Below are 115,343 nucleotides of genomic sequence, written 5' to 3' on the forward strand. Positions count from 1 at the left end.
TTAACTTTAAATATTAGAGACCTCTTATTATCTTAGATTTAGTTATCAAACTCGATCTAATCTCAAAAGCATATCAAAAGTGCGACGATGTTTTGACCGACAACAAGCCAAAAACATCGATCTCGTATTGATATGGGAACGTTGAGGCATCGGTCTGATTATTGGTTCTGTTACAGAACACCACTCAGTTTGATTGGAATAGTCGGAATATCCGGGCGAATCTCCGTTCAGCATGCGTTTACGCATGAACATTGGTCCCATGGCAAAGTCTTATTCGTTTTGTAACATCTGATCAGGTTAAAGTGATCCAATGTTCGTGTTAAATTTGTACACTTCTACTTTTTGAACTACAATTAGCATTCAATTCGGATAACATGTTGTACCGACACATATATGCAAAGTAACTAGATCGTGAAATGCATATTAAGTCAAAAACAATTAATTATTGTATTAAAATTCCAGGTTATCAAAAGTCTCCCAACGATTTTGATAACCTACGAAGTAGTATGAAGACCGTTCGAGACAATTCGTCTCAGATAAGTAATCAGGGTTCGTTCCTGATTAAGGTCCATACGCCAACGCTGTATAGTGGATGTCTCGGCTTGGTATCTGATGAAGGGCGTGACAAGCTGCGATAAGCCCCGGGTAGGTGCAAGTAACCTTTGATCCGGGGATGCCCCAATGTGACATCATATATTAAGTAATGTTAATATACTCCCGTCAGGGAGAGGGAACGTGCTGAAGCGAAGCATCATAATAAGCGCAGGAAAAGAAAGCAATAGCGATTCCGTGAGTAACAGCGAGCGAAAACGGAATAGGTCAAACCGAATCCGCACGGGAAACTGTGTGGAGATGTGGAGTACGGACTCGTGTCGAGCCTCCTTGGAGAAGTTGAACCTTTCTGGAATGTTAGACCGTAGAGGGTGACAGTCCCGTAAACGTATTCCAAGTGGCTTATGGCGAGTATCCTGAGTAGCGCGGGATAGTTTTTCCGTGCAAATGTACCTGATACTAACAGGTAAACCTAAACATAACCCAAGACCGATAGCGTATTAGTACCGTGAGGGAAAGATGAAAAGCACCCAGGAATGGTTGTGAAAAGTGCCTGAAACTATACAGTTAAGACTGAAGCGGTCTGAAAGAGATAATGCTCTTCGAAGTCGCCTTGTGTGAACTTGGAGACGAGTGGAGCGGATCAGGATTGCTTCTTTATTCTAGAAACATTAGCCAGGGAGCTTATGTTAGTGGCGAGATTAAGGGGATCATCCCCGAAGTCGCAGGGAAACCAATACACCCGCAAGCCTATTATTACACTTAGTTGTGGTTTTACCGGTGCGCCGGTGGAATTCAACTTTGAAGAGATAGGTCCAGGGGTGCGGTGTGAAAGCGCCTATAGTCACTGATGTAATGCCCGAAGTCGGACGATCTAGGCCTGGTCAGGGCGAAGTGCTTCGAAAGGAGCATGGAGGTCCGATATCGTTCTGACGTGCAATTCGTTGAGTTGAACTGGGTCTAGGCGGAAAAGCCAAATCTAGTCCGAGGATGGCTGGTTCCCCTCGAAGCTGCTCAAAGGCAGGCCTCATACGAGAATGATTGTGGTGTAGAGCACTAATTCGCTTGGTACGGAGAGTAAAATCTTCGCCGGCCTCTTAAACTCCGAAGCTGCAATCTTTGTTGACTATGGGAGACGGCTTACCCGCGGTAAGCGTGGGTGGCGAGAGAGAAACAACTCAGACCTCGGTTAAGGTCCCTAAGTGTAGACTAAGTGTTAAACCGAATGGCGTCAATTTTCTAAGACAGCAAAAAGGTAGGCTCAGAAACAGCCACCCTATAATGAGTACGTAACAGTTCATTTGCTAAGAAAATTGGCCCAGAAAATGGACGGGGCTCAAGTCTACCACCGATACCGAGGGGCATACGCAGTAGTGTGTATGATCCGGTAGAGGGGCGTGGGGTTCGAGATAAAGTAGGGCTGTAAAGTCCTATGAATCGTTCTCCAGTGCAGATCCTGGCAGTAGTAACAGCTTAGATACGTGAAAATCGTATCCGCCGAAAGGTCAAGGGTTTCTTGGCAATACGTCGTTAGCCAAGAGTTAGTCGTTCCTAAGCTCATTCTTAACCGTCTTGAGCGAAAGGGAAACAGATTTATATTTCTGTACTTGGAAGGTAGGTATTCGGTGACGAACGACTGATTTGTGACGGAAGAAGATAGCTCAGGCAGGACTGTCGTTCCTGTTTAAATGTATACATCTGGGGTGTGCCTTTGCGGCGAGAACCAGATTAAAGCATGAATAGCCACCTTATTGTGGGAGGTCTGAGGCGACTCTTATTCCCACTGAAAAGCAAATCAGTAACGAACTTTCAAGACGTACCCAGAACCGACACAGGTGTACCTAAGGTGAGAAGCCTAAGGCGTGTGGAAATACAGATTGTTAGGGAAATCGGCAAAATGGAGCGGAACCTTCGGAAGAACGCTTGCTTGGAATCTTTGCTTAGGCGAGGGATTCTAAGTTGCAATAACTAGTACCACCCGACTGTTAAATACAAACATAGCTTTCTGCAAGACCGAAAGGTTGTGTACAGAAAGTGAATCCTGCCCAGTGCAAGTCAGTCAATACCCGGTTCAACGGGAATAAGCTCTTGTAAACGGCGGGAGTAACTATAACTCTCTTAAGGTAGCCAAATGCCTTGTCGTATAAGTAACGACGTGCATGAACGGATCAACGCGGTGGTAACTGTCCCAACATTCTACTCCGTGAACCTACAGGACGGCGAACGGTCCGTCACACACCGTTGGGAAGAGAAGACCCCATGGAGTTTTACTGCAGCTTGTTCTTGACATACTCTTTTACATGCAGAGTGTAGCTGGGAGCGTAGATATTGTGCTTTCGGGTGCAATGGAGCAATAATGGAACACCAGCCTTGTAAAGGGGCATGTCTAACTCGGAAGACGCTTCCGAGGACACGTGCAGGTGGGCAGTTTCGGTGGGGCGCCAGACCTTGGAAAAGATATCCAAGGTACCCTAAGGTCAACTCAAACGGGACAGAAATCCGTTGAAGAGTGGAAAGGCAAAAGTTGGCCTGATGGGACCCTCGACAGCAAGGGGTCCCGAGACGAAAGTCTGGCTTAACGATCCTTTACAATCTTTTAGTAGGTGGTAAAGGTGATAGAAAAATTACCCTGGGGGTAACAGAGTTGTCGCAGGCAAGAGTTCATATCGACCCTGCGGCTTGCTTCCTCGATGTCGGCTCTTCCTATCCTGGACATGCAGCAATGTCCAAGGGTGGGGCTGTACGCCCATTAAAAGGGAACGTGAGCTGGGTTTAGACCGTCGTGAGACAGGTCGGATTCTATCTAACGGTGTTGTTGGGAATTTGAGAGCAGCGTGCGTCCAGTACGAGAGGAACAACGCGCGGTCGCCTCTGGTGAGGGGTTGTTCGACAGAGCATGCCCCACAGCTACGCGGCAAATCATAAATGCTGAAAGCATCTAAGCATGAAGGATGCCTCGAAACTAGATTCCCATTCTTAACTATTTTAATAATTAACTGGCCGGTAAGAGAACCTCTGCGTTGCCGCGTGGAGTAGTATTGCCGGCAAAGGATTATGGGCGGGGGCTGGTGACAGCAACCGCATGATTAAGACGAGCTCACCCGTAAAAGACGGGGTAGGTGAGTCAGGCGGTGTAAACACGAAGCTTTTGCGACGTGCGTAGCCGGCCGATCTCAATAGAGCGAGTGTTTGGACTGGAAAAGGAACATATGGACCCTGGCTTTGAATCAGCCAAGGAACCGGATTTCATACAGAGCTAATACAATGGTACAACAGGACTTTGCCATGGACTGATTTTACTCTCTCCTCCTTATTTATCCCCTCCCAAGAAAAAGTGTCTCTTTCTTCGAAAAGCGCTTGGGCTGTTTTGGGACAAAACTTAAAATAGACTTTTCCTTCAGTAAACTTCTTATTCTATTCTGCTAATCTGCCAATTTTGTAAACTTGATATCATCAGGTGCGGATGCATGCTATTTAATCTTTACCTTTGCATATCTTTATATAGCTGGTGTGATTATATAGTTTGTAAGTGAGTCATCACTTATACCTAACCCATGTCTTTATCGGCGTGAGTGTGGATCACGGCATAGCCATTGATATGAAACACTCCTTTCCATCGACTTGGGAAAACATATGAAGTCCTTTTACACAGTAGGGGGACCGATGTAGTTACAACGAAGCAACGGGCAGGTAAACTCTCTGAGTTAACCTGCCAATTCTTAAACTTAAGTTTATAACGATAGCGAGATAATTTAACATTTGGAAGGATCGAGAACGAATTAATAACTCTGGTTGATCCTGCCAGATCCGACTGCTATCCGGGTAAGACTAAGCCATGCAAGTCGAATGGAACAGCTTGTTCCATGGCGAGACTGCTCAGTAACAAGTGATCAACTTACCCTTCAGTGGAGCATAACCTCGGGAAACTGAGGCTAATTCTCCATAGTTGGAACTGCCTGGAAGGGTTTTCCATCAAAAGATATTCCCAATTGCGGGATGTTCGCTGAAGGATAGGATCGCTTTCGATTATGGTAGTTGGTGAGGTAATGGCTCACCAAGCCTATGATCGATAAGGGCCGTGAGAGCGGTAGCCCTGAGATGGATACTGAGACAATGATCCAGGCCTTACGAGGCGCAGCAGGCGCGAAACCTTTACAATGCACGTCAGTGTGATAAGGTTACCGGAGTGCTAAGAGAACAACTTTTGGCTGTTATAGGTGTGTAAATAACCCTATGAGAAAGGAGAGGGCAAGGCTGGTGCCAGCCGCCGCGGTAAAACCAGCTCTTCAAGTGGTCGGGAATTTTATTGGGCTTAAAGTGTCCGTAGCCGGTTTGAACAGTTCCTGGTTAAATCTGGTAGCTTAACTATCAGTCAGCTAGGAATACTATCTTACTAGAGGGTGGGAAAGGCTTGGGGTACTCCGGGGGTAGCGGTGAAATGCGATAATCCTCGGGGGACCACCAGTGGCGAAGGCGCCAAGCTGGAACACGCCTGACGGTGAGGGACGAAAGCCAGGGGAGCGAACGGGATTAGATACCCCGGTAGTCCTGGCCGTAAACGATGCGTGCTGGGTGTTGGAAGGGCTATGAGCCGTTTCAGTGCCGTAGGGAAACTGTTAAGCGCGCCGCCTGGGAAGTACGCTCGCAAGAGTGAAACTTAAAGGAATTGGCGGGGGAGCACCACAAGGGGTGAAGCCTGCGGTTCAATTGGACTCAACGCCGGGAAACTTACCGGGGGCGACAGCAGAATGAAGGTCAGGTTGACGACCTTACCAGACAAGCTGAGCGGAGGTGCATGGCCGTCGCCAGTTCGTGCCGTGAGGTATCCTGTTAAGTCAGGCAACGAACGAGACCCACATGCTTAGTTACCACCAAGAGCCTACGGGTTTGTTGGGAACACTAAGCAGACTGCCATCATATAGGTGGAGGAAGGAGTGGGCCACGGCAGGTCAGTATGCCCCTAATCCCCCGGGCCACACGCGGGCTGCAATGGTATGGACAATGGGTTGCGACTCTGAAAAGAGAAGCCAATCTCGAAACCATATCTCAGTTGGGATTGTCGGCTGTAACCCGCCGACATGAACGTGGAATCCCTAGTAATCGTGTGTCATCATCGCACGGTGAATACGTCTCTGCTCCTTGCACACACCGCCCGTCGCTCCATCCGAGTGCAGTATAGTTGAAAGTTGGTCCTCAGGGTCGATTTAAAATTGTGCTGCGTGAGGAGGGAGAAGTCGTAACAAGGTAGCCGTAGGGGAACCTGCGGCTGGATCACCTCCACACCATTAAGTGGGGTCATAACGACCCCACTTTTCTCTTTTTATTTATTAATTTGATTATCTTAATTTCATTCAGGTTTTCATAAAAACAACTTTATTATTTCAATTATATAATTTAATCGTATATGTCAATTCCTTCATTAATGGAAAAAGTGGATATTGAGAATCTCTATCAACATGTTTTAAGACTCGAAGGTATTCGTCATCCAATTCAACATTCACAACACTTGAAAAAATCTCAAGATTATATTTATGACACCATGAAAAGTTTTGGGCTACAAACAATTCAACAAAGTTTTCATTTAAAACCCTTTTTACAAGATTTTTCTAATATTCAAGGTATGATTGTAAACGAATCTGAACCTATAATTTTGATTACATCGCACTATGACACGGTATTTAATTCTCCTGGCGCTATGGACAATGCTGGAGCTGTAGCCATTATGCTTGAATGTGCCCGAATTTTATCAGAACAATCTACTATACAGAATGTTGGATTTGTGGCTTTTACGTTAGAAGAATTTAATGCTTCTTGGGTACTGGCGCGTAATAATAAATTAATCGAACTCGGACTATATGATGAAAAGTTCCGTTGGACTACTTATGGTTATGCAAAAAAAATGCTTCATTATAAGAAACAAATCTGGCAGAACAGGCAACAAGGTTTAACTGCAAAACAATCAATAGAGCAATACTTGAATTTATTTTCCTCTAACATTTCTTCCTCAATAAGATCATTCATAGAATTTGATTTAGATTTGAATAAAAATTATGATCATATGACCATTTGGGGTAATTCTGCTTTGTATGGAAGTGAAAAATGGTTTTTAAATCGTACACCCAAAGATAACCCCATAGAAGGCGTGCTTAACATTGACGCTGTCGGGTTTCGTTCCTTTTCCAATTCTCCTCATAGTGCTATAAAGGATTTCTCAAATAATGTATCTCAATCCCCCAAAAAACCACTTGAAATAAAATCCTTACCGAAAATTCAGATAATCGCTAATCAAAGTTCAAAATGTTTAATGGATCAATATTGCAATTGTTGTACAGACTATCATTTAGATCTAGAGTTAATCAAATCCTTAACAAAAAAAAAATTAGAAGAAATTGCTAGAACTCAGCCGGATTTGATGCGATCAGATCATACAACTTTTTGGAAACGAAATATTCCCGCAATATTTATAACTGATTTTACCGAAGTACCAAATCCTTATTATCATTCTGCTGCCGATACAATAGATAAAATTGATTTTGATATTTTGAAAACACTCACTCAAGCAACCTTGGGAACAATAAAAAAGCTAAAAAAGAATTTTGATTAAAAAATCATATTCGGATCACCCCGACTTCAAAGAAACACCAAAGGTTTATTGTTTCTCCTCATTAGCAATAATTTTCTTAATCATATTTAGGAACCACGATTGGTTCACATTGTGAATTAAAAGTGACATCTTCATATTTTGAGGAAATAATGCCCATCTTATAACACGGAATCTTTGCTTCTTGCAACATTATGCTGAGATCCGAAGCAATGGAAGAATCGACTACCATTAACATTCCTCCTGATATTTCGGGTGAAAGTCCTTCAACTAGCTCATAACTCAATAATTCCGCAAGTTCTAAAGCTTCTTTTATCACAGGAAACTTCCGTACTTCCGCTCCCAAGCCCGATTCATACAAAATTTCTCGTAAATGCCCTGTAAATCCAAATCCCGTCACATCGGTCATTCCATGAATTCTGTTGGAAAACTTTCCTTCATGGATCACCTCGCATACTGGCTGATTTGAAGTGGTCATACACTTAACAGCAATATCAATGCTATCACGCAAAGAGTCAAGATTCATATCTCCGAGTAATTCTGGTTCAGAATTCAATATTCGATAGGCACCCATTATTGGTTGAACTCCCAAGGGTTTGGTTAGCAGAATGACATCTCCTTCCTTTGCTCCTTGTTTACGAATAAGATCTTTCTTCTGCATAATTGATGATGCTGATCCCCCAAATAATGGCCAAGGATTATAAATTGTATGACCTCCATCCACATCCGCTCCTAAGGGTTTGAGAAAATCCCGAATCCCGCAAATTGTTTTTTCCGCCATTATACTTGGCATATCATAGGGTATTCCCATGAAATTGCTGTAATTCGTGATGCTTAAAGCATTCAACGCGAATAAATCATTGGTTACGTTACATGCTGCAATTTGCCCCATTATATACGGATCATCATGAATTGCTGTAAAGATGTCAATATTGGAGATTAGAACTTCAGATGGATTAATTTCTTGGATTGCACAGTCTTCGGCTTTCGCTGAGGGTAATCCTGTGTTTTTTAACATTGTTGTCAATCGTGACGCCGGTAGTTTACATTTTCATCCATGCATTGAGCACTTTTCAGTGAGTTTGTAGTTTTTTATTATCTCATTATAGCTACTCATGCAATTCACCTCTAGAAAAGATAAGAAGAATAACTATTTAAACGGAGTAATTATGAAAAAAATGAATGAACGATCTAAGACAGATTATCTTCTTCTTTTTAAGTTGACGAAAACATTAACAAGAAGTTATCTAAATCGTGATTAAATATTACTAGCTTGGTTTTAATAGCTGTATTCAGTTGATATTATTGATAAATATAAACAATTATCAAATTTTGGAAGTTTTAGCTATGGTTAATAAAATGATTGGAACTAAAAATGTTAAACCGCTTGTAGAGCGCATTATTTCAGATTGGGATAATTTTGCTAAAATCAAATTTGAGAGTTGGAAGTTGTTATATCGGACTGTATCGGAATTAACTACCATTGTTAAAGATGAGGTTACGGATTGGCATGGAGAGCAGGATTTTCTGGTCCAAGGTGGTGAGATTCTTTTCCATTTACAATATGAAACAGACGTATTTTTGAAAAAATGTGAGGAACGTGCTAAATTCGAGAAAGGATGGAAAGGAACGGTCGAAGAGTGCGCTGTTGCTTTTGATGAATTTCGTAAAAAGGCAATCCCCTTATTCGTAACTTTTGCAACTCATTTAGAAACCGAAAATCCACTACGATTGGAAATTGAATCTCAAATGACTGCTCACAATTATCCCATGTTGTTATAAATTCTTCTTGGCTCAAATTTTTGCTTTTTTCTATTTTATCTCTATTTATGGGCGTTTTGAAGATTTCACTTCCATATGGATCATCATGGACATTTTGGCTTTCTTTCATTAGGTTGAATTTATATTATTTACTTGGAAATAAAGAAAAGACTGGGACTATTCAATTTCTTTTTTTATCTTAAATATATTCTAAAGAAAGAAAAGGAGATCAAAAAAACATGAAATCAAATTTAAAAAGAAAAAATGGACTTTTTTTATTCGTTGGAGTTGCTATTTATATCTTTTCTTGGGTTTTTCAAATTGAAATTTGGTATTTAATTATTCCCATAGGTTTCTTATTTATTATGGCTCTAATTGTGAGTAATAAATCTGCAAAAAAGCGAAAAGATCGTAAAAACCGATTTAAATCCTTTGCCAAAGGCTCCCAAGGAGATTACTACGATTGGTTGGTTTCTGACTAAAAAATTCCATAAAATCTCACTTTTTATTCATTTTTTTGAATTTATTTTAAATACTTACCAATACTACGCAATTGAATATTTTATTCAAATTTTTGATCGGATACCTATTTATGATAAATCAACATATACATATATATATCCGGTAGTAAAAAGGAGAATACTTAATTTGATTGAAAATGAACAGATTTATTTAATTCCTGCTAAAATATTTGAAATAATTACTTATATTTTAGTGTTATACACTTTAAATCGAAAATATAGGGGTATAAATCTTAGAAAAAGACCTCCAATTCATCAATACTTCGTTATTGGAATTTCAGCTTGGATCTTTTACATGATTTTTGACACTATCATCTTTGTCATTGCTCCACTTTCGATTTCTACACCTTTATTGTCAGAATCTCCATATCAAGGTTATTTGACAGGTTATGCTTCATTAACAATTGCGAATATTCTTAGAGATATCGCCATTTTTGGGGCAATTTGTCATGCTTGGTTTTATTGTGCGGCGGCAGTCAAAATCCAAACTGGAGTGAATTTAACCCGTAAGATTTTTGGGTCCGATGAAGAAATTCTGACAATAAATAGAAAATCTTTAACTTGGGGACATTTAGCAAAAATCTTTGGTTTTATTATTTTGATTGTGGTTGTATATTTAGATCAGATTGCAATCATTGTAAATCCCGATTCTACCATCCATGTGTCTTCAGATTGGGGGATAGGATTGATTGTCATATTGATTCTTTATACTACATCCACCATATTGATGTTCCGACAATTGGTTGCTCTGCGTAACAAGCCAATGGAAGTTGAATATAAAAAGAGAGCCAAATTTTTGGGTTGGAGTATTATTATATTTACCATTGGGTTATTTTATTGGGGTTTAACTGGTTCGCTAGTTAAATGGTTAATTTCCTGGATTCCAGATATTGCGAGTTATACAATAATATTTTTATATTTAGGGCACTTCATTTGGATGCTTTCTGGAATTTATGTATATCTTGCTTTTCGAGATGTTAATAAAACAGAATAATCATATTTATTTCACTTAGTGTGTTTTTTCTATATTTTTATTACGAATTCTCAAAAATCTGTAACAAATCAAAATATTTCAAAAATTATATATTAAGGCATTAATAGCAGTCTTACTATATTCCGTAAGTATTTCTCGAAACACCTCAAACTTACTATTTATATTCAAATATAGAAATTTTTTTTATCTTAGGTATGAAAATCTTTATCATTCTCAGAAAAAGAAAAATTTCAAATAAATTTTTACATTCAATAGAAATTGATTAATTTTGAAGGAAATAATGATGTTAGATAAAAAAGATTGGAATTTTGATCAAATAATTGATAGAATGCAAACCAATTCAATAAAATGGGATCCCATTTTTCTTAAATTTCAATTTGGAGAGAAAAATCAAGATATACTGCCGTTATGGGTCGCAGATATGGATTTTGAATCTCCTTCGGTTGTAAAAAAAGCAATGATTGAACGTGCTCAACATCAAATCTATGGTTATACCTTTACAGGACTTTCCTATTTTGAGGCACTAAAATCCTGGTATAACCGGCGACATGATTGGGAAATTGAACGGGATTGGGTGTGTACTACCCCCGGGATTGTACCCGCAATTAATTTCATTATTCAAAGATTTTCAAAACCTGGTGATAAAATCGTTATTCAAACTCCAGTTTATTATCCCTTTTCAGAAGCAATTTTAAATAACGGCCGACAACTTGTAGAAAACTCTCTTCTTTTGGAAGAAGGGCAATATAGAATGAATTTTGAAGATTTAGAATCAAAATTGAAGGATTCCCGCGTCAAAATTGTCATTTTATGTAACCCCCATAATCCTGTCGGAAGGGTCTGGACAAAAGAAGAACTTACCCGTTTTGGCAATATTTGTATTGAGAATGGTGTTTTAATACTATCGGACGAAATCCATTGTGATTTAATTATGCCAAAATTTAAACATGTTTGTTTTGCCTCTATTTCAGAAAAGTTTGCCATGAATTCAATAACATGCAATGCAGGGAGTAAAACTTTCAATCTTGCTGGATTGAAACAGTCAAATGTAATAATTCCAAATAAACGAATGCTCGCCGAATTTCGTAATCACTTGAATAATTTAGGATTAATGGGAGGTACATTATTTGGTGCGGTTTCTCTCGAAGCGGCATACAATGGTGCAGAAGCATGGCTTGATGATTTAATTTTATATTTGGCGGAAAATTTTAAATTTCTAAAACAATATCTGGAAAAAAATCTTCCGGGAGTGTCCGCTATTGAATTACAAGGAACATATTTAGTATGGGTAGATTTTAGAAATTTAAGATTAGATGCTAAAGAATTAAAACGAATAATGGAAGAAGAAGCTAAAATTGGGCTTGATGATGGTGCGATGTTTGGGGACGTTGGAGCAGGATTCCAGCGTGTTAACATTGCTTGTCCCAAATCTATTCTAAAAAAGGCTTTAGATAACATTATCCATGCATTTAAACCATACATTAGTTAAATTTTAGATTTATACTTGTTTACCAACTTTTTTTTTTATTGATTTCTTATTTCTAGTCTTTTTCTTGGGTTTTAGTTTGATGTTCTTTGCACATTTCTCATTTATAAAACATAAATCACATTTAGGCTTTGCTGTGCATATATGAGCGCAGTGTTGGACAATTAGTGCATGATATTCATTGAAAACTGGCGTTTCATTTCGAAGAGACGCATGGAATATCATTTGGAAATGATCGTAGGATTCACTCTGTTGTATTATATCCAATCTTCCAAACAAACGTTTAGTGTAGGCGTCAATCACAAAAATTGGTTTTTTGAAAGCGTATAGGATTATTGAATCCGCTGTTTCAGGACCAATTCCCTTTACAGAAAGTAATTTAGAACGTAATTCAATGATATCTAATTGACTTATGGTAGAAATGGGATTTTTCGCAAGAAAAGACATTAAATAATGGATTTTTTTGGCTTTTTGATTATAATAACCCGAAGATTTAATTAATAAAGCTAATTTCTCTTCAGAGAGCTTGTGCAAACTTTCAAAAGAAATCATTTTGTTTGATTCTAAATTGAAAAGAGCTTTTTCTGCGTTAACCCAAGAAGTATTCTGGGTTAAAATTGCCCCCAACATAATTTCCAAAACTTCTTTTGGTTGATCTGGTATATTATAGTCGTTTGGATGATAACCTGAGTAGCTCCCTCTTAGTGTAGGATTTATATTGTTTCTTGAAAGTCTGAGTAAAGGCCACCAACCTTGCGATCCATAGTGTTTCCTCAATATTTGATAGAGATTTTGAATCTCTCTTTTTATTTTCTCCATTTTCTGCATCCAATTGGTCAGGATAATTGATTTTTTTAAACCATAACTCTTGATTTTATTACGACTATATGTTGAATATTGAGTTTTAGCAATTCTACATATAATTACAACCTATAGATGAGAACTTTTAAGTAATTCCCCATGGAATATTACTTAGTTAATATTTATTCGTGGTATTTCTTACCAGGTTGTTATAAATTTGATTGAACAAAAAATTTTATCAAAAACTCAAGAATCTCCCAAAAGGACCCAAAGTTTTCTGATTTGTGGGATTGCATATTTATTCGGTCTGTGTGGGGGAATATTTGTTGGTATTTTATTAGATGACTTACATATTCTTCTCTCGACTTTTATAGCAAATGTTGTTGCTACTCTAATTGTCTACGGATTTAGTATGATATACAAGAATGCAAGTTTGTATGATCCATATTGGAGCGTACAGCCATTTATTATCGCTATAATTTGGGTGATCTTATCCCCGATTCGATCGCTTCTGATCCGTCAAGTTTTGACAATCATTGTCATCACTCTTTGGAGTTTTCGCTTAACCATTAATTGGATTAGGGGATGGCAGGGATTACAACATGAAGATTGGCGATATGTAAATTTCAGGGAGAAAAATCCAAAACTATTTTGGTTTACCAATTTAATGGGTATCCAATTAATGCCAACTATATTGGTTTACGTTGGTTGTATATCCATATATCCTGTGTTTTTTGGGACAACCCAAAATAATTTTGGTTTTTTGGATGTTTTGGGAATTATATTTTGCATCGGGGCTACGTTAATCGAATTCTTCGCTGATGAACAACTAAAAATTTTCCAGAAAACAAAGAAAAAAGGTGATATTATGAATCTCCATCTCTGGAAATATTCCAGACATCCAAACTATTTTGGAGAAATTTCATTTTGGTGGGGATTGTTTTTTATTGCTTTAGCAGTAGACCTTCAATTCTGGTGGTTAATCATTGGACCGGCATTAATCACACTTCTTTTCATCTTTATTAGTATTCCAATGATGGAAAAGAGACAGCTCTCAAACAAACCAGCATACCTTGATTATATTACTCAAACATCGATGCTTATCCCTTGGTTTCCCAAAAACAAATAATTTTTTATTAATATTTTTTTGAATATATACATGCCCTTAGTCTCTGCTTATTTATTACCTCATGGCATGCAGCTCATTCCTGGGTTGGATAAGAAAAGGTTCTCAAAATTTGAAGCTCTAACTAAGGATTTTACCACAATTAATAAACACATCAAAAAAAAATCACCGGATAGAGTTATTCTTATTTCTCCTCATGGAATTGCTTTAGAAGAATCTTTTTGCATTTTAATGAATGCCAATGCACGGGGTTATTTGCCGGAATTAAATGATTCTAATGTTGATGGGGTATTAATTAAAGAACAATTGAATATTGCTTTAGATCCAGATTTTTCTGATGATTTGTTTAAATATCTAAAAAAGAATGGAATCAAAGTTGATTCACTTGTCTTTGGATCGAAAAATTTCTATTCACCTATCGCTTGGGGGGAAATAGTCCCTTTGTATTTTCTTCAAGAATTTCTTTTAAAGGTTCCCGGCGTTATAATTACTCTTCCGCAAAGTAGATATGATTTTGCCAATTTCAAACCTAAACTTTTTGAAATGGGTGTAAAAATAGGTGAATTCTGTCAAAATTGTCCTGAACGTGTTTCTCTAATTATTAGTGGAGATTTATCTCACAAACATCAAAATGAAAGTATTTTTGGGTATCACCCTGATGGGAAAATATTTGATAATTTAATAAACAATTGGATCGCCCACCCTTCTGAAAAATCATTCTTAAAACAAGCTCAAAATCTGAATATCAGTGCTGCTTCATGTGGAATATCAACTCTTACAATTTTAGATGGTATTTTTGATACTTATTTTCGGCAGAATGGTTGTTCGTGGGAAGGTCAATTGGTAAATTACGCAGTCCCAACTTATTTTGGAATGGCTTTAGGGATATTTGAACCAAATAAACACAAAGATTAAAAGACAAATACAGTTGAATTTAAAACGAGTTTAGTGAGTTCTACTAAATTTTTACTTGTATTATATTGGGCTATTTTTATTCCAAATATAATCACATCAAACAACAAGATTCCTAGTCCCAAATTTTTAAGAATTGGATCTGATTTCGAATAAAATGTCAGGAAAGTTCCTAAAATGAAAGTTAATATGCAGTAAATGGTGCTTTTTTTAAATTTTGATCCGTAATTTTGATGATATTTCTGCAATAAATTTGCTAACTCTAAGAATTCATAAATCTGCTTTTGTTCTTTATTTTTTGGATTAGCATACAGTTTTCTTTTTTTTGTAGTAGGTAACGAATTAAAGGTTATTGCATCAATTTTTAAATGAACCATTTTCCTTTTTTCTAAGCTTCTAAGTTCCTGAATCATCCTAGAGATTAATGCTCCCGATAAGAATAAAAATCCAATGAATTTCACAAATTCAAATATTTTGAATGAATTAAGTAGCACCGAATTCAGAGAAACGATGATTATCCCAATTAAACAAGATCCCAATAACATATAGAGAATTTTTTTTTTTTGAATCGATTTTTCCAATGAGAAATAATCCTTATCTTCTTTAAGGATATAATTTTGAAATTGCGCATAAAAGAGATTTGTATTTACCCCTCTAAGTTCAAAGGTTCGTAGATTAAACATATTTTCAATATAATCGTTATTTCCTTTTTTTTCTCGATAGAGATAGGAAAACAAGATAGAAACCCCAATGCCAATTGAAAGGAATTCGATAAAGATCATAACATATATTACTGTGTTTGAGAAAAGTGCTAGCGTGTTATCAATTTGTATCCATAATACAAGAATTATAAATAATGAGAGCAAACAATAGATTAAAGTTGGTGTAAACTGATCAATTTGATTTCTTGTAATAAGAGTATTTTTTTGTTGTTCGCTCATAGTCATCCTATCTATTGTTTTGTTCGGTCAATTTGTAAATTAAACCTTTATCTCCGATTGTTTTGTTGATTTTATTAAATTCTGGAACTCCCGAAATTTAAGTTACAAAGAAGTTTTTCATCATAAAAACTTAGTTTATTCACAAGATTGTAACAAGAATTAGAGAAATTTTCATTAGGAAATTTCCAAAAAAAATGGTAATTTTTCCATTTTTGTTTAAATTTACTCGAAAAAAGTTTGTTGATAAAAATGCGATTGAGAGAACAGATCAGCATAAGCCATCAAACTAATCACAAATGATATAATCCAAAATTTTTGCAATAACCCAGGTTGAAACCAAATTGGAGTAGTATGTTGAAGATCATATAAATATGAAATCATATAAAATATTGACGATAGGATTTCAAATCCAGCAAAACAGAAATAAAGTGGATTAAATTGTACTCCCTCTTGTGACAAGTTAATCAGTAAGATAACTGTGCAAATATTCATTGTCAAATAAAATGCAAACATTCCTAATACTCCTACAAGGTGTCCTATCCTCGATATATCAATTTGAACTGACCCCATCCAAATAACACATAACACAGCCCCATAAAGAAAACTGGCCAAGAGTTTCGTGTATTTCAAATGTGAAAAATAATTAGAAAATAAATATCCTACAATAAACGATTGAAATGTGAGAAATATCGGAAATCCCGTGAATATTACTAAAGCTGTGGTATTTTTTTTATCATTTACTTGCGTTTGGGCGATAAAACTTGAAGGGTGTTTTGAAAATCGGTGATCATAGATTGTGGTTTTACTTGCTATAAACAAAAAAAACAAGCAAAAGCTTCCACTAATGATAGATATAGGTTTTATCAATTTTTGGGGAATATCAAGAAAAATATCAAACAGAACGATTAAAATTAGTCCCATTAGAGTTATTGCAATGGAAAACCTTGACCACTTATTTCTATTCCACATAGGATATGTTCATGAACGTAAGATGCTATAACAATCTTGCGAAAAGATCTATAGTGAATAGGAGACTTATATTGCTTGCAAATATCCAAATTTTTTGAAATAAGGATGCACGGTAATGGGTAAAATATGCGATTAGATATATTATCGCAGAAATGATATGAAAACCGCATGCAACTAGATAATATGAGGGAATTGTTATGTTAAATTGTTGAATATAAAACAAAAAGTTTACAATAGCGATATTTGCACCTAAATATAATCCTAACCAAAATGCTGTTGCAAATAAATGTAAAATGCGTGAAACGTCAATTGGGATTAATGTCATCATAATTACTGCAACCACAACTCCCAGAAGGACGTAGGAAATAATGATTAAATAAACATTATTTGGGTACATTGTCGATATTAAATTCGCGAGCAAGAATACAATTCCACCATAAGAAATTGAAAAACCTATGAATAAAACTGCAGATTTGACATTGGATTTACCTTTTGCATTAAGTTGACCTAAAAAACTGATGGGATTTTTAGTAATTTGATGATTATAGGATGCAAACTTGTGGGCTAGCCCTAAACTGATGTATTCTCCAATGAAAAATATTATTGCTGGCCATATATAGTTGTTTTTGGAGAGAATGAACCCTTTATTCAGAGCATACACTAATAATATTGTACAAATTGTTATACTCATCCAAAATATTTTCCATCGGGTCATCAATTTCATATTAATTTCTCTTTTCTGCCATTTAATCTCATAATCAAAGTAGAATATTAATTTTAAAGTTTTGAAGTTATTTTAATTACATTTTGCAAATGATTTATAACTTTGTTGAAATAATAAGGATCGGAAGTAATAAAATGAATACTCAATTTCCCCCTTCTCTCTTTAATTGGTGTCAAAAGATCCCTCTCAATACTAACGAGCGTCCTTCATGGGATGAATACTTTTTATTAATGGCGTTTATGGTTTCACGTCGAAGTTCATGTCTTAGAACTAAAGTTGGAGCGGTTATTGTAAAGGATAAGGATACTATTTCAACCGGTTATAATGGTGCTCCTAATCTTCAAAAAAGCTGTCTCGAACTTGGTAAATGTTATCGAAATGATAATGAAATTATAAGTGGAACTCAACTCGAAAGTTGCCGTGCTTCAGGATCTCACGCTGAATCCAATGCAATTGCTTTAGCAGCAAAAAATGGACACTCTACTGCTGATGCAACTCTCTATTTGTATGGACACAATTTTGTTTGTAATATGTGTCGGGGGATCATCTCCAATGCTCATATAAAACGGGTAGTTCATCTAAAACAAGATGGAAAAATTGAAGAAATTGATGTTCGAAACCAATGGGATACAAATATTTTAGATCAATAGCCTCTCAACAATTTGTCTAAAAGAGAAGTTCTACGGATGATTTCTATTTGTTCCAAATATCAAATTGAGCATCAAAAAATTTCATTGCTAACTTAAATTTATGTCTATACTCAGGATCAAATTTTTCAATTTGCTTGATTCGTCGATCGACAGATTCCTTTTTCAAGATTTGTTTTACTGCTGCTTTAAAATCGGAATTTAGTATATTAGATTTCATGATTTTCGAGAATTCGAAACTCTTTTGATCTTCATCGGTGATCTTATCAATTATCTCAAGGTCGTGAACAATATTTTTAAATAGAGGGTTAATTTGGGATAGAACTTCGGCGACCTCCCGAATTTTAGCAAAATATTCCTCACTGGAAATATCAAATCGAATTTTTTCAGGATTATGAGGTTGTTTTCCAATTCCTGAACGTTCTCGACTATATAGCGAGCGAAGATAATTATTACTCGCCTCAATGCGTTGTTCTGGAGGTATTGATTCGTCTGTCATGAGTTTTCGCATATAAACTTGATATTTTCCTTCGATTTTTTCAACCAATGTGGTATTCTTAGTTTTTATAAGGCGGATCTTGGGTTGGGCTTGGATAAATTCAATAATATTAAGCCATTTTTCTGCAGCGGAAGGACTTAATCCTACTTCTTTTAATTGACTTTTAGGAAATACTCCATTTTGTTTTTCAATAAATTTAAATATATCCTCAATCCGTTCTTGATTGGTCCTACGTTGTTTAACAGGAAAATCAGAATGAATGTCCTTATCTGCATTTGAACTCGAGTTTTGGACCATCAATAAATATCAATAAATCCAAGTATAAAAAGGAGATATATTATTGTATCTTTGGATCATATTAACATTTTATAGGGTATCTAATTTGTATTTTCATATGAGTAATGTTAATAAAAAGAAGAATTTGGACATATTGCAGGAAAAAAAAATCCATACAATAAAACGAATTCCCACCTTAGAGGAAATCAAACAAAAAAATAAATCAAAGTATCATAATGCTATGAATCAAATTTCAACATCTAAAAAGGAATCTGACCGAGATTTAAATAATGTTGATAAAATAGAAGATGTAAAGAAGAGATTTGCAGGAGGCGTTATGAATAAACGTCTACTCGTCAGATCTATGATGAATATTTTGGCAGAAGAAACAGATTATGAAACCCGCAATAAAGATTATTTAAAACCTAAAGAAGAACAAGTGGATTGAAAGATGATAGATGCCAATCAACAAAAAATTATTGCAAATTTTAAAATTAATCGAGATTCCTACAAATTGGGAAATATCAAGTATATTGAATTTTTCTTAACAAAAATAGACCCAGAAAATGTGGAACACCTTTTAGAAATCTTTGAGCAAAAATGGGACGAGTTATTGGATGAACATGAACTTGAAGACACTACGGATATTTCCCGATTTTATAGGTTAATTACCACATTTAAACCTGCTTTATCTTCAATAGTAAAACCTGGACAAACCTTTGATAGCATTTGTGATGTGGCGGTTGAAAGTTTCAATGGTGTTTTAAATCGGATACGAAGGCAGATAAATGATATTAAATTTCGGAATAAACCAAAAGGTGCCATATTGCCTGGGAGTAATAAATCGTTGACATTATCTTATTTTTGCACAGTTTGCAAGCAAATTTTGAATGTAGATCCGAAAAAACAAGATGAAATTCTTAATTCTGAAGACAAAGTGGAACTTCCAAAGCATTGTGATAAAGAAATGGAAATAAAAATTATCCGCAATCCCCCAAAACCTAAGGAAGAACAAATTGTCAAAGAAATAAAGATTTATCCCGCGGAATTGCTGATGGGACATCTCGATTCTTCGGAGGCACATGCAGAATATCTCAAAGTTATGAGTGTGGGAATTGATATAGGTTCTTCAACATCTCATTTGATTTTTTCACAGTTGACTTTAAAACGAGAGATGAGTTTTTTTAATCTTTCAAACCGATTTGTGACAGTCAATCGTGAGATCAAGTACGAGGGAAACATCATTTTTACCCCATTAATTGATCGGACAACCATTGATATTGAAGCTATTGTTGATTTTTGTAAGGAAGAATATAAGAAAGCAGGATTTACTCCTGAAATGGTCGATACCGGAGCTGTTGTTGTAACAGGAGAGACTGCTAAAAAACATAATGCTGCTGAAATAGTGCGGCGACTTTCATCCGAATCAGGAAAATTTGTAAGTGCGACTGCAGGTCCTAATTTTGAATCTGTTCTCGGTGCTATGGGGAGTGGAATCGTTGCCCTTTCTAAACAAAACCAAAAAACCATTCTTAATGTCGATATCGGAGGGGGCACCAGTAATCTTGCAATTTCTTCAAAAGGAACCGTACTCAGCACCGCATGTATTAATGTTGGCGGCCGTCTTCTAGGAATTGATAAAAATTTCAAAATTTGGAGGATTGATGGTCCAACAGAATTTGTCATGAAATACCTTAATATGCATTACACCCTCGGAGATATAATTCCTGAAGTGGATGTTATAAGAATTTCTCGAGAATATGCAAAAATCCTTTTAGAAGTGATGTCTGGTCGGGCACAAAGTCCCCTTGCTAAAGATCTACTGATGACTGAAGATCTCGATTTCTCAATTCCAATAGATGAAATCTCCTTTTCAGGAGGTGTTGCAGAAATGATTTATGGTAATAATGCAGAACATTTTGATGATATTGGGAGTTATCTTGCAGCTGAAATAAAAAACCTCATCACAGAAAAGGGTATAACTTTAATTGAGCCCGAAAATAAGATACGTGCTACCGTAATTGGAGCAGGTGCATTTTCTCTTTCCATTTCTGGGTCCACTTGTTATTATGATCTGAATATTCAACTACCTATGGAAAATATACCGATTATTCCAATAAACACTACCCTTGAGGATGTGCGCTTGAATTTCTCCAAAATGAGAAATGAGGTTACTTCAGCGCTCCGGAATTTTGATTTTCAGGAAGGGGAAGATGTTGTTGCATTCTATTTTAAAAATCCAATGATACGTTCTGATATTAGTTTGTTTGCAAAAGCCATTGAAAGCGCATTGCCGAATTCCATCGAAAATTCTAAAATAATTCTTATAATTTTGGGTTCTGATGGCGGAAAAATCTTGGGATTAACATTAAAGAAAGAGACTTCTATCAAGTCTAATTTGTTTTGCTTAGATGAATTAGATTTGAAGGCGGGAGATTGGATAGATATTGGGCGACCTTTAAAAGAAAGCAATGCATTTCCAATAACGATTAAGAGTTTAGTTTTCAATAAAGAAAAAAAACCAAATGGGGAATGAGTTATTATAATGTGGTGGGACTTCAAAGTCGCTTGATGGGGTTTAAAGTGAATTTAAAAGAGATCAAAAAAAAACCTCAAAGGGAAATTTTTATTAATCCTTTGAATCTCCTTTCCTTTTTATTGCTTCAATAACTTTGCCTTCACCCCAATACCAGAGCACACCTATTGGAATACAAATAATCCAACAGATTAAAAGATAAAGAAATACGTAGAATGAAATTATTTCTCCTGTAGCAACTCCATTAAACCAGTTCGTAGCCAGTTCTCCTTCAAAATAACTCGTACCCCATATTCCGGTAAAAATTGCTAAAACTATGATTTGAATGAATAGAATATGGTATGTTGAACGCCCTACCATGCGAATTCCATCAAATAATCTTCCATTTGGATTATTGGGTACGAAATGCATTACAAGTAAGATCCAAAGAGCTGAATATCCATAAACCATCAATTGATAATCTCCAAAGAGGAACTCTATGCGAAGACCTCTAAATTGATAATTTGTAATATATATTAAGCTTATCATGAAGAAACTCCAAATAAACCCATTACGGTTATCTTTTTTCCAGAATAAAGTAAGTATTATTGGTAAAGCATAAGCAACTAATATACCAAAATATAGGAGTAGTTTCAAAATTAATGGGCTTCCATTTTCAATCAATTCTGTATATAGCGTTATCAACCCTCCACCAAAAATTACTAACCCTATGTGTATCGGCAATTCTCGTTTTAAAAAGTTCTGCTTATGTTCTGCAAAATTCCACATTAGTAGTAGAGATATAATAAAGAACATCCCAATTAAAAAATAACCTACACTAAAGAAATTTGGTTGTATTGCAAGAATTGTTAAGACAAATAGGATCAATATCGCCCCAGAAAGAAGTAAAAATTTCTTGTCATTAGAAAAATGTTTGTTGGAAATTTCTTTTCTCAGAGTAAACCCTTCTGAAAACCAAAAACCTAAGGTTACTGGAAATACATAGCGAATAAAACTTAAAGCTATCCAAACCCGTTTATGCCAATAAATTATGTATTCTTCCATGGATGATATGAGATAATTTGGGCCAATCCAAGTATATAGAGCAAGTTGAATGGCTGCATCAAAAATAAACGTCAGTAAGAGTGTCCATTTTGGACTTTTCTTATAGAAATAATACAATAATGGTAGGAAAATAATTGATTGAATAACTACACTTATAAACCAATTTCCTGGGCCAGAATAGGGGAGAATTCCTAATAAATACTGAAATTCACCCCAACTGCCTGTTGTACTAAATCTTTCATTTATCATCTGACTAAAGCTACCATTGTAAAATGCAAAAACCCCAATGATGGTTGAAACAATCCAAGCAATGATAAAGGGTGCAAAATATCGAATAATCTTACCAATAAAATATTTTTTTGTGTAGAGATCTCTTAACGTTGATTGATTTTTTTTTTGAAATGAGAATCCCATGTTCATCCCCATCACAATCAAAAAGACTGGGATGGATATTCGTTCCCATAACGTGTTACCATAAGGGTGAATTAACCCCGCAGGAACGGTATGATCTACTATAACCAATAAAATCATTATCGCTTTAAGTAAATCGAGTTGAAAATATCCTTTTGGTAAATCATCTACCGGTTTTTTTTCCGAAATAAAACTATTAGAATCATCAATTTTTTCCATTAATTTGTTCTAATCATCTTTATATATAAATATTCACGTTTTTGAATATCTAAAATTGGTTTTCTATTTGTTCTCTTTCTTGTTTAATATGTTTAATTTCTTCTGCCCAAGAACTACTAAATTCACGATCCCATTTCACTAGCAATTGTAAGATTTCTTCTTGAAGATTTAAGAATTGAATGACTCTAAAGCGATTTTCCCACCATAATCTTAATATTAAAATTGAATCTTTTTCTCCTTGAGGACCTTGAGTATGCAGCCACCGAGTAAAATGAGGAGTGAAATATAATAATACATTTTCTTCAATGAGATGTTCATGATAAAAAACAGTGAGTGGCCGGGTTGGAAACAGCCGGTACTGTTCATTATAAAGAGGAGATAGTCGGGCAAGTATTGATTTAATATCACTCTCATCAATCCACATAATATTTTCTTGGGAAAGATCTTTTTCTAATTTTGCAATTAACTTCCATTTCTTTTCAAAATCGGGATTTAGGGCAATCTCAGTTAATTTATTTGGTTGTTCATAGTATGTTCGAAATGCGATATAGCCCAATTCTTCTTGAAATTCAAAGAGTTTTGATTTATTGGTTAAAATCTCGTATTCTTGAATACGATGTTCAAGTTGGTCATAGTTCCTTAAATTTAATAAAATCAATAATTCAATCTGGGCTTCTGCGAGAGTGAATTCGTTTTGTTGCTTCAGTAATTCTATAATTGCTAAGGTACGATTATAAACTCCCGAAAGAAAAGATTGTTCAATATAATATACCACAAATTGTTTCTTAGTTATTTTCTCTCCTCTAAAGGAAAATTCTAATTGTGAATCCCACCCAATGGAGCGTTGAACAATTAATTGATTTGTCATTATATCTAGTAATATGAGAACGATGGGGTGAGAAAGACTATATTCTTTGGGATTTTCAATGAGATTCACCAAATTTTCCCCCTTTAATTGTAGCATCCGGATTAATCGTTGAATACGATTATAATTTAAATTTCTTGATGTGCTCATAAGGTGTATAAAAATACTGATTTTCGTTTCGTTTTGTAACGTTTTTGGAGATATTATTTCCCAAATTGCATCTTCTTCTTCCTCTGATGGGTTTAAACTCAATATCGAAACAAACTTTTGTAAATCTTCTTCTCCTAATTTTAAATTATTGAATAAAGCTTCCCGAAGATCTTCAGATTTTCCATATAACTTTGAAAGATGAATAAAAAGTTTGATTTTTTCTTCGATAGGATGATTTCGAGTGAAAATAATTTGATTTAAGATGGTTTCCTGCAATTCATCATTATCAATATCAGCTTCCAACATTTTAAGTAATTCAAGATTAGATTTTGTTTGCAAGCTCAAATATATTTTTGCTTGGATTTCTTCCGGATTTTCGATAATTTCCTCTTTAGATTCATCTTCATGTAGTGATTTTGCGGTGGTATTCTCCTCATCTGGGTAATTATCATCGCTATCACTCGTGAAATCTTCTTCTTCTATCGGTTGGGAATAATGTTCCAATTCATAATCAATTAAATTATTTGTGTCATCTTTAGGAGATTGAGTCGGAGAAGAGATTGGTTTATCCAATTTTTGTTCGATTTTCTCAAGAACATTTGTTAAACGTTTAAAGACATGTATTTCCTCTGAAATAGGCCTTTGTTGAGCCGTAATTGTTTCAAGATATGGGTGTGGCAATTTTTTTTTATTATGACGAGGATCCTTTTTTTGCAATGTTGCTTCGAGTGAAATTTGTTGTGTATTTCTGGTTTTAACTGTTTTAATCGAATTTATTTGTTTATCCGGATCATTTAATGGGTGTATCCTTTCTCCTTGAGGTAATTGTAGTGTCGCTTTTTGTTGATCGGATTCAATTTTATCTTTCAATCGCTTAAGTTCGCCTAAAAGCCAAATTTCCCCCTCATTTGTAATCTTGTATGCAAAATATCTCCGTTCATTCTCAAGTTCCTTGACTTTTTTAATTTTGCCGTCTTTGATTAAATTATTGTAAATTTTATAGAATGTTCTACTACTTTTTCGAATAATTCCCGGAAGATTTGCATTGATTTGGGTAAGCTTATCTTGCCGAGTTATTCCGTTCTTCCACAAAATATAAAGAATTTTCTCAAGCTGCGTGGATTGCTCAAGAAAAAGTTCTTCCTCGAGGGGAAGTGGTAGCGATTTCGGTTCCATTCTTGATTATGAATAGTTCAAATTACTTTAATATTATTCGTAAGGAAGGAATATTATTGAGTTGATAATGGGCTTAAATGGAAGATTTCTAAGTGAAAATAATACCGACAATCCCAAACTTCCTCTAAATTTTGTGGAAAAATCTTTATGAAAATTACTTTTTCGTCATAAAAATATAACCGCACTACAAAATAGTTCAATTGTCCAATAGATTTATATATTACTTGAATAAATGTGACATCATCACTAAATAATTAAATTGTGATAATCATGAAAAAAATCAATAATATTTTACTCGCAGGTATGATTCTTTTATCCTTTAGTTTAATGGCTGTTGAAGCCTTTGCTACTGAGAATGATACTGTTATGTATTCCATTATGGGAAGAGGAGGAGGAACTGTTCCAGTAGAACAGCCCCCTCAAGAGATTCCATGGGGAATCACTCGTATTAATGCAATTTCAGCAGCAAGTGCAGTAGACGAATCATCTGTAATTGTTGCCATATTGGATACGGGGATGGATTTAGATCATCCTGATCTCGCTGCACTTTATGTTTGGGGCTATGATGTAGTGAATGAAGATGCAATTCCTGATGATGATCATGGTCATGGAAGTCATTGTGCAGGAACCATCGCTGGAATTGATAATGATATTGGTGTAGTTGGCGTTGCACCTGAAGTTGGGCTCTATATCTTGAAAGTCTTAAATAAGCGCGGTTCTGGAACAGATGCTCAAGTCGCTACAGGAATAATCATGGCTACCAATGGTCCTGATGCTACTCCTGGAACCTCTGATGATGCTGATATTATTTCTATGTCTTTAGGTGGAACTTATTCCGTAGAAATTGAGGATGCTGTTGCTTATGCTATTTCTTACGGTGTGGTTGTAGTCGCAGCAACAGGAAATGATGGTGCTGATGTTCCTTCCTATCCTGCAGGTTATGATGGTGTAATTAAAGTCGGAGCCACTGATATTAATGATGATATTGCTTCATTCTCAAATCGTGGTGAAACTATCTTAGCTCCTGGTGTAAATGTTTATTCAACTTACAAGAATGCTGGATATGCCACTATGAGTGGAACGTCTATGGCTACACCTCATGTCGCTGGTGTGTGTGCCTTGGCAATTGCTGCCCATCCTTCATATACATCGGCTCAGATCGTCGCCTTAGTTGAGGGATCTGCAGATAATGCTGGTGTTGTGAACGCTCTGGGTGTAATATAGGGGTTCAAACAATTTTTTTTTTTCAACTCCACTTCTTATGTTTTATTGGTCTATTAATAAAAAATGAGCGAATAGACATAATCTTTATATTTATTATGAACAAATGTTATATTATCACCTAATTTCTACAACACAGTGATTTATTATGAAAAAATTTCAAAAATTTTTAATAACCTTTTTGTTGGTATTTTCACTCAGTGCGTTCATGTTTGATGCTCAAGCAAGTTCCAATACTAGAGGGTCGCGACGTCCTCCTTGGGAACCTACAGATGCTAAACCGGTATGCAGTATTGTTTCACCAACGAATGGGGAAGCCGTAGAAGGAATCGTTTCGATTGTTGTTTCCGCTACTGATGATAATGGGGTAATTGAAGTTGTTATCACCGTTGATGGGGTTACAATTATAGGTACTACTTATGATTGGGACACAACGGGTTTAGCTGACGGAAGTTACAGTATTTTGGCTACTGCGACAGATACTATTGGACAAACCACAACAGACTCCATAACGGTAAATATTGGAAATACTTCTCCTGGAACCGGAGACGGAATTGTTAACAAATATGCAGTCATCATTGGAATTTCTGATTATGATACAATTAGTGATTTAAGTTTCTGTGATGAAGATGCCAATGATTGGTATAATTATCTCGCCCCTAAGGGTTACCAAATCACCCTATTGGGAGATAACACAAATACATATGCTCGTCCAATAGACGGAATTGCTACTGAAGCAAATATGAAGCAAGCAGTCGCTGATATTTTGGCTATTGCTGATGCTGATGATATCATTGTGTATGCTACCAGTGGACATGGAACTGAAGTCAAATCTGGAAATGGTCGTACTGCAACATACAAGCAAGCCATTTGCGCTTGGGATTGCTCCGCGGGTGTTGATGGGGAAGATGGGTTGCTTTATGATTCAGAATTTGCAACAATGTGGGTCTCTGCCGTTTCTAACGTCTTTATTTTCATTGATCATTGTTTCAGTGGAGGTATGGATGAATTATTCGATGCTCCTAATGCTGATTGCTTCTACATGACAACTACTTGTTCTGCAGAAGGTTTAGGATATGATGCTTCCGAATATAGTAATGGTATGTGGACTTATTGGTTCTTAGAAGCTGCTTTAGTTAATCAAGGTTATACTGATTTGCATGAAGCTTATGTTTATGGGTATACTAATTACTCCATCACTAAGGAAGTCGATCTTCCTTGCGAATTTGGGGTTGCTGATTTCAATTTATAAGTTCACGCTGAATCCCTCTTTAATTATTTTTTATGGGGCGAAAGCCCCTTTTTTCCCCCTTTCTTGACAAATCCATAGTATATTGATTTTCATCACATTTTTTTAGATGTGCTCTTGTGATAATCTATGAACATTTTTATCACGGGTGGTAATCGTGGAATTGGTTTAGAATTCGTCAAACAGTTTGTGAGTAAAGGGAACACAATCTTTGCTTCCTATAGAAATCCTAATGGAATATCTGAACTAGAGAGTATTAAAGCCACCTATCCTAATAATCTACACCTCATTTCATTGGAAGTATCCAATCCGGAATCAGTACAAAATTGTTATAATATTATATCATCCCAAATTTCAAAGTTAGATCTTTTAATTAATTGTGCTGGGATCATCTCTGGAGGGAGCCAACGAAATTATCCATTAGGTACAATGGCGGCTGAAGATATTCAGCGTGTTTTTTCTGTCAATGCAATTTCTCCATTGAGAATTTGTGAACAATTTCTTCCTCTTCTCGAGAAATCTGATATGCCTCGAATTATTAACATTAGTAGCAAAATGGGTAGCATTGGATTAAAGAAGGTTACAGGTAATTATAGTTATTGCGCAAGTAAGAGTGCCTTAAATATGTTCTCCAAAATGATGGCTATCGATTTACAAGATAAAAATATCACCGTTTTAACTTTTCATCCTGGCTGGGTTCGAACCGATATGGGTGGTCAAAACGCAGAGATATCCCCCTCAGAATCTATCTCTGGTATGATCACTGCTATTTTTAGCCATACATTAGAAGATTCAGGGAAGTTTCTTGATTGGAACGGGAAAGAATTACCATGGTAAATATCGCAGCTTGTGTATTTTAAGTATCTATAAATAATGATCCCATTTCCCATCTGGAACAACAAAACAAAAGACGTTTTTTCATTGTGCTTGTGTTCTTGGTGACATAACTAAAAGTTCTTTTGGTTTTGCTTCTTCTTACAATATTTTTAATAATACTATGGCAATTATAGCTAATCCAGCTATAGTCCATAATGCATAATAGCTAGTTCGTTTTATTGAAAATGGATTAATTTGCATAACTTTGCACCATTCAATGATTAAGTTGAAGGAATCTGCAATTTCAGTTGAAGGTAATGCAGGTTCAGTTTTTATATCAATTGAAACAAAGGTATTTTTTAAATTTCCTTTGATCTCCATCTGATAAATAATAAAATTATCATTCATTTGATTAGATCGTCTATAAATAATTACTCCTTCCCTCTTTTCCTCATTAAATTCTTGGGTTCTAATTGAATTAAACGGAAAACTCTGCCCAAATTCTATTGATTTCTGAAAAACTTCCGATGGTTGGAGTGGAATTTTATACCTCAGTGAATTCATTTGTCAACCTTATCTAAGGAATGTATTTTCCGTTTTTAAATCTGATGATCAAAATCAATGATCAGAATCCTTCTGGAATTATTTGTTGATCTTAAATACATATTTTGGGCTATTGTCCAATTAATATAAAAAGGATCTAAACATTTATATTACTACTGGTCAAAAAGTACTTGTGGTAAAACCATGATACGCACTCACGCTCAAAAAATAATACTTGGAATATTTCTTATTGGATTAGTCGGTTTCGTAGGTAATTTATCTTCAGTATCGGCTTTAGGTCGCGGAGCTGAAGTTGCTCCAGTTGATCCTCTAATTATTAATGACGCATATTATTGTGATAAAGATGGAGATGGATTGGAAGACGATGTAATTACTATTTTCACGCTTTATTCACCAACAGGATTGGTCGCCGATGTTGATGCTGTTATCGATTTATCCATTCTTTTACCTTCAGGACAAATCTTTTCTTTTTCCTATCGATTAAAAGAGACTTTTATTGACCTTGAATTAACCATAGAATGGTACAACTGTGCTGTAGAAGATGGTTGGTATGATTTCACTGTTTTAGTCGATATGCATGGATTTGATATTGATCGAACTCATTTCGATGGGATTGTCACAGAAACTTTGACTTTTGATCCTCGAGAAGTTGGAGGGGCTGGCTTACCCTTCGCAATTGTTTTATATTAGAATCATAAAGTTCTAATCTTTTTTTTTATTGAAAAACATGTAATATCAACATAAACATCATTTTTACTGCTGGTTCGAAATACATGGATAATGGAAATCATCTAACTGAGAAAGACATCAAAGTTTTAATGGCTTTAGAAGAAAAACCTTTGGCCACATTTGATGAACTTGCATCAATGACCGGTTTTCCCAAATCCAGCGTTTTTAATATCTATGAATCCCTAAATGAAGAGAAAAAAGAAGAGTTGCCCTTTTTTTCAGTCTTAGCCCTTCCAAATATCAAGAATTTAGGGTTGGAAATAGTAGACGTTATTGTGGAATCTCCAAAATCTTCCCAATATAAATTTTTAAAGGAATTTTGTCTTGAACACCCATATACAGCTTATGACGGGAGATCTTATGGAAGTACCAATGGGATGTTGATCCAATTTCGAATTCCCCAAGGAACTAGTTCCTTTATTGAAGAAGTATTTCATCACTTCTCTTCTTGTGGGATTATTGAATCCTTTCAGTTATTCTCTTTTCCTGATAATTATATTTATACTACAACTCAAGTTAAATATTGGAACCATTCTGCTTTATCTTGGGATTTTAGCTGGAAATCATGGTTCAATTTGGAAAACTCGTTGTGGGATCAAGGAACTTTTGAACAAGAAAAAATAGCATCCCAACCTAAATTAAACCAGGGAGTCGTGGAGCCATCAGCATTAAAATGGTTGAAACAAAGTGATATCCACATTCTAATTGAACTTATGAAAAATTCTCGACGGAAACGGGTCGAATTCATGCAGAAGCTTGAAGAAAACAAGAATTTGAAGTTTACACGTCAGACTTTTAGTCGAAGGCTCAAAAAACTCTCAGAAGAATGTGTGCAAGGGCATCGATTATTTTTTAAATCTCATGCTTTCGATCTTCACAATCCAACTTTATTGATAGGATATGCTTCTGAGCGTTTTATTGAAAATCTCTATATTCATTTGCAGAAACACCCCATACCATTTACCTCGACATTTAAGCATAATAAAAAATCCTTCTTCTGGTATATTCATATGCCCTCAACTCACCTATCAGATCTCTTATTTGAATTAAATCCTTATTTAGAAAACTTACAATTAAATGTAATTGATCATCCTCGAAGTCTGATATATTATTTCTATGCTAAAGCGTTTGATGAAAAAACAAAACAATGGAATAAATCACATGATTTCATGGTTGATGATGTTTTGACGTATATGGATGATTGGAAGAAAAAGAATAAATGATTTTACCTTGATTTTGATGAATACACTCTTTCGTTTTAATATCTACGATAATTGAGAAAATTTGTTGAAAAGACTTTTTGAAATTATTCTTAAAATTAAAAATTAAGTGTGAATTCTCATTTTTTCAGATACTGATGGATCCAGATAAGAAACTCGAGCAAAAAAGATTAATGGGAATTCGTGGCAAATTAATGCTTAATATTCTTTTTGCCAGCGTTATTCCGCTCCTTATTACAATTAGTTATATCATGCTATTTGGAAATATTGAAACTAGCACGCGTTATGATATTTTGTATTTATTTATCGGGATTACACTCGTGTCCATACCAATGGCATGGATCATCGGTCGAAGATATTCTGTTGATATCGTGAAACTTAAAGAAAACATTATTCATGAAGAAGATTCAGATTATGTCCCTCACTCCATAGAAAGAAATGATGAAATTGGTGATTTATCTAATGAATTCCTTCGTCTTACTCACAATTTGCTCGAACAATCAACATTGATTGAAAAAATTGTAGATTCCAGCGCAGCCCCTCTTATTCAACTGAATTATGATTTTGAAATTGTTTTTGTTGGCGAAAGTTTCTTAAAATTGACTGGATATTCCATGGATTATTATTTAGGGAAAAAACCGACCATTTTATACGCCAACCTTGAAGATTCTAAACGGGTCTCAGAGGTGTTTTGGAAAGAAAAGCAAATTAAAAATATAAAATATGAACTTGCAAATAATTATTCAAAGAAAATCATTGTCGAAATGTCATCTATACCTTTAATTTCTGAAGATGGGCAAAATATGGGTTATTTGAATACATATTTCGATGTTACTCAACGAGAACGTGTTATGGACTTTGTGTCTGGGATGGCTTCAAATGTTACTGCCATGGGGGGTAATATTGAAAACCAAACACAAAAAATTAATCTTCAAATGAAGGAATTGGCAGGGTCAACTGAGTCCGTCTCTGGTAGTATCAGTTCTCAAGTGAAATCCACCCGTGCCATTCAACAGTCGTTACAAAATCTCAAAACGATAAACCAGGATATTTTAATGCAAGCCAATTTACTTAAAGTTCAGTTAGGTCAAAGTGAACAAACTGCCGAAGTCAACTTCACTTTATCAAAATCAATTGTAGATCGCATTAACGGAATCTCCAATAGTGCGGAAAGTGTCAATGACATTATGCATAATTTGTCAGATAAAAGTCAAGAAATTAATAAAATAGTCGAAGTTATTAGTGGAATTGCAACTGAAACCAACTTGCTTGCACTAAATGCTGCCATTGAAGCGGCTCGTGCGGGAGATGCCGGGAAAGGATTTGCAGTGGTCGCAGATCAAGTACGAAAACTCGCTGAAGATTCGAAAAATGCTACCAATAGTATTTCAGATTTAATTGATTCCATTCAAAAAGAAATTCAAAACTCGGTAGTAGCCCAAAACACTACCGTTGAAGAAATTCAATCTAGCAAATCGGATTTCAATTCCAGCCAGGTAGAAATGGAAAAATTATTTAATATTGTGCAACTCGCTGATCAAAGTATTCGGAACGTTGTGAGTCAAATGGATTTTCAAGAAAGTGAGATTAAAGATATCAATGAAACTATTGAATTCATCAATTCTGAAGTTGAAATGGGTTCGATGGCCTTACAAGAAATAAATGACTCAAATGGAGATGTTTCAAGCACAATTGATGCTTTAACAAATCAGACTCAACAATTAACCGGGGAACTACAACATTTACTCGCAGAAATAAATCATTTATAATACTTCATGCTTATTTTGACAATAAGAAATGAAACGATCCATTTCTTTTATAATGTTTTTTTGTGTCAATGACCCAATTTAGAGTTCTCGAAAAAAACTCTTGATTATTCACCCAAGCAATTCATTTTGAATTATTTCTATCGATTTTATTGCATTAACTGCATCTTTTAGATCAAAATTCTGATTTGTCCAACAGAACTCTTCTCGAGACGATTGATCAATTAAGAAACATTTTGTGCAAAGGTTAATTTGATTGCAAAATTTGCAATTTCTTCTTTCTTCAACCTTGGATTTTATAGTTTCCACTTTTTTTCTAAGAGAAACATAGTTATCATCAAGATTTCCGATTGAATTACCTCGCCAACACAGTCTTATAGAATTATCTTTAGATATAATTGCTTTATCGAAGGTATTACAATTGGCCTCTTCTTTTGACCAAGGACATAAATTTTGAAAATGGGGTAGTAACTTCCTTTCTAGCAGATAATTGATACCATTGTCACTATTTTTAATTTCTTTGAGAAACTGAATCATTTTTTTAAAATCTTCATTTGTAACATCAACAACAACAATATTTTTGAAATCAGTTTCATGATCTTGATATTTCTCGTGAAAATTTACCATCTTCAAAATTCTAATTGGATTTTTTATACTTTTTCCATAAATTAATAGTCTACTTGAGTTAAGAACTGTAGATTTCTTTGTTTTTGTCCAAATATAATGTTCATAATGGATTGTAGGTGGAAAATTATCATAAAAGGTTGAAATGTTATTTGTATAATTTGACTTGAAAGTATCTTCATTGGAATAAAGTTGGATAAAATTGCCATTAATAGCAATGTTTTCTTGCAACCACTTCACATGCATTTTCTTTAAGATATCAGAATCAATTATTATAGATTTGAAGAATGCCCCATAAGTTAGAGATCTTGAAAATAGTGATAATGTTTTAGCAATATTGAAATCTATTTCATGTGAAATTTTGAAGAGTTCAGCTTTTTTACTAAATTGTAATTTTTCAATTTGAAATGGATGACTATTTTCAATGAATATGTGATTTTTTAACCCCTTATAAGAAATATTATATTCAAATTTCTTATGGTTATTGTAAATAGGGGTTCCTTTCATAATTCGGAATTTATTTAATTGATAAGAATTTATGTCTAAGTATTCAACAACATTGATTGTATTTTGTGCTTCCTCTAAAGTTTCACCTGGTAAACCAACCATGATACTTACGAAAACATCTTTAAAACCAATTTTTTTTGCATAACGTGTCATTTTTTGTAATTGTTCAATGAATTGTATTTCACCTTTGAAATCAGATTTAGAGTGAGATGGATTAACTTTTCCAATATTTCTTAAAATTTGTGGAGAAGAACTTTCCAATGAAAAACCTATTGAAGTAAATCCTGCATTTTTCATCAAATGAAGAAGATCTTCATTTATTTTGTCGCATCGAGTAATACAAGCAAGATTAATTTTGATGTTTTTTCTTATTATTTCCTCACAAATTTTTTCAGCTCTATTTGGAAATATCGTAAATGCATCGTCTAAAATACTTATTGGCTTTTTATGCTGAAAATGACTGAGGTAGTCTATTTCTTGAATAACCCGCTTAAGAGAATGGGTGAAAATGTTCTTCTTATATAACACTGCACAATTGCAGTATGTGCAATTTTGATTACATCCTCGAGCGGATAAAATCCCAACATTGCTAGCTTCTTGAGGGGGAATAATTTTTGATAAATAAGGTGATGGATATTTGTCAATGAAGTTATTAATTTTTTTATTTGATGATAAAACATCTTTATCTGGAGTAGATATTACCCTTCCTCCGATTTTAAAAGAAACTCCCTCAATATTACTTAGGTTTTTTTTGTTTAAAATAAAATTATACTTCTTTAATTCTGTTAAGATCTCTAAAGTTGTTTCTTCTCCTTCATTTCTAATACAAATATCAATTTCTGGGATTTTTTCAACAATTTCTGATGCTTGAATAGTCGCAGTTGGACCTCCAAAAATCGTAATTATTTCAGGAAGATCTTGTTTGAGCTTTTTACAAATTGCTACAGATTGTAAATAATTGGTGTCATAAATAGTAAATCCTACTATTTTTGGAGCCATTTTGGATATTATGTTAATACATTCAGATATGTTTAATTTTTTAGGCGATATCATCTGAGAAGCGGAGAAATTGTTTTCATTTAGATAGGCAATAATATATGAAGCCCCTAGATGATAGGAAAAAGTGTTTCCTTGAAAAATTTGTCCCGATACAAAAATAAATAGAATATCCATCTTATTCTCCTGTTTTAAAAGCTGAAAAAACTTTATAGAACTAAATGGTTCATTTTTCTCAATATCTAAATTTACCATGATTCTTCTTCTGGTACAATTGAAAATTTTCCTCTCATTTTAAATTGAAAAAAAAGAATCTTAGAAATTCTAACCAATACTAACAAAAATTATTAGTGGAGTTATTTTATTAAACGCTTCAGGATCAAATCCATGTTTTTCCAATAGGTTTTGAACGAAATTTCTCATTTTTTGTTTAATTGCTTCCTGATCTTTTTCAATTTTTGATAAACGATCAAATTCTCCAAGAATTGCTTCTGTGATCTTTTCCCCATACTTTTCAGTAAGAAGTTCTTTTATTGATTGTCTTTCATAATTATCCAAAAGTTGTCACCAGTCTTTTCTCGATTTTACAATTTATAAATATTTATTTCAAAATCCTTCGAATAATATAATTAATTATATAGGTCAAAGAAGTGGTATTTTTTAATCTGATTTCAACCTTCAAGATATTGAGTTACTGGATAATTTTTGAGATCAGTCTTGAAAGACTTGGTTCGTTATCCAATTTAAGGAAAAAATTATATTTCTCAGCCTTTTCAAATTTATTCCAGATTTCATCATTAATTTGGATTTGTTCTGCAAATTTATCAATTTTTTTTTGGGCAGAATACGAATGTCCTTTATAAACATAAAAAATATGGATTGATTGTATCTTCTTTATAACAATCATGTAGTTTCCAAATTTTGCTCGATCTAACCCTTCATCAAAAATATTTTTACTAAAGGTATTGAATGCGGAGAGAAAACTTCCGAATATTCCATCAGAAATATTCCAATCATTCGTAAAAGATTTACTCATTAAGGGTAGACCGGTTTCTTGGGAAATAAGCAAAAATATTGGGACTTCATTACGAGAATTGACGATCTTATTTTTAGATTTCCACATCATACTATTCAATTGATCTCTAATTTTTGCTAATCTCATACGTTCATCAATGGATATTTGATTTATATCCAAAGATTCCCACACATCCCATTCTTTTAATAATTCATCATGTTCCATAGAAATTTTTTGCGCTATCTGCTCAATTTTGTGTGTCTGGGCATATTTTTGCGCTTCTATTAATAAAATCCTTGCTTTTTTAAGATCTAAATCTATTAATGCCATTTTTGATTCAAGTAACAATGTTTCGGCAAATAATCTTATTGAACTCTGGGTCTTTGCTGCATTCTTCAAAGTGTCAACAATTGCTTCAAGTTCATTTTCTACTTCAATATCTTGAGTTATATTTAATTCTGTTAGAAGAAGATCACATAAGTGAAGAAGTGCCCTTTCGGTTAATTCCCAAGGAATTTTTTTTTTTTCTAAAACACTTTTAAGAATATCTTCAGCTTCGATTCGAGAACGACTTCTCAAACTTGTTTTTAAGATGAGGGCTTTATCAATTTGTTTAATGAGTTTAAATATTTCTAATTTACTATTTCTACTTTCTATATTCTGTAATTCTTTAAAATAAATCTCTGCTTGTTTTATATGCCCAACTTCGAGAGACAAAATCAATAAACTATCCACGACTCCAAATAATAGAAATTCTTGGCTTACTTTCAGTTTTTTTGAATCATTTAAGGCATTTATCAAATATTTTTCGGCTTTTAAAGGTTCACCATTTTGATGATACGCGTTCCCTATTGAATTGTTGCACCGAATAATTCCAATCAAATTTTTATTATTCTCAGCAATTTTTAGCCCTTGTTTAAAATTTTCAATTGCAGAAGACATATCCCCCTTTGCAAGATAAATTGAACCCATCAACACTTTTCCTTCTCTATCTCTGGAGTCCGGTTCATACTTGTCTACTTTTTCAAGAATAAATTTTAGGCTTGTATCTAAATCGCCTTTTAGATAGTAATAAGTTGCCTTGTTATGTAGAGATGTTCTATACTCCCTTTGTATTCTAACAGAATTCTCCCTTTCTCTTAATTCGTCCAGTATTTGAGATGCTTGATTGAAAAATGTAATCGACGTTTTTTTTTCTTCTGAATCTTCTCCAAATTTTTGTAAAAAATACCATCCTTTGAAATTTAAGATTTTAGCCCTTCTCAATTCAAGATTTTTTGTTAAATAACTCGATTTTTCATCAAAAACTCTTTCACAATATACAATTGTCTCCCAACTTTTAGTAAGTTCTCGCAGTTCAAATAATATTTTGGCTTTCATGATTAAATAATCAAGAAATATTAGTTCCTCACTATTACGGGGTATATTTTTTATATTTATCTCAATAAGTTCAAGAGATTCATGAAGTTCGCCAATCTTAAATAAAAAAACACTTTTGAAATAATTGAGTAGGATAGTTTCTAAATTATTACACACCATCTCAGATCTTATTGCATTAATATACTCTAAACCTTCTGAATAGATTCCTTTTGATAGGTAATTCTCCAGTTGACCAATTTTCATATCAAAAATTTTATCCTGAGTAATGGTTTGCTTTATCATATATTTTCGATCTTCTATTATTGAACCCAATTCATTAACAATTTTTATTAACTAAGTTATGATTTCGTGTTATTTTTAATACAATTTTAAAATATTGAACTATTATTTTAAAGATATTCCTTATTTTATGGAAATTTTGCTTGTTAACTGCCAATTTCAATATTTTTCAAGTCAGCAGGTAGTAGAAAATTTACATGTATGTATAAGAGTAATTTAGATAGGTAAAATACCTTAATAGAATTTTTTGTCGAGTATTTTTTACAATATTTTACATGGTAAAAAATCTGTAAAAAATCGTAAAAAAACATCGACAAAATATGATTCCTCTTTTGATTCTCTCTCTGTTGAGAAAATGCTTAAGTCCAAAATAAATAGGACAAATCATAATTAGATTGACATAATTTTCAATAAATCAGGTAAAAGAATAAAGAAAAAAAAACGCTTAACATAAAAATTCCAACTTCACATCATCTAAAAAAATATTCAGCAAAAAGGACATTAAATGTAAACTTCATATTATTAGGAAAACTCAGCCATTATTATATCAATTTGTGTTTTTCCTTCTAGTAAAGCTATGTTTTGGGTTGATTTCTGCAAATCTTTAGGCAGAAATTTGATCAATTTTTGTTGGATTTGATGTTGTGTCAAAGATTTAAGTTGATTTAATTCAGTTGTTAGTAACTCCACTTGATGGGCAATAATATTAATCGGAATGTGATTTCGTAAGCAAAATGAAATAAACGCTTGTATCATGGGTTGCTTATCTAAAGTACTTGCATTAGCTGCGATGAAAGTAGCAGTCATGGTTGATCACTTTTGTCTAAGTTGGATCCCATTTGTAGGAGAAGGGGTCATTGATTTTTTGGAATGTTTTGAAAAAAAAAAAAAATGGAAAAATGGTTGAAGTAGAATTTTTAAAGTGCATAACCGCAATGACCGCAGTAGCTTCCCTGGGGCATAACCGGTGATCCACACATAGGGCAAAATTTTTTGAGATCGTCGTCGAAGTTTTGTTCTTCTCTTGCTTGCATAGGAGTCATTGTGGGTGCAAAGTTTTGCTGGGTTGGGTGTTGGTTAATTCGAGGTGATTCAAGGGGTTTGGATACCACATGAATGGTGACTGGCGCTGAAGCATCCATTGATTTCTGGGTAACTTTTTCTCCTCTTTCCATATTTGAAGGTTGCTGTAAAGAATTATTTATTGTTATTTTCGGTTTTCGACTGAGCAAATGTCCAATTATAGCAATGAAAGGAGAAAAAAGACATACCATTGACCAGAAAAAGGGATTCATGTTCCGTCGATAACTATCCCGGATAATCCACATGATAACAAACATGTCTATTAACAAGGTCCATAAAATTATCGAAGGGTTGACTAAGATATCGGTGTGTTGCAAATATGGGTGCATAGTGTGGGTGATCTCTTTTTGTATGGGTACCTAAATACCACTGAAGTGGAGGTTTATCATGTATTGACTCAGTGAATCAGCTCAGATAATCGCAGTGGATTATTCAGGTCTATATAATCAGAGCTAAAATTGGTATATAAGTGGTTCTGAACCAATGGTGCCTAAAAGGAACTAAAATAAAAAAAGGGGAAATCGTTAGTAAAAGATTAGGATTGTGTAGTGACGTTCTCCTCAGTGATCGGAGCAATAATTTTTGCTTTCCCCTTCTTTGAGATGATTTTCGCTGTAATATTCCAAAGAATCCAAAAAAAAATGAATCCTCCTAACCCTCCTAATAAAATGTAAATAAAATTAAAGTAATAATCAGCCATACTTCCCGAAAAAAAAGCCACAGTACCGATCGCTACTGATATGAATAAGAACAATGATAGTATTTTTGCTGTATAAAAGCTACCCAGGAGGAATTTTGAAATTTCTTGGTTACAGGCTTCGCATAAGTCTCCCTTCTTACATTTTTTGCAGATTCTTTTTTCACAGCACAGACATTTCCTAGGTCCAGCCGTGGGAAGTATCCCTAAACCTTTCAAAAACATGAAAAAAGCGGGTCCTGGAATAAAAGATCCATTGGGTGTTGATCTCCCTGTATGTTGTTTGTAAGTGGCCAATTTACCGCAAGTGCATCTATAGCTATATATTGAGTTGTCCATCATTTATCCTTTCTTTTAGTATTGCTGATAAGAATCTTTCTATACAAAGAAAAAATCCTCACCATATAAATTGATCTTAGATGCTTGTTTAAAATTAGCACCAACTGATTCACACTTTGTTTCTCAACAGATTTATATAATTCATCTTCTTTTATACTTCCATTCGATATGAAAATGGATTTAAATTGAATCGAAAATTTGAAAAGTTGAACATTGAAGAATGCTTTCTCATACAAAATAAGCAGTGTAAGTACTACGTATGATACTTTAAATTCCATAAATCTGTTATTGTCTTCATCGAAGGTAGTTAACTATGCCAGATCTTCCCTTTGATTCTAAAATTGCTGTCGATTCCGTGACTGAATCCGATTCTAAGGATATCTTTATTCTCGAAAATTATGCCAAACGAACGGAAGTGACTCAAAGGGGAGGAGGGGGCATTGTTTCCGTGGTAATAATAGCGATCATGCTGTTGGCCTATTCATTTTTTGTGAATGAATTTCCAATCTTACGCACTATTTTAATTGTTTTTTTCTTGCTTCTTCTTGTTTACCTCATTATTGCCCGATTTACAAACATTATATCTGAGAGTATGCATTTTATTTTGAGTAAACAACTTTTTTCCCCCTTTCATTATATAATTTTGAAATACCGTTATCACGTTATTTCCCATAAAACTTTACGTCAAAAAACTTTTGCGCCATATAATGAGGTAAATCAGTCTTTCTTCATCCTCCTTTTGAAATATCTTGCGAATAATCCTTCTTATCTGCATCAATTGGGACCAAAAGTCCAGCAGTTAATAATTCGTTGTAAGGAAAAAAACTATGACTTAAGTGCCTTAAATGATGTTTTTGATTATTATACCTACACGACTGAGGAACTCCTTAACCAATATTTGAATCATCATCCAGTTTCAGCCAATCGTCGAGAACGCATCATTTATGAAGCGGATATGACCGATCGTCATTTGTTAGAGCGTGAATTACCCGTTAGTGATCCGTTACTCAAAGAAATTTATGATCATGATCACATTGGGCTCACAAACGGCTTTGGGATATTGAAATAACAAATTAAATCTTCGAGTTCAAGAACTTGAGAACAGCGGAAAAAAATTTTCAAAAAATATCTACTGTTCCCGTTTATTCTGAGTTAGTCAAAAAGATAGTGGAAAATTTTAAAAAACTTATTGATTAAGTAATAATAGGTTGGATGAGAAATTTTTCCCAAATATCATATAGAAACGGATTTATCTGATAATTCCCCTTCAGATTCTAAGGATGCTGCATTTATCGAAGACACAGAAAATAAAACCTCTCGGGGAAGTAGGTTTGGTTGTTTTGGATGGATTGTGGCCTGGTCCTTGGTTTTTATTTTAATCCCAGAAATTCCTTTGTTATTCTACGGTTCAATTGTGATTGTCGGGGGAAGCATTTTTTATTTGATATGCCGCCAAATGTATCGGCTTTACCGCAACACCCCCCAATTTATTTTGAAAAAACGGTTTTTTTCCCCCTTTCATTATTTCATTCTCGAAAAAAAATATCATATGTTTTCAAATCAAGTGGTCCGACAGAAAATGTTAGTCAAATATAATCAGGTTAATCAATCTTTTTTCAAACTTTTTATTGAGTATTTATCCCAACATCCCGAATTTTTGCAACAACTGGGTCCTACTGCTCAAAAATTGATTCTTCGATGGACAGAAGATCCTTTTGAGGTAAAGCATTTACTGGCGATCTATGATTATTATAATTTGCTAACGGATGAATTGATAAGTCGCTATCTTCAAGGAATACCTCTAAGTGCAGACCTTCGTGAACGCATTGTATTTGAAGCAGATATGACCGATCGACAGTACCTCGAACGAGAATTACCTTCCAAGGATCCATTGTTGCTTGAAATCCAAAAACACGATGAAATAGAAACACCAGAATTTTCGATATTGAGATAGAAATTCACAATTCACTACAATAAAAAAAGATTCTTTCTATGAAGATCATTGTTGTTATCCATTTTTTACTCAATACTTCTTCCAAAACGTACTGAGATTAGAATGCCACTTGAATATCTATCCCCAAACCTATAGTATACCATGAATAGAATTGTTGAATATAAATTATTTGTCCAAAAATATTTAAGAGTTCAAATTTAAGAATCATACGAGGGATGGAAGATAAACCAACCACCAAAAGAAATTATTAAGGAAAATGCTGAGAAAATGCTCTCTGAATCAAAAGATGAAATCACAATTGAAAATGAAAATGATCAAATTGTCTTTAAAAGAGATTATCGCATCTTAAAATTGATTTTTGGCTGGGTAGTATTCCTAATTATTGTAATTTATCTTATATTGCGAAATTTTCATATTGTTTTGCTAATTGTTTATGGATCTGGATCAATTATTCTGATTGCAGTGTATAAAAGGTTTCGTTCCATTCATGAAGATGCTTTCTTCATATTGAAAAAACGATTCTTTACCCCTTTTCATTATAGTATTTTGAAAAAGAAGTATCATGTATTCACTCATAAAACAGTTCAGCAAAAAGCTCTTGCTCGCTATAATCAATCAAATCAACCTTTTTTTACTGTTTTAATCGTATATTTGGCAAATCACGCCAAATATTTGCAACAACTGGGTCCAACTGCACAGCAATTGATTGCTAAATGCAAAAAGATCAAGTATAATATGCAAAATTTATCCTCGGTTTATGATTACTATCACTACAGGACGGATGAATTGATCAGTTTGTATATCCAGGGCGTCCCTCTTAGTGCAAATCTTCGGGAACGCATAGTATTTGAAGCGGATATGACCGATCGACACTACCTTGAACGCGAATTGACTTCCAAGGATCCTTTACTTATTGAAATCCAGAAACACGATAAAATAGAAACACCAGAGTTTTCGATTTTGAGGTAATAATGGTGATGATAAAATGACTCCATTTTGGTTAATCAAATTCTATTAATATGGCGGAAAACGTATTTTTCACCTTTTTTTTGCTAAATAGTAATATTTAGACTTCAAATCACTATCTAATTGCGTAAATCAAGCTAAAATTTTTATTTTTCGTGCTCCCCTCCGGGGAAATTTAGTTTAGCAAAACTAATCTGTGTTATCTATGTATTATTGCGATCATTATTAGATGGTAATGTCTTTCATATTCAGATCGTGATTGGAGAATAGTATGGACTTGGAATCATCTTCCGCGCAACATGCCGTTTACTTTGACCTCTCAGGAGATGAAATTTATATCAATTTTAAGGAACATTTGGATGAAAATCACGCCTTCAAACAGATGATTCAGGTTCAAACTCAACAAAATAACCGGATCAATATTGATCTCATGGACAATAACAATCAAATCCAACTAAACACCTGCAACCTGAAAAAAATACTCAAACACTTTTAAAATATCTTCCAAGTTATTGGAGTTATTTCATTGGCTTCTTAAATAGTAATATCTTACTAAATAGTAATATTTAGTTTTTATAGATAGTAATATTTTCAGAATAGTAATATTTATATATTTGAATAGTAATATTTTAATTTGTGGCAGAAGAAGATCCAATCATTTTACCAGACCTACCGCAAGAGAATAAAACTCGACATAGAGATCCCAAAGGGAATGAGTTACAAGTTTATGAATTTCTCCGTTCGATCGAAGGTCCAGCTTCCTTCCACGAGATTCAAACAGCATTATCTATGACTCCCGGGGCACTTCAAGCCACGATCAAACGGAGTTTGGATAGAAAAGCCGATTATCAGATTTTTGAATCATCCATGATCTCCCCCAAAACAAACCGAAAAATACGGATTTTTTCTTGGAATCCCGAGATTTTACCTGAACCTGAAGATGTTATTGATACGGGGATCTTTTCTGGAAAAATGATAGATACACCAGACAAAACCGCCAAGATATTACCTTTAAGGATGGAAAACCCAACCGTAGAGATCTTGAATAACTTAGTTGATCTTGTGCCCGATTATGCCAATATCGGGGAATTATTTTCCCTGGCCATTACACAATACTTGCGATCAATACCCAACGATCTTATCTTGCAAGCGTTAAATAAAGACCTACCGGAGGATCAAGAAAATGAGTAAAGATGATTTTAACATTAACATTGATTTTGATGCCCTGACTGCTCCTTCGAAACCCGCTAAAAAAACTAAACCTCGGAAAAAGCGCTCTTCGAACAAGGGAAAGAAACCCCCATCTCAATCCCGTCCGGTGGCAACCAAACCTCCGATTGATCCAAATATGACGGTTCAAATCAATTTGGATGGGGAAGCAATTCCTAAATCTCGTCCAAAACATCGAAAAGTGCGTTCGATTATCGATCCTGCCTATGTGAATGAAGTGAATTATAGTAGTAAACCAGGAAAAATTACGATTGAAATTTCGTATTCTCCAAAAGAAGGGCGTGATTACCGGCAAGGGGCGAACTATTCCAAATTTAGTAGTGAAGATGTGGCCATGGCACGACGCCTATTGGAACGTTTTGGTTGATCACTTAACATTTCATAACCTTTTTAATCAAATGACGATATATTCCATTTTTAAATCAAGTCAAATTTATTTTTTTCTTCTTATCCTTCATGATTTATAATAAAAATGAGTTTTGCAATTACTCATAGCATAATTTATGGCTTTAAATAATCTCATAGCAAAATAAATATGTGCTTTCCCAAAAAAAGATAGAAACTCGCATCAAACAAGTTGCAAATAGCTACCAGAAATTTTTATTCCAAACAGAATCTCCGAAATTGCTAAGGAGTTGTCAGTTTGTTTACCATCTTATTAGAAATATTGCTCTGTTTCGAGCCAAAATAATTCGAAATATTGATATTCTGATTGAAAATGTTGAAGATTCTAATGATAAATATTTTTTAATCGTATTTCGGGATTTGATTTTATTTTATCGTCCTCGTATACTATTTGTTTTTCAGCGGAAAGTGAAAGAGAAAATTAAATTTCCAGACGGAACCAAAAAATCTCTTGGAGAAACGGAGTCGATTCTTTTATATTCGTCTAAAGAGAAGAATTCCCAAGTCTTGGATGGCTATATTAAGATCAAAACACACCATGCTTTTGATAATCTATCCATTGTTAATAGAATGCATCAATACGCAAAACGAGCGGGATGTTCTTCTTATATGGAGTTGTTCCTAAAAAATTCCGATTTGAATCCAATCAAATTAAAAAATGCGTGTGAAGTAATAATAGAGCAAACCATGGAGACTTATCGGGTTCTTTTATCAAAATTACTCCAATTTTTCTACCGCAAAACTATCGATGAAGCCAATTTGACAGATATTTGGAATATATTTGCTGAACAGTTCAAAATTTCAGATAATTTCGAGTTCAAATCTGTTGAAAAATTGCTTTTTGAATTACCCATGGTCAAGTTCCTTTGTCCTAATCCAAAAATATCTTTTCAAGTAGATTACAATCATAAAAATTGTTTAACTGGAATCGTTAACGATAGGCATCAATTAAAAATTAAAATACAAATGACTAAATCTAAGGAATCTGCGAGTTTAAATGGAATTTTTCATGAATATGGTCATGCAATTCATTTATTGAATGTAAATGGTGAAAATGATCCTCTTTTTCCACTTATAGCGGATTCAACGATTACAGAAACGATTGCTTTTTTATTTGAATCCCTTGTCTTGGAAGAAAAAATCAACTCAAAAATACCAATGAAAGAAGAAAATCGAAAGGAAATCCTTAAATTTTTTTTGTTATTTCGCTGGCTTTATCGATTAAGAAAATCCGCTCTTCATTACATTACTAGATACGAAATTTTATCACATCCTGAAAATTTAAACTTCAATTCCTTGAAACAAATTCAAGTTAACGTAAAATCACTTTATAAGCAGTTTTTTTTGATAGATCATCCTTGCTATGATTTCTTAGATAATATTAATGAGAATTTCTTTTTAGATGCTAATTATTTGAGGGCTCATATCATGTGTTTTAAAATCCGCTCTTCTCTTGTAAATAATTTCGGGGATGATTGGTGGGAAAAAGAAGAAACGGGTAAGTTTTTACAAGAAAAGTGGTTTCAATATGGATTTAGTCTCCCAATGATCGATTTAATTCCCAATCTAAGCAGGGATATCTATTCTCCTTCTAAGATAATTACTGCATTCCAATCTGATTTTATTTGTTAAACCCAAATTTCCAAAAAATAATCGTGGTTTTTAAATCCTCGTCATATCCAATATTACTGTTTGATCAGTTTGGAGGTGCAAAAAACAATGTATGGTCCATGGGGTAAACCAATTCCACCACGATATTAACTTTAGCACTTATAATGCTTCTTTTTTTTTCTTAAAATTTTAATTGATTCTATTCTTCTTCTTGGAATTATTAATGTGAGAAGCTATTCAGACAGCAAATCATGGTAAATATTTATTAAAACGTAATCAAATATTTGTATAACAAGAAAAGGAAAATACAGATGCTCCCCATTCACGAAAAATTAACATGCCTCCTCTCAAATTTTTTTCAAGTCTCCAAACAAGCCTTAATTGCGGCGTATATTTTTGATCGGGATGGATTGCTGATTGCTAATCAAAGTCGGTTTGAACGGAATTCGCGAGAAGATTCGGAAATCTATGGGGCGATTGCCAGTGTCGTAGATCCAACTTTAAAACGAATCACCGCGGAATATCCGGGATCTTTTGGGACCGGAGGTTTTGAAACCGAGGATCACCACTTGATATTTACAGAAGCAGGACCAAAAGCAATTCTCCTATGCGTCTATGAATATCGGGTTATTATCAATTATGAAATGCCCTATGTATTCTTGATTGCGGAGAAAATCGCAAAAATTCTTGAAGATCCAAAGGAAGATGTCGCACTCTCCGTGCCTAATCTCCATGTTGGAGAAAGCTTACCTCAGATAACACTTCCTCAATTAAACACACCCAATAAAGGTGGCGCTGCAGCTTTTGCAGATGAACAAAAACTCGTTTTCAAGTTGTGTGTTTTAGGAGATCCCGCTGTTGGAAAAACAAGTCTAATTCATCAATTCGTCACGAAGCGCTTTGAAACAGATTACAAACCTACATTAGGGATTTCCATTACTAATCGTCGTTATAATTTGCAAGGTTTTGAGAATAAAGTTTTAGATTTTATGATATGGGATTTAGCAGGACAGAAATTTTTCCAACGGGTGCGGCAATATTATTATACAGGAGCCAATGCGGCGTTTATTATGTACGATATCTCTAGGCGCGAATCTTTTGAAGGGCGCATTAAATATTGGTATGATGATATCCGGAGAGCGATTCCCGATATTCCCATTGTTATCGTTGGCAATAAGCGAGATCTACTTGAGAAACGACAGGTAAAAGAAGAGGAAGGAGTAAATTTGGCAAAAGAATTGAAATGTTCCTTCTTGGAAACCTCCGCAAAAAGTGGAGAAAATGTGAAGGATGCGTTTTCCTTGATGGGTATTGGGCTTTTTTTTAATTTTCGCTCCATGGAAACATGAGACTCCTAAATCTTCATTGGATTTTTTAATCTGAGACAATTAAAAGGTTTTTTCTAAGAACTTTATTTCTTTTCCTTTAAAAATTCCTATTTTTTCGATGAATTGGTTTTATAACGCAAGTGGTTATTCCCAAAATCACTTTTGCATTGAATGAAGGAAAAAAAAATTTAAAAACTGAGTATCATTTTGGTAAATAATTTCATTGTTCCCAAAAAAAATGAAAATACGTGAACTTAATTATGAAGTTGATAAAACAAATAATCCTTCTTTATTTCATTGTTCTCATTAATTCGAATGTAATTTATAATGATTTTTTGACCAATGATTCTGAACATATTCAGATTTTAAAAAATAATCCATTAATTCCTGGTTCTGCTCTCAATCAAACAATTCAAAACGATTTTTTCCGTTTTTATTCAGAAGAAGTTGAAGACAACTTTACCATTGATGTCAGATATCCAGAAAAATATAAACAAGAATTAAATCAATCATATCCCGTAATATATCTCTTGGATGCGAATTTTTTTATAAATATCACTCGTTTTTTTAATGAAGAAGAAGGTTTCGGATCGGTTGTATCTCGGTTGACCAATTCTGGGCTGATTCCTGAAGTGATCTTGGTCGGAATCGGATATCCAAAAGTGAATTATCGAGAGCGAGATTTTTTGTATCCTGCTTTTGGTTGGGAGGAAAATTCGGGTGGTGGAATCAGATTTTCGAAATTTCTTGAAAATGAATTAATCCCGTATATAGATTCAAATTATCGAACAAACAATAGTTTTGGAAGAACTCTGTATGGCCACTCATATGGGGGCTATTATTCTCTGTTTTCTCTTTTAAATTTTAATCATTGGGGTTCCGCAATTTTTACAAACTATATCGCTGCTAGTCCAGCAGGATATTGGGCACATCATTATCTACTCGATTTAGAAGAAGAACATCAGAGTCAGTTTTATGGGGGTTTACCATTGAAACTTTACATGACCGTGGGGTCTAAAGAAAATAAACTTTCGTTTGATGGATATAATCCTATTCGAGAACGTTTTTTAAATCGATCCTATAGTGGTTTTCAATTCACAACTGCAATCATTCCCGATGCAGTTCATATGGCTACTGCACTTCCAAGTTTTGAAGAAGGATTAAAATGGATTTTTAGTACTCCTATTCCTGGGAAGGAAGGTTCCCAAGGTTTTCGAAGGATCGTGGTGGGTACCTCCATTGGAATAGGTCTTGCTATAATCGTTGGCATTTCCTTGGCTGTCTATATTTTAAAACAAAAACAAAAACAATAAATGATGCTATTTTAATTTGAACTGCGAAGTATTTTGTATTTTTTCTTTCTTCTATTTCTATTCCAATCTTTGATTTGCTGTGAAATTAAAAAAGATTTTGGATATTTGAATTCTTCTTGCAATATTACTATATAACCTTTTCAATAAAATAAGCTTACTAGCACTTATAAGAATTAAAGAACAAGTGACTTTAGTTAATCAGAAGAGAATTATTATGGATTATCGAGAGAAGCGAATCTATTTTGTGATGTCACCCCATATAAATTATTATCACTCCTTTCGTGGTGATTCCATTGGAACCGATGGTTTCGGATTGGATATCCAAATAATGGAAAATCTTGTCAAAATGGTCGAAGGTTGTGAAAATCAAGGATTGTGTCATGGAAAAATTCCTATTTCTTGGGATTATAGCGATTTGTTTTGGACAATTCAATTGCAAAAGAAATTTCAACCCGAAGTTTTAGATCAAGTAATTCGGCGGTGTAAAGATGGAAAGGATGAGGTGATTTTGGGAACTTGGGGAAATAGTATTCTTCCCGGGCTGGACACTGAAGAATTAATTCAACAATCAAAATGGCTTCATAACAATCAAATGGGGATTGGGCTTGATCAACTTTTCCAAGGTCGTGTTGCTCCCTATATTCGAACCCAAGAAACTATGTTTACTCAAGGAATGATTGAAGTTCTATATCAACTGGGTGTGAAGGGGATTCTCAATTACTATACTGTGATTCCCTTTGATACTGCACGCCCCTTTCTTAATCCTCCTTTAGACTGGAATCAGCGGTATAATCCACTCCATTTTCATTCCAATGTGTCGGATGCGCAGATGCTCATGATTCCAATGTATGGGTTTGGGGAGACTATGGATCATCTCTCGGTTGGCAAATGGCTAAAAAAAATTCGTAAGCACCAAAAATCGGGAGAAATACCCGGGCATGCCCTTGTGGTTCTCAACCATGATATGGATTCTTACACATGGAATGGAACTCACTTACCGAAAATTTTGCAGTGGATGCCCAATATTGGCGGCATTTCTGAAATAATTCAAGCCGTTGATAAATTATCTTATGTTCAGTTTACCACTTTATTAGACATTATCCCCCAATTAACACCTCAAGGCAATGTCACGCTCCATCAAGATGTGGCCGACGGGTGTTTTAACGGCTATTATAACTGGGCTCAAAAATTTGATAACACGCGATATTGGACTATCGGTCAACAAGCGCGTTGGTTCAAATCCGCGACGGATACCTTGATTGCGGATAAAATTTGTCCCTCGACTCCCAAAACACATTCCTTAATCCGATCTGAAGATGATAGGGAAGATAGTTATATCAAAAACAAAATTTTATTTGCTTCTACCACCAATTTTGGGATGTCAATGCCTTTTAATCATCCCCATCGCCAAAAAACGGCACTTAAATATGGAATAAATGCTTTTAAAGCTGCAGAATTGGCGTTTATGAATGTTTTTCAATCCTTATTTCACACTACGGATGGAATCCCTCTGAAAGAAGATCATCTTTTGATTTTGCCCATCACCCATCGTGGTGCGAGTCGTGAAGAACAAAAAATCTTTCCTCCGAAACTTCTCATTGATTCTTCTTTTTCTCCCGAAATCAACTCATTTTTCGACCCCTTTATCGAGGATCCACTCAAAAATCTCTGGATTGAGAAATCGGAAGAAGAAACACATGTTCAATTTGTCCTCTCTACTCAACAATTAACACAGGAAGGGTTTTTCTTTGGAAACCAGCAACAATTTTCCACTTTAGTAGAATTAAAAGAATCTGACTCAGAACTTCATGCGGAATCTTTGAAATTACAAAATGAATTTTTTAAACTGCAATTTGATCCATTAGGAAAAATTTCTTCTTTTTCATTTCAAGGGCAAGAATTTGCGGCTCCGCGTTTCCTCGATTCTTCTCTCTCCTTTGGAAAGAAAAATGCGGTGAAATCTTTTACCTCACAGCGAGACCAAATTTTAGTCTTGGAAGATGGTTCCAATGGATTTTGTGCTTCAGTTCAAATCACCTCCGAATTTCCTGTTGAGAAAAACAAGGTGGTTATTACCGAAAAAAATGTAACCGTATATCATGGTTTACCTCAATTATTTGTCTCTGTGAGCATGAAAATTCCTGAAATCAATGGTAGTGCTAACAGTGATAGTAATGTTTACAGTGTAAAAGTTCCCTATGACGATCGGTGGCAAGAGATAATTCCTTGTGAGATTCGTCCGGGTTTTCTGGGACAGGAGAACTATTTGCGCATTTGGAAACATAATTTTTTGGGTAGAACAACGAGTTTTGATCTCGATCTGCAAGAAGTAGATTCTATAAATGGTGATGTGGATTGTTTTGTCGGAAATATCTCCGATGGGTGGATGGCTGTATCTAATCGAAAACAAGGGTTATTGGTTGGGTTCAATTCCCTAAAAGCGGCAAATTTTGCATTTTCACCCATTAAATGGAAGAAAAATGGGTTTGGGGATCTCCCCCACGCGGGACAACAGATCCGAATTAATCCCTTCGGGACATATTTTGGAAAAATGTTGCATCATTGGGGAACTGGAACTGGTCATGCCCAAAAAATCATTCCCAGTTATTCTAGTACCTTTAAATCAACTGCGCCTACTTTTTCTGGAAAAAATATCCGTTTCGATTTGGTTATCAATCCGTATTTTGGAGATAAACCACAAAAAGTTATTCAAGCTATGGCAAATCATTATTCACTTCCACCCTTGATTGTGGCTTGGAATGGGACAACTCAAAAAATCTCCCATAATTTTGGCCAAATTCAAGCATATGTAAAAAACATAATCAAAGAATATGATATTACGTCTTTATTGGAGATGTCGTATCTGGAATGGGTGGAAAAGATCAATGAAAATCATATTCCAGAAAATAAACGCCGAGACGATCTCAATCTAAGTGTAAAACATCTGATAACACTATTTATTGATGGAATTCGGAGTAAATTTTAATCTTTTTTTGCTAAACTGTTACAAGTGAGAATGATATGAAAGATTCAATGAAAGCTTTAATATTTCCCAAACCTTGGGAGGTAAAATGCATCGATGTAGATATTCCAAAACCAAAAACTCATGAAGTTTTAACCGAAATGAGATCTGTAGGGATCTGTGGGAGTGATGTTGGAATTTTTGAAGGAAATCACTGGATTGTGGCCCATGGCCCAGGAGGACATGGCCATGAAACGGGTGCAATAGTCAGGGAAGTAGGTTCTGAAGTATCTGGAATACATGTGGGTGATCATGTGGCCCGGATGGGGGCGGGTTATGCGGAGTATTCAACTCATGTAAATGTAATTGGTCATGGGAAGGATGAACTTTCCGGAGCCTTACCCATCGTTCGAAATGATCTTTCCATGGATGAAATTTCTTTTGCTGATGCGGTGGGGTGTGCCATCAATTGTTTTGAACGGGCTGAATTTGATAAGATCAATGACGATAACAAAAAAGCGATCGTTTTTGGGTTAGGTCCCATTGGACTTATTTTGACCAAAATTTTATTAAACCATGGCATTGAAGTCGCTGTTTCTGAACCTTTCGCCCATAAACGCCAGATTGCTCAAGAATGGGGTGCAAAAACCTTTGATCCGCATGCATATTCACGTCCCCATCATGGAAATTATCATGTTATGGATGCTATTAAGGAAGAATTTGGGGAAGCTCATGGGGTATTTGAAATGGTGGGCAAAAAAGAAACATTATTGGATGCTATTAATCTGGTTTATTCCGGATTTCGGGTTATGGTCTTCGGAGCGCAAAAATTAATGCAAATTCCCTATGTGGATTGTCGCAAAAAAGGGGTAGAACTCGTATACCCAGAAGCCATGGTTAATTCTAAAGCGAATAAAGATTATTGGGGTGAGGCCTTGGATTTAATTGCCTCTCACACCCTTGATTTGGATAAATTAATTACCAAACGCATTTCTCTGGAAGACGCCATCGAGGCTTTCCAATTTTACGATCGCCAGAAATGGATCAAAATTATTGTGGAACCTTTCAGGAATTAAGTTTTGCTTTGGTTTTTTTTTGTTCTTCATTGTAAACTTTCTTATCAAGTTCATGCGGAGTAATTATGAACTATCTATCACCATGATCCAAAATTAATTTCCAAATGGTTGACCAAATTGGAAATCGGGGATCAAGATTTAGATTGGTAAGTCTGTGGGGGCAAATTTATAAATATTATAGAGTTATATTTCATAAATCCTATTTACTAAATATCGATATGAAAATCGTAGAGATTGAAAATGTAAAATTAGTCGAATCTGAAATAGATTTTATAAAAATTATGAATATCAAGTTATCTAATACTATTGAAAGAAGTTTGAAACTGAAAGATGAAGAAGTTAGTTATGGTGAAGTGGAAGATTTTCACATCAAATCTCTATTTCTCTATGGGGATTTTGAAGCTATTCATGAAAGTATTCAGAGTTTAGAGTTTTTAAAAAAACTAATTGTTAAAAAACACAATAATCAATCAAGAGGAATCTCAAAAATAATTTTACCCAATTCAATTGGAAACCTCTCACATTTAGAAATTCTTGTTCTCTCTGAATATATAGAATTATTTTTGCCTGAAACTTTTAAAAATTTAAAAAATTTGAAAGAAATCACCTTAGCTACAGTAAATTTGCAAAATACAGATATGCTTAATAATATTAATTCTCCGAAGTTGGAATATTTCAATTTAGTTTCAGAAAATCTAACTTCAATTGAAAAACAATTTTTTAATCAAAATATTTATTTGAAAACTCTTTACTTAGAGTGTATTTCTATTGAAAATCTTTCAGAAGCCTTAGGTGATCTAAAAGAATTAGAATCTTTGACCATAAAAAAGGGAATATTCTTGAGAAATATCCCTGATGGCTTGTGTGAATTAAATAAACTTGTAAACTTAAAAATTGAGCAAACAGGATTGATAAAAATCCCAGAAAATATAGGTTTATTACATAATTTAAAAAAATTAAGTATAAGTTGGAACAGATTAAAAGCACTCCCACCAAGCATTTGTAAACTTTTTAATTTAGTTGAGCTTAAAGTAGATCATAATAACATAACTAAGTTGCCTGATGAAATTGGGGCGATTTCTTGTTTGGAAGAATTATTCCTTAATAATAACAAATTGCAGGAAATTCCGTCATCATTTGGAAATTTGCGAAAATTGAAAATAGTTGATTTTTCAAATAATGAACTTAACAATTTTCCTGAAATAAAATGCAATTTTCAATTTACTACAAAAATCAATTTATATAGAAATAAACTTACGAAGCTTCATCCTAGCATTGGAAAAATGGTTGGATTACAGGAACTCAATTTAAACAGTAATTTTATCCAATATTTACCTGATTCTATTGGAGATTTCCTGAAATTGGAGAAGTTTACTATCAATACTAATAAATTAAGTCAATTGCCTGATTCTATGAAGAAACTTAAAAATATGATGATTTTTGAAATTTCTTCTAATAAACTTCAAGAAATACCCGATATTTTCGGACTATGGACAAAATTGAAAAATCTTGATTTAAGCAGAAATCAGATTTCCTCATTACCTGCGTCAATTTCAAAATTAGAAAAACTACAAGAATTTTTTGTAGGATTCAACAAAATTGAGAATTTTCCATATGAGATAGAAAATCTACTAAGGATTGAAACGTTGGATTTAAGTAATAATCAAATAGCTAATCTTTCAAAAAAAGTCAAAATTCCTAAATCCCTCACGTTTCTAAATATGTCAAAAAATCCTAAGGTTTTCAAGATGGATGATTTTATTACAAAAGATAAATTGGAAACATTATTCTAACTAAAAATTCATAATTTCTAAATGTAATCTGAATTATGAATTAATTTCAATTTCCCATCGTAGAAGATTTTTGATTCTGACCAACCAGAGAGTCTCACTGCAAAAAATGACATGATCCTACAATATTTTATAAAAATGATTATATTTTTGGTTATGTCCAAATAAGTTTGGTCTAACCGTTTAAAAATGAAAGAAAGTCAGCCTAAAAATTTGTTCTGTATTATAGGGATTCAAATAATGTTGTGTGAGAAAAATAAAAAAAAAGATTAAACACGGGTATCGACTTTAATTCCGCATTTTTCACAGAAACAATTTCCATTGTTATGAATGGCTTCTTCCATGGCACTCGAAAATTCCTTTCCACATTCAGAACAATATCGGTGGGCTACTGGGGCAGAAACGGGAGCTTGATTTAGTGGTATTAATGGTCGTTGAGAGTAGTCCCGGATGGGTTTTGCCACTAATTTTAATATTGCATAAGGGATCAAGAGAGATAATACAACGGAATAATAACTGATATAGATTGACAATTTAACTGCATAATAGGTTAAATATAATGCTCCTTTCACGACCCAATATGTCAATGTTAAAGCTAAGACAGTGATGGCTACGGCTAAGGCAAAAAAGATGATTTGATCCCGAAGGGACATGGCGGCAAATTGAGCATGAGATAGTTGGCTCCAATTAATATAAGATTCTACGGACATTTTTTGTGGTCTCCAATTAAGGTTATCTAATTATATTATGGAAGGAGTGATACCTAAACCCTTCAGAGGCCGAAATTTATCATGGGGGCCATTTATTGTCAAATTTTCTTCCCAAAAAAGGTATTTTACTCTTTTGAAAGTTTTCTTTGGGAATTGTAATAAATTTGTAGAATAACAGATATATTTCATGTGTTATCATTTTAAGTCTGTTTTATGCACTTTTTCGAGGTTAAATTTAGTTATTCATAAAAAAACATACCAAAAAATTCTAAGAATGATAACGCTTATAAACTCACATTTATACTATTGAAATACTTATCTACCTAAAAAACTGAGAAAAAATGAAGTATTCACAATTTTATAAACATCTATTTGGAAATACTCTCTTATGGGTATTTAGTTTAGCTGGCTTTGTCCTGTTTAGCTATATTTTTCGCTTAGAAATGGATTATTTCCAAGCAGAGGGACATAACGGATTTATTATCTTTTTTCCATTAACTGCCTTCAGTGTCTATTATTTATATATGGTAAACACATTTACGCATAATATCAAAAATAGTCTATTAATCCCTACTGAGAGTAACATTCCTCATCAAATCTTGAAATTTGGTCTTATCTGGATCGATTTATACCTCTATCTCTTATTACAAATTGATCCTATGGATAATGATTTAGTCTGGTACTTTTTGGGCTTGAATATGCTTTTCCTCTTTGTATATTTTCTTTCGATTAAAAAAACTCGAAGACCCGATCTTGATCAATATTATTTGATCCATCAAAAATCTGATCCCTATTTATCCCTGTTAATTATGGGAGGCTATATTCTATTTAATTTGATATCTTTGTGGTATAACTTCACTAAAATTGTTTTAGTCACAATTTTCGCCTTCTTTATTGCGGCTAGAATAGTCCATTTCTTCGCTATCCAAGAACAAAAACAAAAAATTCTAATGGTTATCGGAATTGTAATTTTAACAAATATGATCTTTTGGTTATCTGCAAGCATTACCGTAATAGCTATGCTTATGGTAGACTATTTATCCCTTCCCTATTTATTCCAATATATTCCCACTGTTTTCTTTGGTGTTCATCTTTTGATTTTGTCGAATCTGAAAATTTATAATATGTGTCAACATTTAATAAGGATATCTCCAGAGGCAGAAATCGTGGATGATTCTGGGGAAATTCATCCAAAACAAACGACATCTCACATAGTTACTGAACAATTGGTGCAATATAGCGCACAAATTGATTTTTCATGTCCTCAGTGTAGGTCTCCAATAAGTAAATCCATTATTCAACACTTGAAAGTAAACAATAAATTATTTTGTCCTCATTGTGGATCAAAAATAACTCAAAAGGATTTTTCGAGCAGATCTCCAGATGAAATCTATTTAGAACATCAAAAACTTCTATCATCCCTGACGAATCCATCAGACCAGAATTCTCGGCTAAAAACTCAATTCAATTAAATAGGTGATTAAAATCGGAAAATCTAGCGAAGAAAAAATAGGATTTGCTCGCAAACTCTTAAAGATGGGCGTTTCCTATCGTGATATCCAAGCGAATTTAAAAATTAAATTCGGTTCTGGAATGTCTAATACTACTCTGCAAAACTTATTACCTGAGGTACAAAATGAAATGCAACGGGATGATCGAATTCAGCAGTTGGAGACAGAATTAAATCTGTATAAGCAAATGTATTTTGAATTACTCGAAACTATAAAAAAAAAAATGCAACTCACGTAAGAAATTACAACGAAAAATTGTGTGTATAAAAAACTTTTTTCAATAAAACTTCTGATATTTTTTACCTTTTATGTATTTAGGGTTATTACCTCTAATTTTAGCCCATTTCACCATAAAAATTTCAACAATTACTTCATTTGATAGTAATTTTTGATATTTCATGTTTATCTTTAATAAAAAAAAATTTATAATTGTTGAAGTTCGGTTCGAACAAAATCAAGAATTTTGTCACCATAAGATGCAATAAATTTGATCGAACCCGCTTGTTCGTGTCCTCCACCATCAACATTAGCGTGAGGAAGTGCTTTATGCATATTTTCTAATAAGGTTGGTACTGGCAGAACTGGCTGGGATGCACGAATAATGATTCCATCACCAAAATATCCAATCGTGAAAACCGGTTTTGATTCATTTTGTAATACGATATAATCATGAGCCATTCCCAAGACTTTTCCAGAAGTGGGATATTTTCCACGTTGGGTAAATTTTTCCAAATCAATTATCGTAAAACATATTCCATTTATATCCTCACTTTGGATGTGAGGCTTCAGACTATCTAATTTTTCCGCGAAAAGTCTTTCAACTTCCGTGCCGATGGTGTTCAAAATTTCTGAATCCGTGAATATTTTGGTATACACCCCATCTCCAGATTCAAACTTGAAGTGGAAGGCTAAATAATCTAATACATAAGCCATTCTAAATAATTCTTCTCTTGATTTCTGAGAATTTTCAATTAATAAATCTACTTCGGGAATATCACAACGATCCCCAAGTCCAGCTACAGCAGGATAGATGGGTTGTTCATATTCTTCATCAATGAACCGAGCGAGTTCATAACAAAGCATTCCTCCACAGGTCTGGCTATCATATCCAAATAGATAAGGATTCAAATGAAAATCTACTAAATCGCACACAGAACTCTTTCCCTTTTGGATTGAACCAGGATTATGATGATCAACTATGATGCATTCATACTTGAAACTTTTCAGCACTTGCAAGGCAAATACGTTCTCTGGGGTAGATCCCGTATCTAATAATAAAAGAAGGGGTGATTTATCCCCGAATTGTTGGGTGTACCGGGAAAATTTGCTAATATCTCGAAAAAGATCAATTTGATCAAAGAAGGGGGTAATATTTGGGCTCCGATACAGACGATTTTTAGAAGGAAGTTCTCTTCGTTCCATAACGTTAAGAATTGCTTGTTCTACGGCTAATCCTGCGCATATTCCATCGGCATCGTTATGGTGGCGTATTACAATGGGTTGATCATCAATAATCGCATGACGAATCCGTTGGGCTATCTGTAAGAAAACCGGTTTCATCGCTTCATAACGGTCTGATTCAATGCTAAATGTCTCTCGGAGAGGTTCTGATTGACTATTAATAAGTGCATCGAAGTCCATAGTGGCGCGATTTAGTCCATCCAATTCAATTTCCAACTTATTTTTATGAATTCCTACTTTTCCTCGTATTTCATATACTTCATCAACTTGGATATCTTCTTCTTTTAATGTTTCATTTTGAGGGGAAGAGGAAGATTGGGTTTTTTTTTTTCGGTTATCCTTAATTTGAATATTCCCAAAATCATAAGTGGTTGGTCCTGAAGTGTGGTTATTTTTCTCAATAAACAAGCTATCATGCCCGATGGCATCGATAGTTCCCGATCCATCAAAAACCGATAAGATGAGGGGCCCAGGCTTGACTTTTCGGAGAATTTTCACGGTTCCTTTGTAATAATCTCCAACCTGTAGATCCCGAATGGTTTTTTTGATGCTTCGATTCTGAGAATTATCAGTGGATTTGAGAATTTTTTTAAAATTTGGTTGTTTTTGGTATTGCTTTGGCTTCATTTTTTTATTTCAAAATATTAAATTAATGCTAAATTATGAATCTAATCATTCCATTCTTTTAGGTATAGAAGAGAGCTCCGTTAAGAGAACGGATTGTATTATAGAAAAAGAAAAAAAAGGGTGTGTGTGATTAAATGAATGATTTTAAGGGTTTTAAGCGGATTGTTCAACTTCCTTCTTTGGGGGCATGAAAGGTTGGGTTCCGAACAATTTTTGCATAGTTTTATCTAAATCGCGGATTAATTTTTCAACTAATTCGATTACCATCATAACCATGTCCTTCGTGAAAGTAAAGGCCAATTGGATCATATTTGAAGCGAAGGTCAAGCACATTATGACTAAAAATACTGTGATTGCAATGATTGCGAGTTGGTAAAGTATATGCATTCCGGCGAAGTTTGCCCAAAAGGTTTGGGCCATTGATTCAAAGCTGTTATAACTCATTTTTTTTTTGACTCCAAAGAGTAGTGTTATAATAATATTATAACTTGAGTGATACCTAAACTCTTCAGAGGCCGAAATTTATCATGGAGGCCATTTATTATCAAAAACAAAACAGAAAAAAAAAACTATAGAGAAAGATGGATCTAAACCAGTTTATCATCGAAATATAACTTAAAATCACAAACTTCATCGCCCTTTAGTACAGATTTGACGATATCGCACTTAATAACCGGTTTTTGTAATATTTCTTCCCACAATTGAGCAGCCCATCCGGCAGCTCTATAGCAAAAAATGGGATCGATATCCGGAAGACTGGCCGCTTCAGAGACGAGTCGACAAAAGCAATAATGTTTCCGTTTTTCATCGTGATTGGTTGCTTTATCATACCCTTCCCGATCTCGTGCGACTTTACTGATATGAACATAATTCTCCTTGATTTCAGGTTCGATTATAAACTGAAGTTCGGTTTTAAGATGGTTGATTATATCCCGAACATCATGATTTTCGAGATATTTTTCCTTAAACTGGTTTATCTCCTCGATTGGGCGATCAAGGGCGATATGCGATAAAATTTGAAATTGTTCTTCTTTGGAACTTTCTTGCTTCAAGCGCTCGAGAGTTTTCTTAACCCACTGAATTCGGTCATTGATTTTGGTAAAGGGGGTGATTTTATCTCCATCTAAATAGATTTTTTCTTGCTTTTCGTGACCTAAGTATTTATTTAACGCCCGTTTATACAAGTAGTTCCACATGTGGATCGACCCTTGTACTTCAATTTTTACCGTCTTAGGATTATCAAAATCGTAGTCGTGAAAGATTTCCACAGTGGACATACCAGGGGAAATCCCATTTTTATACATAAGTCCGTAAACTTTTTGGTAGGCTTCTCCAATTTTATCCGGTTTGCCAGAATGAGTGTTAGAAAGGAATTCATTTCTCCCTAAAATTCTGGAAGAAATCCCCGCTTTCTCCACTTTTTCCGAAACGGGAAATCCAATTTCGGCATCAAAACCCTCCACAGGAGTATCATAGTGAAAGATAAGGGTTAATGGACCAACAATTCTTCCATGGCATTCTTCTTTTAGAATTTTCACCTGAGGCTCTAAATCCGCTCGTTTTTTTATCGGTTTTCGAATGCTTGCAAATAATGTTTCTTCCCGAATAACATGGGAGATATTATATGAATTTTCCATTTTTAATCACCTTCAAGATTGAACAAATACATTTTTTTATTTTTGGGCGATTGCACCTCAAATTGAGATAAACTGAGCTGGATCAATTGATAATTTGGATCTGTGGGAGATTTAAAATACCGATCAAAAAACCAAATCGCTGGAATTATCTTTTCCTTTAGATTTTGATCCTCGCAAATTGATGCAATCCCTTGTCCTCGTATGGATCCTGCGCTTTCTTTTTCATATATATCACATGACATTTCAATATTATGGTTGCTTATGATTTGAGCGAGCTTTGCTGTACCCGTGAAAGTAACCAACCAAAATTTGTGATCAAATTGAACCAAAGCCATGGTCCTAACTCTTGGTCGATTATCATCAATTGTTGCAATATTTACATATTGAATATCTTTTAGATAGGTATAAACTTCTTGTAATTCCATATTAATCTTCTCCTAAAGTATAGAAAATTATCTAATTCAAAATTCGAATTAAATATAATTAAAAAAGATTAGAGAATATTCTCATTTAAACGTTTTCATTGATTTCGAAATTTATTAAAAGTTTTTCTGAACTTCACGTTATTAAAAATATTTTTCCATTAGAAGGTCTTTGAAATAATCAAAAATAGAAAGATCCCCCACCCATGATCCAATAATTTGACCAAATTCAGTGTGAAACGTTTTTTGTATCTTTTGGAGCGTTTTCCGAACTGTTTTATCTCGGTTATTGATGTGAGTACGCCCCACAAGAATAAATTCATTGGATTTTTCCAATTTTGGCATAATCATGATTTTGGAATCATGCATTTTTATCGCATTTAGGGAGTGGTTTGCTGTGAATTCCATAGCTGTTATCATTCCAGAAAATAATGCGGGATCAACAGATTGCTTGTTAGGAAACGCGGGATTTTTTATATGGAGAAGCGGGGCTCCTGCATTACTGATTATCCAGATTTCCATTAGTTTTGAAGTCATCCTATTCTCCGATCTTAATATAAAACGTAGCTTATTTAACTTTGTTTGGGTAAATAAAGATTCCATTTCATTAATAATTATTCTTCTCCAAGGCTCTATTTTATATCTTCAGTGCGTAATACCCCTAATCGGATTATTTCTGAATTTCTTAAAATCAGTTTCAATTTGTCAGTAAATATTTCAATGATTTCTGATAATCGTTCTCGTTCACTCAGCGATTTTGTTAAATCAATCCCCACAGTAAAGTAAAACGAAAACTTTGCACTTCCGACAGAAATATCAAATTTTGTTGTGTTAATCTGCAAACTTTCCGTAGTTTTCGCATAATTTCCCTGGAGACTTCCCTCTATATAGATCTTTTGGTATATCTGAATTAAAGACTGATTGATTTTTTTTAACGCTTCGGGCGAAGCATAATAATTTCCTATTTCAAAATCATTAACAAATAAAATCCCGAAATTCAATTGATTGTCCAGACAAAATGCTTTAATGGTGCGACACAAAGTTTCGTATAAATTGGGATTTCTTAATAACGGTTGAGCAAAACTGGAGATGATACTAAAGGGATTATAGATTGAAGTATGAAAAATACTTGGAGTGATATCCAAAGACTGGATTGTAGGCAAGGTACCTTGAATAAACTCTTGCTCATTTCGAATCAACCTTGATTTATCTTCGTATTTTGTATCATATTTGTGGAAAAAAAGGTAAATTTTTAAATTTGGATTGAACTGATAGGCAATTTCTAATGATTTTAAGAAATATGCCATACTTTGGCGAATTTTTGCAGATTCTTGCACATCAATTATGTAGTAGAGATATTTTATCCCCCGAAAATATTTCTGAGGTTGCCGCAGATAATTATTCCGATATCTTTCTTGCCCGCCAAAATCCCAAATAACAAGCTGTCGTCCTAAAAATGAAATATCGGAACGATCTACCCCCTTGGTTGGGGCCAAGACCATCAATGCTTCAAATTCATACAAAATGGTTTTGACCAAAGAAGTTTTTCCCGCATTGGCTAATCCTAAAATTGCGATTTTTTGAACTGAATTTAGTTCATCTTCAATTATTTTATTCAGTTCCTCTTTCACAAATTTATACATTGGATTATTCCTCCTACCATGTTTGTCTGCTTTTCAGATACAAACTATCGCCAACAATTCAATTTAATTCCTTCTTCCTATTTACTTTTTGATTTTGGAAAAAGCCTTATAAAATTTACAACCGAATTTAATCACTTCTCGAGTTTATAGAAATTATCAATCAGAATATACAAATGCTTAAGATAGATCAAAGCGCAATTTATAATTATAGCAAGTGATTTGAACAAATCAATTGATCTTGAGTAAATAACAAATAATACCACAATGGTGAAACCCATGCCAAAACGATACGATGCGAATCTTGTTGATAATATTACGAAGTTTCATGAATTAGAATTTCATATTATGCGAGGAAGAAATGAATCCGCCATATATTTTGATTTAGATCTCGATTTAAGTAAAACCCTCCCTTATATTGAGAAAGTAAATGAAGGAAAGGGTAAAAAAAAAATTACCTTATTTCATATCATCCTAGGTGCTGCTGTAAGAACCCTCGCCTTACGTCCTAAATTAAATCGGTTTGTGTCTAATCGTCGGTTATGGCAACGCAATACTATGACTTTAGCTTTTGTTGTCAAGAAAATGCTTGACGAAGATGCCGGATCAGTTAATGCTATGATCGATTTTGATCCTTTTGAGACTTTAGATACTATTTCTGAAAAGATTGATAAACATCTTTACGAAGCTAGAAAAACGAACTCCAACGAGAATGATAAACAAATTGAAATGATTACAAAAATGCCCCGCTTTTTAATTCGCTTCATTTTTTGGTTGGTTCGTTGGTTAGATGAAAGAAATTTGTTTTCCAAATTTGTGTACTCCCAAACCAAAGATATGCCTATGTATTCATCAGCCTTTCTTGCTAATCTTGGTAGCATTGGACTTCCAACTGTATACCACCATTTATTTGAAATGGGGACCATAGGCTTTTTCTTAGCAATTGGTAAAATCACAAAACGCCCATTTGTGGATCAGGAAACGGGTGAATTGTCTGTTCGGCCAATGATGACTATTCGGATTACCCTAGATGATCGCATCTCTGAAGGAGTCTATCTTCGAAAGGCTGTGGATTATCTTCATTTATATATTGAAAATCCAGAAGAACTCGAGAAACCTTTAGAATTATCTCAAAAACAGTTGGATTGGTTAAAACTTAAGAAATACAAGAAAGATTGGTCCAAAAAAGGTAAAACCAAATAAAAAATAGATATCCGTATTTAAAATTCTGTGTTTTTCTTCTAAAGTCTTCTTTTTTTTCAACCATTCACATGGTTCTCTTGATTTTTTCTCTTCCTAATCCTCAGCATTTGAACATCCTTTTTCTTCGAAATAAGGTAAAAATTTAAGAAATGGTGTCTTATTATTATTCGAGGAAGAACAATGGCATCGATTGATTTTAGATATCTTATCCCCGAACCAATTTTCAATGAAATGGTAGCACTTTCTAAAGAAGGACACGATGATGGAAATCGAATTGTTGCCGGTTGGATGTTTGCTGACCGGAAGAACAATTTTGCAATTATTAAAGGCTATGAAATTACAAAAAACCCTTCGGACGCCCATGTTAGGCCCAAATCATGGATGCGGATGAAGAAACATAAACTTTACCACATGAGAAAACTCAAAGAAGAACGCAACATTGATATTGTATACCAATTTCACACTCATCCCGATGGTAAAGAAGATTTACATGATGTTGATTTGAAAATCCTTAACTATTTAACTACTGGGGTGATGGTGGTCATTACACCTACGAATATCATCGGTTGGTACTTTGATAAGCGGGAAACTAAAAAACCCTTGATTGATAAGATGGTTTTTGAGATTATCAACGAGTAAAAGGGTTTTTTCTTCTTTTTCTCTGTTTTTTCCTTTGTGTTTTTGCAATAAACTATAATCGTAGACCCCGAAATTGAATTGCTAACCTTGTCACGCATCTCAAAACTCACTGCATTGGGAAGAAAGAAGAAAAAACGAGTAAAACTAAAAATAATTTTGTTGCAATATTAAGATTTTTGGGCGTGGCACCAATTTTCTTTACACGTGCGTGAGCAGAATTTGTGTTCTGGAGGGTCTTGTCCAATATTTTTATGGATTACATGTCGTTTTGGAAGAGGCTTGCTGCACCAGTCACATTTTCGAATCTTTTTCAAAGATTCAGGTAATTTGATATCAATAAAAGAATCTGACATATTTTGTTTATATGTCACATTCGCCTTAAATATATCGATTTATAAAATCTCTTAAACTGTGAAAGTTTAAAACCATTTTTCGAAATTTTGAAAATAAAATTCAATATTGAAGATATTTGGGGAGAATTTTAAATACTCAATTAATTTCAGAATTAGTATCTTGTTTAAAAAGGCATTTTTTATGTAAAACTATGGTAAAATGTCCAAACGCTTTTTTCAGATGATATTCTTATATATTTCAAATTTTCTCACTCAAATTTAACTTTTTTATTCAAAATAAGAGCAAAAAAGATTATAAGATTATTTTAAATGAAAAAACAATATGGTCAATACCTCAACTTTGGAAGGATCGAATTTATTATTCCAAAAGGCCAAGAAGACATTATACAAAAAAAATGAACAAGAATATGGTCAAGAAACTCATTCGGGGGATAATGAAAACATTAATCACAATTATTTCCATAGGCGCATTATTAACTTCATTTATTGGCGGAATATCCATATTTCAAGTGATATCAACTCCAGATTCCATCGATATTGATCCAGATAGTGCCGATATGAACTTAGGTGTATTAGGGAATAGTTTCTCGATTGATATGTCCTTTAATAATGAACGAGGGTATTATACTTTCGATAATTTTACCATTTCTGTTAGCATTGAATTACGAGCAAAAGAGAGTAATGTGAATATATCCTATATGGATCAAATTTTATACCAAGAGGATTTAGCGGCTGGGCAGGATTATACTATTGCCTTAATCGCGGAAGAAGATGATTTTTCAACAGAAAACTTTCTGCTTCAAAATAACAACTCGTGGTATGATCCAGAAGTGGCGCTTTATTTAAATAATGCAACAATTAATGAAACGGCGGAGATACAAACGTTAAGTTATCCCTACTTATTGTGGCATTATGATGTGGCCTTATCTATTCAAATTGTCTCATCTTATAATTTGGGTTTGGTCGACTTTGGGCTTTCTATCGAATATATTGCTGACTATTATCAATATTTTACCCAAGATTATCCTACAATGAAAGAAAATATCATGACGAGTTATGGAATTTAAAAAGTGCATTACTGTGAATCCGCGATTAAAAAATTTGCTAAAGGGATTAATGTCTGGAAGTTGGAATTGGGTGGTAAAAATTACAATCCCAATTTTCATATTCAATTATCTGATGCAACTAAGCATTATGGGTGTCCAACTATATACCGAAGAGAAAGTATCTCTAATCACGTATTGGATTATCGCTTTTGGCTTAATTTCAACTGCTTTGGCTGTTTTTATTGCCAGTTCACCCAAAAATTCGATCCGTCATGCAATTGGGGGCTTACTACTTTTGTTTGTTAATGGTTTTTATCTTTATGTCTACAAATTTTCAGGGGCGGTGGATTTTCAAAATATAGTAATTAACTTAGGGCCAGACACCTCTGCGACTTTTTCCTTGAATTTAGACCCGATGATATATCTGAACATGGGTGTTATAGGATTGAATTTTCTGGTGGCTTTATGGGATCTTTTAATCGCTTTCCTATCACCTATTGAAGAAAAAGAAAAAACCAGAAGTGAACAAGGTTTAAACCATATTTCAAACACCCCTCTTCAAAAAAAAGAGAAAATGCGCTTAACTGAAAAAGACCGGGGGATGGAACAGAACGATGTTGACGCATATTCATTTTAACCAACCAGGAGGAAAATAAATCAAATGCTACCTACAAATGTAGAAAATTTATTAAACACGTTAAGTGTTTACATTGCTAAAATCTTACTTATTTTAATCCCATTTATGGGAATAGTTCTTCCAATTGTGACAGCCTTTGGTAAAGTGATTCGTGCGTATGTTGAACCATTCTATGAATTTTTACCTCAAAATCCTAATTTTTTCCAGTTTAATACAAATTGGATATATGTGATTCTAGGGGGTTTAATCCTAATTTGTGGATTGGTGGTAAATTTAGTATGGCCAGAAAGATCAAAAAGAAAAAATTCAAAGTGAAGAAAAAACTTAAGTTACCTAGAAATGAGAGTAATTGTTAAATTTAAAACCATTCTTAATTTGGTCTGGGGGACACCGATCAATGGTCGGGAGGCTTTTGCATTTGTTCGTGGATTTCCTGCGACTTTTTTCTTAACTGAAAGGCGAGCTATAGTCGTTGGAGAGTTTACAGAGAAAGTGGGATGGTTCAAACCAAAAAAAATGCATCGGATCATTTTTGAAGCCGGGCTCCATAAATTAAAGGAGTTTAACATTAGCATTATTCCCGAAAAACGAATTTTTGCGGGTTTTATCAGTTTTCACCCTCATAATCAAGTTGGGGAAAATGCCACCATTCAATTTTTAAAAATGCGCCCAGAAATTGGGAAAGTGATCGAAGATCATCTTTCAAATCTTGAAATTCGAAATCCTGCCGAAGATTCTGGCATCGTTATGGTGGACGCAACAGCTATTCCACCACAGCGTTGGTTAAATAAAAGATTTGGCAAAAAAGATGGAACCCCAAAGATTTTGTATTAATTTTTTTAATCTTCTTCCTCAAAAGGAACCCGAATAATTACCATTAAGGATTTGATTTCATGAGGTTTCATGGGAAATTGGATCGAATTTTCATCCACCATCATTTTAGAATTGTTTATTCCATTATTCTGTATACGTTCCAAGAGATCCACTTCAAAGACTTTTGTTATGTTCACAAATTCTGGTAAGGAAAGTGTGCAAGATGTTTGAATTCCTCTAAATTCAACACATCTGACTATAACTGCAATTTCATACATACTTGGATTATAGAACCAATCCGGTGCTGCTCGCATGAATTCTTCGATCTCTTTCACTGTAGTGATTATCACATTTGGTTGATTGAGTTTGAAAAATGAGATTTTGTCATGGCTTGCATTCGTTGGGGCATAAATCATTGGAAAATTGTATTCATAGGCTTGTTTTAACACATTTAATTCATCGATTTCAGGTTCCACACATTCAATTGCCCATGGGATCCGATGAAATCCGTGATCTGTGTATTTCGATCTTTGCTCGTGATCAGAATCTAAACGAACAAACTTTGAATCGGGGGTCTGTAATTTTGGAGCCCGAAGTAAGGAAAGAGACACGGTATCTTCAGAAATCCCTAAACCATATTTTCCTTGTGAATACAAAACGAGATTTTTTTGGGTTTCATTCTCGAGTTTTTGAGTATAGCAGAGGGCAAATTGTTGGAAAGACATCTCAATCGGCAACTGGTGTCTTGTGGTCAAATCATTGAAGCTTTGATGTTCAATTGAATAGGGTTTTCCGAAGGCAAATTTTTGAAATTTCTGAACACTATTGATTTCTAGTTTGAGGAACTTATTCTTTTCTCTCCAATCTACTAAGGTTTCACCGTAAATTTTCTTTTCTTTGCGATAAATACTAATTCGAGAGTGAAATCGGGAGCCATCTTTACTTTTATTATACTTAATAAGAATTGTGTGTCGAAGGGGGCCTCTTTCTTCAATTTCTATACTTTCCAAAGCAGGGAATTCGTTTTGTACAAGATAGTGACTTGGATCAATATGTATTGGATCTGAAAGCGATGGTTTTTCATGATAAAGTGTATGTTGGATCCCTTTTTCCCCTAATAAGTTGGTTTCTTGGTCATCATAACTTAAATGAGTGATGATCCCAGAATTAGCATCAATTTTGATTGTAATTAATTGTGAATTGAAAATATATTCTTCATTTTTAAGCTTAAATTTTTGGTTTGTTTCTTGGGTATGGGAAGGGGATTTTAAGAAAATTGTGTTCTCTAGGCCATAAGATTCAATATATGAACTTGGAGGGTGATAAATTAAAAGATAGTCTTTTGGAAGATTCTCAAACTCAAGTAATTCATCCTTATCAGGAGACACGGTAGGGAGGAGCTTTTGGGATTCAAAACTTAATTCTTCAATTTCCTGAATTAATTTTGCATTTGAAACCAGAAAATTTTGTCCTGGGACGTCTTTTACACCTAATTGCATTTCACGATTGGATAAATAGGGGGAAAAAGAAACTTTTTGAACAAAAAGGGGTTTATTCTGATGATCTAAGGCATTATTATATGTTTTTCTATACACTGTTGAAAATCCATGACGTTTCCACCCCAATGGATTAAAAAGAGTATAAAGGTCATGTTTTATCTTTTTCTTGAGAAAATGCGCTGCATTCATTATTGCATTTTCTTGACCACTTGATAAATGAGAAATTACTTGGTGATAACTTTCGGCAGCATCTCTTATAACTTCGCAGATGGAATTACCGCCAATTATTTCTCTGTATTGATGCTTAAGGACTAATTGCCAATCTCGTTGAATTTCATCTTGAAAATGTTCTCGACCCAAGATTCCTGAAATTGCAGATAGCGCTTCTGTTTGATGTAATAACACCTCAGAAGTGTGATTATTTTCTTTCATCATACCTGCTGTAGTATAAATTCCTGAGTTTCGATGGAATAATATTGCATCACCCCACGTTGGAATTCTATTGTGATGAGAATGCAATTTTTCAAAGTGTTTCTTAAAAGACACATTTTCAACCAGTTTCGCCTGCTCCCAAAGCATCTTCTCCATTATTTCGAAAGGAAGGGGGCCAAATTTTGTATTTGGTGCGCCATAAGGATTGATTATTGCTGGTATCACTTCGTTCGACAGGTTGTTCTGAATTGTTTCATTAGAGGTTGTCCGGTTAAATGAAATGCTTCTTTCTGGTTGAAGAAAATAATTTCGGTCTTTTATTTTGGATAAAAAATTAGAATATTTTAGAGCACTTTGAGCCGAAACCGCAATCGATGTGTGATCATGAGCTGTCCACATGAAATTTACAAACGGAAATGGGAATTCGCCCTTATTCTTATCCTTAGGATCATCTAATACATTAATAAAAGCAGATTTTATTCCACTTTTCGACATTATTTGGGCTAGGATGTGAGGTAACTCCGAATAGCAATCAAACCATGCTACTTCTGCTAATTGGCTAAATTTAGCGGCAATGAAACGTTGACCATAGAGTTTTTGTCTAATGAGTGATTCACCATCAATGCAGCTTGCATCATAATTAACCAAATCCCCACCTATAATATTCCATTTACCTTCTTGTACTTGCGTTTGGATTTCCTGTAAAGTTTCTGGAAAATCTTTCTTTAACCATTGATAAGGGATAGTAGAAGGTAGTGTGCATGATAAAGTTTCAAAATTATAGGCTTCCATATTATAAATTGCTCTCGCAATGATGGGTTCTGAAATTTTTTCTCTACAATCCGACAAGCGCCATTTTCCAGCAAGATTTAATGAGATTATTCCACTATAAGTAAGTTTTGGGCTCTTAATTTTCTCGAGTTGATTCAAAGGATCGTATAATTTGGCGATTTTTTTGAATTTCCATTTGTACATATTTACAAGGACTTGTGAATGTTTCTTAAATAGTCCATCAATCATTATTTTTTCCAGAAAGGTTTTTTTTTTTGCCCAATCAACCATTTTTTTTTCCTCTAGAGATTAATCCAATGTTATACTTGGGAAACGGAATGTTAATAATCTTGTTGTCTTATGAGAGAAATTCTCAAAATTATTAAAAGTCTAAAAAACCAAGGGGCTACTTCAATTAAAAAATTCGATTCCATAATATATTTCTATACAAGTAGTGTGATTTGATGACTGAATCTACAGAATATGTTCAATTATTGCAAAATTATTATGGAGATTTTTTTGAACCTTTGAATTGGGAAACTGCCAACAAAAAGTGTCGGAACTTCTTTGCCAAGATTACAAAAGGAAAAAAAACCATATTCAATCGGAAATTTATCAATTCTTCTTCTTTGGATGATCGAGTTGTTTTTAATCAAAAACATTTTCCCGCTGGAGAAATAATTGAGCAAAAATCTACTTTTATTAAAGGAACTAAACAGGAAACAACATTTCATGGATTTTTTATCGTACATTTAAAAGAAAATGGTATTTACGGGGAAAAAATTTCTCAAAAGGATGCCTTAGAATTTTTTGATTTGAAACAAAAACTTCCCGAACTCCAAAGTAACGAGAAAAACAATTTACGCGTTAAATTAGGGACTGTTGTTAGGAAATTAACTTCAAAATATGGAGAAGCAATGATTTCTGAAGTTTTAACCGATATCTTAGAAGAATATTTTCCTAATGTTTAACAAACAAAAGTTTTTTGCCTTTTTTAATCTATTATTATTATGGTTGGAATAGACCAAAAACGAATTATTCTAAGTGATTCTTTCTGGATGTTTAGATTTTTGAAAGATGATGAAGAAATCACTTCACAAATTCTAAAAGAGGGATTACCACTTACCGAAGAAACTTTAAAAGTGTATGTCCCCTCATCTTGGGCACTTTACCAGAATCGGAAACATTTTTATCATTTTGGGCGCGGATTATATGAGATGAATTTCTACCTTCCCTACCGATGGGGTTCTGGGGATGGGAAGAAAGTGACCCTTGTTTTCAATGGTTCAAATTACAAAACTACGGTCTGGATTAATGGGAAAAAAGTTGGTTTCCATGAAGGAGGTTATACTAAATTTTGGTTTGAAATAAATGATTTCGTTGTATTTGGTAAAGAAAACCGAATTACTATCGAAGTTGACAATCGCTATATGGAAAATCGGTTACCTTGGTTTGAATCGCCCGAATGGATGAATTATGGAGGTATCTATCGTCCAGTGTACTTAAAATTAACTTCCCAAGTTTGCTTCGATGATTTTAAAATTACAAACGACCTCGAATTTGATAAACCATTGGGTTTGGGATCTCAAAGTTGTAAAGCGAAACTAAATGTTCGTTTTTTGGTAAAAGATCATAGTGATCATCGCAAAGATTTTGAGGGTAGCATTATTGCCATTCTAAAAAATTCTGAAGAACTTGACTCCATTGAAGTTCCATTTAAGTTTAAAGATAAAAATGAACGATATGTTGATATATCACTCAATATTGAGAATCCTCACCTATGGTCACCTGAGGATCCATATATGCATGAGTTAACTTTTCAACTCATCGACAAAAAGGACCGCAAAGAAATTGATCGGGAAAAAATGAAATGGGGATTTCGTGATTTTGTAATCTCCGGCAAAGATTTTTATCTTAATAATAAACCGATTGTATTACGCGGAATTAGTCGTCATGAAGATCATCCCGATGTAGGGTCTTCAATGAATCCTCGTCTTATTTATAACGATTTAAATATTATGAAAGGGGCTGATATCAATTGTATTCGAACCTCTCATTATCCTCCCCATGAATCACTCCTGGATTTTGCCGATGAGATGGGATTTTTAGTTTTGGAAGAAATCCCCGTCTATCGCTTGAGAAAAGAGCATTATACTCCCGAAATGTTAATAAATGCCCAGCAACAATTATGGGAGATGATTCATCGGGACAAAAACAAATGTTCTGTTATTGCGTGGATTGTTTCAAGTGAATGCGATACTGAAAGCGAAGAAGGAAATAAATTCATGTCCACTTTGTTACAAATTTCTCGCGATTTGGATCCCACCCGCTATCATACTTTGGTAACTGAAAAACCTCTTCTTGACACTACCATGGATTTGGTCGATTTTGTCTGTGCTAATGTCTATATTGGATGGTATGATAATTATGATGTAAGTCCGAAAGATGCTGCAGCAGAAATTGATCTAATCTGGAAAAAAATGAACACTCTCGATCATATTAAACCTTTAATGATTTCGGAGTTTGGAGCCGGGGCCATTTCGGGCTTCAAATCATTCGCAAATGCTCGATGGAGTGAAAATTATCAATACGATCTCTTGCGTGAATATTTAGATATCATAATTGACAAGGATTATATCAATGGTGCCTGTATTTGGCATTTTCAAGATTTTCGATGCAGTCCAGTCCAAGGTTTTCACGAAAGGCCCAAAGAATACAACAATAAAGGCATCGTTGATATGCATCGAGATCCTAAAATAAGTTATTACATTGTACAACGAAGATATGAGAAATGGAAAAAAATGATTGAACAACAAAATTCCATTATTCAAAAACAGGAATAAGGGGTATTCTAAATAGTTTCCAAATATTAGCACTTTCTTTATTTACTTTTTTTATTATATTTTTGAATGTAATATGTTCTTTTTGATAATCACGAATTTGGTTCCAAATCACATCGTGATGTTTTCTAATTTTGTCATAATTTAAGGGTAGATCTGCATAAATGGAATTTAATGAGATAAGCAACTCTTTTGCTTCAGACTTCTTAACGTTTCGATTTATGGCAATTCCCAAAATATGCATTAAATAACTGGAAAACATATGTGCTTTCATTTTTAGAACTTCATCTTTAATGAACTTGTCAATTCCATCAAAGTTAAACCTTCCACGTAAAATAAAATCCTCAATTTCTTGCATATAAACATTTTCAAATCGATTAATTATTGCCCGAGTCATTACATCTAATTCGTAGTATGCTTTTAAGTCTAAATCTTCCAATCCTCTTATTAAAAGGGTTGCATGAATTTTATTGCCTAAAGACATACGAAGCTCGGTATCCCCTCGAAGGATTCTAAAAGTTCGATCCTGTCCACCTATTCCTAATTCGTTGAAAAATAATGAACTGGCAGCTAAAAATCCTGAAACTAATTGAATATCCACGCTTGATTGTTGGTTTGGGTTATTAAAATTATAATAATAAATCGACATTGATTCATAGTGAATAAAAATTTCAAGTGACCCGTTAAGCATACCTATTATATGATGTTTTTGCCTAAAAAATTGTAGATTTTATGCTAAAAATTTATTTGAACAGAATCAAGATTATATGAATCGACATTATTGGAAAGTTTCGAAAATTTTTTTATGTATCGAATATTATTGATCTTGAATTTAGTTTTATTTCATCTTATTTTATTTAGATAAATAATGAATATCTGAAAGAGAAATACCACGAGGTAGAATTCAATGCCACGTAAAAGTAAAGCACAGAAGAAAGAAGAGGTTCAAGAACTATTTGAACAAGTAGAATTCCTTTTAGAACGAATTAATGCTGATAACGGAGTTCCAAGAAATATCCGAAAAATTGCACAAGAATCGCTGACAACCATTGGTCGCCTTGATGAGAAAGAAAACGGTCCTGCTGTCTGTGCCAGTTCCTGCGTAACCTTATTAGAAGACATCGCCCAAGATCTCAATTGTCCCCTTCATACTCGCACTCAAATTTATCAAATTTTATCCATTTTAGAACAAGTGCGTGATTATTAATTTTTTTATAATTTTTATTTCTATAAATTTGAAAAATGGTATTGAAAAAAGGTTATTCTGAGTATCCGGAAGAATCATAGGCTCCTTTTGGAGGTTTTTTGATATCTTCTTCATCTAACTCTTCATCTCTTCTTGAGATCTCTTTTTCTTTAGATGTAGCATTCATTATTTCGTCATAATATTTGCGTCCTTTATGAAGATAATATATGTTTCTCAAATCTCTTACGGTGATATATCCCCAAAATGAAAAAGGGAGAATATACAATAATATCCCCCACCATGTGAATGATGTAATTGAAATAAAATAAGTAAATAGAAAATAAATCGAAGTAAATAAACTGATCGCAAATAAAATCATTCTTCGTTTTGAATTTTTCTCAAATGTACCATGCTCTAAACCCGCATAACAAGTGCAACATATAACCGGCATATTGACATGGTGTTTTTCCTTATAATATAGCGACATTAAAATCGAAAAAGGACGATCTATCTTCATTCCACATAGTTGGCATCGAATTTTTAATTTTAGCCGATCATTTTCAATTTTATCTACTTCACTTTTTGGGAAAAAGCAATTATCATTTTTATAGTGATCACAGTGCTTACAATTAAGCATTTTCTCAAATTCAATGGGAAATCGTTTTTTCAAATTTGTTTGGATGATTTTATCATAGTCTGTCTGGTGTTTACAATATGGAATTCCATCTTCATCAATTGTCCATTCTGGCTGGATAATTCCGTCTTCATCATATATTTTTTCTTCATCCAAATTTGTGTCAATGGCTAGGTTTTTTTTTATATCATCTTTTCTATGGACCATTTTTTATTCTCTGAGAAACTCGATTAAACTAAAGCTTACCTATATAAAATAAAGATATCCCATATAAATAATATTTTCTTTTGCTTTAGAAGCAATTTTATTATCATAGCCTTAAAAAATATGAATAACTCCAAATGAAAAAAAAAACCAAAGGATGTGTTTGCATTTGAATCAAATTCCCCCAAAGTTTTTTGAGAATTTTCATTTTCACCTTTGTTGAAGTGCAAAGAGCACTTTAATATGTTAATGAAAGATACCGATACATACCCAGTTTTTCTAAAGCAATCGAAGCGTTTTCAACAAGCAACTTCATTTCGACATCTAAATATACCGGACATGGACACTTGTTGACTTTATACTCCATATATTGAACTTTAGCATGTAACAAATTTGTTTCTGATTGAAAAGGATATTCAACATGTTTGATCTGTGTCGTTCTTTCGATCCCTCATCATCCTTTCTTTTTTGCATAGTAAATCAATAGAACTGGTTTATCCATCTTTTTTCCATGACGTAAAAGAAATTCTGCGGTTTCATCAGTTATTTGCATCAAAATTATTACCAATTTCTAATAGAACTTAATAAAATAAAAATCCAGATAAAATGTTGATAAAAAAAATTGGAAAAGATGTACTTATGGGAATTATCTAATTAGGGATCCGTTGGGGGCATCAGAACCAGGTCTTATTAGAGCGGCTCCTTTTTTCTTCATATCTGCTGCTAATAACATTCCATTTGATTCAATTCCGCGAATTGCTTTGGGTTCTAAATTTGTTAATACTGTAACTTGGGTTCCTTTGATTTCTTCAGGAGAATATTGTTTTGCGATCCCAGCAACAATGGTTCGAGGTTTCTCTTCCCCAATATCTACTTGAAGGAGTAATAAATTCTTACTATCTGGAACATTTTCTGCAGTGATTACGGTTCCAACTCGCAAATCTAATTTTGTGAAGGTATCATAGTCAATAGTTGGTTTTTGTTTGCTTGATTTCTTCTTTCCATTTTGCTTAGATGTTCCTTCTTCAGTATTTTCTTCTTCGGGTTTTCCTTGCATTCGATTGAGTTTCTTTTTCAATTCTTTAATATCAAGTTTCTGAAAAAGAGGTTTCGCCTTTGGGATAGATTGACCCACAGGTACTTTCAATTCTGAGGCGGAATCCCATAATACATCGTTAATTGATTCTTGACTTCCAATGGCAATAAATATTTTTTGTGATATGCCTGGAATGTATGGTTGTAATAAAATTCCAATTGTTCTGACCATTTGAATTGATAAATTGAAGGTGTGACCTGCTTTTATTTTATTTGTTTTTATCATTTTCCATGGCGCTTTGTTGTTGATATAGATATTTCCTTGTCTTGCAATTCCAATAATTTCATTTAATGCTTCTTTCAACTTAAAGCGTTCAAGTAAATCTCCAACTATTTTGGAACTGGTTATTATCGTCTCAATGAGTTTTTGATCTTCTTCATCTAATTCACTCTCTTTGGGACCTTCAGGTACTTTTCCATCATATTGTCGACCAATGAAGGTTAAAGTTCGATGAATGAAGTTACCGATGATATCATTAACTTCTAAAACATCTTTTTCAAATTGATCCCATAAAAAATTGGTATCTTGCTTTTCCGGACGATTTCGTAGTAAGCTATATCTCCAATATTCCACGGGAGCTAATTCTAAAGCGTCATCAATCCAAATTCCAATTTTTCGAGATTTGGAAAATTTATCATTTTCATAATTTAAGAATTCGGTGGAACTGACATTGAAAGGCATGGTTAATTGCTTTTCTGGGGGTAAACCTTTGTTGTATGCCACTAATAAGCCAGGAAATATAATTAAATGAAATATTATGTTATCTTTCCCGATGAAATATACTGAACGTGTATTAGGATCATTCCAAAAATAGGAAAATTTAGAAGGATCTTTCTTAATTATTTCAGCCCACTCTTTCACTGCTGATACATATCCTAAAACCGCTTCAAACCATACATAGATTGATTTATTTTCTGATCCTTCAAAGGGTGCAGGAATTCCCCATTCCAAATCACGTGTAATTGCACGGCTTGGTAATCCTTCCTTTAGAAAATTAAGAGATGCAGAACGAGCATTCGAGGGGAGATATTCGTTATCTTCTATGAATCCGCGGATACCTTCTTCAGTTTTGCCAAAATCTAAATACCAATGTTTCGTTCGTTTTTTAATCGGAGTTTGTTTGCAATGTTTACAATGGACATTTATTAGATCTTCTGGTTCTAATAATTTCCCACAAGCATCACATTGATCTCCTCTTGCATTTTCTGATTGGCAATGTGGACATGTTCCTTCCACAAAACGATCGGGAAGATATAATTTATCATGCTCACAGTAAAAGACATCATCTTCTTTGGTAGATACTAATCCATTTTCTTCAACTTGTTTGTAAAAATTTTGTATGAACTGAATATGGGTTGGATTATGAGTATGTGTATAATTATCATACGAAATGTTCCATTTTAGAAAAAGATCTTTAATCTTTGCATGATTGATCTTAGTCAACTCTTCAGGGGTAATATTTTGTTCAATTGCACTCACTGCTACAGGAGTTCCATGCTCATCACTTCCAGAAACATAAATCGCTTCATCACCTTTTGATCGGACATACCGAACAAAAACATCTCCTGATAAAACACTGCCAATTAAATTTCCTAAATGAGGTGTTGCGTTGACGTATGGCCAAGCGCTAGTAATTATCCATTTTCTTTTTTTGCTTTCCATTATTCTCACCTAAGGCACTAATATTGAGATAAAATGTATGCTAACAGATTAATTTTTTCTATCATACAACTATCTCGTTCATTAAGATGTGTTATTTTTGCGAATTTATAAAATTTCTGCTTCAAATTTCTTCAATATTATTAAAATTTCTGCTTTAGCTCTCTGAAATATTGAAATATCTCTTGAATTACTAATTTCTTTTCAATTTTGAAATTAACAAATATATTTTTCCAGAAATTGTTGCATTTCAATCATTATCTCTCAAAATTTGGTCTCAAGATCAATATGAAAGATAAATCCTATTAAATTGTTAAATGCAACTAGTAGTGCATCGATTTTTGGGTCATCATTATTTGGGTTCTAAAAATTCTTGGAACATAAAATTGTTGATGGATAAAATGTAATGAGACCATTAAAATATTAAAAGATTAATTGCCAATTAAATTGATTGAAAATTCAATAGTTGTTGATTACTGGATAGTTCATATATTAAACTATTTTTCCACCACAATTTTCACAAGATTTGTCTTTATCATACATATCCTTTAGACAACTAACGTGATACTTTGCGGAACAGCGATTGCATCGAAATACTTTGTCATTTTTTTCTTTTGCATTGATTTCTTTAAAACAGAAACTACATTCGAAATTTGTATTGATCAAATTTTGGGGCTTGATTCGAATCATTTTAGTGGTGTTATCTTTCTCATCGAAATTTATTTTTTTTACTTCTATCCCTTTTATTATCTCTTTCGGCAGTTTTAATAACGTATAACAATAAGGGCACCGAAAAATGTTTTCTCCTTCCGAAGACTTCTTTGCCCAAACACCAGCACAATGGAGATGCATTGGAGTATCACAATGTGGACAAAGACGCCCTGTTAAAATAAAAGACAAATTGTTAATTGGACTATTCCGAGAAAAGCAAATCTGACATTTTATTGTGCTATTTCTTTTTTTAATTTCTTGAAATTCTTCTTCGGTTGGAAAACGTAAATATTCTGCTATTTCTGAAAGTTGTTCTTTATTTTTTGCTCTTAAAGAAAGCATTTGAAATGAAACATTATCAGTCTTTTGTTGAAGAGCAAAATTTCTAATACCTTTGAGTATACCTTTTTTTGAATGAAACTTCATAAAGGTACCATTTGTGGGAGTGACTAATTGGAGATATTCTGTCTCATTTATTGTATGGGATTTGTCCGAATAAACAAGTACATCAAATTTAACACCTAATTGTGTTAAAACTGGTATATATTTGGCAATCTCTGGGGTAAAATGAAAATCATAGCAGTCTGTAATTAAAAATACATGATTTGATTGTCCTCCGATAATTTGGATTTGATCCTTCAATATCTGAATGGCATTCTCTATGGAAAAAGTTAATTCTGCAATACTTCCTTGAGGAGGGTGATTATTAACAAATTTTTTTGAGGCGATTTGAGATAATAGTGAACTTGTATCTTTTGTTAATCCAGAAAGCACGGTTGTTTCTTTTCCAAAGATGAAGAGACTGATAAAAGACGCATGATCAACTTGATTTTTGGTTTCAATAAATTCCTTTACTCCCTTCAAGGCGACATGAAATCGATTTGGTCTAAAATCTTTAATCGCAGTGGATTTAGTGTTGTCTAAAAGAATTACAAAATTTTCAACGTTTTCATCCATTATTTACAATTTATTTTTTACTCGTATAAAGATGTTGGGGACTAACAGAAATGTAATACAGGTGAATTTAGTGCTATTGATTAACATTCTCTGTTATTAAAAAGAGAAAGAAATATCATACATAATTTTACTCGAAATATAAAGAAAAGGAGTAAAAAAACTCGATAATCACTAAAAACTTTCTACATTGCACAGTTTTGATAAAATAAATATGCTCGTAGTTCAAAAGTTCCATATTTTCTCACTATGTCTTTGGACCAAAAATGAAATTGCATAATATAGACTCTGAATATTTCAACTCTCTGTCTCGAATTAGTGCTTTATTTAGTACTTTTAGAAAATTGATTTTAATTTATTCATCGGCCATTAATTGTGCTAATAAACAGCAAATCACTGAAAGAATATCAACTATTCGGTCGAAATAAGTGAAAAAAGAAAAAAAGGCTGAAGTAATAGTAATCCATTTTTACGCAAAGCTTGAAAAAACACGTTCAAATCTAACAAGCGCATCGTCGATTACATCATCTGTATCTGTCATGTTTGTATATAATCTACTTCCCGCTAATGTGATCATCCCTTCGGCCATATAAGCGGCACCAATCTCGTGCATGGCTGCCTTTCGACTAAATGCATCTTCTAAAGCGCCATTTTTTGCCATGTCAACTAACATTGCTCCAGCTGTTTCAACATGGCATAATGAACCTTGATTATAGGCCACAAAAGGCAAATCAAATTGATCAATCAACTTTTGGACTCCGTTAATCAATCGATCTCCTGCTAGGGCTGCCTTATAATAAGCTTCTGTGCGTTCAATTTCCTTAATTGCCCAATAGCCCGCTACACAAGTTAATGGGTTCGCAGAAAGCGTGCCTCCAACATAGGCCCTTTGTTTCCCTGTTTCAACACCTGCTGCCGCACAACTTACAATATCAGCTCTTCCACCTATTCCACCTGCCATAGGGTAACCCCCAGCAATTATTTTCCCAAAGGTTGTTAAATCTGGTTTTACACCAAAATAACCTTGGGCACCTCCCATTCCTGATCTAAAGCCAGTAACCACTTCATCAAACACCAATAAAGTCTCGAATTCATCGCATAATTCCCGTGCTTGTTTGCAAAATTCTTTATCTCGAGGTCGTGTTCCAGATTCAGGACCAAATGGTTCTAAAAAGACTGCAGCTGTTCCTCCGCGCTTCACATTTTTAACTAATAAAGTTCTTAATTCTTCAATATCATTTGGGAAAAATTCTTGAGTATTTTTTAGACAACCGTGTGGAATCCCATGAGCTTCATAATCTGCAGTTCCTGGTATGTGCAATCCATAAACAAATTGATCACTCCAACCATGATACGCCCCTCCTTCTTTTATTATTTTTTTCTTTCCTGTAAATACTCTTGCCAATCTCGCAATTCCCATATCAGCTTCAGTACCACTTCCAAGTAATCGAATCATTTCGACATTTGGCATGTGGTGGTTGATTAATTCTGCTATCTTCAATTCATATTCATGGAATAATCCCGTAACGGGTCCACATGAATTGAGCACATCAATAACCTTATCTCTAACAGGCTTCCAATTACTTCCAAGAAGTGTTGGACCTCCTGCCTGCAAAAAGTCTATATATTTATTTCCGTCTTTATCCCACATAAAGGCCCCATCTGCTTTTTCGATACAGATGGGAAAAGGATAATTGAAAGCTAAATTATGTTGTACTCCTCCAGGAATAAATTTTTTTGCCAGAGTTGTAATTTCTTTGGATTTTTGACATTTGGTCTCAAAATATTGGAGATAATTGTCCATGACTCCGTCTTTGAAGGTTCGTAAATCTTGACTTACCAAAATATCTAATTTTGACCGGATTTCGTTCGCATCTGGCCAATGAGTGAGTCCGTATTTGTGTTCGGTCATTATTTTCACTTTAAAGAATTCCTAAGCTATAAATATTATTGCTCTTATCGTTCTTTTAGTTGATGTGTTTAAAAAACTCTCAGCAACGATTTTCAAAAAATTCTCACAAACTATTTTGTTCAAAAATAATTTTTCACCGTTCATAAGGAAGAGTTTTGGAGTTAATTTCATATTTCAATAAATAAAAGTACAAAGATGTGCACATAATTCCACCAAAGTTCAATTAAAAATTCAAAAAATTAAGTCAATTTGGAAAAGAAGTATGAAAAAAAAAGGTAAATTGAATCCTTTTTAAAATAGGTTGGTCATTCAATTTTTTTATAATGCATCTAAAGCATTATTGAATGTTTCACTTGGACACATTGCCTTTATTGCCAATTCTTCAACAGGTTTATAATATCCTCCGATATCAATCGGTTTACCTTGTACTGCAAGTAATTCATTGGCAATTTTTGACTCATTTTCAGCTAAGGTTTTTGCTAGGTTGGTGAATTTATTTTTCATTTCTTCATCCTTAGTTTGTGAAACTAGTTCTTGAGCCCAATACATCGCTAAATAGAAATGAGATCCTCGATTATCTATTTCATTAACTTTTCGAGAAGGAGATCTGTTATTATCTAAATATTTTTCAACGGCTTTATCAAGTGTTTCAGAAAGAAGAAGTGCCTTTGGATTATTAGTTCTTTTACCTATATGAGTTAATGAACCAGGTAAAGCCATGAATTCTCCTAAGGAATCCCACCGTAAATGATTTTCTGCCATGAATTGTTGCACGTGTTTTGGAGCTGAACCACCCGCCCCTGTTTCAAATAAGCCTCCCCCATTCATTAATGGCACGATAGAAAGCATCTTTGCACTTGTCCCAACTTCAAGGATTGGAAAAAGATCTGTAAGATAATCTCGAAGCACATTACCAGTTACTGCAATAGCGTCTTTTCCTTGATGGATAATTTCACAGGCATTTTGAGTTGCGTCATCTGGAGCCATTATTTTTATGTCTAATCCCGTTGTATCATGATCTTTCAAATATACATTGACCTTCTTAATGAGTTCTGCATCATGGGCTCGATTTTCATCTAACCAGAATACCGTTGGAAAGCCCGTTGTTCGTGCTCGATTCACAGTTAATTTTACCCAATCTTGAACTGGTAAATCTTTTGTTTGACACATTCGGAAAAGATCACCATCTTCAACTTTTCGTTCAAGTAAAACTTCATTAGATTCAGATAAAACTTGAACAACTCCTTGACCATGAATTTCAAAAGTTTTGTTATGGGAGCCATATTCTTCCGCTTTTTGTGCCATTAAACCAATATTTTGGACAGATCCCATAGTTGAAGGATTAAATGCACCATGCTCTTTACAAAAGTCAATGGTTTTTTGAAAAACTCCCGCATAGCTACTGTCTGGGATAACGAATTTGGTATCATAAGCCTTACCATCTGGACCCCACATCTGTCCACCATTTCGAATAGCTGCAGGCATAGAAGCATCTATGATAACATCGCTTGGAACGTGAAGGTTTGTGATACCTTTATCAGAATTAACCATTGCAAGCTTGGGGTTCTTTGAATAACACGCATCAATATCATCATTTATTTCTTTTTGTTTTTCAGAAGATAAACTTTTGATTTTAGCATAAAGTTCTCCTAATCCATTATTTGGACTGATACCAAGTTGTTTAAATGTTTCCGCATGTTTTTCAAATACCTCTTTGAAGTATACTGAGACCACATGCCCAAAAATGATTGGATCAGAAACTTTCATCATAGTTGCTTTCAAATGAATTGAAAATAGTATTTCTTTTTCTTTTGCATCCTTTACTTGTTCTTCTAAAAAGGTTCGTAAAGCATTTTTACTCATGGCTGAAGCATCAATAATCTCTCCGGGGATTAATGGTAATTTTCCTAAAAGAACTGTCTTTTTACCTGTTGTATCAATAAATTCGATTCTACTATTACCCGCTGTTTGCTCGGTTATAGTTTTGGAAATCTCGGTGGTTCTAAGATCTCCTGCTTTCATTGTTGCAACATGAGATTTGGATTCTTTAGTCCATTTACCCATTGAATGCGGATTTTTTTTAGCATAATTTTTAACCGGAGTAGGAACTCGTCGATCAGAATTCCCCATTCTTACTACAGGATTTACGGCACTTCCCTTAACAATATTGAATGTTTTTTGAATCTTCTTTTCTTCATCTGTTTGAGGATCCTCTGGATAATCTGGAATCTTGTAACCTTTTTCTTGTAATTCTTTAACTGCTGCTTTTATCTGTGGAATTGATGCACTGATATTTGGAAGTTTAATTATATTCGCTTCTGGTTGGAGAACTAATTCTCCTAATTCTTCTAAGGCATTCGGTTGTCGTTGCTCTTCGGTTAAGTATTGAGGGAAATTAGCAATTATTCTTCCTGCCAAAGAGATATCCTTCGTTTCTATTTCGATCCCTGCCACTTCTGTGAATTTCTTGACAATTGGAAGTAAAGAATAGGTGGCTAGCCGTGGAGCTTCGTCTACTCTTGTATAAATAATTTTTTCATTAGATTGAGTCATGATATGAGTCACTTTTTATAATTTTGTTTTGAAAAAATAAAAAAAAGAAAAAGAATGGGGTTTAATCGTAAAGGATTTCATCCCAAGGTTGACGATAGAGTCGTGATCGTTGTCGTTTTTGATCAAAAACATGTCCCATCATACCAATAGATCGCCCTAATACAAAAAGACCATTCAATGCTTCACTGGAGATAACATCATCTTTTTCGTCAGTAGTGAAATCTAAGTTCTCCAATAAATCTAAGAAACAAATTCCAATACACCCATCAACATTCAAAATTAAGTTATTTCGTTTTGATGTTGTTAGTTTTTCTACTTCTAAAGCATAATCAAGGTATGGATGTTTTGGGAAATTTTTCATTACATAGTCTTTCAAAAGAACTACACGGACATCAGGATTTTGGACAGATTTGATCCGATGGCCAATTCCAGGGATATTTTTCTTCTCTACTTTCTTCATATAAGAAATAAATTCAGTAGGGCTCATTCCTTTATCATAAGCCATTCGGAAGTATCGAGCACCATCAGAAATCGCACCACCGAATCGTGGTCCAATGGTTAGAATACCTGTGGCTAAGGAAGACATTAAATCCTTGCCTGCACGAGCTGTGACTATTGCATTGTGGGCACCACTTACTGCTGGACCATGGTCTGCTGTAAGTTTAATTACCATTTCAACATACTCTTGAGCATAATCAGGTAATTCTTTCTTAAACCAAAGCATTCCAATAACATATCCTAAAGATTTATTTTCTTTGATAATAGCATCTAACCCTTTCTTATTATAGGTTGGAACATCTCCTCTATCATCAGAAATGCTGACAACAACATCAGTTGGTCTCCGTACTAAACCTTCTTTGAGTGCTTGAGCAAAGTCCATTGGAATCTTTGGTGGTTCAACTTCAACAATTTCTTCAATTTTTCCCTCAGATTTGAGTTTATTGAATACTTCAGCAATTAATTCTCCAAAATGATCATAAGTACTTGGCACATGGGCTCCAGCTTCTTTTAATGCCTTATTTTTCGCTTCTGCTGTTTCTAAATCACTCCCAGCCATGGCACCTGCATGTCCGAATTGTAATCCCTTTGGTAAAATTTTGGCAGCCGTTCCAGTTACCCAAATAACTAAAGGTTTAGTTATTTGCTTTGTTTTTAAAGCTTCCACAATTTTATATTCGTCAGTTCCCCCGATTTCACCGAGACATACTAACATTTTGATCTTGGGATTTTTCTCATATCGTAATAAGTGATCAATTAACGAAGCACCAGGATATCGGTCTCCACCAATTGCAATACTCTCAAAGATACCATCGGAATTTTGGGCAATCATGAAGTTCATTTCATTGCTCATTCCACCTGATTTGGAAACAAATCCGACTGAACCAGGGCGATACATTTTTGAGAGTATAACATTCTCGGTAGTTCCAGCGGTGTTTCCAATCTTGAAAGCACCAGCACGAATTCCTCCAACAGTTGCAGGACCAATGATCATTTTATTTCGATCACGGGCTATTTTTCCTAAAATTCGACTTTGACGTTCTGGAATTCCTTCAGCAATAATTGCAACCGTACGGATAGAGTCTGTTTCCAATGCTTCTTTACTCGTCTCGAATGAAGAACGGAATGAAGCAAAATTTACTACTACATCAGCATTAGGGTGTCTTTCAGCTGCAAGTTTAAATGATTTATATACTGGGATGATTATTTCTTTTACTCCAAAGAATACTTTGTGAGTTGCTACTGCAGGTCCTTGGGTTGGTCGAATAACGGCTGCTACAGAAGGTGTTTCACGTCGGCAGACATAATCGAAATCGATCATCCGTTGGATTGCTTTGGTTTGAAAACCATAAACTATGGCTTGGGTCTTTTCATTAAATAATTCGTAATCTTCCATTTTAATTTCCTCCTTTTAAGGCTAAGGGTACAATTCGAGTTAAGGGTGTATAACGGTCATGTACTTCAATATCTAAACCTAATTCTATTCCAATTTCTTTCATCATTTGTAACCCTTCTTTTTCATAAGGTCCACCTCGACGAACGTAGATCTTCACATTAGCTTTCTTCAATTGATCGACTTTCTTTCGGAAGGCTTTTACAATTCCTGAAAAGGTCGCTTTTACATTTGTGAAGTTTGCAATGCCTCCAGCAATGAAAAGATATTTTGGTTTTCCTGCAGGATCTGGGTTTTTGGTCATTAAATCAATTACTGTCTCGGCATATAATTGAGTATGTTCTAGAGATGGATTTCCAGAATATTCTCCGTAATTGGAAAGTTCCATTCCAAAACCTAAATCTGCGATGGTATCTGTAAAGATTACAGAAGCACCTCCTCCAGATAATAGAGTCCAAATGTGGCCATCAGGGTTTAATAAATTGAACTTTAATGAAGCACCAGTTTTTGCATCTAAACTGTCAATAAATTGTTCAGATTCGGTTAATTCCATACCAAATCCGCCTGGAAATTCTACTGGTGCATCAGGTGTGTTCCATGTATCATTATGTAAGAAATATGCAGTATTGTCTAAGCGAGATTTCAAATCTAATGGAACAATTTCTTTTTCTGCTGTTATTGCAAATGGGTTAATTTCTAAGAAGGCAAAGTCTTGATCTTGATAAACATGCAAGAGCGCTCTAACAAATGGAACAACAACATCTCCAAAATCACCTAAATCTGGTAATTGTCCTTTGAAATCAAAGGTTGCAAGATCTGCTGTAAATGGAACTTTAATATGAGTAACTTTATCCCAATTTTCTTCAACGAAAATTCCTCCTTCTAAACTGAAGTGGATTATATCATAATCTCGATCTGATGTAATGGAAACATAATATTCTTTCTCATGTGGGACAAAAGGTTCGACTAATAATCGAGTCAATTTTCCTTTTTTACCACTAATTTCAAATACTTTGTCCAATTTCTCCGCCGCAAAGGCTTTCAATTGATCCAAATTGGCATCTAACAAAAGTAAATTTGCTTTACCTCGTTTTCCGAATAATTGGTCTGGTTTTGCAACAAGTTTGTCGGTTTTTAACCATGGTAATTCTTCTGCCAACTTGTCAATATCGGTTTCTGGAGTAAGTACCGCAAGTTTATTGTGGAATTTGAACTCCGGGAAATATTTTGGAATTTGGCTAGCTAAGAGCTTTTTTCCGTCATATTCATAGATTGGTTTTTGAGCCATTTGTATTTCCTTCTTTGTCTTATTTAAAAAAAAAATTATGACCCGTAGGTCAAACTTCCACCTGCAATAATAATGTCAGTTTCACGTTCGGATAAATTATAGGTGGAATGGATATCAAATCCTTGGGTTTCATTACGAACAATGATATCTTTACCTTCTTTTAAAGATGCTATGATATTTTTTATGGAGAGAATATCTCCTTGCTTGATTTTATCATAATCCTCTTCATTTTTGAATTCCAGCGGTAAAATCCCAAAGTTTACAAGATTATCTTTATGAATTCGTGCATAAGATTTGACTAATTTTGCTTTTATACCTAAATACATGGGAGCTAAAGCCGCATGTTCTCGGCTAGAGCCTTGACCATAATTTGATCCTCCAACAACAACACCACCACCTGCTTCCTTCGCTTTTAATGCTCGATTTGGAAAATCTTCATCAATCTGCTCAAAAACATGCATGCTGATCAAAGGTAGATTTGAACGCAAGGGTAATATTTTAGCACCGGCTGGCATAATATGATCCGTTGTAATATCATCTTCTACTTTAATAACTACGGAAAGATGATCAAATTGATCTGGTAATGGGAAGAAATCGGGCAACGGGGCTATATTAGGACCGCGGATGATTTCCACTTCATCGGCTTTTTCTACTGAAGCTGGTTCCAATATCATGGAATCATCAATTTCTAACGATTCTGGCATTTTGAATTTTGGATAATCTCCAAGTTTACGAGGATCGGTCACTTCTCCAAAAATAGCCGCTGCAACTGCGACTTCTGGGCTAACTAAATACACATTAGCACTTTTTACACCACTTCTTCCAAAGAAGTTTCGATTGAAAGTACAAAGTCGAACAGCATTAGTTTTTGGTGCAAATCCAATTCCGATACATGGACCGCATGCATTTTCCAGCATTCGTGCTCCTGCTGCATAGAAATTAGCTAAACTACCATCTTTTGCCAGTTCTGCAACAACTTGTCTAGATCCAGGTGAGATTCCAAGGACTGTGGCACGAGCTATTTTCTTTCCTTTCAATAATTGAGCAACTGTCCATAAATCTTTTAAAGAACTGTTTGTACACGAACCGATTGCAACTTGGTCCACTTTCATTCCATATAATTCGGATAATGGCACAACATTTCCTGGGGAATGAGGTTTAGCAATCAAAGGTTCAAGTTCTGATAAATTTATTTCCATAATTTCATCAAAATCTTCATCTTTCCCTTCAGGAAGTTCGATCCATTGATCTTCTCGCCCTTCTAAGGCTAAAAATTGTTTTGTAATTTCATCGGATGGAAACACAGAAGTAGTTGCACCAGTTTCCGCACCCATGTTGGTTATTGTTGCACGTTCGGGAACAATTAAGGTTTTCACACCTGGTCCAAAATATTCTAAAATGTGCCCTACACCACCCTTAACTCCGATTCGGCGTAATACTTCTAAGATTACATCTTTGGCCGCAACGAAGGGTTGTAATTTTCCGGTAAGTTTAATCCCCATAATTTTAGGTGTTTTTAAGTGGAATGAACCTCCTCGCATTGCGATAGCTATATCCAATCCTCCAACACCGATTGCTATTTGTCCCATTCCTCCCGCTGTAGGAGTATGTGAATCAGATCCAATTAATGTTTTTCCAGGTCGGGCAAATCTTTCCAAGTTCACTTGATGACAGATTCCATTTCCTGGTCGGGAACATTTAATTCCGTATTTGTCTGCAATTGACATTAAATATCGATGATCATCAGGATTTTTAAAGTCAGATTGGAGAGTATTATGGTCTATATAGGAAACGGAGAGTTCAGTTGTCACACGTTTCACTTTCATGGCTTCAAATTGTAAATAAGCCATTGTTCCAGTTGCATCTTGAGTTAAGGTTTGATCGATCTTAATACCAATTTCCTTACCAACTTCCCATGCCCCTTCAACAATGTGCTCTTTCAATATTTTTCTCGCAACACTTGTCATTTTAGCATAAACCTCAAAATTTAGTATTGAAAAATTGTAAATAACGAGAACTTGCATCACTTGGATGACAGATAAGAAATAGCGATTTAATATCAATAAATTCCAATTTATGTGGTTTTATCATTAAAAACTTTTCCAAAGATGGTAAATTATCGTCTTACTATTTGTCCAATCTCACGAATTAGGTTATAAATAATATGCGTTCTTGGGCAAATGTACTTACTTAATATTTATATTAGAAAATCCAAATATAAATCTTTCTTAAAATTAATCTCAGATCATAAAAATATGCAACATGATCCCATTTTACTATAGACTCGATCATGAAAATGAGCATTAATTGGTATTTCAGTATTCCATAAATATGAAATTTACAAAATTGTGAGGCGTCTACAAAAATTTTTGTTTTACAGAAAAATTAATGATGTAGAAAATTTAACCACAGTTATTTTTTCAATTTTTGACTTATTTTTCATTTTTATTTTTATAATACTAAAAAAAAGAATTTTTAATTTTGATTTTTGTAACTTTATTTTAAGCCTGCTACTTGATCACTTGTCACATTATGAGTAGATTAATTTATTTTAGAAAAAAACCTAAAATGTTATTTATATTCATTATTTTTGGCGGTCTTATGGTGAGTTTGGCTACTTCTTTTGCTCTCTTCAAATCCAAAGAAATTTATATTATAATAATAGCTTCTAAAAGATTGATTAATTTTAAATCCATTTACTAAGAATACGGTAATTGAAGTAATTGATCCAAACGTATTTGCTTTCCTTGTTATCGCATCTTTTTGGGAGTAGTCATTATTCTATAGAAATTCTTTGTGATTTTCTTGAAAAATTATTTTATCATAAAGGCAAAAGTAATTCATAGACATTTAAATTTAAGATACCTCTGATGACAAGATCTTTTTAAATAAAGTTATAGTATGAGCAATATATACTTAAAAATAGTCCATTAAGCCACAAGCTTTAAATATTCTGTCGGGTAAATGGATAATTATATCTCAAAAGTTGTAATTTGGAAAGATCGAATAATGACAGAATCCTACAAACCCTTAACAAAAAATGAAGAACTGGTGCTTTATGGACTTGTAAAGTTTCCTGATAAAAATGATAAACAATTGGCACAGCTCCTCGATATGAAGGATTCAACATTAACTTCTATAAAAAAGCGGTTGGAAGAACAAAAATTTTTCAAAACACTCTATATTCCTATGTTAAATCGATTAGGATGTGAAATACTTGGAATTATTTCTAGCACATTTAATCCTATCATCCCATTGGAAGAAAGAATCAAAATTACATCCGAAAAAATTGAGACATTTGAAGAAATATTCTTTTCCTTGGGTGAATTAGAAAAAGGTTTTTCTCTTAGCTTTTCCAAAGATTTTTCTAGTTTCGCAAATATTAATGAAGTCCGGACAGAGACGTTTGGTCAATTGGGACTTTTAGAAAATAATACTCCCACTGAATTAATTTTCCCATTTAAATTAAGCAATATTGATTCCTTTTTTGCGTGTGATCGGATTTTAGAGGATTATTTCAACATCGCTTCCAAAGAAAACCCTGATGAACCGTATATCCGACCAAAATGGTTTGAAGATGGGTCAATAAAACCATTATCATTAAAAGAACGAAAAGTGTTAGTCGCTTTAATTAAAAATCCAAATATGACAATGGAAAAAATTGGAGAAGACGAAAATGTAGAGCTTTCGCGCCATACTGTGGCTCGTATGAAACGAAAATTTCTTGCCGAAGGTTTAATCAAGAAAATGATTATCCCAGATTTAAAAAGTATTGGATTTGATATAATGGTTTTTTACACATTCAGATTTAATCCAAATCACCCCCCTCAATTTGAAGACTTTGAGATGATTAATTCCAAATCTACTCTATTTTTTGCCCATCGAAAGTTTAACGCTGTAATGCTTTCTGTCTACGCAACTTATGCCGATTACAAAGAAGATAAGATGCGAAAATTTACATATTTGAAAGATCAGAATATTTTAACTTACAATCCTGCTCCTAAGAAATATGTGTTTGATCAGATGGAGATTATTAAATATTTCAAGTTTGCTCCTATTACAGAAAAAATTTTACTTTCAGATCTCGCTGAAGAATAACATTATTTTCTTATTTCCGTTTTTTATCATTTAGAGGGTAGTTACATATTATATCCATCTTTGATATTGCTCAATTTTTATTTCTGTATTCGTTCGACAATTATTGACACGTATGGGTGTATATCAGCTTGATACTAGCCTCCACCAAACATATGGATGGCCAGTACTTCATCTCCATCTTGGATAAGGGTATTTTTGTAATCTTTTTTTTCAACAAATTCCCCATTAATTTTGACCATGATCTCTGGAAATGTATATTTGTGGAGCTCCAACATTTTAGTAACTGTCATCCCTTTGAACCACTGAAAATCCCGATTATTCACAGTTATCATAAACTTCACATCTTAGTAATCAAAACCCAAAAAAAAGGTTATTCCTTAGCAAGGTCTGTTTGAAATTGATTTTCTTGATTTGAAATTGTTTTTTTTTCTTCAATTTTCTCAGCTAAATAAGGTGAAATTGATTTAATGGCTAATAAAAAGAAAGGAATTAACGCTAGTTCAATGTAAATTGAAACTATAAATGGAGTTTGGGGTCTAAAGGAATCCCATAAGATACCTCCGAGTACTGGGCCCAAGATACTTCCAATATTTCCCATTAAGTTTTGAAATCCAAAAATTTTTCCCCGGTTTCGTTCAGAAATCCGGCTTAAAATATTTTGGATTGATAATCCTGCCACAGAAGCAATAGTAAAATCGATTATCATTAAAAAAGTGAAGAGGTAGAAGTTATAAGTCTGCAATAATAATAATGTAAAAAGAGCTCCAGCTATGCTTGCTAAGGATATGCCCCACTCTGGTCGAATTTTGTCAATAATCTTACCCAATTTTGGAGCAAGAATTGTTGTTAATATTCCATTACAGAAATAAGCCGCTAAAATTAAATCTGTATTTTGTGTGATAAATTCCATTAAATATATCTGAATAAATGGTTTTGCTAATGAACCATTGAAATTACTAAGCAGAATGACTAAGTAGAGAAATAAAATTCCATAAATCCAGTTTTTTTTAAGGGTGAGAGTAGAAGATATTTTCTCTTCGGAATTAGAGGTTTCTTCATCCACAAATTTTATTTTATCATCAACTTTATTTCTAAATTTGAATCCAGCATAGAAATTGGCCATGCTATACAATAGTATTGGAGAAAACAATAAAAATGGGGATAAATTATTACCTTGAGCAAATCCAAATATTGTAAATCCTATCACCGAACCAAGAAGTTGTCCTCTTCCGACAGCCGCCATTCGCATTCCATAGGCTTGAGTGCGATTTTTTTTGTTTGATTTCTCTGAAAGAAGTGTGTCTAATGAGACCCAAAAAAATCCCGCCCCAAAACCTATTGAAAAAGTACCCCATCCCATGATCCAGAGTGTTTTAAGTATAATTCCGGCATATATAATTAAATAGGCGGTTGCTCTTCCAAAGGATCCCAATAGAACAAGTTTCTTTTTTGATATTTTATCCGTCAAAGCTCCAGCAATGGGAGAACTTATAGAATAACCTAAAATCTGGACTGAAACGAGCATTCCAATGTCTGTGGCACTGGCATGCAAAACTTGATTGCAAAAATAAAGAATTATAAATTCTAAAAAAAACATCCCCAAGCCATTCCAAAACACAATATTAATCATAGCTCGGAAATCTTGTGTAAATTTTCCTTGGTTTTCTTCCATGTGATAATTAATTTAATGAACTCAATAAGAAAAAACTTAGGAATTTGATTTTATATCATTTCTACCGAAAAAATGCAAGCTTTATCTCCATGAGCAATACATGATGTTTCTTTAGCTTTAATTGTCATGTCAGCAAGTAACTCATGTTGTAGGAACCCTTCAATAAATCCTTCGATAAATTTGCACGAAAAGTTATCATTTTTAATTCCTCGACAAACCGGACATAGGTTTATTTCAATCTCTAAGTTTTCTTCGGTAAACTCATTTACATGATTTATTGATATTAGATCTAATTCCTTCCGTAATTTCTTCTTTAATTGTTTTTTAGTTTTAATGTTACGTGCTCTAACTTGACCTGCTTTAAAACCAATTAACTTCATAACATTTGGTTCGAATCTATCTTGAAATTGTCGAATTACCTTTATCACATGCTTGGGAAAATCCTTTGAGATATAGAGTTGAGTGAATTCTGAATAAACGATTTCATCAACATTTTTGGCAAAAGGTTCAAAAATCTGGGTATCTCCATTCCAATTCTTTATATTTTGACCGAATTGCTCATAAAATTGTTCAGAAATCTTTTTTAGAGATATTTCAACGAAATTATCTTCCTTACTTTCTTCTACAATCCCAACAACAATGATATCCTGATTAGATGAAATTAAAACTCGATGATCTCCAGTTTCGAAATGAGTTATTTGCCCAATTTTTAACTCCTTAGTAAAAAGCGAAATTGCTGAAATCATTCCACTAAACAAAACACCATTCATCGCAATAGTTTTTGTAGTAAATGATCTGTGGAGAAGCAAAAATGAAGACCCTTTTTGAATAATAAATATTTCGAGTAGCATGTATGGATCAAATTCCTTTCATAATATTTGTTGACTTATTCTTCTCCCATCATAAATTGCGTAAATTTGAACACTAATATTAGAGATAGGGCAAATAATGAAAACCCAACGATTAATAATATTGACATAACTGATTTAAAGAGTTCATAATTATCCATCCAATAAAATTCTGAAATCAAATCCATAAATGCAGATATTGTCCCCATCGAAATGGCAAGAATCATTAATGGAAATCCTTTGGAAGCGAAAATTTTGTTCTTCTTTTTAGCATAAAATGCCATAACTAAGATGAAGACAAATCCTAAAAGGGATAATCCTTCTAAAATTGCATCCAACCAATTAATTTCTGGGGCAGGGGTCATAAAGATCATTCTTCTTTACCCTCCCATAATTCCATTCCATATTTTGCAATTTTGTAAAAGGCAAATCCCACTATGAATAAACCTAAAAAGGAAAAGATGGCATCTAACATATCAAAAAGGGTGTATACAAATACCGTTTCACCATCAATTTTTTTGGTGACTAAAGTATCTAATAAATCAAAGAAGAAATGTAAGGTAATGAAGGTAAATCCTATGAATAATTCAATAAATCCTTTTTTTGTGAATTTAGGGTAGTTTTTTCGTAAATAGACTAATGCAAATACGTTCGAAATGGCCGCTAGAATAATAATTAATTCAATTATCATCGTCGTTAATTCTGATGCATCTCGTAATTGCTGAATTGTATCCCACTGAATTACCATTATGACTTACTTATTTTTTTGTGTTTTTTAAACTTCCCTTACACTTAAATAAATAAAATACAGTTCACGAGATATAACAAAAGGAACAAATTTCTATTTTGTTTAATAAATAAATTAAAAAAATTATTGAAGAGGCAGAATTACTTCAATTAGTTCAGGTAAGTCCATACCAATTTTCTTCAAATGTTCAATTGTTGGAACTCCATTAGAATTCCAGCCTCTTCGCTTATAGACTGCATCTGTAAGTTTTTCATATTGCTCTAATCGATATTTTCTTACAATTGCAATTTTTTCTGCGGTGGTTTTTTTAGCAGGATCTACGTTCATTAACTCTTGTAATTGTTTATCATACCGATCTTGGCGGGAAAGATATTCTTCTTCAGTGACAGGACCTGCTGCACGATATGGAACGGCATCATTCTTCCGAAGACCTTTGCCCAAACGAATATTGAAAATTCGTTGAAAATTATAAACTCGTTCGGATTGCAAAATTAATTCTTCCCGAGATAATGGTTTTCCTGTAACTCCTTCGAAGATCCACCGATAATTTTCAACGTGTTCAGGAACTTTGGCTGCTTCTTGAGGTTCATAATTTTTATTGCTTGCAGGAGTAATATCATTCCAAGGCAATTTACATAATCCCATAAGTCCAAACCACGTTCTAAACATTGGGAAGTAATGAAGGGCTTCTGCTTTATCTTCAAAGGATGGAATTTGATTATTTACCATATCCATGAAAATTAACCACGCTTCATCGTGTTGTGGGCCTTTATTGGTTAAACCATATCCACCTTGTTGAGCTAGTGATTCTTTGCTTTGATATTCAGAATATTCTAATCCCTTTTGTTCCATCCCGATATCTTCCATGAACTCTAAGTCTCCGCCATATTCTTTCGCAAAGATTTGTTTCATTTTATGTGTTCCTTGGCCTGCAATTTTACCGAATCCTTCTCCACGAGACATTTGGTGAAGTAATTTTAATGCATCTTGAGAATTTCCAAACTTTAAATCCAAACCTCCAGTGATTTCTTTATTCAAGATTCCAGCTTCATAACATTCCATTATGAAAGCAGTCATAGTGGCAAAGGAGATGATATCAATACCATATGTATCACAGTAGAAATTGGCTTCCATAACAAATTGTGGATCAAAACATCCCATATTTGCCCCTAAACCTGCAGCATTTTCATATTCCGGACCATCCACAGTTACTTTGTGTCCTTTATATGGTCCCGAAAGCAATTCAAAATTATCGGCTGCTTTTGCACAAGACATAGAACATCCATACCAGCATCCATCAGGTAAATTTTGTGACAGAAATTTATCCCGAAATACGTTAGATTCAATATTCTTGGTATTTTTATGGGCTCCATACTTGAAATTGTGGGTCGGTAAAAGATCATATTGATCCATGACTTCAATGATGTTAGCTGTTCCAACTTGTCTCATTCTGCATTGATCATTATCGAATTTTTCAATTTCTCGGTGTAATCGTAATCCCGCTTTATTTAACAATTCAATTTTTGCAGGATGATTAAGATTACCTTTGACACCTTTAAATTTAATGACTAAGGCTTTAATGTGCTTATCCCGAAATACTGTTCCTATACCTCCACGTCCTGCTTGTTTTATTCGGGGTACTTTACGTCGAAGATCATAAAATGAAAAATTCAACATTCCAATAAGTGTATGTTCTGCTGCTGAACCAGCACAAACTACTGCGACGTTCCGTTTGTCTTTCTCATCTTCCGCATACATTTCAGTTAATTGTTCACATAAAATATGAGCATCATGAGATTCCAAGGGTGCTTCTTCAATTTGAACAGTGCCATTATTTCCATCAAGGACAATAATAACATCTTTCTCTGCTTTTCCTTGAAGTTCAAGGGCATCAAAGCCAGAAAATTTAAGATAAGGTCCAAAATACCCTCCAACATTGCTATCAATCACAATATCCGTCAAAGGGGAAATTGAGACGATAAGCGATTTTCCTGAGCCTGGATATTGGGTAATTCCACAAACGGGACCAGTTCCTATGATGATTTCATTCTCAGGATCATTCCATTTCGTATTGGGGGATACCGCATCCCATAAATAGCGAAGTCCGAATCCTTTTCCTCCAATGAACTTATCTTTCATTTCTTGGGTAATTGGCTTGGATTTTATTGTATTATCAGATACATTCACATACAATGTGCGATTATTATATCCTTTTTCAATGGAACCAAGATCATAATTCCATTTATTAAGTAATTTATGATTTTCTTTTAATTTTTGTACATCCATTTTAATTCCTCACAATTAGAATTCTTCTATAAAAATTGCTCCCGTTGGGCATTCCTTCACACAAATTCCACAAGCAACACATTTAAATGGCTCTAATAATGCATCATGTTGAAACATTGCATTTTCTGGACAAGCGGCAACACACATTAAACAACCAACACAATCCTTCTTTCGAATTCGATAGATACCTTTTTTATCTTGATAAATGGCTTCAACAGGGCATACTTCGGCACACCTACCACATTGAGTGCAAGTAATAATCGTTTTACTCTCATCATCATTCACTTTTATACGCAATGATGCTTTTAAAGAATTAACTTCCTTAAAATAGAGCTTAGAGCATGCATCTTCACAAGCATGACACGCCGTGCACAAATCTTCTTTCTTGGCTAATCTTTTCAAGTTTAAAGAACCTCCAGCAAGTGAGGACTTTAATTTTTGGCCTTTGAAAAATCTTTTCGTTTTTCTAAAAAAGGGTTAAAAGTGGATATTTTTTGCTCGATTTTGTAAAATTTTGAATATTTTTCAATCAAATTATTGGGTTGATATTCATTCGATATGAATTTCCAGTAATATCGACTCCTTTAAATTTCTTTTAAAATCAAAAAAAAATTCAAACAAAGTACGATCCTTTACGCTGTTTTTGCAAAAACGCAAATCTGAAAAACTCCTAATCACTCGATCATGTAACAAAAATTTCGATCTTAATGTTGATAAATAAATGGTATCGGATAAAGAATACGAACGCGGTCCAGAATCGAATGGAGATTCTGTTGATGAATCTTTAACTGAAGGTCCTGTTGAAGAACTTAGCGCCACTGCTGAAGAACTTCCTCCCGAACCTATTAAACTAGGTTTCAAGGAAATTGTGGAAAAAGAACTCGGCTTAATCAAAGTATGTGATTATATCGCTTCAAATCCTTTTGATTTAATATTTCAAACTAAATTAATTGAAAAATATTCAAAAGAAATCATCCATCCTTTAATAGGAGGTGAGGAAGCGCCAGAAGAATGTGACGGAGGTAGATTATTTCTCCGAGAAGAATATGAACAATTGAATATTGCTGAAAAAATGCAATCAATCATCACCACTGGAGAATCCGTTGCTCGACAAAATGGAATCAAAGCCCATGTCCAAAAAACTATGAGTCGGTGGAGCTTGGTGATTTACGCCCTAGCGATGGTGAGTTATTTTGGTTTGATGACTTTGTTTCCTGAAGCGAATAGTACTTTTATCCTAATCCCAGTTTTTCTAATAATGTGTATGGGTCCACAATTCTTACGATCATTTTTCACAAAGCGATGGGAAAAATTCAAATTAGCTCATACAAAAACTGTCCTGGAACAAGAACGCACCAATATTCAAGATTTAAAGACTTTTATTCAAGATCTCATCAATGATACTCGGGAACGACTTCTAGATAATAAAGTCACTTTAGATAAAATCCAATTTGTTTTAGTGTCAAATGATTATGAAAATGTTCAATTTATTCGTTCCCAAGGTGGAACTCGCGGCCAACCTTTGAGTTCGGTTTATCAATTTTCCTATCCTGAAGGTATGGGCCCAAGCAATGTTCAATCTAATTATGGGAAAAGCGGAATTCCTGAAGATGATAACGATAGTTTTGTATTGTTAAAAAATGCAACCTTCGATGATGATGGTACATTAAGCGAGTATTTGGCTGAATATCCTTCAAAAAATGATTTCCAACTCCCCGAAGCCTTATTAGGTGTCTCAAAATTTACTTCCGTTGATGATCCACGCGTTGTGATTCCATCTTTCCAAAGCAATTCTCGAATTCTTTGTGAATGTGGAGAACCAATTAAATTTACCGAAATGAAATCTTGTTCTTCAGCACTCCATAATAATTTTGAATTTTATTTGGTCATTGGCGAAAAATGTAAATGTGGATTGAATCCGTTTGTTCTATTTAATTCTCCGGGCAATGCACAAGTTCCTGATGGATTGAAGCCTATATTTGAATAATCTTATCCATTTTTAAATATTTTTTTTTCTTTCTGATTTGAAATCTTTTATGTGTGATAATTTTAAGAATCATCATCTTTTTCATAATATTTAAGCAGGCATTTTAAGGCTTTAATTCCACGTTCTACTTCATCTACAAACACGGGGATTTGAAGATCAGTTCCAATCTCAATTATTCGATTTTGACCTTCTCTTTCCGCTTGGATTGTAATTGCAATAATTGGTTTATTAGGAAATCTTCGTTTGATATTTTCAAAAATTGAGAAGTTAAATTCAATTTCTGTAAAGAATTCTAATGCCAAAAATAGCGTTCCTACATTTTGATCTTGTAATAAGGAATTACTCGCATTATAATAGACTTGGCAAATTTGTGTCCCAACAAATTCTTTTGGAGGCCAAAAATCAACCGGATTTCCAAGTGCACATGTTGAACCTCCTACTTTATCCAATATGGCATCACGATTTTCATTGGATAAAGGTGCGAGATGGATATTTTGGTTTCGCATTTCCGAAATGAGTAAATTTATCGCTCCTGAGGATGGACCAATTATTCCAACAGAATTATTTTTGGGAGGAGGACACCATAAGAATACTTTTGCAAATTCAAAAAGTTCAATATAATTATCTACCTTAATTGCACCGGCTTGTTGAAATGCTTCCTCATGAATTTGATCTTTCCCGACACATTTATAGAGAACTGGCTTTTTTTGTTTATTTTTTAGCAAAACATCTATGAAGGTGGAAGGAATATCTTTTAAATATAAAATGATTAAGAGGGTGGCTTCATCTTCAAATAAGAAGTCCAAAATATCCGCTTCAGATATTGTAATACTTTTTCCAATATGAATTATTTTTGCAAAAGGAATTTTTTGACGGGGAGACCACCAGCCACAAGCTCCGGTAAGTCCACCGCTTTGAGCAAGAAAACTCACTCCTTTATCAGGTCGATTTTTTAAATTTGGCTGAATAATATGCGAGCGGGTTGGAATTACTGAAGAAGTAAAGCGATTTTGAAAATCTATGATTCCAATCATGGATGGACCCATTATTTGCAAGTCCCATTTTTTAGCAAGGTTTTCCAAATTAATAATCAGTTGTTCTGCTTCAAAGGGGGATTTTTTAACAGATGTATCTGTTTCAATCATGATTTTCTGAATGTTGTTTTGTCCCAAAAATTCTACAGTAGTTAAAATATTGTGCTGAGTTAAAATAATGGCTAAATCAGGTTGAGGGGAAATAGCATTTATCTCGTCTAGGGTCTTCAAACATTTAATTCCCATTAGTTCATCAGTAAAGGGGTGATAAATATTGATTTTTCCACGATATTGTGCTTCTAATAAATTCTTCACAACCACTCCATTGAAAGTGTACTCATTCCGGGAAGCACCAATTATAATAATAGATTGTGGATTGAAGAAGGTTTTAAAACGATCTTCCAATGACCGAACTGCCATATTATGTTTCTACCGTTAAACCTTTTTAATCCTTTTTACACCAATTCTTAATTATATCCGGAAATTCTTTTTATCTAAGTTTCGTATCTTCCTTATAAAAAAACCTTCAAAGCCAATTCTCCTTACCTTCCTCAAAACAACTTTTTTTTAGGATGTTTCCTAATCTTAACTATGGATAAGAAGTTTGTTAATCCTGGAACTCCATTTAGTGATGCTGTGCGGTTTGGTAACTTACTTTTCATTTCAGGACAAGGTCCAAATTTACATGACGAAGTTCCTACTAGTATATCTGAACAAACACGGAATTGTTTAGAAAAGATAGAAAAAATTATAATGAAAGAAGATGGCAATGCTGAAAATATTTTAAAAATGACTGTATTTTGCACATCTGAAGTGTCAATTAATGATTTTCGAGCTGAATATACCCAATTTTTCCATGATCATCATATTTACAATTTTCCTGCTGCGAGCGCAGTAGTTGTAAGTAAACTCTTATATCCAAGCTGGAAAATTGAAATTGATGCAATTGCAGGACTATAAGATAAATATTGTTTTAATTTTTACTTTCTACCCTATTTTATTTCTTTTGTTAAAATATTCCGAAATCGGGTCTTGGATATATAATGATCAGCAAAAATCTTTCCATTATGAATTAGCACAAAAGTCCCGTAAAGTGAAGGTACTTGTTGTGCCATTTCTGGGGTTTTAATTTCATGTAATGTTAGGGAAAGATTCAAATCATCTGCAGTTTTCTGAAGATCGGGTAAAACACTGACATTATAGGGGCATTGTGCAGAATATATAATGTTTAGACCTTTGTAGTTAATGAGCATTTCTTCATTAATTTTAAACTTTGGAAGACTATTTTTATGAAATTGATGTACCATTAGATTAAATCTATCATAACTTTCGATTTCTTTGAAAGAGTTTTTTATAAAGATTGACTTTCCTGCAAGCCAAGATCCTTCAGAAGTGACAGTTACTACTCCTTTCATTCCTTTTTCCTGGGCATACTCCTCGATTTCTTTAAGTAATTTTGAAGCATAGCCCAATTGCCGAAGTTTTTTTGCTTTAGTATATATGCATTGAATGAACATATATCCTTTAGCCTCAATCGGTCTCCATGCAAATTCCCCTGGTATTGCTTCAATATACCCTTGAGTTTTTCCATCTACTTGGAGAAGTCGAATGATTAATCCATTTTTAAATTGCTCTGTTAACCATGCAAATTTTGCTTGGTAACCAGGATGCTTTTTATTCGTATTGCATAAAAATCCATATTTTGAGAGATTTGTCTCATCAACCTCAATAATTTCAATATTACCCATATTTCCCATATCTAACAAACAATTTTTTTTTTACTAAAAACTTACTCCCTCTTTAGTTTATTTATTTGTTTCTGCCAAAAAAATCCATAAGAAGAAAAGAAAAAAAAATGATACCTTCCTTAATAAAAAGGAAGAAATCTGGACTTTTTTAGTTAAAAGTGGTTTTAGCCTTCAATTCTATGTACTTATTTAATCTCATCTCGTATGTGAAAAGTTTAACCACGTATGCTACAATTTTTAGGATAGAACCAAAAATTATGAAATACAATATCCATTTTGCAATGAATGAAGCATTCCATCCCCATTTAAACACACTTGAAAAAACTTGCAAAGCTTCAGGATCGGCAAGCATATTTCTTGAAAGGGGAATATAGAAGTAACTAATGAGAATTGTTAGAATGAAAAATATCCTTTGGGCAATAACTCTTTGCATTCCAGCAAAAACTTGAGCAAGTTTAATGAGAGCCCCGCATAAATCTAAAATACCCCAGAAAATAATAATGCTCAGGAAGGCTGGGGTAAAATTGAGGTTCAATTCCTGGAAAGGTTGGATGATGAAAATTATTGCCCAAATTATTTCCCAAATGCCACTTGATAATAGATGCTTAGTATCTAAAGGTAATTTTTCGTCCCAATTGATATAATGACGACTTTTGTTCTTCTTCCCATGATGATGTTCTCTATGATATCTCTCTCGATGCTTTTTGCCTTCTTCTTTTAAATCACTGGGTAGGAAACCTTCCCATGATAATGCGATAAAAATAATGGAGATGCTAAGTAAAATGGTTAAAAATGCGGACCATAAGTTGTATCCTGTAGTGAATACATCCCAAAATGGTTGAGAATTTCGAATTATGTAAATGATCGAAATTATTAGTATACCTATCATACAGATTCCAATACCGCCAATAACTTTCTTGTAATACGGCCACCATTCTTTGCTGATAAAAATATGCGGTGTCCCTCGTTTGCGATATTCTTTAGCAATAGTATCTGGAGTTCCCATTGATTGAATCGCTTGATAAAGATGTGATTCTGAAACAACTTCTTCTTGAGCTAAATCTTCCGCTTTATCCCAGATATGTTCTTCTATCTCATTAATTATACTTTGTCTTTCTTTGGGATTCTCTTTTAACCAACCAGGTAGTTTTTCTTCGATTTGATGTAAATATTCGTTTACTATAATTTGATTTTCATTTTTTTGAGTATTCATAAATGCCCCTCCATATCTTCTTCTCCACGGAGAATACCTTCTAAATTGAAACCACATACTTCGCAAAATTTAATTTGCTTATCAAGGATGTCAATCTTGTTGGCACAGTTAGGACAAAAAAAGTAATTTTCTTCTGGTAAACTTACTGTTATATCAAATAATCCTGCAATCGATTCAATAAGTTTGGAGAAAAAACCGTTTAAATGATTGGAAATTTTCGCTCCCTCATTGGTAATGAAATAATATTTTCTTCGCCTTCCTTGATCCGAAATTCGAGCTTCCGCATCAATTAAACCTTCTTTTACAAGTTTTTTCAATAAAGGATACAATGTCCCTTCTTCAATAACTAACATATTTTTCGAAGATTTTTCAATTTCTTTCAACATCTGGTAGCCATAAATTCCGGTAGGACTGAAATCTTCAATAATTTTTAGAATTGTTAATGTAGAAATTCCCCGTAGTATTTCAGACTCCGATTTTTCCAAATAATTCCGGAAGGATTCAGAATTGATAAGAGCTTCAGGTTGAAATTGTTTTATTCGTTTAATCATCTTAATTCATTTTTTATTTAAATTTAAATCAGTGTAAATATAGATCATATACTATGCATAATATAGTATAACACCTATAAAAACGTTTACAAAAATATTTTTTTTTTGAATTTTGTTATTCATAGATAGATTACTTAAAATTTATCTAATATATCCAATCTAAAATTATCTATGAGATTTGAATTGCTTATTTCTATTAACACAATTTTCGTAAGCATCCCTTTACTCAAGAAATTTCTACTATGTGATTCCATTTGGAATATCTCGGATATGAAAATTTAGAATTGTGTGCTGGATTATTTTTTCTTTTTTCTCGTTTGCGCTTTTTTCGTTCCTTTCCACTCTCAAATCTACTAAAATCATCAATAAATAGACCTAAATCCGCTTGTTTAATATTGCTGATCTTTCTTCCTCTTTGAATAGGTGCTGATCGCCGCTCAAATTTCCGATGATATACTCTGGCTATTTCCTTGATAATATTGTCTGAAACTATGAAAGTGACACTCGAATTTTCAAGAAACATTGTTTCAATCCGACTACGCATGGATCGCGAATGGTCACAGAAGTGAAGTAAAATATTTGAATCCAGAAGAACAAATGCATCCGCGGGGATTGAAGCGATATCTTCAGGCCAAAAAGCATCGTAAGCTAAATATTTGTGAATATCTGCCAAAATATGATGATCTAATGAAACAGCGCCCCATTGGTTTTCAGCTGCTAAATACGCCAAAATCCAATCATCCAAGGCAAATGGCAATTTTCTATAAGGATGTTGCCCCTGAATTACTCCATATTGATGCTCATATAAATTAATTTTCGCTTGGGGCAAGGAAAGGGTGAATAACTCCTTTATGATTATTTTCGGAACATTTAATTTCTGGAGGAAACTTGTGGTAGTACTGTTTTTGGATAGCTTCTCCAATACATGACAGTTTTCTAAACAAAAGGTAAATTCCGAGCAAATTGACATAATTCAAGATATTTTAAAAAAATGGACTTAAAAGGATCGATTTTTTTTAATAGGAGTATGAAATTGTATTTCTCATTAAAATTCCTTCTTTTCTTGTCTGAAAATATTTAATAATTCACCATCTTCTTCTATTTGCATTTTATACTTGAAATTCAATCGTTTTAATAAGGCTATGGATTTTTTATTTGATGGATTTGTATAGGCTTCAATTATCTCCAAATGAAGTTCATTAAATCCATATAAGATTACACGTGATAATACTTCTGTCATAATGCCTTTTCCTGTATTTCCTGAAAATAATCCATAGCCCAGTTCTGCTTTAGAACATTTTTGATCAAAATTCCATATCGAAACGGTTCCAACAATGTGGTTATTGTTTTTTTTGGTAATTGCCCAAATAATCCATTTATTTTGGATCACCCCTTGGTTTTTCTCTTCAATATATTTCCGCGCTTGGGACAAGTTGGTATAAACCGGCATATTGACATACAAGAAATTGATCTTATTGGATTGATACTCAAAAATTGCTTGCGCATCTTTTTCCTGCAATTGTCTTAATTTGTAATATTTTGATTCTAATACTGGAAAGTGAGTAAAATCTAATCCAATCATATCAATTCAAATTCAAACTGAAATTTAATTTTATTTATGTGTAGTATGACTTGGTCAACTAAGTTAGAAAATAGTCTTTCAAGTGAGGCTTATTTTTTTTTCCTTAAACCTTTTAGTTTTGAGTAAAAAATCAAAACAATATTTTATCCTAAAATCGAATTTATTTTAAGGGATAGAGTAGAAGTTCTACTATGGCTAACAATGATTTGGTAAAAATTTTAGCTTTCATCGGGGGAATTCTCGGTGTTGTTAATGGCGTTATGGCATTTTTTGGAGTTTTAAATCCATATAGCACATTGCTTCGAATTTTATTCGGGATACTATCAATTTTACTCGGATTGATGGTAATTGTCAGTTCTGGATATATTAAAATTTCCTTACCTTTTAGTATACCATTTGAAAAAGTGCCTTTGCTAATTGTGGGAATTGTTTTCTTAGTATTTGGCTCTTGGTTTGCTGGAGTTTTGATAATAATTGCAGCAATACTCCTATTTTTGAATAAATAGACCTTTTTTAAGTTTATTTTTTTAGAAAATTTTTTCTTTTATTATTCAGGAACTTTGAAAGTATTTCATAAAATTACGACTTGATCATTTGAAAGTGGAAAGTTGAATAATTGATGATAAACTTCTTCCATTTCTGGCCATGTTATTTGATCATGTATTTTTTCATAAATTTCGGGCGTTAAACAACAATATTCCAGAAATCCAAATTGTAGATTGGTAGAAAAATTTTCCCTTAAGAAATAATATTGTTCATGGTCAGAAATATTTTGTTCCTGTAATGCAATATGGACTCGATTAAATTGTTCTATAGGAAGTTTTCGCGTAACTCCTTCAAATTGTCCCTGAAATTCCACATTTTTCTGCCAAACTTGTAATAGAATCATGTTTCCGTTACTATTCTGTAACTCCATCATTTTTAATTGGGGAGAAAGATCATTCTTATTGCACTTCACTTCTGTTTCTATGTAATATTTAACAAGTTGATCAAATAAAATGCCATAATTTGAAATGGAAGTGCATTCTTCCAGCAGAATTTCATCCAGTTTCGAAGTTTGGAATAAATTGTACCGATTAAAATCATCTGGTGAAATTTTTTTCAATTTTAAAAGGAAACTCACGACATTTTGAATCCGTATGAAGAATGGTTCTAACTTTAAAATAGTTTGAAATACACCATATAAAAAATCATACCGTTCTTCTATTATAGGGAAGACTCTCTCTACTAATTTTATTGCATAATCAAAATTTTGATCATTACTTCTATGCTTAATATAAGTTTCTACATCGTCTTGCATATCTTCAGGCGATCTTTCCCCATGAAGTAAGATAAACTCTATTTGTAGATAAGTCGGATAATCCAATTCAATATATTTCGTGATTTTCGACTGAATTTTTGCCATCCGACGAGGATTCGCTGATCTTTTTTTTAATCTAAAGAGAAGTAATTTCACCTTTATCTGATGGAATTTCCAATTCATTTTTCTCCACATTTTTTCCCAGAAGTGAAGTATAATAAGATAGCAGAAAAAACCTCCACCGGCCCAGATAATATCACCATAAGTAATAGGTGGGTATGTGAATAATATCATAAGACCAAAAATCCAATAATTACATACCAATACGAAGTTTAGGAGTAATTTCGTTTTTTTGCTGGATTCTTGAATTCTTTACACCTCATGATTTTCAAAGGAACTTTATTATGCATACCACAATAATTCTTTTACTTAAGGTTTCGGGAAAAAATTCCGATCATTCAGAATAACTACATCATTTTTACTTTTAGCATGATAATTTTTGAAAGTTTCGCCAAAGATCTTATCTTAATGGGAATTTATTGGAGAAAAGTCTTTAATGAAATTCAGATTGGTTCACGGATGGTTATTTGTTTGAATCCATCTAGAACTTGTTTGAACTTTTTCTTGCAAAAATTAAAAAACACGGATAAAATGAAAATTAATACTTACCAATCTTCTTCTTCGTAATCATCATCAAAGATTTCTTCATCTTCTTCAATCTCATCAATGGTTTTTTCAATCAACGATCTTTGCTTAACCGTTAATTTTTCTATTTGATGATCATCAATTAAATGCTCTTCTGTGTATTTTATCAATTCATCGAGAGTATCTGCGTAGGCTTCCCAATCGCAGTCATTTCCCAAGTTTGCGCAACAGAAATAATATACCATGATAGTTTCATTCCAGCAATTTTTGTGATTATGACTCAACTTAATATGAAAAGTGAGTACTTATATCTTAACGCCTCTCTGTATTTATATTCATTCATCTGCTACTGAATGAAATGTTTTCGATAACTAGCTATGTGATCACAGTTATCAAAGCCTGGGAGTTAACCAATTTAAGAAAAAAATGGGCCGATATATTAATTATCAAAAGAAAAAATACTTCAAAATGAAGTAAATTGCCCATTTTTGCCATATGGCTTTTGAAAATACTACAACAAAAATCTGTTCTATTCAAAGCTTCGAATAATTCATTCAAAACTTCTCGAATCAAGATCTCCAACTGATAACTATAAACTAACTGCGAATCCCAGAGTGTTTCTTGGTCTCTTCGGACCAAATCAACGAGTTGCCATTGGATCAACCATAGAATATGCTCCTCATCGTAATGGTTTTTGAGATAATTCTGGATTAAATATCGGGCCCCTCCGTCTGTTATCCCATAGACTTCCAAAGCTTCGAAGGACACTTTTTTTCTTTGTTCCTTCCATAAGTCAGGAGGGAATTTATGATAAAGCGGTTGTAAAAAACGAAACTGCACTTTGCTTTCCATTGAATCGTGATAATTCCTATGAATTTGGCGGAGGAGCGATTCGAGGATTTTAATTATGATGACCGTGAAATTCTCGGGAAAAATTTCCGGCCAATCAATGGGGCGTTGAAACCGTTTATAATCGTTAAGTTCAAGGGAGGGCAAATATTTCATAGGGTTTTGTCACTCTTACTCTTTTTTAATTTCAGTTGAATAAAGAATTTTCAATCCTTCCAGATAGGATTTCATTTTTGCTAGGAATAAATCCATAGTGTTAGAGAACTCAGGTGAGGATTCGTTCAATGTGTGGTCCAAATTAATTGAACAAATTTCTTTATAATGGCGAGATTCTTCTCCAAAAATTTCTGCAATAATTGACTTTGCATTCTCCAGATAAAAGATTTTTTTAGTTTTCCCTGTTGATTTTTGAATGGTATTGATATACGAAGTTATAATCAAGCGTTTGTCCTCATAGTCATCACCCATCATTTTAATTGCGATTGTGTTTAATTCTTTGAATTTAATCATTGTTTTTTTGTTTAATTGAGCAAAATATTCATTTCTTCTTATAGTTTTTACCAAATTATTAATTTCAAGGGCATCAATTTTAATCTGGCATTCATGAGCTCGTAGAACTGAATTGATCGCATTTTTTATTTTCTTTTTTGCTCGTCTTCCTTCAGTAAAAGATTGATCCCAAGCATATTCCAACCCACCTAACGGTGTACTTATTCCTATCTTTCCCATTGTGCATCATTGTTTTATAGTTAATATATTTACTTATAATGTTATCGTTGGTAGATCTAACTTTATCTTCCTACAGCTTCCTCCTTTTACAATATTTTTTACTTGAAGATCATAGCGGGATTCTAATTTTGAAAAAACAGGAAGTAATTGATTAATCATTGCTCTATCTGATGATTCAATTTCTGTATCAATATCTAAAACTGATGTCAGATATTTTCGATGGCTATAAATTATTCTATTAAGTTCGAGATGAGTCAAGCAGAATTTATTCTGATATCTTTCAAACCAATCCTTGGGATAGGTTTTTTTCATTGTCTTTTTTACCGCCTCTATCCCATCCAAATGCTGATTTGCAATACTTTGTAAAAATTTCAAATCTTGGTAAACATGAAAGGGTTTTATATTTGTGAAATCGGTATCACTATATTTCTTTGACATCGATTCAAAAATAGATTTTACAATAATTGTATATTTATGAGTGGTTTGAAAACCCATGATATATCCCTTGGGCATAATCAAAATATGATCCGTCATCTTAATCACCTGTTTTTGGTTTTTGATATTTTCTTGGATAATCTCAATCATGTCAGTTGTTAAATAACCATTTTCCTTATTGCAAAGATCGGCCAAGGATTTAGTGATTTCTTCTGAATCATTAAATCCAATTTGAGCAAAATCCGTGACCAAAGCTTGCACTTGCACAAGATTGGCAGTAAATTCGGATAAGGGAGGGATAGTTTTATCAAAATCAAGATCTTGATCGCCTACACTTTTCTTTAGAAGATAGACAAGGATTAAGTACTTCAAGAAGCAATTATGAGCTTTATCTGATTTATATTTATAGAAATCGACTATATTAATTATTTTGATTTTATTTTTTTTATTTGAAATCCACGAATAAATTAAAGATTCAAGTTTAACTGCTCGTTTTTTTATGATTTGGTAGACATTTTTCTTAGATTTCTTGGGATCACTAGATGTCATGATATAATCAAGAAAATTACATATATCCACGTTGAAATTTCGAATATCTAAGTTTAAAATGGAGAATAATCGTTCTTTATTAAAAAGATAGGAAACTTTATTCATTAAAAGAAATAATACATTCCATATCGAAAGGAAGATGTTAAATTCTTCTACATTGAATGTCTGCGGCAATTGTTTTTTTGTGTATGAAAATAATTGATCAAAACGAAAGCTAATGTCTACTTTTTTGTTGTACTCATTAAAATCACGAATTTTTATGTCATAAAAGGGATATTTATTCCGAATCCAACTAATAAATGCATATCTATACCGTTTAAATAGCAATTTCGCAATAAATTCTTTGTCATTAAAATATTGCTCCTTTTTGATCTTGGCCAATTTACTTTCTGTTAAATTCTCAAAATATTCTTCTGGAGGCTCGAAATGATTTAAGTGATAATCATATAAAATATGCGTATGTGCATCGTTTTCTATTTGATCTCCCTTTTTCGGAAATGAGTCTACCAAACTCTCGGGTCGAAGTGTTCCCACGCAATAACCGCTCATATCAAGGGATCGATGAGTTTCTAATATCGACTGAAGATAAAATCTTTGAAATTTCAACGGGAGTGAATCTAAATTATCAAAGAATAAAATAAATTTTCTATAATCGCCTTCCTCACATGAAAATTGTGAAATTCCGGAGATTAAATGCTTAACGGATAAATTTTTTTTTACTTTTTTTAAAATTAGATAAAAATCATCTCTAAAACAAGTAAATAGAAACTTTTCGAAAATAGGCACTTTATTAGAATTTCTTCGATAGCATTTACTGAAATTTTCACAGAGTCTTGTTTTACACTTTTTGGAGTAAAGTTCAAAAGCGATTTCTTTTTGTGGGAAAAAGTCTTTTCCATTCAATATATGCTTGCTAAGTTTGAAAAAGGAATCGAGATTAGAATAAAATTGGTTTTTAATTTCTTCCTTTACAATTTTTTTAAAATCACGCTTAAAACCATCAATATCTAGAGGTTCCAAGTATTGGTGTAGTCTATCTTTGTACTCAGGTCGCTGAAAATCAACATAACAAAAATGTACAATTTGCTTGATTTTCTTCTCTAGTAGGATTTTGTGGGTAGTAGTTGTTTTTCCACTCCCTGCGTATCCTAATATTAATATCGGTGCATTTTGAAACCCAATATTATCCGCGATAATATCTTCTTGACTTGATTTAACATATAATTCGTCATAAAAATCCTTATAACTGAGTTCATCAGGTTTTTTGTCCAATTCATCAAATTTTGTTAAAAAATATTTAGTGATATAATTCTTAACTTCATAGATTTGAGCTTGATCTGCTTTCATAAATAATCTTTCAGTATCCATTCGTAACTATTTCCTTATTTTATTTTATCTTTTGTAAAAATACAATTTAGTGAGTATGATGGTTTTATAATATCTACTAATTATTATTTAAACTTTTTCTTGAAGGGATCTATGTCTAAAATGAAAGAATTTGTACATCTCATTCTAAAAGAAAAGAAAGGGTGAAGCCCCTTCTTTCGCCTGGTAATGATCTAATAAGGAGGAGTCGCTGGCAAAAAGAAATGGTATAGGTGGTTTACTAATTGGAATGGAAATAAAATGATTTCCAGGAAGAAATACGCGAACTTTGAGATCACGACTCTTCACAATTGAGTATCTATGTGAATATAAAAAGCCGAAATTTTGAGTCCATAGAAATTCAGGATTTTTATTATGAAGCTGAAATAAAAATAACTTTAGCAAGGGGATCTTTCTTAGTAGGTTTTGATTGGTGGCCTGCAGCCATATTTTTGCCTTAAAGAAGATTTTAAACATTAGCGATATATTTTTCAATATCTCATCCCGCTTTCTTAAGTAATTCCAAACGTGCTTTAGCGATTTTGTATGATTGCCATAAATGCCTACGGTGCTTTGTAACAGGTTAGCTAAAAAGAATTAAAAAATATTTTTTCTTGTTTATGCGCATATTTGCATCCTCGCTTTTTTTTTTATCCAAAAACTAGTGATTCCAATTAAAATTAGAATCAAAGCTGCAGGATATGTGGGAATACTAAGATCAAAAGGATTTGAGATCTTTTCCTCAAAAAATCCACCATCAGAAATGGACCATCCAAATTCATTAATGATGTGTTCTCGTGCAGCTTTTGCAGATTCTGTACTATATTGAGCTTCTCCTGCTGAAAATTGAACGTTTTGTTGTAATTGACGTTTTCCCCATCCTTCCAATAAAATATCATAATTTGTGGTTGATAATGGTGCTCCACGGAACATATGTCCCATATTCGTCACATTCGAAATATCCCAATTCCCTATAGGTTGATCGAAGGCAGAGTTTGCAAACATAAACATCATATCTGTCACACTTGAAACGTCCCAATTTTCTAATGGTTGATTGAAGTGATAAGCATCAGCAAACATACCATTCATATTAATGACCTTCGAAACATCCCATCTTCCTATATCTTGATTAAATTGGGAGGCAGAATCGAACATTACGGACATAGATGTTACCTCCGAAACATCCCATCCTCCAATATCTTGATTGAAGTTCTTAGCATAGCTGAACATACCTCCCATTTCTGTAACATTTGAAACATCCCACCTTGATATATCTTGATTAAAATTTTTTGCACTTTGAAACATTCCACCCATGTTTGTAACAAATGAAACATCCCAGTCTCCAATATAAAAATTGAATGATGTTGCCCCTGCAAACATTTGTGACATATCTGTGACACAAGAAACATCCCAGTCTCCAATTGGCTTATTAAAATTCTCCGCTCCAGAATAAATCCATCCCTCTTCACTAGGACTTCCTCCAAACATTTGTGACATATCAACGACACGAGAAACATCCCAACTTCCGATATCCTGATTGAATGTTTTTGAATTCATAAACATTCTTCTCATATCTGTTACATGGGAAACATTCCATTGATTTAGATTTCCTAAATGTCCTAAATTCTCGCAATCATAAAACATCTCATTGAGTGTGGTTGTATCGGTGAGATTCAATGCATCTGATGCTTTAAGTACTAAATTCTTGCATCCTTTGAAGTATCCTCCGGTATTTCCTATTTGTAAACACCCCCATTGCGTGATTTCAATCAGTTTGAGCTCATCACCATTTGCTGGAAAATCCCAACCATTAATTATTCCACTGATTTCGATTGTAAAAATCCCTCCAGTAGTATAAGTATGTGTAATTTCTGCTTGATTCCATATAGTAATACTGCTGTTACTCCCATCACCCCATGCAACCTCAAAATTATAATGTCCAATATTTGAGAGTGGTAATTTCACTTGGTTCGATTCACTATTTCCATCAAGTACGGTATTCCACACCGATACAAATGTATTTGAACCGTAGGAAGACTTGATGGATTTCATTTTAATGCATTTGTAATTTAATTCTTCATTCGTGGTTGTCGATTCTATACTCGCTAATATTCCGATACAGAATAAACTTGTTACCATTAAATATCGTAATGTATTCATGTTGCACTGTTTCATCATGCATCAATCTTTTGGTTTTGTTGGACTAATTTTTTTTTGAATTATTACACTAATATCCAAGGAATTTTTAAAATTTTTGAAAGAATTCTAAATATGAAAAACTTTCATTTTTGAGAGTATTTCGATTGGAAATGGAAAAATTATATCGAAGAAATTACATTGGAAATTCTTAATATTGCTACATAAATATTTATCCCAATTAAATGAAAAACCCCTTTGTTTAATTAATGTTCGACATTCTTATGTAAAAGGTCGATAGCCTCCTCACGGGCTTTTAATACAATTGAAATCTCTTTTCCTTGAAATTCACTGGATTTCATTATAATTTTTGTGAGTATATCTCGAAAATACAAATATTCATCTTTCCGAGAAATGAATGGAATTGTTTGTTGCTCAAAAATAAAATCTTCTATCGAACATTTTTTACCATTTTGATTGCCTTCTGTAAGGTCATAGCGATGCCCATTATGAACCAAAAAACAGTGCACCATCGGAACGAAGGGTAGATTATATTTATCTAAAATAAACTGAGTCCCTGCTACAATATCTTCAGTCATTTTATAGATCCCGACATGTTTTTGGAGATCTATCCCGTTTTCTTGGGCAAGAGTGGCGGCCACAGCATGTTTGGTTGTGCATGTTCCTTTTTCTTCTTCAAATAGAATGGTTTTTTTGTCATCATTCGAGTTGTAGCCATAAGGTAAATTATGAAGATATTCAAGAGCGTCGATTAAAGTAAATATTTTTTTTTTAAGAAAGAGATCGCTCATTAAGTTTCCTTCTTTCAATGATACATTGGGTAATTGATTATAAGAATCCATATTTCATACACGCAAATCGAGATTAGGGCTATATAAACCATATTTATGGTGAAATAAAAAGATTTCAATGAAAGAAAAAAGATGGATCATAGTATAATAATGTGAAATTAATCCCAATTTTTTAGCAATTCACGCACAAACGCAAAATTTCGCTCAATTCGCAGTTAGGATTGTTATAAGATGGAAAAAGGTAGTATAAAAAAAAACTAATACGTGCCTATCCGTTTATTGGATGTTATACTTAGGCAATACAAAGTTTTGAATGTAAGGCAAAGGCACTTTTGGAATGTGGGCTGGATTCTCCGCTTCTAACAACACAATCTTGGTAGTAGTGCAGATTTTTTTGTCAGCAATATATAATGCTCTTTTGATGTGATTGACATCCTTGAAGGCACATCCCACTTCCATGATGACATCACCGGCTCGCGTGCGAGCACATTTACCGACGGGGCGTCCAAAACCATTTCTCATTCCAGAAGACAATCGGTCGGCTCCTGCAAATGACATCATTGCATGTTCGCGGTAAGTCGTGAACGGGTGCCTTCGAATTTTGAGATGAAAATTTTGCCGTCCAATCTTTTTGATGAGGCGGCGGTTGATGTTCACACGCACGGCTTCGAGCGCGAAGTGTGAGATATTAATGTTATGTTCACAGAGCATACCGATTTTAACTTCCCAATCAATTTTTTCACGGTTGCCCACGTCGAACCGGGTAATTTTAGAGTCGGCTCCACCCCGAACGAATTCTCGTCGGTGGCTACGGGAGCGTTTACTTTGGTATCCTTTCTTTTTAAAGACACCAAAACATTTCCAACGTCGTCTTGCCATTTTTAGTCATTTCCTATTGGATCTTCACGGTAGCGGATTTTCCGTCAGAAAAACCCAAGGGCGAAGATTTACTATAAGGGGTAGAATATTGCATTTTAATAAAATTTTATGGTTTTGCTTCGACAAAAATCGGGGGGAGGGGAGAACGGGAAAGGTTTGGGAAATGATCGCACCAAGGAAAATGGGAAGATCGACAAATTGGTATATACCAGAGGAAGTGAAGGTAAGAATTTAGAGTTTTTGAGAAAAAGATAAAATGCTGGTAAAGGAGAAAAAATCGAAGCGAATCGAAGGAAAATGAAATGAAGATTAATAAGCAATTGTTAAAAATACTTTTTCTATTATGCTCAGAAATATCCGGGAGAAATAATGCGGGTGATTTGTGGATAAATGCATGAGGAAGTGATATATCGCTGGAACTAACAATGTTTTTTTAAGCTAAGTGAACTGGGATGTTCCAACAGTAAGAATTACGTTTTGTTTTATTTAATGGACTGGTCTTCGACCAATCCTAGGATTGTATTTCACAATCTTACTTATGATATATCCAAAATTAGAAGGGTTATAGATGCAAAATATGATCCTGATAATGAGAATTTGATAAATATATTCCAACCTATCAAGAAAAAACCAAAAAATACCCTAGAAAAAAAGGAATAAAGCGAAAAAATTTGAAAGTGCTTCGTGAGTAAATCTGTGTGCAATAAGTTTAGCGGACAATTTTAATAGAACTTCAATTCAGTAAATATCATGAAGACCAATCTACTTAAAAACGAAAAAATTTTGTTTAAAATTCATGAAAAAATAGCCTATATCACCATAAATACAAAGATGAATATTTTGGATATGGAATCCGCTAAACGATTGACCCAATTCTTAGTTAGGGCTGATTCAAGTGAAGAAGTCAATGTAGTTGTGTTAAAATCTGCGGGAGATCGGGTTTTTTCAGCAGGCTTTGATCTAAAGATGTTTGAACAAGGGATGACTGAAGAATTACGAAAAAATTTATCACAATATGGGCGGGATATTTCGCTCACCCTCTTTTATATGAAGAAACCGGTTATAGCTCAAATTCAAGGGAGCGCAATCGGAATGGGCTGTATTATGATTCTTGCATCCGATTTTCGTTTTGCTGCCCAAAAAGAATCCACTTTTTTCCGGTTGCCCGAAGTGGATATGGATATGTTTCCCATCACAGGGCCAACGGCAATGGCTGT

General features: G+C 33.8%; 99 protein-coding genes, 2 rRNA genes and 1 pseudogene (1 of these 102 running past the window's edge). 47 read left to right on the forward strand and 55 right to left on the reverse strand.

What is annotated here, in order from left to right:
* Positions 1-45: 45 nt before the first annotated feature.
* Complete coding sequence (locus NEF87_RS00005) at positions 46-261, reverse strand: hypothetical protein (protein WP_371804315.1); 216 nt, start codon at positions 259-261, stop codon at positions 46-48.
* Between the two features lie 303 nt (positions 262-564).
* On the opposite strand from NEF87_RS00005, the gene NEF87_RS00010 reads away from it, so the two are divergent.
* The 3 genes from NEF87_RS00010 (at position 565) to NEF87_RS00020 (ending at position 7,156) form a co-directional block, all read left to right on the forward strand.
* Positions 565-3,749 (forward strand): 23S ribosomal RNA (locus NEF87_RS00010).
* A 588-nt stretch (positions 3,750-4,337) separates the two neighbouring features.
* Positions 4,338-5,832, forward strand: a 16S ribosomal RNA gene (locus tag NEF87_RS00015).
* Between the two features lie 124 nt (positions 5,833-5,956).
* Entirely contained in the window at positions 5,957-7,156 is a 1,200-nt protein-coding gene (locus NEF87_RS00020) for a M28 family peptidase (protein WP_457918091.1), read from the forward strand.
* A 76-nt stretch (positions 7,157-7,232) separates the two neighbouring features.
* On the opposite strand, the pseudogene selD reads toward NEF87_RS00020, so the two are convergent.
* A pseudogene (gene selD / locus NEF87_RS00025) lies at positions 7,233-8,189 on the reverse strand (selenide, water dikinase SelD); the annotation flags it as partial.
* A gap of 311 nt (positions 8,190-8,500) precedes the next feature.
* Between selD and NEF87_RS00030 the strand changes: the two are divergent.
* The 4 genes from NEF87_RS00030 to NEF87_RS00045 all read left to right on the forward strand — a co-directional run bounded on the left by NEF87_RS00030 (position 8,501) and on the right by NEF87_RS00045 (position 11,918).
* Positions 8,501-8,935 carry a hypothetical protein gene (locus NEF87_RS00030; protein WP_371804317.1) on the forward strand — a complete coding sequence of 145 codons (435 nt, stop codon included), beginning with the start codon at positions 8,501-8,503 and terminating at the stop codon, positions 8,933-8,935.
* Between the two features lie 218 nt (positions 8,936-9,153).
* Complete coding sequence (locus tag NEF87_RS00035) at positions 9,154-9,396, forward strand: hypothetical protein (RefSeq protein ID WP_457918092.1); 243 nt, start codon at positions 9,154-9,156, stop codon at positions 9,394-9,396.
* Positions 9,397-9,562: 166 nt separating this feature from the next.
* Positions 9,563-10,429 carry a hypothetical protein gene (locus NEF87_RS00040; RefSeq protein ID WP_457918093.1) on the forward strand — a complete coding sequence of 289 codons (867 nt, stop codon included), beginning with the start codon at positions 9,563-9,565 and terminating at the stop codon, positions 10,427-10,429.
* 280 nt (positions 10,430-10,709) lie between these two features.
* Positions 10,710-11,918 (forward strand): MalY/PatB family protein, encoded by a 1,209-nt coding sequence (locus NEF87_RS00045; protein ID WP_457918094.1) that lies wholly within the window; start codon positions 10,710-10,712, stop codon positions 11,916-11,918.
* 9 nt (positions 11,919-11,927) lie between these two features.
* Here NEF87_RS00045 and NEF87_RS00050 read toward each other — a convergent pair whose 3' ends face one another.
* Positions 11,928-12,734 (reverse strand): hypothetical protein, encoded by an 807-nt coding sequence (locus NEF87_RS00050; protein WP_457918095.1) that lies wholly within the window; start codon positions 12,732-12,734, stop codon positions 11,928-11,930.
* Positions 12,735-12,933: 199 nt separating this feature from the next.
* Here NEF87_RS00050 and NEF87_RS00055 point away from each other — a divergent pair, with 199 nt between their 5' ends.
* Both NEF87_RS00055 and NEF87_RS00060 read left to right on the forward strand, forming a co-directional pair.
* Positions 12,934-13,845, forward strand: a complete 912-nt coding sequence (locus NEF87_RS00055) for a DUF1295 domain-containing protein (RefSeq protein ID WP_457918096.1) — start codon at positions 12,934-12,936, stop codon at positions 13,843-13,845.
* A gap of 30 nt (positions 13,846-13,875) precedes the next feature.
* The gene (locus tag NEF87_RS00060) at positions 13,876-14,757 is read left to right on the forward strand and encodes a DODA-type extradiol aromatic ring-opening family dioxygenase (RefSeq protein WP_457918097.1); all 882 of its coding nucleotides are present in this window, start codon (positions 13,876-13,878) and stop codon (positions 14,755-14,757) included.
* Here the strand turns inward: NEF87_RS00060 and NEF87_RS00065 are convergent.
* The 3 genes from NEF87_RS00065 to NEF87_RS00075 all read right to left on the reverse strand — a co-directional run bounded on the left by NEF87_RS00065 (position 14,754) and on the right by NEF87_RS00075 (position 17,388).
* A complete protein-coding gene (locus NEF87_RS00065) occupies positions 14,754-15,695 on the reverse strand; it encodes a hypothetical protein (RefSeq protein ID WP_457918098.1) in 942 nt (313 codons plus the stop codon). The genes NEF87_RS00060 and NEF87_RS00065 overlap by 4 nt on opposite strands.
* A 222-nt stretch (positions 15,696-15,917) precedes the next feature.
* Positions 15,918-16,664 carry a hypothetical protein gene (locus tag NEF87_RS00070; protein ID WP_457918099.1) on the reverse strand — a complete coding sequence of 249 codons (747 nt, stop codon included), beginning with the start codon at positions 16,662-16,664 and terminating at the stop codon, positions 15,918-15,920.
* Positions 16,665-16,689: 25 nt separating this feature from the next.
* Positions 16,690-17,388: a hypothetical protein gene (locus NEF87_RS00075; RefSeq protein WP_457918100.1), complete on the reverse strand. Its 699-nt coding sequence runs from the start codon at positions 17,386-17,388 to the stop codon at positions 16,690-16,692.
* Positions 17,389-17,522: 134 nt separating this feature from the next.
* Here NEF87_RS00075 and NEF87_RS00080 point away from each other — a divergent pair, with 134 nt between their 5' ends.
* Entirely contained in the window at positions 17,523-18,038 is a 516-nt protein-coding gene (locus NEF87_RS00080; protein WP_457918101.1) for a deoxycytidylate deaminase, read from the forward strand.
* 43 nt (positions 18,039-18,081) lie between these two features.
* On the opposite strand, the gene NEF87_RS00085 is transcribed toward NEF87_RS00080, so the two are convergent.
* Entirely contained in the window at positions 18,082-18,831 is a 750-nt protein-coding gene (locus NEF87_RS00085; RefSeq protein WP_457918102.1) for a hypothetical protein, read from the reverse strand.
* 97 nt (positions 18,832-18,928) lie between these two features.
* On the opposite strand from NEF87_RS00085, the gene NEF87_RS00090 reads away from it, so the two are divergent.
* Positions 18,929-19,258 (forward strand): hypothetical protein, encoded by a 330-nt coding sequence (locus tag NEF87_RS00090; protein ID WP_457918103.1) that lies wholly within the window; start codon positions 18,929-18,931, stop codon positions 19,256-19,258.
* A gap of 3 nt (positions 19,259-19,261) precedes the next feature.
* Complete coding sequence (locus tag NEF87_RS00095) at positions 19,262-21,346, forward strand: ethanolamine ammonia-lyase reactivating factor EutA (protein ID WP_457918104.1); 2,085 nt, start codon at positions 19,262-19,264, stop codon at positions 21,344-21,346.
* 93 nt (positions 21,347-21,439) lie between these two features.
* On the opposite strand, the gene NEF87_RS00100 is transcribed toward NEF87_RS00095, so the two are convergent.
* Together NEF87_RS00100 and NEF87_RS00105 are read right to left on the reverse strand one after the other, a co-directional pair.
* Complete coding sequence (locus NEF87_RS00100; RefSeq protein ID WP_457918105.1) at positions 21,440-23,020, reverse strand: acyltransferase family protein; 1,581 nt, start codon at positions 23,018-23,020, stop codon at positions 21,440-21,442.
* Between the two features lie 49 nt (positions 23,021-23,069).
* Positions 23,070-25,211: a hypothetical protein gene (locus NEF87_RS00105; RefSeq protein ID WP_457918106.1), complete on the reverse strand. Its 2,142-nt coding sequence runs from the start codon at positions 25,209-25,211 to the stop codon at positions 23,070-23,072.
* A gap of 270 nt (positions 25,212-25,481) precedes the next feature.
* Between NEF87_RS00105 and NEF87_RS00110 the strand changes: the two genes are divergently transcribed.
* The 3 genes from NEF87_RS00110 (at position 25,482) to NEF87_RS00120 (ending at position 28,518) form a co-directional block, all read left to right on the forward strand.
* A complete protein-coding gene (locus NEF87_RS00110; RefSeq protein ID WP_457918107.1) occupies positions 25,482-26,435 on the forward strand; it encodes a S8 family peptidase in 954 nt (317 codons plus the stop codon).
* A gap of 145 nt (positions 26,436-26,580) precedes the next feature.
* Positions 26,581-27,684 carry a caspase family protein gene (locus NEF87_RS00115; protein WP_457918108.1) on the forward strand — a complete coding sequence of 368 codons (1,104 nt, stop codon included), beginning with the start codon at positions 26,581-26,583 and terminating at the stop codon, positions 27,682-27,684.
* A 126-nt stretch (positions 27,685-27,810) separates the two neighbouring features.
* Entirely contained in the window at positions 27,811-28,518 is a 708-nt protein-coding gene (locus tag NEF87_RS00120; RefSeq protein ID WP_457918109.1) for an SDR family oxidoreductase, read from the forward strand.
* A gap of 138 nt (positions 28,519-28,656) precedes the next feature.
* Here the strand turns inward: NEF87_RS00120 and NEF87_RS00125 are convergent, their stop codons facing one another.
* Positions 28,657-29,061: a hypothetical protein gene (locus NEF87_RS00125; RefSeq protein ID WP_457918110.1), complete on the reverse strand. Its 405-nt coding sequence runs from the start codon at positions 29,059-29,061 to the stop codon at positions 28,657-28,659.
* Positions 29,062-29,244: 183 nt separating this feature from the next.
* Here NEF87_RS00125 and NEF87_RS00130 point away from each other — a divergent pair, with 183 nt between their 5' ends.
* The 3 genes from NEF87_RS00130 (at position 29,245) to NEF87_RS00140 (ending at position 32,779) form a co-directional block, all read left to right on the forward strand.
* Positions 29,245-29,751, forward strand: coding sequence for a hypothetical protein (locus tag NEF87_RS00130; RefSeq protein ID WP_457918111.1), 507 nt, complete (start codon positions 29,245-29,247; stop codon positions 29,749-29,751).
* 83 nt (positions 29,752-29,834) lie between these two features.
* Positions 29,835-31,013 (forward strand): hypothetical protein, encoded by a 1,179-nt coding sequence (locus NEF87_RS00135; protein ID WP_457918112.1) that lies wholly within the window; start codon positions 29,835-29,837, stop codon positions 31,011-31,013.
* A 134-nt stretch (positions 31,014-31,147) separates the two neighbouring features.
* Entirely contained in the window at positions 31,148-32,779 is a 1,632-nt protein-coding gene (locus NEF87_RS00140; protein ID WP_457918113.1) for a methyl-accepting chemotaxis protein, read from the forward strand.
* A gap of 108 nt (positions 32,780-32,887) precedes the next feature.
* Here the strand turns inward: NEF87_RS00140 and NEF87_RS00145 are convergent, their stop codons facing one another.
* From NEF87_RS00145 to NEF87_RS00170, 6 genes are all read right to left on the reverse strand, one after another.
* Positions 32,888-35,080, reverse strand: coding sequence for a B12-binding domain-containing radical SAM protein (locus tag NEF87_RS00145; RefSeq protein WP_457918114.1), 2,193 nt, complete (start codon positions 35,078-35,080; stop codon positions 32,888-32,890).
* Between the two features lie 147 nt (positions 35,081-35,227).
* Positions 35,228-35,461, reverse strand: coding sequence for a hypothetical protein (locus NEF87_RS00150; RefSeq protein ID WP_457918115.1), 234 nt, complete (start codon positions 35,459-35,461; stop codon positions 35,228-35,230).
* Between the two features lie 133 nt (positions 35,462-35,594).
* Complete coding sequence (locus tag NEF87_RS00155) at positions 35,595-37,580, reverse strand: tetratricopeptide repeat protein (protein ID WP_457918116.1); 1,986 nt, start codon at positions 37,578-37,580, stop codon at positions 35,595-35,597.
* A gap of 519 nt (positions 37,581-38,099) precedes the next feature.
* Complete coding sequence (locus NEF87_RS00160) at positions 38,100-38,384, reverse strand: hypothetical protein (protein ID WP_457918117.1); 285 nt, start codon at positions 38,382-38,384, stop codon at positions 38,100-38,102.
* 110 nt (positions 38,385-38,494) lie between these two features.
* Entirely contained in the window at positions 38,495-38,989 is a 495-nt protein-coding gene (locus NEF87_RS00165; RefSeq protein WP_457918118.1) for a hypothetical protein, read from the reverse strand.
* A 206-nt stretch (positions 38,990-39,195) separates the two neighbouring features.
* Positions 39,196-39,699, reverse strand: coding sequence for a hypothetical protein (locus NEF87_RS00170; protein WP_457918119.1), 504 nt, complete (start codon positions 39,697-39,699; stop codon positions 39,196-39,198).
* Between the two features lie 310 nt (positions 39,700-40,009).
* Here NEF87_RS00170 and NEF87_RS00175 point away from each other — a divergent pair, with 310 nt between their 5' ends.
* The 12 genes from NEF87_RS00175 to NEF87_RS00230 all read left to right on the forward strand — a co-directional run bounded on the left by NEF87_RS00175 (position 40,010) and on the right by NEF87_RS00230 (position 54,334).
* Positions 40,010-40,765, forward strand: coding sequence for a hypothetical protein (locus tag NEF87_RS00175; protein ID WP_457918120.1), 756 nt, complete (start codon positions 40,010-40,012; stop codon positions 40,763-40,765).
* A 480-nt stretch (positions 40,766-41,245) separates the two neighbouring features.
* Positions 41,246-41,650: a hypothetical protein gene (locus tag NEF87_RS00180; protein WP_457918121.1), complete on the forward strand. Its 405-nt coding sequence runs from the start codon at positions 41,246-41,248 to the stop codon at positions 41,648-41,650.
* 267 nt (positions 41,651-41,917) lie between these two features.
* Positions 41,918-42,619, forward strand: coding sequence for a hypothetical protein (locus tag NEF87_RS00185; RefSeq protein WP_457918122.1), 702 nt, complete (start codon positions 41,918-41,920; stop codon positions 42,617-42,619).
* A 268-nt stretch (positions 42,620-42,887) separates the two neighbouring features.
* Positions 42,888-43,112: a hypothetical protein gene (locus tag NEF87_RS00190; RefSeq protein WP_371804347.1), complete on the forward strand. Its 225-nt coding sequence runs from the start codon at positions 42,888-42,890 to the stop codon at positions 43,110-43,112.
* Between the two features lie 140 nt (positions 43,113-43,252).
* Positions 43,253-43,807 (forward strand): hypothetical protein, encoded by a 555-nt coding sequence (locus NEF87_RS00195; protein WP_457918123.1) that lies wholly within the window; start codon positions 43,253-43,255, stop codon positions 43,805-43,807.
* Entirely contained in the window at positions 43,800-44,213 is a 414-nt protein-coding gene (locus tag NEF87_RS00200) for a hypothetical protein (RefSeq protein WP_457918124.1), read from the forward strand. The genes NEF87_RS00195 and NEF87_RS00200 overlap by 8 nt, the downstream gene beginning before the upstream one ends.
* Positions 44,214-44,383: 170 nt before the next feature.
* Positions 44,384-45,883 carry a hypothetical protein gene (locus tag NEF87_RS00205; protein ID WP_457918125.1) on the forward strand — a complete coding sequence of 500 codons (1,500 nt, stop codon included), beginning with the start codon at positions 44,384-44,386 and terminating at the stop codon, positions 45,881-45,883.
* 290 nt (positions 45,884-46,173) lie between these two features.
* Positions 46,174-47,211, forward strand: a complete 1,038-nt coding sequence (locus NEF87_RS00210; RefSeq protein WP_457918126.1) for a GTP-binding protein — start codon at positions 46,174-46,176, stop codon at positions 47,209-47,211.
* Between the two features lie 239 nt (positions 47,212-47,450).
* Entirely contained in the window at positions 47,451-48,503 is a 1,053-nt protein-coding gene (locus tag NEF87_RS00215; RefSeq protein WP_457918127.1) for an alpha/beta hydrolase, read from the forward strand.
* Between the two features lie 214 nt (positions 48,504-48,717).
* Entirely contained in the window at positions 48,718-51,489 is a 2,772-nt protein-coding gene (locus NEF87_RS00220; protein WP_457918128.1) for a hypothetical protein, read from the forward strand.
* A 35-nt stretch (positions 51,490-51,524) separates the two neighbouring features.
* The gene (locus NEF87_RS00225; protein ID WP_457918129.1) at positions 51,525-52,541 is read left to right on the forward strand and encodes a zinc-dependent alcohol dehydrogenase; all 1,017 of its coding nucleotides are present in this window, start codon (positions 51,525-51,527) and stop codon (positions 52,539-52,541) included.
* Positions 52,542-52,759: 218 nt separating this feature from the next.
* Positions 52,760-54,334: a leucine-rich repeat domain-containing protein gene (locus NEF87_RS00230; protein ID WP_457918130.1), complete on the forward strand. Its 1,575-nt coding sequence runs from the start codon at positions 52,760-52,762 to the stop codon at positions 54,332-54,334.
* 266 nt (positions 54,335-54,600) lie between these two features.
* On the opposite strand, the gene NEF87_RS00235 is transcribed toward NEF87_RS00230, so the two are convergent.
* On the reverse strand, positions 54,601-55,041 hold the full coding sequence (locus NEF87_RS00235; RefSeq protein ID WP_457918131.1) for a hypothetical protein: 441 nt from the start codon (positions 55,039-55,041) through the stop codon (positions 54,601-54,603).
* 341 nt (positions 55,042-55,382) lie between these two features.
* On the opposite strand from NEF87_RS00235, the gene NEF87_RS00240 reads away from it, so the two are divergent.
* Together NEF87_RS00240 and NEF87_RS00245 are read left to right on the forward strand one after the other, a co-directional pair.
* A complete protein-coding gene (locus NEF87_RS00240; protein ID WP_457918132.1) occupies positions 55,383-56,513 on the forward strand; it encodes a hypothetical protein in 1,131 nt (376 codons plus the stop codon).
* 4 nt (positions 56,514-56,517) lie between these two features.
* Complete coding sequence (locus NEF87_RS00245; RefSeq protein WP_457918133.1) at positions 56,518-56,790, forward strand: hypothetical protein; 273 nt, start codon at positions 56,518-56,520, stop codon at positions 56,788-56,790.
* A 185-nt stretch (positions 56,791-56,975) separates the two neighbouring features.
* On the opposite strand, the gene NEF87_RS00250 is transcribed toward NEF87_RS00245, so the two are convergent.
* The 6 genes from NEF87_RS00250 to NEF87_RS00275 form a co-directional block, all read right to left on the reverse strand.
* Positions 56,976-58,640, reverse strand: a complete 1,665-nt coding sequence (locus NEF87_RS00250) for a DHH family phosphoesterase (RefSeq protein WP_457918134.1) — start codon at positions 58,638-58,640, stop codon at positions 56,976-56,978.
* Positions 58,641-58,793: 153 nt separating this feature from the next.
* Complete coding sequence (locus NEF87_RS00255; RefSeq protein ID WP_371804357.1) at positions 58,794-59,084, reverse strand: hypothetical protein; 291 nt, start codon at positions 59,082-59,084, stop codon at positions 58,794-58,796.
* A gap of 143 nt (positions 59,085-59,227) precedes the next feature.
* Positions 59,228-60,277 (reverse strand): hypothetical protein, encoded by a 1,050-nt coding sequence (locus tag NEF87_RS00260; protein WP_457918135.1) that lies wholly within the window; start codon positions 60,275-60,277, stop codon positions 59,228-59,230.
* Between the two features lie 2 nt (positions 60,278-60,279).
* Positions 60,280-60,702 (reverse strand): pyridoxamine 5'-phosphate oxidase family protein, encoded by a 423-nt coding sequence (locus NEF87_RS00265; RefSeq protein WP_457918136.1) that lies wholly within the window; start codon positions 60,700-60,702, stop codon positions 60,280-60,282.
* Between the two features lie 141 nt (positions 60,703-60,843).
* Positions 60,844-61,236: a hypothetical protein gene (locus NEF87_RS00270; RefSeq protein WP_371804360.1), complete on the reverse strand. Its 393-nt coding sequence runs from the start codon at positions 61,234-61,236 to the stop codon at positions 60,844-60,846.
* A gap of 95 nt (positions 61,237-61,331) precedes the next feature.
* Positions 61,332-62,342 carry an ADP-ribosylation factor-like protein gene (locus NEF87_RS00275; protein ID WP_457918137.1) on the reverse strand — a complete coding sequence of 337 codons (1,011 nt, stop codon included), beginning with the start codon at positions 62,340-62,342 and terminating at the stop codon, positions 61,332-61,334.
* Positions 62,343-62,618: 276 nt separating this feature from the next.
* Here NEF87_RS00275 and NEF87_RS00280 point away from each other — a divergent pair, with 276 nt between their 5' ends.
* Positions 62,619-63,542 (forward strand): 2-oxo acid dehydrogenase subunit E2, encoded by a 924-nt coding sequence (locus NEF87_RS00280; protein ID WP_371804362.1) that lies wholly within the window; start codon positions 62,619-62,621, stop codon positions 63,540-63,542.
* A gap of 180 nt (positions 63,543-63,722) precedes the next feature.
* Positions 63,723-64,181 (forward strand): hypothetical protein, encoded by a 459-nt coding sequence (locus NEF87_RS00285; RefSeq protein ID WP_371804363.1) that lies wholly within the window; start codon positions 63,723-63,725, stop codon positions 64,179-64,181.
* Between the two features lie 167 nt (positions 64,182-64,348).
* Here NEF87_RS00285 and NEF87_RS00290 read toward each other — a convergent pair whose 3' ends face one another.
* A complete protein-coding gene (locus tag NEF87_RS00290; protein WP_371804366.1) occupies positions 64,349-64,552 on the reverse strand; it encodes a hypothetical protein in 204 nt (67 codons plus the stop codon).
* 416 nt (positions 64,553-64,968) lie between these two features.
* Between NEF87_RS00290 and NEF87_RS00295 the strand changes: the two genes are divergently transcribed.
* The 4 genes from NEF87_RS00295 to NEF87_RS00310 are packed head-to-tail and all read left to right on the forward strand — an operon-like array spanning position 64,969 to position 67,051.
* Positions 64,969-65,601 (forward strand): hypothetical protein, encoded by a 633-nt coding sequence (locus NEF87_RS00295; protein WP_457918138.1) that lies wholly within the window; start codon positions 64,969-64,971, stop codon positions 65,599-65,601.
* On the forward strand, positions 65,591-66,217 hold the full coding sequence (locus NEF87_RS00300; protein ID WP_457918139.1) for a hypothetical protein: 627 nt from the start codon (positions 65,591-65,593) through the stop codon (positions 66,215-66,217). The genes NEF87_RS00295 and NEF87_RS00300 overlap by 11 nt, the downstream gene beginning before the upstream one ends.
* A 24-nt stretch (positions 66,218-66,241) precedes the next feature.
* The gene (locus NEF87_RS00305; RefSeq protein WP_457918140.1) at positions 66,242-66,532 is read left to right on the forward strand and encodes a hypothetical protein; all 291 of its coding nucleotides are present in this window, start codon (positions 66,242-66,244) and stop codon (positions 66,530-66,532) included.
* Positions 66,533-66,556: 24 nt separating this feature from the next.
* On the forward strand, positions 66,557-67,051 hold the full coding sequence (locus tag NEF87_RS00310) for a hypothetical protein (protein WP_371804370.1): 495 nt from the start codon (positions 66,557-66,559) through the stop codon (positions 67,049-67,051).
* A 5-nt stretch (positions 67,052-67,056) separates the two neighbouring features.
* Here the strand turns inward: NEF87_RS00310 and NEF87_RS00315 are convergent, their stop codons facing one another.
* Positions 67,057-70,023: a glycoside hydrolase family 38 N-terminal domain-containing protein gene (locus NEF87_RS00315; RefSeq protein ID WP_457918141.1), complete on the reverse strand. Its 2,967-nt coding sequence runs from the start codon at positions 70,021-70,023 to the stop codon at positions 67,057-67,059.
* A gap of 173 nt (positions 70,024-70,196) precedes the next feature.
* On the opposite strand from NEF87_RS00315, the gene NEF87_RS00320 reads away from it, so the two are divergent.
* Both NEF87_RS00320 and NEF87_RS00325 read left to right on the forward strand, forming a co-directional pair.
* Complete coding sequence (locus NEF87_RS00320; protein ID WP_457918142.1) at positions 70,197-70,703, forward strand: hypothetical protein; 507 nt, start codon at positions 70,197-70,199, stop codon at positions 70,701-70,703.
* 39 nt (positions 70,704-70,742) lie between these two features.
* The gene (locus tag NEF87_RS00325) at positions 70,743-72,575 is read left to right on the forward strand and encodes a glycoside hydrolase family 2 protein (RefSeq protein ID WP_457918143.1); all 1,833 of its coding nucleotides are present in this window, start codon (positions 70,743-70,745) and stop codon (positions 72,573-72,575) included.
* Here the strand turns inward: NEF87_RS00325 and NEF87_RS00330 are convergent.
* Positions 72,556-73,263, reverse strand: a complete 708-nt coding sequence (locus tag NEF87_RS00330; protein ID WP_457918144.1) for a hypothetical protein — start codon at positions 73,261-73,263, stop codon at positions 72,556-72,558. The genes NEF87_RS00325 and NEF87_RS00330 overlap by 20 nt on opposite strands.
* 216 nt (positions 73,264-73,479) lie before the next feature.
* Here NEF87_RS00330 and NEF87_RS00335 point away from each other — a divergent pair, with 216 nt between their 5' ends.
* A complete protein-coding gene (locus NEF87_RS00335) occupies positions 73,480-73,779 on the forward strand; it encodes a UPF0147 family protein (RefSeq protein ID WP_371804375.1) in 300 nt (99 codons plus the stop codon).
* Between the two features lie 52 nt (positions 73,780-73,831).
* Here NEF87_RS00335 and NEF87_RS00340 read toward each other — a convergent pair whose 3' ends face one another.
* The 8 genes from NEF87_RS00340 to NEF87_RS00375 all read right to left on the reverse strand — a co-directional run bounded on the left by NEF87_RS00340 (position 73,832) and on the right by NEF87_RS00375 (position 88,627).
* Positions 73,832-74,599 carry a hypothetical protein gene (locus NEF87_RS00340; RefSeq protein WP_457918145.1) on the reverse strand — a complete coding sequence of 256 codons (768 nt, stop codon included), beginning with the start codon at positions 74,597-74,599 and terminating at the stop codon, positions 73,832-73,834.
* A gap of 643 nt (positions 74,600-75,242) precedes the next feature.
* Positions 75,243-77,354, reverse strand: coding sequence for a methionine--tRNA ligase (metG, locus tag NEF87_RS00345; protein ID WP_457918146.1), 2,112 nt, complete (start codon positions 77,352-77,354; stop codon positions 75,243-75,245).
* A gap of 489 nt (positions 77,355-77,843) precedes the next feature.
* Positions 77,844-79,019: a VWA domain-containing protein gene (locus NEF87_RS00350; protein ID WP_457918147.1), complete on the reverse strand. Its 1,176-nt coding sequence runs from the start codon at positions 79,017-79,019 to the stop codon at positions 77,844-77,846.
* Between the two features lie 466 nt (positions 79,020-79,485).
* On the reverse strand, positions 79,486-80,928 hold the full coding sequence (locus NEF87_RS00355; RefSeq protein ID WP_457918148.1) for an aspartate aminotransferase family protein: 1,443 nt from the start codon (positions 80,926-80,928) through the stop codon (positions 79,486-79,488).
* Positions 80,929-81,246: 318 nt separating this feature from the next.
* Positions 81,247-83,481: an NADP-dependent isocitrate dehydrogenase gene (locus NEF87_RS00360; protein ID WP_457918149.1), complete on the reverse strand. Its 2,235-nt coding sequence runs from the start codon at positions 83,479-83,481 to the stop codon at positions 81,247-81,249.
* A 61-nt stretch (positions 83,482-83,542) separates the two neighbouring features.
* A complete protein-coding gene (locus NEF87_RS00365) occupies positions 83,543-85,375 on the reverse strand; it encodes a citrate/2-methylcitrate synthase (RefSeq protein ID WP_457918150.1) in 1,833 nt (610 codons plus the stop codon).
* Between the two features lies 1 nt (position 85,376).
* The gene (locus NEF87_RS00370) at positions 85,377-86,660 is read right to left on the reverse strand and encodes an ATP citrate lyase citrate-binding domain-containing protein (protein ID WP_457918151.1); all 1,284 of its coding nucleotides are present in this window, start codon (positions 86,658-86,660) and stop codon (positions 85,377-85,379) included.
* A gap of 35 nt (positions 86,661-86,695) precedes the next feature.
* Positions 86,696-88,627: an aconitate hydratase gene (locus tag NEF87_RS00375; protein ID WP_457920109.1), complete on the reverse strand. Its 1,932-nt coding sequence runs from the start codon at positions 88,625-88,627 to the stop codon at positions 86,696-86,698.
* A gap of 997 nt (positions 88,628-89,624) precedes the next feature.
* Here NEF87_RS00375 and NEF87_RS00380 point away from each other — a divergent pair.
* Positions 89,625-90,758 carry an Lrp/AsnC family transcriptional regulator gene (locus NEF87_RS00380; protein WP_371804383.1) on the forward strand — a complete coding sequence of 378 codons (1,134 nt, stop codon included), beginning with the start codon at positions 89,625-89,627 and terminating at the stop codon, positions 90,756-90,758.
* A gap of 134 nt (positions 90,759-90,892) precedes the next feature.
* On the opposite strand, the gene thiS is transcribed toward NEF87_RS00380, so the two are convergent.
* From thiS to NEF87_RS00415, 7 genes are all read right to left on the reverse strand, one after another.
* Positions 90,893-91,090, reverse strand: coding sequence for a sulfur carrier protein ThiS (gene thiS, locus NEF87_RS00385; RefSeq protein WP_371804384.1), 198 nt, complete (start codon positions 91,088-91,090; stop codon positions 90,893-90,895).
* 38 nt (positions 91,091-91,128) lie between these two features.
* Positions 91,129-92,430 carry an MFS transporter gene (locus tag NEF87_RS00390; protein ID WP_457918152.1) on the reverse strand — a complete coding sequence of 434 codons (1,302 nt, stop codon included), beginning with the start codon at positions 92,428-92,430 and terminating at the stop codon, positions 91,129-91,131.
* 50 nt (positions 92,431-92,480) lie between these two features.
* Positions 92,481-93,281 (reverse strand): 4-vinyl reductase, encoded by an 801-nt coding sequence (locus NEF87_RS00395; RefSeq protein WP_371804386.1) that lies wholly within the window; start codon positions 93,279-93,281, stop codon positions 92,481-92,483.
* Positions 93,282-93,316: 35 nt separating this feature from the next.
* A complete protein-coding gene (locus NEF87_RS00400) occupies positions 93,317-93,652 on the reverse strand; it encodes a hypothetical protein (protein ID WP_457918153.1) in 336 nt (111 codons plus the stop codon).
* On the reverse strand, positions 93,649-94,026 hold the full coding sequence (locus NEF87_RS00405; protein ID WP_457918154.1) for a hypothetical protein: 378 nt from the start codon (positions 94,024-94,026) through the stop codon (positions 93,649-93,651). The genes NEF87_RS00400 and NEF87_RS00405 overlap by 4 nt, the downstream gene beginning before the upstream one ends.
* A 123-nt stretch (positions 94,027-94,149) precedes the next feature.
* Positions 94,150-96,312 (reverse strand): aldehyde ferredoxin oxidoreductase family protein, encoded by a 2,163-nt coding sequence (locus tag NEF87_RS00410; protein WP_457918155.1) that lies wholly within the window; start codon positions 96,310-96,312, stop codon positions 94,150-94,152.
* Positions 96,313-96,327: 15 nt separating this feature from the next.
* Positions 96,328-96,714, reverse strand: a complete 387-nt coding sequence (locus NEF87_RS00415) for a 4Fe-4S binding protein (protein WP_457918156.1) — start codon at positions 96,712-96,714, stop codon at positions 96,328-96,330.
* Positions 96,715-97,033: 319 nt separating this feature from the next.
* On the opposite strand from NEF87_RS00415, the gene NEF87_RS00420 reads away from it, so the two are divergent.
* The gene (locus tag NEF87_RS00420) at positions 97,034-98,299 is read left to right on the forward strand and encodes a hypothetical protein (RefSeq protein WP_457918157.1); all 1,266 of its coding nucleotides are present in this window, start codon (positions 97,034-97,036) and stop codon (positions 98,297-98,299) included.
* Positions 98,300-98,361: 62 nt separating this feature from the next.
* On the opposite strand, the gene NEF87_RS00425 is transcribed toward NEF87_RS00420, so the two are convergent.
* On the reverse strand, positions 98,362-99,753 hold the full coding sequence (locus tag NEF87_RS00425) for a CoA-binding protein (RefSeq protein ID WP_457918158.1): 1,392 nt from the start codon (positions 99,751-99,753) through the stop codon (positions 98,362-98,364).
* Between the two features lie 171 nt (positions 99,754-99,924).
* On the opposite strand from NEF87_RS00425, the gene NEF87_RS00430 reads away from it, so the two are divergent.
* The gene (locus NEF87_RS00430) at positions 99,925-100,293 is read left to right on the forward strand and encodes a RidA family protein (protein WP_371804393.1); all 369 of its coding nucleotides are present in this window, start codon (positions 99,925-99,927) and stop codon (positions 100,291-100,293) included.
* A 32-nt stretch (positions 100,294-100,325) separates the two neighbouring features.
* On the opposite strand, the gene NEF87_RS00435 is transcribed toward NEF87_RS00430, so the two are convergent.
* The 5 genes from NEF87_RS00435 to NEF87_RS00455 all read right to left on the reverse strand — a co-directional run bounded on the left by NEF87_RS00435 (position 100,326) and on the right by NEF87_RS00455 (position 104,427).
* The gene (locus NEF87_RS00435; protein ID WP_457918159.1) at positions 100,326-101,081 is read right to left on the reverse strand and encodes a GNAT family N-acetyltransferase; all 756 of its coding nucleotides are present in this window, start codon (positions 101,079-101,081) and stop codon (positions 100,326-100,328) included.
* Positions 101,082-101,229: 148 nt separating this feature from the next.
* Complete coding sequence (locus tag NEF87_RS00440; RefSeq protein WP_457918160.1) at positions 101,230-102,294, reverse strand: HAAS signaling domain-containing protein; 1,065 nt, start codon at positions 102,292-102,294, stop codon at positions 101,230-101,232.
* The gene (locus NEF87_RS00445; protein ID WP_371804396.1) at positions 102,291-102,845 is read right to left on the reverse strand and encodes a PadR family transcriptional regulator; all 555 of its coding nucleotides are present in this window, start codon (positions 102,843-102,845) and stop codon (positions 102,291-102,293) included. Before NEF87_RS00445 ends, NEF87_RS00440 begins: the two co-directional genes overlap by 4 nt.
* 226 nt (positions 102,846-103,071) lie before the next feature.
* Positions 103,072-103,815 carry a hypothetical protein gene (locus tag NEF87_RS00450; RefSeq protein ID WP_457918161.1) on the reverse strand — a complete coding sequence of 248 codons (744 nt, stop codon included), beginning with the start codon at positions 103,813-103,815 and terminating at the stop codon, positions 103,072-103,074.
* A gap of 75 nt (positions 103,816-103,890) precedes the next feature.
* On the reverse strand, positions 103,891-104,427 hold the full coding sequence (locus NEF87_RS00455; RefSeq protein WP_457918162.1) for a GNAT family N-acetyltransferase: 537 nt from the start codon (positions 104,425-104,427) through the stop codon (positions 103,891-103,893).
* A 191-nt stretch (positions 104,428-104,618) separates the two neighbouring features.
* On the opposite strand from NEF87_RS00455, the gene NEF87_RS00460 reads away from it, so the two are divergent.
* On the forward strand, positions 104,619-104,933 hold the full coding sequence (locus tag NEF87_RS00460) for a hypothetical protein (protein WP_371804399.1): 315 nt from the start codon (positions 104,619-104,621) through the stop codon (positions 104,931-104,933).
* Between the two features lie 65 nt (positions 104,934-104,998).
* On the opposite strand, the gene NEF87_RS00465 is transcribed toward NEF87_RS00460, so the two are convergent.
* The 5 genes from NEF87_RS00465 to NEF87_RS00485 form a co-directional block, all read right to left on the reverse strand.
* A complete protein-coding gene (locus tag NEF87_RS00465; protein WP_457918163.1) occupies positions 104,999-105,910 on the reverse strand; it encodes a hypothetical protein in 912 nt (303 codons plus the stop codon).
* 482 nt (positions 105,911-106,392) lie between these two features.
* Positions 106,393-106,617: a DUF1059 domain-containing protein gene (locus NEF87_RS00470; protein ID WP_457918164.1), complete on the reverse strand. Its 225-nt coding sequence runs from the start codon at positions 106,615-106,617 to the stop codon at positions 106,393-106,395.
* Between the two features lie 130 nt (positions 106,618-106,747).
* Positions 106,748-107,377: a hypothetical protein gene (locus NEF87_RS00475; protein ID WP_457918165.1), complete on the reverse strand. Its 630-nt coding sequence runs from the start codon at positions 107,375-107,377 to the stop codon at positions 106,748-106,750.
* 15 nt (positions 107,378-107,392) lie between these two features.
* Positions 107,393-107,950 (reverse strand): hypothetical protein, encoded by a 558-nt coding sequence (locus NEF87_RS00480; protein WP_457918166.1) that lies wholly within the window; start codon positions 107,948-107,950, stop codon positions 107,393-107,395.
* 33 nt (positions 107,951-107,983) lie between these two features.
* Positions 107,984-110,302: a hypothetical protein gene (locus NEF87_RS00485; RefSeq protein ID WP_457918167.1), complete on the reverse strand. Its 2,319-nt coding sequence runs from the start codon at positions 110,300-110,302 to the stop codon at positions 107,984-107,986.
* Positions 110,303-110,622: 320 nt separating this feature from the next.
* On the opposite strand from NEF87_RS00485, the gene NEF87_RS00490 reads away from it, so the two are divergent.
* Positions 110,623-110,760 carry a hypothetical protein gene (locus NEF87_RS00490; protein ID WP_457918168.1) on the forward strand — a complete coding sequence of 46 codons (138 nt, stop codon included), beginning with the start codon at positions 110,623-110,625 and terminating at the stop codon, positions 110,758-110,760.
* Between the two features lie 157 nt (positions 110,761-110,917).
* Here NEF87_RS00490 and NEF87_RS00495 read toward each other — a convergent pair whose 3' ends face one another.
* The 3 genes from NEF87_RS00495 to NEF87_RS00505 form a co-directional block, all read right to left on the reverse strand.
* Positions 110,918-112,459, reverse strand: coding sequence for a BspA family leucine-rich repeat surface protein (locus NEF87_RS00495; RefSeq protein WP_457918169.1), 1,542 nt, complete (start codon positions 112,457-112,459; stop codon positions 110,918-110,920).
* A 242-nt stretch (positions 112,460-112,701) separates the two neighbouring features.
* Positions 112,702-113,298, reverse strand: coding sequence for a hypothetical protein (locus NEF87_RS00500; protein WP_457918170.1), 597 nt, complete (start codon positions 113,296-113,298; stop codon positions 112,702-112,704).
* A gap of 225 nt (positions 113,299-113,523) precedes the next feature.
* The gene (locus tag NEF87_RS00505) at positions 113,524-114,126 is read right to left on the reverse strand and encodes a 50S ribosomal protein L16 (RefSeq protein WP_371804403.1); all 603 of its coding nucleotides are present in this window, start codon (positions 114,124-114,126) and stop codon (positions 113,524-113,526) included.
* A gap of 750 nt (positions 114,127-114,876) precedes the next feature.
* Here NEF87_RS00505 and NEF87_RS00510 point away from each other — a divergent pair.
* Positions 114,877-115,343, forward strand: the 5' portion of a protein-coding gene (locus NEF87_RS00510; protein WP_457918171.1) for an enoyl-CoA hydratase/isomerase family protein. The gene runs 361 nt beyond the window's last position; the window shows 467 of its 828 coding nt (coding positions 1-467); the start codon lies at positions 114,877-114,879; its stop codon lies beyond the right edge, outside the window.

Origin of the sequence: Candidatus Lokiarchaeum ossiferum, from assembly GCA_025839675.1 — an archaeon.
In the GTDB taxonomy this organism is placed as follows: Archaea; Asgardarchaeota; Lokiarchaeia; order Sigyniarchaeales; family Promethearchaeaceae; genus Lokiarchaeum; species Lokiarchaeum ossiferum.

What these genes read in the sequence shown, in the direction of transcription:
- NEF87_RS00365 (WP_457918150.1), bottom strand. Translation starts at nt 85,375, where the DNA reads ATGGAAGATTACGAATTATTTAATGAAAAGACCCAAGCCATAGTTTAT.
- NEF87_RS00070 (WP_457918099.1), bottom strand. Translation starts at nt 16,664, where the DNA reads ATGTGGAATAGAAATAAGTGGTCAAGGTTTTCCATTGCAATAACTCTA.
- NEF87_RS00180 (WP_457918121.1), top strand. Translation starts at nt 41,246, where the DNA reads ATGTTTTCAAATCAAGTGGTCCGACAGAAAATGTTAGTCAAATATAAT.
- NEF87_RS00495 (WP_457918169.1), bottom strand. Translation starts at nt 112,459, where the DNA reads ATGAATACATTACGATATTTAATGGTAACAAGTTTATTCTGTATCGGA.
- NEF87_RS00170 (WP_457918119.1), bottom strand. Translation starts at nt 39,699, where the DNA reads ATGATGGACAACTCAATATATAGCTATAGATGCACTTGCGGTAAATTG.
- NEF87_RS00115 (WP_457918108.1), top strand. Translation starts at nt 26,581, where the DNA reads ATGAAAAAATTTCAAAAATTTTTAATAACCTTTTTGTTGGTATTTTCA.
- NEF87_RS00270 (WP_371804360.1), bottom strand. Translation starts at nt 61,236, where the DNA reads ATGACTTCAAAACTAATGGAAATCTGGATAATCAGTAATGCAGGAGCC.
- NEF87_RS00185 (WP_457918122.1), top strand. Translation starts at nt 41,918, where the DNA reads ATGCTCTCTGAATCAAAAGATGAAATCACAATTGAAAATGAAAATGAT.
- NEF87_RS00315 (WP_457918141.1), bottom strand. Translation starts at nt 70,023, where the DNA reads ATGGTTGATTGGGCAAAAAAAAAAACCTTTCTGGAAAAAATAATGATT.
- NEF87_RS00475 (WP_457918165.1), bottom strand. Translation starts at nt 107,377, where the DNA reads ATGAAATATTTGCCCTCCCTTGAACTTAACGATTATAAACGGTTTCAA.
- NEF87_RS00500 (WP_457918170.1), bottom strand. Translation starts at nt 113,298, where the DNA reads ATGGATTCTTATAATCAATTACCCAATGTATCATTGAAAGAAGGAAAC.
- NEF87_RS00200 (WP_457918124.1), top strand. Translation starts at nt 43,800, where the DNA reads ATGAGTAAAGATGATTTTAACATTAACATTGATTTTGATGCCCTGACT.
- NEF87_RS00310 (WP_371804370.1), top strand. Translation starts at nt 66,557, where the DNA reads ATGAGAGTAATTGTTAAATTTAAAACCATTCTTAATTTGGTCTGGGGG.
- NEF87_RS00450 (WP_457918161.1), bottom strand. Translation starts at nt 103,815, where the DNA reads ATGTCAATTTGCTCGGAATTTACCTTTTGTTTAGAAAACTGTCATGTA.
- NEF87_RS00460 (WP_371804399.1), top strand. Translation starts at nt 104,619, where the DNA reads ATGGCTAACAATGATTTGGTAAAAATTTTAGCTTTCATCGGGGGAATT.
- NEF87_RS00420 (WP_457918157.1), top strand. Translation starts at nt 97,034, where the DNA reads ATGGTATCGGATAAAGAATACGAACGCGGTCCAGAATCGAATGGAGAT.
- NEF87_RS00235 (WP_457918131.1), bottom strand. Translation starts at nt 55,041, where the DNA reads ATGTCCGTAGAATCTTATATTAATTGGAGCCAACTATCTCATGCTCAA.
- NEF87_RS00215 (WP_457918127.1), top strand. Translation starts at nt 47,451, where the DNA reads ATGAAGTTGATAAAACAAATAATCCTTCTTTATTTCATTGTTCTCATT.
- NEF87_RS00175 (WP_457918120.1), top strand. Translation starts at nt 40,010, where the DNA reads ATGCCAGATCTTCCCTTTGATTCTAAAATTGCTGTCGATTCCGTGACT.
- NEF87_RS00225 (WP_457918129.1), top strand. Translation starts at nt 51,525, where the DNA reads ATGAAAGATTCAATGAAAGCTTTAATATTTCCCAAACCTTGGGAGGTA.
- NEF87_RS00250 (WP_457918134.1), bottom strand. Translation starts at nt 58,640, where the DNA reads ATGAAGCCAAAGCAATACCAAAAACAACCAAATTTTAAAAAAATTCTC.
- NEF87_RS00355 (WP_457918148.1), bottom strand. Translation starts at nt 80,928, where the DNA reads ATGACCGAACACAAATACGGACTCACTCATTGGCCAGATGCGAACGAA.
- NEF87_RS00085 (WP_457918102.1), bottom strand. Translation starts at nt 18,831, where the DNA reads ATGGTCCAAAACTCGAGTTCAAATGCAGATAAGGACATTCATTCTGAT.
- NEF87_RS00135 (WP_457918112.1), top strand. Translation starts at nt 29,835, where the DNA reads ATGGATAATGGAAATCATCTAACTGAGAAAGACATCAAAGTTTTAATG.
- NEF87_RS00390 (WP_457918152.1), bottom strand. Translation starts at nt 92,430, where the DNA reads ATGGAAGAAAACCAAGGAAAATTTACACAAGATTTCCGAGCTATGATT.
- NEF87_RS00080 (WP_457918101.1), top strand. Translation starts at nt 17,523, where the DNA reads ATGAATACTCAATTTCCCCCTTCTCTCTTTAATTGGTGTCAAAAGATC.
- NEF87_RS00075 (WP_457918100.1), bottom strand. Translation starts at nt 17,388, where the DNA reads ATGAAATTGATGACCCGATGGAAAATATTTTGGATGAGTATAACAATT.
- NEF87_RS00240 (WP_457918132.1), top strand. Translation starts at nt 55,383, where the DNA reads ATGAAGTATTCACAATTTTATAAACATCTATTTGGAAATACTCTCTTA.
- NEF87_RS00145 (WP_457918114.1), bottom strand. Translation starts at nt 35,080, where the DNA reads ATGGATATTCTATTTATTTTTGTATCGGGACAAATTTTTCAAGGAAAC.
- NEF87_RS00160 (WP_457918117.1), bottom strand. Translation starts at nt 38,384, where the DNA reads ATGACTGCTACTTTCATCGCAGCTAATGCAAGTACTTTAGATAAGCAA.
- NEF87_RS00060 (WP_457918097.1), top strand. Translation starts at nt 13,876, where the DNA reads ATGCCCTTAGTCTCTGCTTATTTATTACCTCATGGCATGCAGCTCATT.
- NEF87_RS00445 (WP_371804396.1), bottom strand. Translation starts at nt 102,845, where the DNA reads ATGATTAAACGAATAAAACAATTTCAACCTGAAGCTCTTATCAATTCT.
- NEF87_RS00265 (WP_457918136.1), bottom strand. Translation starts at nt 60,702, where the DNA reads ATGGAATTACAAGAAGTTTATACCTATCTAAAAGATATTCAATATGTA.
- NEF87_RS00125 (WP_457918110.1), bottom strand. Translation starts at nt 29,061, where the DNA reads ATGAATTCACTGAGGTATAAAATTCCACTCCAACCATCGGAAGTTTTT.
- NEF87_RS00065 (WP_457918098.1), bottom strand. Translation starts at nt 15,695, where the DNA reads ATGAGCGAACAACAAAAAAATACTCTTATTACAAGAAATCAAATTGAT.
- thiS (WP_371804384.1), bottom strand. Translation starts at nt 91,090, where the DNA reads ATGATAACTGTGAATAATCGGGATTTTCAGTGGTTCAAAGGGATGACA.
- NEF87_RS00035 (WP_457918092.1), top strand. Translation starts at nt 9,154, where the DNA reads ATGAAATCAAATTTAAAAAGAAAAAATGGACTTTTTTTATTCGTTGGA.
- NEF87_RS00455 (WP_457918162.1), bottom strand. Translation starts at nt 104,427, where the DNA reads ATGATTGGATTAGATTTTACTCACTTTCCAGTATTAGAATCAAAATAT.
- NEF87_RS00045 (WP_457918094.1), top strand. Translation starts at nt 10,710, where the DNA reads ATGATGTTAGATAAAAAAGATTGGAATTTTGATCAAATAATTGATAGA.
- NEF87_RS00300 (WP_457918139.1), top strand. Translation starts at nt 65,591, where the DNA reads ATGGAATTTAAAAAGTGCATTACTGTGAATCCGCGATTAAAAAATTTG.
- NEF87_RS00330 (WP_457918144.1), bottom strand. Translation starts at nt 73,263, where the DNA reads ATGCTTAACGGGTCACTTGAAATTTTTATTCACTATGAATCAATGTCG.
- NEF87_RS00230 (WP_457918130.1), top strand. Translation starts at nt 52,760, where the DNA reads ATGAAAATCGTAGAGATTGAAAATGTAAAATTAGTCGAATCTGAAATA.
- NEF87_RS00260 (WP_457918135.1), bottom strand. Translation starts at nt 60,277, where the DNA reads ATGGAAAATTCATATAATATCTCCCATGTTATTCGGGAAGAAACATTA.
- NEF87_RS00425 (WP_457918158.1), bottom strand. Translation starts at nt 99,753, where the DNA reads ATGGCAGTTCGGTCATTGGAAGATCGTTTTAAAACCTTCTTCAATCCA.
- NEF87_RS00410 (WP_457918155.1), bottom strand. Translation starts at nt 96,312, where the DNA reads ATGGATGTACAAAAATTAAAAGAAAATCATAAATTACTTAATAAATGG.
- NEF87_RS00480 (WP_457918166.1), bottom strand. Translation starts at nt 107,950, where the DNA reads ATGGGAAAGATAGGAATAAGTACACCGTTAGGTGGGTTGGAATATGCT.
- NEF87_RS00090 (WP_457918103.1), top strand. Translation starts at nt 18,929, where the DNA reads ATGAGTAATGTTAATAAAAAGAAGAATTTGGACATATTGCAGGAAAAA.
- NEF87_RS00465 (WP_457918163.1), bottom strand. Translation starts at nt 105,910, where the DNA reads ATGAATTGGAAATTCCATCAGATAAAGGTGAAATTACTTCTCTTTAGA.
- NEF87_RS00360 (WP_457918149.1), bottom strand. Translation starts at nt 83,481, where the DNA reads ATGACTCAATCTAATGAAAAAATTATTTATACAAGAGTAGACGAAGCT.
- NEF87_RS00275 (WP_457918137.1), bottom strand. Translation starts at nt 62,342, where the DNA reads ATGTATAAATTTGTGAAAGAGGAACTGAATAAAATAATTGAAGATGAA.
- NEF87_RS00130 (WP_457918111.1), top strand. Translation starts at nt 29,245, where the DNA reads ATGATACGCACTCACGCTCAAAAAATAATACTTGGAATATTTCTTATT.
- NEF87_RS00285 (WP_371804363.1), top strand. Translation starts at nt 63,723, where the DNA reads ATGGCATCGATTGATTTTAGATATCTTATCCCCGAACCAATTTTCAAT.
- NEF87_RS00120 (WP_457918109.1), top strand. Translation starts at nt 27,811, where the DNA reads ATGAACATTTTTATCACGGGTGGTAATCGTGGAATTGGTTTAGAATTC.
- NEF87_RS00400 (WP_457918153.1), bottom strand. Translation starts at nt 93,652, where the DNA reads ATGATCTTTATGACCCCTGCCCCAGAAATTAATTGGTTGGATGCAATT.
- NEF87_RS00350 (WP_457918147.1), bottom strand. Translation starts at nt 79,019, where the DNA reads ATGGATGAAAACGTTGAAAATTTTGTAATTCTTTTAGACAACACTAAA.
- NEF87_RS00395 (WP_371804386.1), bottom strand. Translation starts at nt 93,281, where the DNA reads ATGCTACTCGAAATATTTATTATTCAAAAAGGGTCTTCATTTTTGCTT.
- NEF87_RS00105 (WP_457918106.1), bottom strand. Translation starts at nt 25,211, where the DNA reads ATGGAACCGAAATCGCTACCACTTCCCCTCGAGGAAGAACTTTTTCTT.
- NEF87_RS00485 (WP_457918167.1), bottom strand. Translation starts at nt 110,302, where the DNA reads ATGGATACTGAAAGATTATTTATGAAAGCAGATCAAGCTCAAATCTAT.
- NEF87_RS00305 (WP_457918140.1), top strand. Translation starts at nt 66,242, where the DNA reads ATGCTACCTACAAATGTAGAAAATTTATTAAACACGTTAAGTGTTTAC.
- NEF87_RS00030 (WP_371804317.1), top strand. Translation starts at nt 8,501, where the DNA reads ATGGTTAATAAAATGATTGGAACTAAAAATGTTAAACCGCTTGTAGAG.
- NEF87_RS00165 (WP_457918118.1), bottom strand. Translation starts at nt 38,989, where the DNA reads ATGCACCCATATTTGCAACACACCGATATCTTAGTCAACCCTTCGATA.
- NEF87_RS00470 (WP_457918164.1), bottom strand. Translation starts at nt 106,617, where the DNA reads ATGGTATATTATTTCTGTTGCGCAAACTTGGGAAATGACTGCGATTGG.
- NEF87_RS00020 (WP_457918091.1), top strand. Translation starts at nt 5,957, where the DNA reads ATGTCAATTCCTTCATTAATGGAAAAAGTGGATATTGAGAATCTCTAT.
- NEF87_RS00440 (WP_457918160.1), bottom strand. Translation starts at nt 102,294, where the DNA reads ATGAATACTCAAAAAAATGAAAATCAAATTATAGTAAACGAATATTTA.
- NEF87_RS00140 (WP_457918113.1), top strand. Translation starts at nt 31,148, where the DNA reads ATGGATCCAGATAAGAAACTCGAGCAAAAAAGATTAATGGGAATTCGT.
- NEF87_RS00210 (WP_457918126.1), top strand. Translation starts at nt 46,174, where the DNA reads ATGCTCCCCATTCACGAAAAATTAACATGCCTCCTCTCAAATTTTTTT.
- NEF87_RS00095 (WP_457918104.1), top strand. Translation starts at nt 19,262, where the DNA reads ATGATAGATGCCAATCAACAAAAAATTATTGCAAATTTTAAAATTAAT.
- NEF87_RS00220 (WP_457918128.1), top strand. Translation starts at nt 48,718, where the DNA reads ATGGATTATCGAGAGAAGCGAATCTATTTTGTGATGTCACCCCATATA.
- NEF87_RS00375 (WP_457920109.1), bottom strand. Translation starts at nt 88,627, where the DNA reads ATGACAAGTGTTGCGAGAAAAATATTGAAAGAGCACATTGTTGAAGGG.
- NEF87_RS00335 (WP_371804375.1), top strand. Translation starts at nt 73,480, where the DNA reads ATGCCACGTAAAAGTAAAGCACAGAAGAAAGAAGAGGTTCAAGAACTA.
- NEF87_RS00005 (WP_371804315.1), bottom strand. Translation starts at nt 261, where the DNA reads ATGGGACCAATGTTCATGCGTAAACGCATGCTGAACGGAGATTCGCCC.
- NEF87_RS00340 (WP_457918145.1), bottom strand. Translation starts at nt 74,599, where the DNA reads ATGGTCCATAGAAAAGATGATATAAAAAAAAACCTAGCCATTGACACA.
- NEF87_RS00280 (WP_371804362.1), top strand. Translation starts at nt 62,619, where the DNA reads ATGCCAAAACGATACGATGCGAATCTTGTTGATAATATTACGAAGTTT.
- NEF87_RS00155 (WP_457918116.1), bottom strand. Translation starts at nt 37,580, where the DNA reads ATGATAAAGCAAACCATTACTCAGGATAAAATTTTTGATATGAAAATT.
- NEF87_RS00320 (WP_457918142.1), top strand. Translation starts at nt 70,197, where the DNA reads ATGACTGAATCTACAGAATATGTTCAATTATTGCAAAATTATTATGGA.
- NEF87_RS00110 (WP_457918107.1), top strand. Translation starts at nt 25,482, where the DNA reads ATGAAAAAAATCAATAATATTTTACTCGCAGGTATGATTCTTTTATCC.
- NEF87_RS00295 (WP_457918138.1), top strand. Translation starts at nt 64,969, where the DNA reads ATGAAAACATTAATCACAATTATTTCCATAGGCGCATTATTAACTTCA.
- NEF87_RS00405 (WP_457918154.1), bottom strand. Translation starts at nt 94,026, where the DNA reads ATGGTAATTCAGTGGGATACAATTCAGCAATTACGAGATGCATCAGAA.
- NEF87_RS00370 (WP_457918151.1), bottom strand. Translation starts at nt 86,660, where the DNA reads ATGGCTCAAAAACCAATCTATGAATATGACGGAAAAAAGCTCTTAGCT.
- NEF87_RS00190 (WP_371804347.1), top strand. Translation starts at nt 42,888, where the DNA reads ATGGACTTGGAATCATCTTCCGCGCAACATGCCGTTTACTTTGACCTC.
- NEF87_RS00100 (WP_457918105.1), bottom strand. Translation starts at nt 23,020, where the DNA reads ATGGAAAAAATTGATGATTCTAATAGTTTTATTTCGGAAAAAAAACCG.
- NEF87_RS00380 (WP_371804383.1), top strand. Translation starts at nt 89,625, where the DNA reads ATGGATAATTATATCTCAAAAGTTGTAATTTGGAAAGATCGAATAATG.
- NEF87_RS00505 (WP_371804403.1), bottom strand. Translation starts at nt 114,126, where the DNA reads ATGGCAAGACGACGTTGGAAATGTTTTGGTGTCTTTAAAAAGAAAGGA.
- NEF87_RS00050 (WP_457918095.1), bottom strand. Translation starts at nt 12,734, where the DNA reads ATGGAGAAAATAAAAAGAGAGATTCAAAATCTCTATCAAATATTGAGG.
- NEF87_RS00430 (WP_371804393.1), top strand. Translation starts at nt 99,925, where the DNA reads ATGGATAAGAAGTTTGTTAATCCTGGAACTCCATTTAGTGATGCTGTG.
- NEF87_RS00255 (WP_371804357.1), bottom strand. Translation starts at nt 59,084, where the DNA reads ATGAGTTATAACAGCTTTGAATCAATGGCCCAAACCTTTTGGGCAAAC.
- NEF87_RS00325 (WP_457918143.1), top strand. Translation starts at nt 70,743, where the DNA reads ATGGTTGGAATAGACCAAAAACGAATTATTCTAAGTGATTCTTTCTGG.
- metG (WP_457918146.1), bottom strand. Translation starts at nt 77,354, where the DNA reads ATGGAAAGCAAAAAAAGAAAATGGATAATTACTAGCGCTTGGCCATAC.
- NEF87_RS00435 (WP_457918159.1), bottom strand. Translation starts at nt 101,081, where the DNA reads ATGGGTAATATTGAAATTATTGAGGTTGATGAGACAAATCTCTCAAAA.